Source organism: Solwaraspora sp. WMMB762, from assembly GCF_049179115.1.
In the GTDB taxonomy this organism is placed as follows: domain Bacteria; phylum Actinomycetota; class Actinomycetes; order Mycobacteriales; family Micromonosporaceae; genus Micromonospora_E.
In genome coordinates this window covers 6716934-6831588 of record NZ_JBMHMD010000001.1, presented here as the reverse complement: position 1 = coordinate 6831588, position 114655 = coordinate 6716934, and the positions used below count along the sequence as shown (strand labels likewise).

At 71.4% G+C, this 114655-nt stretch carries 104 protein-coding genes, 2 pseudogenes and 1 riboswitch (2 of these 107 only partly in view); of the genes and pseudogenes, 38 read left to right on the top strand and 68 right to left on the bottom strand.

Features of this window, described 5'->3' with window-relative positions; translation table 11 throughout:
• Positions 1-819 carry the 5' end (the start) of a diguanylate cyclase gene (locus tag ACN27J_RS30790; RefSeq protein WP_421371638.1) on the bottom strand. The gene continues 2685 nt to the left of window position 1, outside the view, so 819 of the gene's 3504 nt are visible here — the first part of the coding sequence; it begins with the start codon at positions 817-819; the stop codon falls past the left edge of the window.
• Positions 820-1095: 276 nt separating this feature from the next.
• Between ACN27J_RS30790 and ACN27J_RS30785 the strand changes: the two genes are divergently transcribed.
• Positions 1096-2640 carry a S8 family serine peptidase gene (locus tag ACN27J_RS30785; protein WP_421371637.1) on the top strand — a complete coding sequence of 515 codons (1545 nt, stop codon included), beginning with the start codon at positions 1096-1098 and terminating at the stop codon, positions 2638-2640.
• Positions 2641-2690: 50 nt separating this feature from the next.
• On the opposite strand, the gene arfB is transcribed toward ACN27J_RS30785, so the two are convergent.
• From arfB to ACN27J_RS30760, 5 genes are all read right to left on the bottom strand, one after another.
• On the bottom strand, positions 2691-3119 hold the full coding sequence (arfB, locus tag ACN27J_RS30780) for an alternative ribosome rescue aminoacyl-tRNA hydrolase ArfB (protein ID WP_421371635.1): 429 nt from the start codon (positions 3117-3119) through the stop codon (positions 2691-2693).
• Between the two features lie 46 nt (positions 3120-3165).
• Positions 3166-4062, bottom strand: coding sequence for a S1C family serine protease (locus ACN27J_RS30775; RefSeq protein WP_421371633.1), 897 nt, complete (start codon positions 4060-4062; stop codon positions 3166-3168).
• Positions 4063-4128: 66 nt separating this feature from the next.
• Positions 4129-5091 carry a VWA domain-containing protein gene (locus ACN27J_RS30770; protein ID WP_278167714.1) on the bottom strand — a complete coding sequence of 321 codons (963 nt, stop codon included), beginning with the start codon at positions 5089-5091 and terminating at the stop codon, positions 4129-4131.
• Positions 5091-6095: a DUF58 domain-containing protein gene (locus ACN27J_RS30765; protein WP_421371631.1), complete on the bottom strand. Its 1005-nt coding sequence runs from the start codon at positions 6093-6095 to the stop codon at positions 5091-5093. The genes ACN27J_RS30770 and ACN27J_RS30765 overlap by 1 nt, the downstream gene beginning before the upstream one ends.
• Positions 6092-7138, bottom strand: coding sequence for an AAA family ATPase (locus ACN27J_RS30760; protein WP_123600426.1), 1047 nt, complete (start codon positions 7136-7138; stop codon positions 6092-6094). The genes ACN27J_RS30765 and ACN27J_RS30760 overlap by 4 nt, the downstream gene beginning before the upstream one ends.
• Positions 7139-7414: 276 nt before the next feature.
• On the opposite strand from ACN27J_RS30760, the gene ACN27J_RS30755 reads away from it, so the two are divergent.
• Complete coding sequence (locus ACN27J_RS30755; RefSeq protein WP_421372629.1) at positions 7415-8350, top strand: endonuclease/exonuclease/phosphatase family protein; 936 nt, start codon at positions 7415-7417, stop codon at positions 8348-8350.
• 98 nt (positions 8351-8448) lie between these two features.
• Here ACN27J_RS30755 and cimA read toward each other — a convergent pair whose 3' ends face one another.
• The gene (cimA, locus tag ACN27J_RS30750; RefSeq protein WP_421372627.1) at positions 8449-10053 is read right to left on the bottom strand and encodes a citramalate synthase; all 1605 of its coding nucleotides are present in this window, start codon (positions 10051-10053) and stop codon (positions 8449-8451) included.
• A gap of 336 nt (positions 10054-10389) precedes the next feature.
• Between cimA and ACN27J_RS30745 the strand changes: the two genes are divergently transcribed.
• Together ACN27J_RS30745 and ACN27J_RS30740 are read left to right on the top strand one after the other, a co-directional pair.
• Positions 10390-10851, top strand: a complete 462-nt coding sequence (locus ACN27J_RS30745) for a PRC-barrel domain containing protein (protein ID WP_421371629.1) — start codon at positions 10390-10392, stop codon at positions 10849-10851.
• Positions 10852-10951: 100 nt separating this feature from the next.
• Positions 10952-11692 (top strand): tyrosine-protein phosphatase, encoded by a 741-nt coding sequence (locus ACN27J_RS30740; protein WP_421371628.1) that lies wholly within the window; start codon positions 10952-10954, stop codon positions 11690-11692.
• A gap of 54 nt (positions 11693-11746) precedes the next feature.
• On the opposite strand, the gene ACN27J_RS30735 is transcribed toward ACN27J_RS30740, so the two are convergent.
• A complete protein-coding gene (locus ACN27J_RS30735; RefSeq protein ID WP_278174406.1) occupies positions 11747-12844 on the bottom strand; it encodes a branched-chain amino acid aminotransferase in 1098 nt (365 codons plus the stop codon).
• Between the two features lie 352 nt (positions 12845-13196).
• Entirely contained in the window at positions 13197-14228 is a 1032-nt protein-coding gene (locus tag ACN27J_RS30730) for a 3-isopropylmalate dehydrogenase (RefSeq protein WP_421372623.1), read from the bottom strand.
• Positions 14229-14447: 219 nt separating this feature from the next.
• On the opposite strand from ACN27J_RS30730, the gene ACN27J_RS30725 reads away from it, so the two are divergent.
• On the top strand, positions 14448-15392 hold the full coding sequence (locus ACN27J_RS30725; RefSeq protein WP_421371626.1) for an FAD:protein FMN transferase: 945 nt from the start codon (positions 14448-14450) through the stop codon (positions 15390-15392).
• Between the two features lie 246 nt (positions 15393-15638).
• Positions 15639-16007: a hypothetical protein gene (locus ACN27J_RS30720; RefSeq protein WP_278167706.1), complete on the top strand. Its 369-nt coding sequence runs from the start codon at positions 15639-15641 to the stop codon at positions 16005-16007.
• A gap of 63 nt (positions 16008-16070) precedes the next feature.
• On the opposite strand, the gene serA is transcribed toward ACN27J_RS30720, so the two are convergent.
• The 6 genes from serA to ACN27J_RS30690 all read right to left on the bottom strand — a co-directional run bounded on the left by serA (position 16071) and on the right by ACN27J_RS30690 (position 25406).
• On the bottom strand, positions 16071-17669 hold the full coding sequence (serA, locus tag ACN27J_RS30715) for a phosphoglycerate dehydrogenase (protein ID WP_421371624.1): 1599 nt from the start codon (positions 17667-17669) through the stop codon (positions 16071-16073).
• A 227-nt stretch (positions 17670-17896) separates the two neighbouring features.
• Entirely contained in the window at positions 17897-19132 is a 1236-nt protein-coding gene (gene mpgS, locus ACN27J_RS30710) for a mannosyl-3-phosphoglycerate synthase (protein WP_421371622.1), read from the bottom strand.
• A 177-nt stretch (positions 19133-19309) separates the two neighbouring features.
• Positions 19310-20323 carry a ketol-acid reductoisomerase gene (gene ilvC / locus ACN27J_RS30705; RefSeq protein WP_278167703.1) on the bottom strand — a complete coding sequence of 338 codons (1014 nt, stop codon included), beginning with the start codon at positions 20321-20323 and terminating at the stop codon, positions 19310-19312.
• A gap of 103 nt (positions 20324-20426) precedes the next feature.
• Complete coding sequence (gene ilvN, locus ACN27J_RS30700) at positions 20427-20942, bottom strand: acetolactate synthase small subunit (RefSeq protein WP_123600415.1); 516 nt, start codon at positions 20940-20942, stop codon at positions 20427-20429.
• A gap of 49 nt (positions 20943-20991) precedes the next feature.
• Positions 20992-22881, bottom strand: coding sequence for an acetolactate synthase large subunit (locus ACN27J_RS30695; protein WP_421371619.1), 1890 nt, complete (start codon positions 22879-22881; stop codon positions 20992-20994).
• 197 nt (positions 22882-23078) lie between these two features.
• Positions 23079-25406: a putative bifunctional diguanylate cyclase/phosphodiesterase gene (locus ACN27J_RS30690; RefSeq protein ID WP_421372620.1), complete on the bottom strand. Its 2328-nt coding sequence runs from the start codon at positions 25404-25406 to the stop codon at positions 23079-23081.
• A gap of 150 nt (positions 25407-25556) precedes the next feature.
• Between ACN27J_RS30690 and ilvD the strand changes: the two genes are divergently transcribed.
• A complete protein-coding gene (gene ilvD / locus ACN27J_RS30685; RefSeq protein ID WP_421371617.1) occupies positions 25557-27404 on the top strand; it encodes a dihydroxy-acid dehydratase in 1848 nt (615 codons plus the stop codon).
• Positions 27405-27494: 90 nt separating this feature from the next.
• Complete coding sequence (gene dinB, locus ACN27J_RS30680; RefSeq protein WP_421371615.1) at positions 27495-28772, top strand: DNA polymerase IV; 1278 nt, start codon at positions 27495-27497, stop codon at positions 28770-28772.
• A gap of 52 nt (positions 28773-28824) precedes the next feature.
• Here the strand turns inward: dinB and ACN27J_RS30675 are convergent, their stop codons facing one another.
• The 4 genes from ACN27J_RS30675 to ACN27J_RS30660 form a co-directional block, all read right to left on the bottom strand.
• A complete protein-coding gene (locus ACN27J_RS30675; RefSeq protein ID WP_421371613.1) occupies positions 28825-29445 on the bottom strand; it encodes a hypothetical protein in 621 nt (206 codons plus the stop codon).
• 80 nt (positions 29446-29525) lie between these two features.
• A complete protein-coding gene (locus ACN27J_RS30670; protein ID WP_421371611.1) occupies positions 29526-30101 on the bottom strand; it encodes a GNAT family N-acetyltransferase in 576 nt (191 codons plus the stop codon).
• A gap of 123 nt (positions 30102-30224) precedes the next feature.
• Entirely contained in the window at positions 30225-31763 is a 1539-nt protein-coding gene (locus ACN27J_RS30665; RefSeq protein ID WP_421371609.1) for an RNA polymerase sigma factor, read from the bottom strand.
• 37 nt (positions 31764-31800) lie between these two features.
• Positions 31801-32664, bottom strand: coding sequence for a hypothetical protein (locus ACN27J_RS30660; protein ID WP_421371606.1), 864 nt, complete (start codon positions 32662-32664; stop codon positions 31801-31803).
• Between the two features lie 365 nt (positions 32665-33029).
• On the opposite strand from ACN27J_RS30660, the gene ACN27J_RS30655 reads away from it, so the two are divergent.
• Both ACN27J_RS30655 and ACN27J_RS30650 read left to right on the top strand, forming a co-directional pair.
• Positions 33030-33389 (top strand): hypothetical protein, encoded by a 360-nt coding sequence (locus ACN27J_RS30655; protein ID WP_421371604.1) that lies wholly within the window; start codon positions 33030-33032, stop codon positions 33387-33389.
• Positions 33390-33720: 331 nt separating this feature from the next.
• The gene (locus ACN27J_RS30650) at positions 33721-33819 is read left to right on the top strand and encodes a DUF397 domain-containing protein (protein ID WP_421372618.1); all 99 of its coding nucleotides are present in this window, start codon (positions 33721-33723) and stop codon (positions 33817-33819) included.
• Between the two features lie 93 nt (positions 33820-33912).
• Here ACN27J_RS30650 and ACN27J_RS30645 read toward each other — a convergent pair whose 3' ends face one another.
• Genes ACN27J_RS30645 through ACN27J_RS30635 form a run of 3 tightly spaced genes read right to left on the bottom strand, consistent with a single transcriptional unit; the run spans position 33913 to position 39522 of the window.
• Positions 33913-34074, bottom strand: coding sequence for a hypothetical protein (locus tag ACN27J_RS30645; protein WP_421371602.1), 162 nt, complete (start codon positions 34072-34074; stop codon positions 33913-33915).
• Positions 34075-34090: 16 nt separating this feature from the next.
• Complete coding sequence (locus ACN27J_RS30640; protein WP_421371600.1) at positions 34091-38608, bottom strand: DUF3320 domain-containing protein; 4518 nt, start codon at positions 38606-38608, stop codon at positions 34091-34093.
• On the bottom strand, positions 38560-39522 hold the full coding sequence (locus tag ACN27J_RS30635; protein WP_421371598.1) for a DUF4011 domain-containing protein: 963 nt from the start codon (positions 39520-39522) through the stop codon (positions 38560-38562). The genes ACN27J_RS30640 and ACN27J_RS30635 overlap by 49 nt, the downstream gene beginning before the upstream one ends.
• Positions 39523-39940: 418 nt before the next feature.
• Between ACN27J_RS30635 and ACN27J_RS30630 the strand changes: the two genes are divergently transcribed.
• Both ACN27J_RS30630 and ACN27J_RS30625 read left to right on the top strand, forming a co-directional pair.
• On the top strand, positions 39941-40771 hold the full coding sequence (locus ACN27J_RS30630; protein ID WP_421371596.1) for an exonuclease domain-containing protein: 831 nt from the start codon (positions 39941-39943) through the stop codon (positions 40769-40771).
• 154 nt (positions 40772-40925) lie between these two features.
• Positions 40926-41969: an NERD domain-containing protein gene (locus ACN27J_RS30625; protein ID WP_421371594.1), complete on the top strand. Its 1044-nt coding sequence runs from the start codon at positions 40926-40928 to the stop codon at positions 41967-41969.
• Positions 41970-42128: 159 nt separating this feature from the next.
• On the opposite strand, the gene ACN27J_RS30620 is transcribed toward ACN27J_RS30625, so the two are convergent.
• The 6 genes from ACN27J_RS30620 to ACN27J_RS30595 all read right to left on the bottom strand — a co-directional run bounded on the left by ACN27J_RS30620 (position 42129) and on the right by ACN27J_RS30595 (position 51031).
• Positions 42129-44204, bottom strand: coding sequence for a cellulase family glycosylhydrolase (locus ACN27J_RS30620; RefSeq protein WP_421371592.1), 2076 nt, complete (start codon positions 44202-44204; stop codon positions 42129-42131).
• 34 nt (positions 44205-44238) lie between these two features.
• Positions 44239-45213 carry an ROK family protein gene (locus ACN27J_RS30615; RefSeq protein WP_421371590.1) on the bottom strand — a complete coding sequence of 325 codons (975 nt, stop codon included), beginning with the start codon at positions 45211-45213 and terminating at the stop codon, positions 44239-44241.
• Positions 45210-47744, bottom strand: a complete 2535-nt coding sequence (locus ACN27J_RS30610; RefSeq protein ID WP_421371587.1) for a glycoside hydrolase family 2 protein — start codon at positions 47742-47744, stop codon at positions 45210-45212. Before ACN27J_RS30610 ends, ACN27J_RS30615 begins: the two co-directional genes overlap by 4 nt.
• A gap of 56 nt (positions 47745-47800) precedes the next feature.
• Entirely contained in the window at positions 47801-48658 is an 858-nt protein-coding gene (locus tag ACN27J_RS30605) for a carbohydrate ABC transporter permease (RefSeq protein WP_421371585.1), read from the bottom strand.
• Entirely contained in the window at positions 48655-49623 is a 969-nt protein-coding gene (locus ACN27J_RS30600; protein ID WP_421371582.1) for a carbohydrate ABC transporter permease, read from the bottom strand. The genes ACN27J_RS30605 and ACN27J_RS30600 overlap by 4 nt, the downstream gene beginning before the upstream one ends.
• A gap of 124 nt (positions 49624-49747) precedes the next feature.
• Complete coding sequence (locus tag ACN27J_RS30595; RefSeq protein WP_421371580.1) at positions 49748-51031, bottom strand: ABC transporter substrate-binding protein; 1284 nt, start codon at positions 51029-51031, stop codon at positions 49748-49750.
• 366 nt (positions 51032-51397) lie between these two features.
• Here ACN27J_RS30595 and ACN27J_RS30590 point away from each other — a divergent pair, with 366 nt between their 5' ends.
• A complete protein-coding gene (locus tag ACN27J_RS30590; protein WP_421371578.1) occupies positions 51398-52417 on the top strand; it encodes a LacI family DNA-binding transcriptional regulator in 1020 nt (339 codons plus the stop codon).
• Positions 52418-52540: 123 nt separating this feature from the next.
• Positions 52541-52625: riboswitch (ZMP/ZTP riboswitch) on the top strand.
• Between the two features lie 67 nt (positions 52626-52692).
• Positions 52693-53958, top strand: coding sequence for a serine hydroxymethyltransferase (glyA, locus tag ACN27J_RS30585; RefSeq protein WP_278167686.1), 1266 nt, complete (start codon positions 52693-52695; stop codon positions 53956-53958).
• Positions 53959-54037: 79 nt separating this feature from the next.
• Here the strand turns inward: glyA and ACN27J_RS30580 are convergent, their stop codons facing one another.
• On the bottom strand, positions 54038-56710 hold the full coding sequence (locus ACN27J_RS30580) for a putative bifunctional diguanylate cyclase/phosphodiesterase (RefSeq protein ID WP_421371576.1): 2673 nt from the start codon (positions 56708-56710) through the stop codon (positions 54038-54040).
• 190 nt (positions 56711-56900) lie between these two features.
• Between ACN27J_RS30580 and ACN27J_RS30575 the strand changes: the two are divergent.
• A pseudogene (locus ACN27J_RS30575) lies at positions 56901-57260 on the top strand (PH domain-containing protein); the annotation flags it as partial.
• Between the two features lie 98 nt (positions 57261-57358).
• Here the strand turns inward: ACN27J_RS30575 and ACN27J_RS30570 are convergent.
• Positions 57359-58285 (bottom strand): 2-hydroxyacid dehydrogenase, encoded by a 927-nt coding sequence (locus ACN27J_RS30570; RefSeq protein ID WP_421371574.1) that lies wholly within the window; start codon positions 58283-58285, stop codon positions 57359-57361.
• A 512-nt stretch (positions 58286-58797) separates the two neighbouring features.
• Between ACN27J_RS30570 and ACN27J_RS30565 the strand changes: the two genes are divergently transcribed.
• Positions 58798-60048, top strand: coding sequence for an RCC1 domain-containing protein (locus tag ACN27J_RS30565; RefSeq protein WP_421371572.1), 1251 nt, complete (start codon positions 58798-58800; stop codon positions 60046-60048).
• An 89-nt stretch (positions 60049-60137) separates the two neighbouring features.
• Here the strand turns inward: ACN27J_RS30565 and ACN27J_RS30560 are convergent, their stop codons facing one another.
• Positions 60138-60437 carry a DUF1540 domain-containing protein gene (locus ACN27J_RS30560; RefSeq protein WP_123600394.1) on the bottom strand — a complete coding sequence of 100 codons (300 nt, stop codon included), beginning with the start codon at positions 60435-60437 and terminating at the stop codon, positions 60138-60140.
• A 231-nt stretch (positions 60438-60668) separates the two neighbouring features.
• Here ACN27J_RS30560 and ACN27J_RS30555 point away from each other — a divergent pair, with 231 nt between their 5' ends.
• Together ACN27J_RS30555 and ACN27J_RS30550 are read left to right on the top strand one after the other, a co-directional pair.
• Positions 60669-61844, top strand: a complete 1176-nt coding sequence (locus tag ACN27J_RS30555) for a PQQ-dependent sugar dehydrogenase (protein WP_421372616.1) — start codon at positions 60669-60671, stop codon at positions 61842-61844.
• Between the two features lie 44 nt (positions 61845-61888).
• Positions 61889-63571, top strand: a complete 1683-nt coding sequence (locus ACN27J_RS30550; RefSeq protein ID WP_421371569.1) for a metallophosphoesterase — start codon at positions 61889-61891, stop codon at positions 63569-63571.
• A gap of 173 nt (positions 63572-63744) precedes the next feature.
• On the opposite strand, the gene ACN27J_RS30545 is transcribed toward ACN27J_RS30550, so the two are convergent.
• Together ACN27J_RS30545 and ACN27J_RS30540 are read right to left on the bottom strand one after the other, a co-directional pair.
• Positions 63745-64101 carry a hypothetical protein gene (locus ACN27J_RS30545; RefSeq protein WP_421371567.1) on the bottom strand — a complete coding sequence of 119 codons (357 nt, stop codon included), beginning with the start codon at positions 64099-64101 and terminating at the stop codon, positions 63745-63747.
• Positions 64094-64405: a hypothetical protein gene (locus ACN27J_RS30540; protein ID WP_421371565.1), complete on the bottom strand. Its 312-nt coding sequence runs from the start codon at positions 64403-64405 to the stop codon at positions 64094-64096. Before ACN27J_RS30540 ends, ACN27J_RS30545 begins: the two co-directional genes overlap by 8 nt.
• A gap of 182 nt (positions 64406-64587) precedes the next feature.
• Between ACN27J_RS30540 and ACN27J_RS30535 the strand changes: the two genes are divergently transcribed.
• Together ACN27J_RS30535 and ACN27J_RS30530 are read left to right on the top strand one after the other, a co-directional pair.
• Positions 64588-65379 carry a helix-turn-helix domain-containing protein gene (locus ACN27J_RS30535; RefSeq protein ID WP_421371562.1) on the top strand — a complete coding sequence of 264 codons (792 nt, stop codon included), beginning with the start codon at positions 64588-64590 and terminating at the stop codon, positions 65377-65379.
• Entirely contained in the window at positions 65370-65564 is a 195-nt protein-coding gene (locus ACN27J_RS30530) for a DUF397 domain-containing protein (protein WP_421371560.1), read from the top strand. Before ACN27J_RS30535 ends, ACN27J_RS30530 begins: the two co-directional genes overlap by 10 nt.
• Before the next feature lie 123 nt (positions 65565-65687).
• On the opposite strand, the gene gatB is transcribed toward ACN27J_RS30530, so the two are convergent.
• The 14 genes and pseudogenes from gatB to ACN27J_RS30460 all read right to left on the bottom strand — a co-directional run bounded on the left by gatB (position 65688) and on the right by ACN27J_RS30460 (position 81837).
• Positions 65688-67193: an Asp-tRNA(Asn)/Glu-tRNA(Gln) amidotransferase subunit GatB gene (gene gatB, locus ACN27J_RS30525; protein WP_421371558.1), complete on the bottom strand. Its 1506-nt coding sequence runs from the start codon at positions 67191-67193 to the stop codon at positions 65688-65690.
• Between the two features lies 1 nt (position 67194).
• On the bottom strand, positions 67195-67545 hold the full coding sequence (locus ACN27J_RS30520; RefSeq protein WP_421371556.1) for a hypothetical protein: 351 nt from the start codon (positions 67543-67545) through the stop codon (positions 67195-67197).
• A complete protein-coding gene (locus ACN27J_RS30515) occupies positions 67545-68936 on the bottom strand; it encodes an AAA family ATPase (RefSeq protein WP_421371554.1) in 1392 nt (463 codons plus the stop codon). Before ACN27J_RS30515 ends, ACN27J_RS30520 begins: the two co-directional genes overlap by 1 nt.
• Before the next feature lie 8 nt (positions 68937-68944).
• Entirely contained in the window at positions 68945-70423 is a 1479-nt protein-coding gene (gatA, locus tag ACN27J_RS30510; RefSeq protein ID WP_421371551.1) for an Asp-tRNA(Asn)/Glu-tRNA(Gln) amidotransferase subunit GatA, read from the bottom strand.
• Between the two features lie 4 nt (positions 70424-70427).
• Complete coding sequence (gene gatC / locus ACN27J_RS30505) at positions 70428-70727, bottom strand: Asp-tRNA(Asn)/Glu-tRNA(Gln) amidotransferase subunit GatC (RefSeq protein WP_421371549.1); 300 nt, start codon at positions 70725-70727, stop codon at positions 70428-70430.
• Positions 70728-70808: 81 nt separating this feature from the next.
• Entirely contained in the window at positions 70809-73001 is a 2193-nt protein-coding gene (locus ACN27J_RS30500; protein ID WP_421371546.1) for a putative bifunctional diguanylate cyclase/phosphodiesterase, read from the bottom strand.
• A 239-nt stretch (positions 73002-73240) separates the two neighbouring features.
• Positions 73241-75427, bottom strand: coding sequence for an NAD-dependent DNA ligase LigA (gene ligA / locus ACN27J_RS30495; RefSeq protein ID WP_421371543.1), 2187 nt, complete (start codon positions 75425-75427; stop codon positions 73241-73243).
• A gap of 153 nt (positions 75428-75580) precedes the next feature.
• On the bottom strand, positions 75581-75742 hold the full coding sequence (locus ACN27J_RS30490) for a hypothetical protein (RefSeq protein WP_282234378.1): 162 nt from the start codon (positions 75740-75742) through the stop codon (positions 75581-75583).
• A gap of 90 nt (positions 75743-75832) precedes the next feature.
• On the bottom strand, positions 75833-76885 hold the full coding sequence (locus tag ACN27J_RS30485) for a methionine synthase (protein ID WP_421371541.1): 1053 nt from the start codon (positions 76883-76885) through the stop codon (positions 75833-75835).
• A gap of 58 nt (positions 76886-76943) precedes the next feature.
• Positions 76944-78017, bottom strand: coding sequence for a tRNA 2-thiouridine(34) synthase MnmA (gene mnmA / locus ACN27J_RS30480; protein ID WP_421371539.1), 1074 nt, complete (start codon positions 78015-78017; stop codon positions 76944-76946).
• Between the two features lie 62 nt (positions 78018-78079).
• Entirely contained in the window at positions 78080-79276 is a 1197-nt protein-coding gene (locus ACN27J_RS30475; RefSeq protein WP_421371537.1) for a cysteine desulfurase family protein, read from the bottom strand.
• A gap of 76 nt (positions 79277-79352) precedes the next feature.
• Entirely contained in the window at positions 79353-80015 is a 663-nt protein-coding gene (locus ACN27J_RS30470; protein ID WP_421372614.1) for a class F sortase, read from the bottom strand.
• A 271-nt stretch (positions 80016-80286) separates the two neighbouring features.
• Positions 80287-80481: pseudogene (locus tag ACN27J_RS30465) on the bottom strand (DUF4397 domain-containing protein); the annotation flags it as partial.
• Positions 80482-80607: 126 nt separating this feature from the next.
• Complete coding sequence (locus ACN27J_RS30460; protein ID WP_421371535.1) at positions 80608-81837, bottom strand: RNA-guided endonuclease InsQ/TnpB family protein; 1230 nt, start codon at positions 81835-81837, stop codon at positions 80608-80610.
• 25 nt (positions 81838-81862) lie between these two features.
• Here ACN27J_RS30460 and tnpA point away from each other — a divergent pair, with 25 nt between their 5' ends.
• The 3 genes from tnpA to ACN27J_RS30445 all read left to right on the top strand — a co-directional run bounded on the left by tnpA (position 81863) and on the right by ACN27J_RS30445 (position 83944).
• On the top strand, positions 81863-82279 hold the full coding sequence (tnpA, locus tag ACN27J_RS30455) for an IS200/IS605 family transposase (RefSeq protein ID WP_421371533.1): 417 nt from the start codon (positions 81863-81865) through the stop codon (positions 82277-82279).
• Positions 82280-82641: 362 nt separating this feature from the next.
• Positions 82642-83241: an RNA polymerase sigma factor gene (locus ACN27J_RS30450; protein ID WP_421372612.1), complete on the top strand. Its 600-nt coding sequence runs from the start codon at positions 82642-82644 to the stop codon at positions 83239-83241.
• Positions 83195-83944 (top strand): anti-sigma factor, encoded by a 750-nt coding sequence (locus ACN27J_RS30445; protein WP_421371531.1) that lies wholly within the window; start codon positions 83195-83197, stop codon positions 83942-83944. Before ACN27J_RS30450 ends, ACN27J_RS30445 begins: the two co-directional genes overlap by 47 nt.
• 62 nt (positions 83945-84006) lie before the next feature.
• On the opposite strand, the gene ACN27J_RS30440 is transcribed toward ACN27J_RS30445, so the two are convergent.
• The 3 genes from ACN27J_RS30440 to ACN27J_RS30430 form a co-directional block, all read right to left on the bottom strand.
• Positions 84007-84969, bottom strand: a complete 963-nt coding sequence (locus tag ACN27J_RS30440) for an electron transfer flavoprotein subunit alpha/FixB family protein (RefSeq protein WP_421371529.1) — start codon at positions 84967-84969, stop codon at positions 84007-84009.
• A gap of 14 nt (positions 84970-84983) precedes the next feature.
• Positions 84984-85763 carry an electron transfer flavoprotein subunit beta/FixA family protein gene (locus tag ACN27J_RS30435; RefSeq protein ID WP_278167648.1) on the bottom strand — a complete coding sequence of 260 codons (780 nt, stop codon included), beginning with the start codon at positions 85761-85763 and terminating at the stop codon, positions 84984-84986.
• Positions 85764-85984: 221 nt separating this feature from the next.
• The gene (locus ACN27J_RS30430) at positions 85985-86389 is read right to left on the bottom strand and encodes a hypothetical protein (protein WP_278167647.1); all 405 of its coding nucleotides are present in this window, start codon (positions 86387-86389) and stop codon (positions 85985-85987) included.
• A 33-nt stretch (positions 86390-86422) separates the two neighbouring features.
• Here ACN27J_RS30430 and ACN27J_RS30425 point away from each other — a divergent pair, with 33 nt between their 5' ends.
• Genes ACN27J_RS30425 through ACN27J_RS30415 form a run of 3 tightly spaced genes read left to right on the top strand, consistent with a single transcriptional unit; the run spans position 86423 to position 87602 of the window.
• A complete protein-coding gene (locus tag ACN27J_RS30425; protein ID WP_421372610.1) occupies positions 86423-86812 on the top strand; it encodes a YidH family protein in 390 nt (129 codons plus the stop codon).
• Complete coding sequence (locus ACN27J_RS30420; protein WP_421371526.1) at positions 86805-87140, top strand: DUF202 domain-containing protein; 336 nt, start codon at positions 86805-86807, stop codon at positions 87138-87140. The genes ACN27J_RS30425 and ACN27J_RS30420 overlap by 8 nt, the downstream gene beginning before the upstream one ends.
• Positions 87141-87176: 36 nt before the next feature.
• A complete protein-coding gene (locus ACN27J_RS30415; RefSeq protein WP_123600376.1) occupies positions 87177-87602 on the top strand; it encodes a PLD nuclease N-terminal domain-containing protein in 426 nt (141 codons plus the stop codon).
• 39 nt (positions 87603-87641) lie between these two features.
• Here the strand turns inward: ACN27J_RS30415 and ACN27J_RS30410 are convergent, their stop codons facing one another.
• The 4 genes from ACN27J_RS30410 to ACN27J_RS30395 form a co-directional block, all read right to left on the bottom strand.
• Entirely contained in the window at positions 87642-88457 is an 816-nt protein-coding gene (locus ACN27J_RS30410) for an ABC transporter permease (RefSeq protein ID WP_421371523.1), read from the bottom strand.
• Positions 88454-89494, bottom strand: a complete 1041-nt coding sequence (locus tag ACN27J_RS30405) for an ATP-binding cassette domain-containing protein (protein WP_421371521.1) — start codon at positions 89492-89494, stop codon at positions 88454-88456. The genes ACN27J_RS30410 and ACN27J_RS30405 overlap by 4 nt, the downstream gene beginning before the upstream one ends.
• A gap of 136 nt (positions 89495-89630) precedes the next feature.
• The gene (locus tag ACN27J_RS30400) at positions 89631-91253 is read right to left on the bottom strand and encodes an acetolactate synthase (RefSeq protein WP_421371519.1); all 1623 of its coding nucleotides are present in this window, start codon (positions 91251-91253) and stop codon (positions 89631-89633) included.
• 155 nt (positions 91254-91408) lie between these two features.
• On the bottom strand, positions 91409-92197 hold the full coding sequence (locus ACN27J_RS30395) for an enoyl-CoA hydratase-related protein (protein WP_421371517.1): 789 nt from the start codon (positions 92195-92197) through the stop codon (positions 91409-91411).
• Between the two features lie 79 nt (positions 92198-92276).
• Between ACN27J_RS30395 and ACN27J_RS30390 the strand changes: the two genes are divergently transcribed.
• Positions 92277-92951, top strand: coding sequence for a DUF6232 family protein (locus tag ACN27J_RS30390; RefSeq protein ID WP_421371515.1), 675 nt, complete (start codon positions 92277-92279; stop codon positions 92949-92951).
• A 4-nt stretch (positions 92952-92955) separates the two neighbouring features.
• Complete coding sequence (locus ACN27J_RS30385) at positions 92956-93723, top strand: hypothetical protein (RefSeq protein ID WP_421371512.1); 768 nt, start codon at positions 92956-92958, stop codon at positions 93721-93723.
• A 3-nt stretch (positions 93724-93726) separates the two neighbouring features.
• Here the strand turns inward: ACN27J_RS30385 and ACN27J_RS30380 are convergent, their stop codons facing one another.
• Positions 93727-93993, bottom strand: coding sequence for a helix-turn-helix domain-containing protein (locus ACN27J_RS30380; protein WP_421371510.1), 267 nt, complete (start codon positions 93991-93993; stop codon positions 93727-93729).
• 77 nt (positions 93994-94070) lie between these two features.
• Between ACN27J_RS30380 and map the strand changes: the two genes are divergently transcribed.
• The 3 genes from map (at position 94071) to ACN27J_RS30365 (ending at position 96106) form a co-directional block, all read left to right on the top strand.
• Positions 94071-94844, top strand: a complete 774-nt coding sequence (gene map / locus ACN27J_RS30375; protein WP_278167637.1) for a type I methionyl aminopeptidase — start codon at positions 94071-94073, stop codon at positions 94842-94844.
• A 100-nt stretch (positions 94845-94944) separates the two neighbouring features.
• On the top strand, positions 94945-95580 hold the full coding sequence (locus ACN27J_RS30370; protein WP_421371507.1) for an SRPBCC family protein: 636 nt from the start codon (positions 94945-94947) through the stop codon (positions 95578-95580).
• Positions 95581-95674: 94 nt separating this feature from the next.
• Complete coding sequence (locus ACN27J_RS30365; protein WP_421371505.1) at positions 95675-96106, top strand: DNA-binding protein; 432 nt, start codon at positions 95675-95677, stop codon at positions 96104-96106.
• A 92-nt stretch (positions 96107-96198) separates the two neighbouring features.
• Here the strand turns inward: ACN27J_RS30365 and ACN27J_RS30360 are convergent, their stop codons facing one another.
• From ACN27J_RS30360 to ACN27J_RS30345, 4 genes are all read right to left on the bottom strand, one after another.
• Entirely contained in the window at positions 96199-96606 is a 408-nt protein-coding gene (locus tag ACN27J_RS30360; protein WP_421371503.1) for a YccF domain-containing protein, read from the bottom strand.
• Between the two features lie 71 nt (positions 96607-96677).
• Positions 96678-97568: a ribokinase gene (locus ACN27J_RS30355; protein ID WP_421371501.1), complete on the bottom strand. Its 891-nt coding sequence runs from the start codon at positions 97566-97568 to the stop codon at positions 96678-96680.
• Between the two features lie 12 nt (positions 97569-97580).
• The gene (locus ACN27J_RS30350; RefSeq protein ID WP_416553613.1) at positions 97581-98390 is read right to left on the bottom strand and encodes an ABC transporter ATP-binding protein; all 810 of its coding nucleotides are present in this window, start codon (positions 98388-98390) and stop codon (positions 97581-97583) included.
• Positions 98391-98501: 111 nt separating this feature from the next.
• Positions 98502-99677 carry an ROK family transcriptional regulator gene (locus ACN27J_RS30345; protein WP_278167628.1) on the bottom strand — a complete coding sequence of 392 codons (1176 nt, stop codon included), beginning with the start codon at positions 99675-99677 and terminating at the stop codon, positions 98502-98504.
• 179 nt (positions 99678-99856) lie between these two features.
• On the opposite strand from ACN27J_RS30345, the gene ACN27J_RS30340 reads away from it, so the two are divergent.
• Positions 99857-101308, top strand: coding sequence for a glycoside hydrolase family 3 N-terminal domain-containing protein (locus ACN27J_RS30340; RefSeq protein WP_421371499.1), 1452 nt, complete (start codon positions 99857-99859; stop codon positions 101306-101308).
• Between the two features lie 27 nt (positions 101309-101335).
• Here the strand turns inward: ACN27J_RS30340 and ahcY are convergent, their stop codons facing one another.
• Entirely contained in the window at positions 101336-102805 is a 1470-nt protein-coding gene (gene ahcY / locus ACN27J_RS30335; RefSeq protein WP_421371497.1) for an adenosylhomocysteinase, read from the bottom strand.
• A gap of 114 nt (positions 102806-102919) precedes the next feature.
• The gene (locus ACN27J_RS30330) at positions 102920-103585 is read right to left on the bottom strand and encodes an NADPH-dependent F420 reductase (protein WP_421372608.1); all 666 of its coding nucleotides are present in this window, start codon (positions 103583-103585) and stop codon (positions 102920-102922) included.
• Positions 103586-103734: 149 nt separating this feature from the next.
• Here ACN27J_RS30330 and ACN27J_RS30325 point away from each other — a divergent pair, with 149 nt between their 5' ends.
• From ACN27J_RS30325 to ACN27J_RS30315, 3 genes are read left to right on the top strand one after another with little or no spacing between them, the layout of a single operon-like run.
• Positions 103735-104073, top strand: coding sequence for a PadR family transcriptional regulator (locus ACN27J_RS30325; protein WP_421371494.1), 339 nt, complete (start codon positions 103735-103737; stop codon positions 104071-104073).
• Complete coding sequence (locus tag ACN27J_RS30320; protein ID WP_278167621.1) at positions 104070-104894, top strand: ATP-binding cassette domain-containing protein; 825 nt, start codon at positions 104070-104072, stop codon at positions 104892-104894. The genes ACN27J_RS30325 and ACN27J_RS30320 overlap by 4 nt, the downstream gene beginning before the upstream one ends.
• Positions 104891-105574 (top strand): ABC transporter permease, encoded by a 684-nt coding sequence (locus ACN27J_RS30315; RefSeq protein ID WP_421371491.1) that lies wholly within the window; start codon positions 104891-104893, stop codon positions 105572-105574. Before ACN27J_RS30320 ends, ACN27J_RS30315 begins: the two co-directional genes overlap by 4 nt.
• Before the next feature lie 15 nt (positions 105575-105589).
• Here ACN27J_RS30315 and ACN27J_RS30310 read toward each other — a convergent pair whose 3' ends face one another.
• Both ACN27J_RS30310 and ACN27J_RS30305 read right to left on the bottom strand, forming a co-directional pair.
• The gene (locus tag ACN27J_RS30310) at positions 105590-106897 is read right to left on the bottom strand and encodes an NAD(P)/FAD-dependent oxidoreductase (RefSeq protein ID WP_421371489.1); all 1308 of its coding nucleotides are present in this window, start codon (positions 106895-106897) and stop codon (positions 105590-105592) included.
• Positions 106898-107055: 158 nt separating this feature from the next.
• Positions 107056-107472: a CBS domain-containing protein gene (locus ACN27J_RS30305; protein WP_278167615.1), complete on the bottom strand. Its 417-nt coding sequence runs from the start codon at positions 107470-107472 to the stop codon at positions 107056-107058.
• 212 nt (positions 107473-107684) lie between these two features.
• On the opposite strand from ACN27J_RS30305, the gene ACN27J_RS30300 reads away from it, so the two are divergent.
• The gene (locus ACN27J_RS30300; RefSeq protein ID WP_421371486.1) at positions 107685-108770 is read left to right on the top strand and encodes a PP2C family protein-serine/threonine phosphatase; all 1086 of its coding nucleotides are present in this window, start codon (positions 107685-107687) and stop codon (positions 108768-108770) included.
• Positions 108771-108821: 51 nt separating this feature from the next.
• On the opposite strand, the gene ACN27J_RS30295 is transcribed toward ACN27J_RS30300, so the two are convergent.
• The 3 genes from ACN27J_RS30295 to ACN27J_RS30285 all read right to left on the bottom strand — a co-directional run bounded on the left by ACN27J_RS30295 (position 108822) and on the right by ACN27J_RS30285 (position 111280).
• Complete coding sequence (locus ACN27J_RS30295; protein WP_421371484.1) at positions 108822-109847, bottom strand: aspartate-semialdehyde dehydrogenase; 1026 nt, start codon at positions 109845-109847, stop codon at positions 108822-108824.
• A 125-nt stretch (positions 109848-109972) separates the two neighbouring features.
• Entirely contained in the window at positions 109973-110599 is a 627-nt protein-coding gene (locus ACN27J_RS30290; RefSeq protein ID WP_421371482.1) for a GNAT family N-acetyltransferase, read from the bottom strand.
• Between the two features lie 120 nt (positions 110600-110719).
• Positions 110720-111280: a TraR/DksA family transcriptional regulator gene (locus ACN27J_RS30285; RefSeq protein WP_421371479.1), complete on the bottom strand. Its 561-nt coding sequence runs from the start codon at positions 111278-111280 to the stop codon at positions 110720-110722.
• A 294-nt stretch (positions 111281-111574) separates the two neighbouring features.
• On the opposite strand from ACN27J_RS30285, the gene ACN27J_RS30280 reads away from it, so the two are divergent.
• The gene (locus ACN27J_RS30280; RefSeq protein WP_421371477.1) at positions 111575-112009 is read left to right on the top strand and encodes a PadR family transcriptional regulator; all 435 of its coding nucleotides are present in this window, start codon (positions 111575-111577) and stop codon (positions 112007-112009) included.
• Positions 112006-113067 carry a hypothetical protein gene (locus tag ACN27J_RS30275; protein ID WP_421371475.1) on the top strand — a complete coding sequence of 354 codons (1062 nt, stop codon included), beginning with the start codon at positions 112006-112008 and terminating at the stop codon, positions 113065-113067. Before ACN27J_RS30280 ends, ACN27J_RS30275 begins: the two co-directional genes overlap by 4 nt.
• 17 nt (positions 113068-113084) lie before the next feature.
• Here the strand turns inward: ACN27J_RS30275 and ACN27J_RS30270 are convergent, their stop codons facing one another.
• Both ACN27J_RS30270 and ACN27J_RS30265 read right to left on the bottom strand, forming a co-directional pair.
• A complete protein-coding gene (locus ACN27J_RS30270; RefSeq protein WP_421371473.1) occupies positions 113085-114428 on the bottom strand; it encodes a M16 family metallopeptidase in 1344 nt (447 codons plus the stop codon).
• A protein-coding gene (locus tag ACN27J_RS30265) for a M16 family metallopeptidase (protein WP_421371470.1) crosses the window boundary here: on the bottom strand, positions 114425-114655 show its final stretch. 1062 nt of this gene lie beyond the right edge of the window; the window shows 231 of its 1293 coding nt (coding positions 1063-1293); its start codon lies off the right edge, out of view; its stop codon occupies positions 114425-114427. Before ACN27J_RS30265 ends, ACN27J_RS30270 begins: the two co-directional genes overlap by 4 nt.

The window sequence follows — 114655 nt, the reverse complement described above, 5'->3', positions numbered from 1 at the left end:
CAACTGTGGGACCCGGTCGACGGCGGCGAGGTCGGCGATCAGCAGAACCTGGTCGGCGAAGACCGGCAGCGGCAGCGGCTCCGGCTCGGGTGGCACCGCGACCACGGCGAACCCGCGCAACGCGGCCAGCCGGGCGGTCTCGGCGAGGAAACGGGTGTGCCCGGCACCGCGCTGCCCGTGGACCCGGGCCGAGCCACGGCCGGTCACCTGCAGCCGGGTCAGAAACTCGTGGGTACGGCGCAGCGCCTCGTCGCGTTCCCACAGCCGGGATCCGGTGTCGTCGGCGATCTCCACGTCGTCGGCGACCGCACTGTCGCGCCCCCGCCGTTTGGCGAGGTAGTTGCGTCGGTCGGCGTGGTCCAGCAGGTGCTCGGCGGTGGTGCCGTCCGCGGGGGCGGTCGCCACCCCGAGACTGACCGTCAGATGCAGCGGCGGGTCGCCGGGAAACTCGGTGTTACGGATCCGTTCGGTCAGCCGCAGGGCGAGCCGGACCGCCTCGGTGCGTCCGGTCTGCGGCAGTACGACGACGAACTCGTCGCCGCCGTACCGGAACAGCACGTCCTGCGGCCGGCAGGTGGCGCGTACCCGCTCGGCGAGCTGGCGGAGCACCCGGTCGCCACGCAGGTGACCGTAGACGTCGTTGACGGTCTTGAAGAAGTCGACGTCGAACAGGAACACCCCGCAGGGGTGCCCCGCCCGGCTCAACTGGCGTCTGAGGAATGGCTCAAGGGATGCGCGCTGACGGGCTCCCGTGACCGGATCGGTCGCCGCCACGTCGTACGTCTCACCGCCCTCGTCACCACCGGCGTACCGGGTCACCGGACCCGCCTGCCGCGACCTGGTGGGCCGACGGGCGTGTCGGCATGGTTAACGGGTGCCCTCTGTGTACGGCACCACCGAATTGGATGCTATCCGTCAGTCACCGGGCATGGGAGTCCACCGGCCCGACGCACGTCCTGCACGATAGGAGGATGTTCGTTCTCACCCGAGAGGTTTCTGCTACGTAACATGTCCACCGTGGTGCCGGGGACGCGTCCCTATCAGATGGACCCACCGGTAGCCATGATCTTGTTATTCGTCAGGAGGATCGCACCGGTGCCGACGATAAGCGCTGTACGCGAACAGCGCGGATACCGAAAACAAATCGCTGCACTGTCGACGGTCGTGGTGCTCGCCGCCACCGTGGCAGGCGGGCCGGCGGCGCGGCCGGCCGGCGCACCGGACGGTGTACCGGCCGGGGGCTTCGCCAGCCTGTGGAACGGCTCCCCCGGCATCGGCCAGGGCACCTCGCTGGCCGACGTGCGCAGCATCGTCGGTGCGGACACCCCGGCGACGGCGGCACTGGACGGCACCGGGATCGGCATTGCGATGATCGACACCGGGGTGGTACCGGTCCCCGGCCTACCGGCGAACCGGCTGGTCAACGGCCCGGACCTGTCCTTCGAGTCGCAGGCGACGAATCTGCGCTGGCTCGACACCTACGGGCACGGCACCCACCTCGCCGGCGTACTGATCGGCGACGATCCGACCAGCGGCGCGCGCGGGCTGGCGCCGAAGGCGAAACTGACCTCGGTCAAGGTCGGTACGGCCAACGGCGCGGTCGACGTCTCACAGGTCATCGCGGCGGTCGACTGGGTCGTCGCCAACCGCAACCACGACCCCACCCATCCGATCCGGGTACTGAACCTGGCGTACGGCTCCGCCGGCAACCCGGCCTTCTGGACCGATCCGCTGCACTTCGCCGTCGAACAGGCATGGCACGCCGGGATCGTGGTCGTGGCGGCCGCCGGCAACGACGGCAACGGGTTCGGTCGGCTGGACAATCCGGCGACCAACCCGTACGTCATCACGGTCGGCGCCAGTCTGACCAAGGGCACGCTGACCACCGCCGACGACGAGCTCGCGCCGTTCACCAACCTCGCCACGGCCGGCCGGCAACTGGATCTGCTGGCCCCCGGCGAATCGGTACTGTCGCTGCGCAACCCAGGCTCCAACGTCGACAACCACTACCCCGGCGCCCGGGTCGGCAGCACCCTTTTCCGGGGCACCGGCACCTCGCAGGCGGTCGCGGTCACCTCGGCCGTCGCCGCGCTGCTGCTGCAGGCCAAGCCGTGGCTCACCGCCGACGAGGTCAAGCAGGTGCTGGTGGAGAGCGGTACCTTCCTACCCACCGGCGGGGGCGCGAACCTCGGCCTGCGCAGCATCAACCTGAACGCGGCGCTGACCTACACCCCGGTGTGGCAGCCGCAGCAGTGGACCAGGTCCGACGGCCACGGCCCGATCGACGCGTCCCGGGGCACCAGCCGAGTGGTCCGCAACAACGTGACACTGCAGGGCGAGCAGAGCATCTTCGGCCCGTTCAGCAGCCCGGCCTGGGCCAGCCAGTCCGCGGCCCGGACCGCCTGGTCCGGCGGCGTCTGGCTGGGCCATCGGATGGCCGCGGACGGCTGGACCGGCACCTCCTGGGCCAGTCGCACCTGGGGTGGCGCGGTCTGGACCTCGCCGTCCTGGGACGGCTCCGGGTCGTGGGTGGACCCCGCCTGGTCGAGCCACTTCTGGTCCACCGGATCGTGGACGCCGGGCGACTGGGGTTCGCACTTCTGGTCCACCGACAGCTGGGCCAACGCCTGCTGGTGCTGACCGGGCCGAATAGCTGACGGGCCGAATAGCTGGCCGGGCCACGTACCGGGTCAGTCAGGATCGCCGCGGCGCAGACGCTTCGTCTGCGCCCGGCGCTTCTTGTCGCTGATCCGCCGTTCCTTCGCCGCCCGGGACGGCCGGGTCGGCCGACGCGGCGGCGCCGGCGGCGCGATCGCCTCCCGCAGCAGCGCGGACAACCGGTCCCGGGCCGCGGCCCGATTCGCCAACTGGTTGCGGTGCTCGCTGGCGGTGACCGTCAGCACCCCACCGACCAGTCGGTTGGCCAGCCGCTGCACCGCCCGCTGGCGCAGCCACGGCGGCAGCGCGGCCGAGCCGGCGACGTCGAACGACAGCTCGACCCGCGAGTCCGCCGTGTTGACGCCCTGGCCGCCGGGTCCGGACGAACGGGAGAACCGCTCGGTCAACTCGCCCGCCGGGATCACCACCGAGTCGGTGACCCGCATCTCGCCTGCCGCCATCATCCGACAGTACCGCCGCCCTCGGCACCGACCACCTGCGCGGTGGTCAGCCGCCCCGCCGGATGATCTCGTCGGCCGTCTGCTCGGCCCGGTGGATCGGGATGGCGAAGCCGATGCCGATCGACCCGACACCCTCCAACGTGGCGATGGCGGTGTTCACCCCGATCACCTCGCCGTCGACGTTGACCAGCGGCCCGCCCGAGTTGCCGGGGTTGATCGACGCGTCGGTCTGCACCGCGGTCTGCCGCCCGCCGTTGCCGAGCATCACCTCACGGTCCAGGGCGCTGACGATCCCGGCGGTGACCGTGCCGGACAGGCCGAGCGGGGAGCCGACCGCCAGGACCGACTCTCCGACCTGGGTGGCGCCGGGCTGGGCCAGGGCCAGCGGACGAAGACCGGCGGACGACGGCACCCGCAGCACCGCGATGTCGCTGCCCGGGTCCCGGCCGACCACCTCGGCGACGAGCCGCCGACCGTCCTGGGCGACGACGCTGACCTGATGGCCGTTGAGCGGAGTCCCCGGTTCGCTGTCGCCGTCCAGAATGTGGTCGTTGGTGATGATGTGATGCTGGTCGTCGATCGCAAAGCCGGACCCACCGGAGATCATGCTGCCCCGTTCGACCTGGACCGACACCACGCCGGGCAGCACCTTGGCCGCCGCCGCCACCAGATCCGGCGACACCCCGGGGGTGGCCGACGGCGACGGCAGCGCCGCCGGCTGTCCCGCGTCGCCGCCCCAGCCGGCGACCACCGCGCCGGCCAGCCCGCCGGACGCCGCCGACAGGGTGAGCACCGCGGCGACGGTCAGCAGCCGGCGGCGCCACCGTCGCGGCGGGGTCGGTGCCGGCGGTACGGCGGAGCCGTCCAGCCCCGGCCAGCGGTCCGCGTCCGGCGAGACGAACCACGGGCCACGCGGCTCGCCCAGCCCGGTAGGCACAGACATCGGGCTCCTCCTCCACAGGTCCAGATCGGGTCTCGCGCGGGGGTGGCGCGGTCGGGGTGGCGCGGGTCAGGGCAGCCGGGAGAACCACAACAGCGAGGTCCCGGCGGCGGCCACGGCGAGCAGTAGCCCGAATCCGATGAACCGGGCCGACACGTCGGCCAGCTCCAACCGGTAGCCGACCGAGGTGCCGATGTCGGCGTAGACCGCGCTCAACTGACTGCTGCTGGCCGCCTCGTGGTAGGCGCCGCCGGTCAACTCGGCCACCGCTTCGAGATTCTCGCCGTCCACCGGCACCCGCAGCGGCCGGCCGCCGCCGTAGTCGATGTATCCGGCGGCGGTCCCGACCGAAATGGTGTCGATCGGGATCCCGGCCTCCACCGCCTCGGCCGCCGCCGACTCCGGCGACCGCCCGGAGGTGTTCGCCCCGTCGGACAGCAGCACGATCCGGGCCGGCGGCACCTCCTCGGCGGCCTGCGCGTCCAGCGACCGGATCGCCTCCAACGACGTCTTGATCGCCTCGCCGATGGCGGTGCCCTGGGCCCCGGTGATCCCCTCGGCGAGCCGGTCGATGCCGGCGCCCAGCGCCTCCCGGTCGGTGCCCGGCCCCACCAGCACCGAGGCGTTGCCGGCGAACGCCACCAGGCCGACGTTGAACTGCGCCGGCAGGTCGTCGACGAACTCGTGCGCCGACCGTTTGGCCGCGCTCAGCCGGTCCGGTCGTACGTCGTTGGCCAGCATCGAGGTGGACACGTCCACCGCCACCATCACCGTGGCCCGTTCCCGGGGCACCCGGACCTCGTCCATCGGCCGGGCGAACCCGGCCACCAGCAGCGCCAGCATCGCCAGGAACAGGCCGGCCGGCAGATGCCGACGCCAGGCCGGACGCTGCGGTGCCACCCGGTCCAGCAGCCGCAGGTTGGTGAACCGGACCGCGTACCGGGCACCGCGCCGTTGCATCAGCAGGTAACCGCCGGCCAGCGCGGCAACCGCGGCGAGCAGCCACAGCCGCTCCGGGGACTGCCAGGTCATCAGAGTCCTCCTGCCGGTACCGGGGCGGGACGGGCCGGTGGGCAGCCGGCCAGTTGCCGTTGGCGGTGCACGTGCCGGACGATGTCGGCCACCCAGTCCCGGTCGGTGCGCAGCGCCAGATGGGCCGCGCCGGCCCGGCGGATCGCCCCGGCCACCTGGCCACGCTGTTCGGCGGCGGCCTCGGCGTACCGTCGCCGCAGGTCCTGGCTGGCGGTGCTGATCTCCCGGCGGCGGCCGGTCTCCGGGTCCTCGACGGTGATCACCCCGACGTCGGGCAGGTCGAGTTCCCGGGGGTCGGTCACCTCGATCGCCAGCACCTGGTGCCCGGCGGCGAGCCGGCGCAGCGACCGTTCCCAGTCCGGCCGGCCGGCCGGATCGTCCGGCAGTCCGTCCAAGAAGTCGGAGACCACCACCGCCAGCCCACGCCGGGTGGCCGCCCGCCGGAGCCCGTCGATCCCGTCGGCCAGCGGCGGCGGCGCGTCCCGGCCGGACCCGCCGGCCGGTACCCGGGGCGCCGTGAGCAGCGCACGGAGCAGATGCAGCAGATGGTCCCGGCCGGTCCGGGCCGGGAACCGACGGATCCCGCCCGCCCCGATCACCTGCGCCCCGACCGCGTTGCCGGTGCCGGCGGTCAGGAAGCCGACCGCGGCGACCGCCGCCACCGCCAGTTCCCGCTTCTCCAGCTCGCCGGTGCCGAAGTCCATGCTGGCCGTCCCGTCGACCAGCAGCCAGCAGGTCAGCTCCCGGTCGGCGTCGACCTCGCGGACGTGCGGCACGGTGGTCCGGGCGGTGACCGCCCAGTCCATCCGGCGTACCTCGTCCTCACCGGGCCGGTACTCCCGGCTGCCGGCGGGTTCGCTGCCGGCGCCGGGCAGCAGGCCCAGGTGCTGGCCGTGCAGCAGGCCGTCGAGCCGCCGGGTGACGGTCAGCTCCAGCCGGCGCAGCGTCTCCGGTGGGGTCAGCTCCGGCAGGGTGGCCGGGCCGAGCGGGCCGTCGCCGGTCACGCGACGGCCGCCAGTCCGGGGCGCTGGTCGTGGGCCGGCGCGATCCGCGGCGGCGGGACCACCTGGATCAGCCGGCGGACGATCGACCCGGCGTCGACGCCGTCCGCGACCGCGTCGAAGGAGAGCACCAGCCGGTGGGCGAGCACGTCGGTGGCGAGTTCCCGGACGTCCTCGGGCAGCACGTAGTCGCGGCCGCGCAGCAACGCCAGGCCCCGGGCGGCGGCGACCAGGCCGAGGGTGGCGCGCGGGCTGGCACCGTACGCCAGCAGCCCGGTCAGCTCCGGCAGCCCGAACAGTTGCGGGCGGCGGGTGGCCAGCACCAGCCGGACGATGTACTCGGCCAGCGCGTGGTGGACGAACACCTCCCGGGCCTGCTGCTGCATGGCGCACAGGGTGGCCGCGTCCAGCACCTGGCGGGGCTGCGGGCGGTCCACTCCCATCCGGTAGAGGATGCCGAGCTCCTCCTCGTCGGTCGGGTAGTCGACCACGACCTTCATCAGGAACCGGTCGCGTTGCGCCTCCGGAAGCTGGTATACCCCCTCGGACTCGATCGGGTTCTGGGTGGCCAGCACCAGGAACGGGTCCGGCACCGGGTAGCTGCGGCCGCCGATCGAGACCTGCCGCTCGGCCATCGCCTCGAGCAGCGCCGACTGCACCTTGGCCGGCGCCCGGTTGATCTCGTCGGCGAGCACCAGGTTGGCCATCACCGGTCCGAGCTCGACGTCGAACGACTCGGTCGACGCCCGGTAGATCCGGGTGCCGACGATGTCGGAGGGCACCAGGTCGGGGGTGAACTGGATCCGGGAGAAGCTGCCGCCGACGGCGACCGCGAGGGTCTGCGCCGCGAGGGTCTTGGCGATCCCCGGTACGCCCTCCAGTAGGCAGTGCCCGTTAGCGAGCAACGCGGTGAGCAGCCGCTCGACCAGCCGGTCCTGCCCGACGATCACCCGTTTGACCTCGAACAGCGCCTGCTCCAGCGCGGCTGCGGCCGGAGTGGCGTCGGCTGGCTGTTCCGTACTGACTTGTGGCTCGGTCGTCGTCATCGCACCGTCCTTGACGCTGGTCGCCAATCGCCGGTCGGCCCCGCGGTGCGGGGCCACTGCGGCGCCGGCCGGGGAGTGCCCCGGATCGGGCCGTTCTAACGCCGGGATCCGTCTCCGACCGGGTGATTGACCAGCCGGGGTGGTACGACGACACCGAACCGGGGTGGCACGACCGACACCGGACACACCGGATACCGTTCCGGCGTGAGCGCGTCGCAGACCAGCCCCACCCCGCAACCCCCGGCCAGCACCAGACGCCGGCCGGCCGGTTGGCTGATGTGGCCGGTGGTGCTGCCGGGGCTGCTCTGGGCGGTGCTGCGGCTGGCCGGCTGGGAGTACGGCCCGCTGGTGCAGCTGCTCGCGTTCACCCCGTACGTGGCGGCGTGGACGGTTGTCCCGCTGGCGGTGGCGGTCTGGTCCCGGCGGTGGTGGGCGAGCGGCGCCGCGCTGCTGGCGGTGGTGTCGTTGGCCGTCGCGGTGCTGCCCCGGGCGGTGCCGGACGGCGGCCGGACCGCGACCGCCGCCGACGGGGTCACGGTCCGGGTCGCCACGGCGAACCTGCTGGCCGGGGCGGCGGACCTGACGGTGCTGATGGAGTTGCTGCGCCGGGAGCGGGTGGACGTGCTGGCGATGCAGGAGTTCACTCCGGCGGCCGAGGCCGAGCTGGACCGGCTCGGCGTCGGCGACCTGTTGCCGTACCGCCGGGCCGATCCGGAGGTGGGGACCACCGGGTCGGCGGTCTACGCGCGCTGGCCGGTCACCGACGACGGGGTACGGCGCAACGTGGGCGGCTTCGCCCAGTCGTACGGCACGGTCCGCCCGCCGGGCAGCGGGCCGGTGCTGGTCGAGTCGGCGCACCCGATGGCGCCGTTCGCGCTGCACACCCTGCCGTCGTGGCGGGCCGACCTGGCCGGGCAGCCCCGCCCCGACCCGCAGGGCCCGCCGCGAATCCTGGCCGGCGACTTCAACGCCACCCTGGACCACGCGGCGCTGCGCCGGCTGATCGCCACCGGCTACGTCGACGCCGCCGACGCGACCGGCAACGGGCTGGTCGGCACCTGGGGGCCGTACAGCGGTAGCCCGATCCCGCCGGTGACGCTGGACCGGGTGCTGGTGGACGGCCGGATCGGGGTGCGGTCGGTGACCGTGCACCGGGTGCCCGGCAGCGACCACCGGATGGTCGTCGCCGGACTGGTGCTGCCAGCCGCTTGACCCGGACCGCCCGCCCGGGGCCAGGGCAGGTCGGCCCGGGGCCACGGCAGGTCGGCCCGGGGCCAGGGCAGGTCACCGTTGGCCCCGGGCCGGGCAGGTCAGACGCCGGTGATGGTCCGGCTGCGGGCCAGTCCGTAGGTGAGCGCGTCGACCAGGGCGTGCCAGCTGGCCTCGACCACGTTCTCGTGCACCCCGACGGTGGTCCAGTCCCGGGCGTTGCCGTCGACCGTCTCCACCAGCACCCGGGTGATCGCCCCGGTGCCCTGGCTGCCTTCCAGGATCCGCACCTTGTAGTCGGCCAACCGGAAGTCGGCCAGGTCCGGGTAGTGGCTGCGCAGCGCCACCCGCAACGCCTCGTCGAGGGCGTTGACCGGGCCGTTGCCCTCGGCGGTGGCGATCACCCGCTCGCCGCGTACCCGGACCTTGACGGTGGCCTCGGAGACCACCGCGCCGTCCTCGCGGTGCTCCACCAGCACCCGGTAGGACTCCAGGGCGAACGGCCGGGTGGTGACGGCACCGGTGTCGGCCGCCAACTCGGAGCGGACCAGCAGCTCGAACGAGGCGTCGGCGGCTTCGAAGGACCAGCCGCCGGCCTCCAGCTCCTTGACCCGCTTGGTGACCCGGGACAGCGCGTCCGGATGGCCGGCCAGGTCGACACCGAGTTCACGGCTCTTCAACTCGATGCTGGCCCGGCCGGCCATCTCGGTCACCAGGATCCGCATGTCGTTGCCGACGACCGACGGGTCGACGTGGTTGTACAGCAACGGATCCACTTTGATCGCACTCGCGTGCAGCCCCGCCTTGTGGGCGAAGGCGGCTGCCCCGACGTAGGCCTGGTGGGTATCGGGGGCGATGTTGGCGATCTCCGCGATGGCGTGCGAGACGCGCACCATCTGTTCCAGGCAGCCGTCCGGTAGGACCGGCAGCCCGAGCTTGAGTTGCAGGTTGGCGACGACTGCGAACAGGTCGGCGTTGCCGGGGCGTTCGCCGTACCCGTTGGCGGTGCCCTGGAAGTGCCGGACGCCGGCCTCGACGGCGGCGATGGTGTTGGCCACCGCGCAGGAGGTGTCGTTCTGGCAGTGGATGCCGAGCCGGTCGGCGCTCAGCCCGGTCCGGTCGAGAAGGTCGGCGATCGCCGCGCCGATCTGCGACGGCAGCATCCCGCCGTTGGTGTCGCACATCACCACGACCTCGGCGCCGGCGGCGGCCGCCGCGCTGACCACCGAGGCGGTGTACGCCGGGTCGTGCCGGAAGCCGTCGAAGAAGTGTTCGCAGTCGAGGAAGACCCGCCGGCCCTCGGCGACGAAGTGCGCGACCGTGTCGGTGACCATCGCCAGGTTCTCCGCACCGGTGGTGCGCAGCGCCCGCTCGACGTGCCGGATGTCGGACTTGGCGACCAGGCAGACCGCTGGCGTCTCGGCGTCCAGCAGGGCCCGTACCTGCGGGTCGTCGGCGACCTTGACGCCGGCCTTGCGGGTGGCACCGAACGCGACGAGTACGGCGTGCCGCAGGTCGAGTTCGGTGCGGGCTCTGCGGAAGAACTCGGTGTCCTTCGGCATCGCACCGGGCCAGCCGCCCTCGATGAAGCCGACGCCGAAGTCGTCCAGCAGCCGCGCGACGGCGAGTTTGTCGACCACCGAGTAGCTGATGCCCTCACGCTGCGCACCGTCGCGCAGAGTCGTGTCATAGACCTGGAAAGTCATCTCGATCCTTTCGACGGACATCCCGTACCACCCGCTGCTCGCGCCGGGCCGTCCTCACCCGCTCGTCCGGCCGACCTCGTACGGCCAACAAAAAGACCCCCCGCGGATGCGGGAGGTCTGCGCGCTCGGCGGACGGTTGCCGGGCGCGCTAGCTGCCAATAATGAGTACGAGGCGAGTCACGCAGGGTACTTTGCCACCGACCGCGCCCGGACCGGTAGTCGAATCCACATCGCGGGACAGCGGGATCGTCCGAGGTCAGGTGTACCGATCGAGCGCCATGGGTATTCCTGGGACGACGACGCAGTCAGTTCCGCCGAGTGAAGGAGTGACCTCCGATGGACAGGCTCGATCCGCAACACACCGCGCTGACGGGGCCGGCCGGTGGTCAGGGCGACGTCGTGGGCGGTACCCCGGCCGGCACGTTCGCCCCGTGGCGCTACCGCGACGACGCGGGGGTCGACGGCGCCAACCTGGCCGGCTACCACGTCGAGGCGACCGACGGCGGCATCGGCAAGATCGACTCCGCCACCGAGGAGGTGGGCGGCAGCCATCTGGTGGTCGACACCGGGCCGTGGATCTTCGGCCGGAAGGTGATGCTGCCCGCCGGGGTGGTCAACCACGTCGACCACGACGCGCAGAAGGTCTATGTCGACCGCGACAAGGGCCAGATCAAGGACGCCCCCGAGTACGACGAGACCAGTGCGACGGATCCGGCGTACCGCGACAAGCTGAGCGCCTACTACGGCGGTGCCACCGGCACCCCGGTCCCGCCGATGGCACCGGGCCGGATCATCTGACCCGGTGACGGCCCAGCCAACCGGTGCGGTGGCCGGCACCACGTGGTGCCGGCCACCGCACCGTTTACCGGTGTCGGTCGGGCTGGCTACCGTAGAACTCATGACTGCCGCCGCCACCCGCTCGTTGGCCTTCGCGACCATGTTCAACTTCCGCGACATCGGGGGCTACCCGGGGCTGGACGGCCGTACGGTCCGCTGGCAGCGGATCTACCGGGCCGACTCGCCGCACCGGCTCGACACCGACGACGCGGCGGCGTTCGACGCACTCGGCGTACGGACCGTGATCGACCTGCGCCGGCCGCACGAAGTCGAGACGTACGGACGGATCCCGCCGGCGGACGGCTTCGAGTACCACAACATCCATCTGCGGCACCAGGACTGGGGCGAGATCCCCTACCAGCCGGAGCAGGGTGCCGCCCGCTACCTGGCCGACCGCTACCACGATCTGACCGAACAGGCCGCGGACGGTTTCGTCGCGGCGATCTCACTGCTGGCCGAGGCGCAGACCGCACCGGCGGTGGTGCACTGCATGGCCGGCAAGGACCGCACCGGGCTGGTCTGCGCGATGACGCTGTCCCTGCTCGGGGTCCGGGACTCGGTGATCGCCGAGGACTACGCGTTGAGCAACGCCGGCAGCGAACGGCTGCTCGCCTGGCTGCGTACCCAGGCCGGCAACGACCATCTGGTGCCGGTGCCGTTCTTCTCCTGCCCGGCCGAGGCGATGCAGACGTTCCTCACCGAGCTGCGGCAGCGGCACGGCTCGGTCGAGGGTTACCTGCGCACCGCTGGGCTGTCCGCAGACCGGATCACCGAGCTGCGCGCCCATCTGTTGACGCAGTGACCTGGGCCGGACCGACGCGGTGACCCGGGCCGGGCCACCGCGTCACGGCACTGGTCAGAAGACCCGGTGCACCCAGCCGTCCGGGTCGGTGCCCCGGCCCCGCTGCAGGTCCACCAGGCTCTGCCGCAGCGCCATGGTGACCTCCCCGGGCCCACCGTCGGCGACGGTGAACTCGCCGTCGGCCGAGCGGACCCGGCCGATCGGGGTGATCACCGCGGCGGTGCCGCAGGCGAACGCCTCACGCAGTCGGCCGCTGGCCGCGTCGGCCTGCCACTGGGCCAGGCTGACCGGCTGTTCCACGACCTGGTGACCGGCCCGGCGGGCCAGGGTGATCACCGACTCGCGGGTGATGCCCGGCAGGATCGCGCCGGTCAGCGGCGGGGTGACCAGCGAACCGTCGTCGTAGACGAAGAAGACGTTCATGCCGCCGAGTTCGTCGACGTACTGCCGTTGCACCGCGTCGAGGAAGACCACCTGGTCGCAGCCGTGCTCGATCGCCTCCGCCTGGGCCACCAGTGAGGCGGCGTAGTTACCCCCGCACTTCGCGGCTCCGGTGCCACCCGGCGCGGCCCGGGTGTAGACCGACGACGCCCAGACCGTCACCGGTTTGACCCCACCGGAGAAGTAGGAGCCGACTGGTGAGGCGATCACCGCGTAGAGGTATTCGCGGGCCGGCCGGACACCGAGGAAGACCTCACTGGCGAACATGAACGGTCGCAGGTAGAGGCTGCCGTCATCGCCGGCCGGAATCCACTGTCGATCAATTGTGATCAGGTGCCGCAACGAGTCGAGGAAGACCTGCTCCGGCAGGGCCGGCATGGCCATCCGGGCGCCGGAGGCGATGAACCTCGCCGCGTTGGCGTCCGGCCGGAACAGGGTCACTCCCCCATCCGCCGCGTGGTAGGCCTTGAGTCCTTCGAAGATCTCCTGGGCGTAGTGCAGCACCGCGGTCGCCGGATCCATCGGGATCGGCGCCCGTGGCTCCACCCGGGCGTCGTACCAGCCCTTGCCCTCGGCGTACCGGACGGTGACCATGTGGTCGGTGAAGATCTGACCGAACCCGGGATTGGCCAGCAGCGCGGCGCGTTCCGCGTCGGCTACCGGGTGTGGATTCGGACGGATCTCGAATTCGAGTTTGTCACCGCCGATCATCGGGCTGACCTCCATGGCGAGAAAGCGACGAAGCTGTGTGTCATGCAACTTACCCCGAACGTTCGTTCAGCGGGAACCGGCGCGGCGGCCGGTAAGTCCGCCACCTGGTGATTGGCCGTCGGCAGGGGTGCCCACGGCGAAGGTACGGTCGGTACGCCAACCGGCACCGGGCAGACGAATCGAGCTGCGCAGCTCTGCGTAGTCGACGGTGCTGTACCGGACTGACGGCTTGGCGGTGACAGGCGCGGACCTGGGCCCGCCGACACGTGTGGTGTGGGCGGACGCCGGTCGGCGCGCGGTGCGGCCCCCGGCAAGGGTCGACCGGCGCGGTACGCGGGTCGACCGGTTGGGCTCAGCCCACGGCGTGGGCGGCCAGCCGATCGCCGATCTCGGCGGTACGCAGCGCGGCTCCCGGAGCGCGGGAGGCCAGCTCGGCCGCGACCGCCCTGGCTACTCGCTCGGCCGACTCAGGGTGACCGAGGTGGTCGAGCAGCAGCGACGCGGAGAGCACGGCGGCTACCGGGTCCGCGACGCCCTTGCCAGCGATGTCCGGCGCGGAGCCGTGTACCGGTTCGAACATCGACGGGTAGCGGCGTTCCGGGTTGATGCAGCCGCTGGCCGCCAGTCCGATGCCGCCGGTCACCGCGGCGGCGATGTCGGTCAGGATGTCACCGAACAGGTTGTCGGTGACCACCACGTCGTACCGCTGAGGCTGGGTGACCATGAACATGGCCGCGGCGTCGACGTGCTGGTACTCGGTCTCGATGTCCGGGAAGTCGGCCTTGACGGCGGCGAAGGTCCGCGACCACAGCGACCCGGCGTGGGTCAGCACGTTGGTCTTGTGCACCAGGGTGACCTTGCGCCGCTCCCGGCGCGCGGCGCGGGTGAAGGCGTCCCGGATCACCCGCTCCACCCCGTGCCGGGTGTTGAGGCTCTCCTCGGTGGCGACCTCGGCGGGGGTGTCGCGGTGCATCGTGCCGCCGGCCCCGGTGTAGAGGCCCTCGGTGCCCTCGCGGACCACGACGAAGTCGATCTCGCCCGGCTTGACGCCGCCGAGCGGGCTGGCGGTGCCGGGCCAGAGCCGGGACGGACGCAGGTTGACGTACTGGTCGAAGGCGAACCGCAGCTTGAGCAGCAGGCCGCGCTCCAGCACCCCGGGCGGGACGCTGGGGTCACCGACCGCGCCGAGCAGGATGGCGTCGTGACCGGCGAGTTCGTCCAGCACCGAGTCGGGCAGCACCTCGCCGGTGCGGTGGTAGCGGGCGGCGCCGAGGTCGTACTCGGTCGCCTCGACGCCGGGCAGCACCGCGTCGATGACCTTCCGGGCCTGCGCGGTCACCTCGGATCCGATGCCGTCGCCGGCCACGACCGCGATCCGCGCCATCGCCACGTCAACTCCCTCGTCTGCTCCGTCGACCGCCTAGCGCACGTTAAGCGATCGTCCCGGAAATCGGTACGTCGGTCCCAGAATACGGACGTTACCCGCTGGTCGCGACGTCCCGCGCCGCCCAGGGAGCACACAGCCGGGCTTAACACCATACTTACCTCGGGCGGCTACTGTAGGTGAAGACCGGATCCGGGCACCGGCGAAGGAGAGTCGACAATGCTGGCGTACCGCGCCGCCCAGCCGGAACCCCCCGATCTGCGGATCGGGCCGACGCCGCGAGCCGACACCCCGAGCGGGACGTCCGGCACCCCGACCGGGACGTCCGGCACCGCCACGGCGACGGACGGCAACCGCCCGGCCGGCCAGCTGGTCGCCCGGCACACCGTCGCCACGTCCACCACCGAGTACCAGCTCGTTCTGGTAGGCAGCGAACGGATCGGCCGGCGTGGGCTGAGCGAGGCGATCGGCGACGCGGTCGCGGAGCTGCGCGCGATCGACGTGACGTACAGTCCGCTGCGGCCGAACAGCCTGGTCTCGCTGCTGCGCCGGGGTGAGGTCGCGGCCGAGGTCTACCCGCCGCTGGCCGACATCGTGCACCGGTGCGAGGCGATGCGGGTGGCCACCGAGGGCTGGTTCGACCCGTGGGCGGTGCCCGGCGGGTTCGACCCGGCCGGCATGATCAAGGGCTGGGCCATCGAGCGGGCCGCTGGTCGGTTGCGCGCCGCCGGGATCACCGACTACGCCGTGGTCAGCGGCGGTGATCTGGTGGTACGCGGACGCGCCCCGCACGGCGGACCGTGGCGGATCGCCCTGCAGCAGCCGCTGTCCGCAGACACCGGCGACAGCCCGGCCGGTGCCACGCCGGGCAGCCAGCCGACCACCGTGACCATGGTGGACGGAGCGATCGGGACCAGTGGACTGACCGCCGGCAGCCGGAAGGTCGTCGACCCGCACACCGGGGCCGTGGTGGAGCGGGACAGCGCCGCCATGGTGATCGGCGCGGACCTCACGGTGGCCGACGGCTACGCGACCGCGCTGTTCGCCGCCGGACCCGCCGGCCGCGACTGGTTTCCCACAGTGGACGGCTACCACGTGCTGGACCTGGTCGGCGAAAGACGATCGACCCCTGGCGCGGCCCACCCCCGTGATCTCGGCAAATGACCACGGGAGCGGGCCGGCGACACGTGCGCTCAGCTCGCGCACCGGGGGTGCAGTCACCTAAGAGACCACGGCCCGGCCGGAACGTCACCCGAAGACGCGACCGGCACCGGAGCAACTCCTGAGCAACCGCACCGCCACGCTATCGATTCCGCACAACCGGGCGCAAGGTTCCAATTCCTCTGACATTGCTTGTCGGCCACGGCACTGGGTGGAATGATCCCCCTGATGGATGGCACGCTGTGCGGCGTGACATTCGATCTAGTCGTATGGGCGTTGGACGATCAGTCCACCTCGGCGGACGTACACGCCGCACACGAACTGTGCCGGCAGGGTGAGCACGCCGACGGTGCGACCGACCGCCGGATCACGTCCTTCCACGCCGCGCTGACCGCCAGTTACCCGGATCAAGGTGCCGCTTCCACCACAGAAGACTGTCCCTGGGCAAAGGTCCCATTACATACCGCAACCGACCACGTCGAGATGAACCTGCGTCAGACCTGCGCCGACGAGGTGCTGCTCACCATCGAACGGCTGGCTCAGGAACACGATCTGCTGCTGCTCGATCCGCAGGACGGCTCGGTCTATCCGCCGCCGGCCAGCGCGTCGACCCGCTGAGCGGGCGGCGGTTCGGGGACGCGGGTCCCCGAACCGCCGAAGCCGGACGACACGTCCGGCAGGTCACTCCTCGCGCAGATCCACCGCGCTGGCCGCGGTCGCCCCGATCGAGCTGGCGGCATTGTGCAGCGACTCCGCGCCGACGGCGGAGTCGACGGTGAGGGTCATCAGCGCCTCGCCACCGGCGGACCGCCGGGCCACCTGCATGGCGGCGATGTTGACACTGGACTCGCCGAGGATCGAGCCGATGGTCCCGACCACGCCCGGCCGGTCGGCGTACCGGAAGAAGAGCAGGATGCCCTCGGCGGACAGCTCGAGGTCGAAGCCGTCGACCTCGGTCAGCCGGACCACGTCCCGGCCGGCGGACTGCACCACGGTGCCGGAGACACTTGCCGTACCGCCGTCGGGCAGCACGCCCCGGACGGTGACCAGGTTGGGCTGGTCGGCGGTGTCCGGGTGGGTGACCAGCTCCACCTCGACGCCCCGGTCGGCGGCCAGGTGCGGCGCGTTGACGTAGGTGACCTGTTCCTCGACCACCGAGCTGAACAGCCCCTTGGTGGCGGCCAGCTTGAGCACCGACACCTCGTTGCCGACGACCTCGCCGCGTACCTCGACGGTGACGCTGGCCGCGACCACCCCGGCGACCGCGGTGAACACCTTGCCCAACTTCTCGGCCAGCGGCAGCAGCGGCCGGACGTCCTCGGCGACCACCCCGCCGGCCTGCACGTTCACCGCGTCGGGGACGAATTCGCCCTGCAGCGCGAGCTTGACGCTGCGGGCCACGGCCAGACCCGCCTTGTCCTGCGCCTCGGCGGTCGAGGCGCCCAGGTGCGGGGTGGCGACCACGTTGTCGAAGGCGAACAGCGGCGAGGAGGTGCACGGCTCCTTCGCGTACACGTCGACGCCGGCACCACCGACCCGGCCCTCGGCCAACGCGTCGGCCAGCGCCTGCTCGTCGACGAGACCGCCCCGGGCGGCGTTGACGATCCGGACCCCGGGCTTGACGATCGCCAGCTCCTTCTCGCCGATCAGGCCGAGCGTCTCCGGGGTCTTCGGCAGATGGATCGAGATGAAGTCGCTCTCCCGGAGCAGCTCCTCCAGTCCGACCAGGCGAACCCCGAGCTGCGCCGCGCGGGCCGGCTGGATGTACGGGTCGTACGCGATCAGCCGGGTGCCGAACGCGGCGATCCGCTGCGCGAACAGCACACCGATGCGGCCGAGCCCGACCACGCCGACGGTCTTGCCCTGCAGCTCCACGCCGGTGTACTTGGACCGCTTCCACTCGCCGGCCTTGAGCGCGGCGCTGGCGCTGGCGGTGTTGCGGGCCACCGCGAGCAGCAGGGCGATCGCCTGCTCGGCCGCGGAGACGATGTTGGAGGTGGGTGCGTTCACCACCATGACGCCTCGGGTGGTGGCGGCCGGCACCTCGACGTTGTCCAGGCCGACGCCGGCGCGGGCGACCACCTTCAGCTGGGGCGCGGCGGCCAACGCCTCGGCGTCGATCTGGGTGGCGCTGCGCACGATCACCGCGTGGGCGTCGGCGAGCGCGGCGAGCAGGGCGGGACGGTCCGTACCGTCGACGTGGCGGACATCAAAGTCATGAGCGAGTACGTCGATTGCGGCGGGCGCGAGCTCTTCAGCGATCAGTACGACAGGATTCATTGGTCCTCAAAGTCGTCCGGGACGGGTATCTGCGGCGGTGGGGCGCCGCTCTGCGCCCTACGCTCCCCCGCCCGGGTGTCGCGCCGGCACGGAGGCGGCCTACCCGCGATCGTAGGCGCAGCCGTGGACGGCGCGGCTCGGGGCCGGGGGTGAGGGCCCTCACAAATCAGACCTAACACCCGCCCCCGGCCAACCGACGCCGTACTCCGCCTGCCGCCGCCGGACCGTCAGCCGGCCGGTGCCGGACTGACCGGATGACGGGGGATCCGGCTGCGGACGATGCCGCCGTCACCGATCTGCCGGAACGTGCCGGCCTCCGCCTCCAGGGTGTCGTAGAGCAGGTCGAAGGCGAGCGAACCGACCGGCGGATAGACCCGTTCGCGAGGCGGCTCGGCACCCGGCGACAACGACCCCTGGTCGATCATGAACTCGAGGATCGCCTCGCGGACCGCCGGCAGGCACACCGGGGAGTGGTACAGCACGTTGAGCGCCTGCATCCGCATGCCCTGGACGTGCTCCTCGCCCTTGTTGTCGTGGAAGTGCGGGTTGCGGGTCTCCACCTGCAGCACCGGCACCGAATGCGCCATCACCTCGGGGCTGTCGGTGTCCAGGATGCCACCGAAGCGTTCGAACAGGTCGACGTACTCGTACGGCTCGACCGCAAAACCGCCGGCCAGCCGCAACCGCAGGCCGAGGTCGAGGCTGAGCGCGTGTTCGCCGGCGTTGCCGGTGGCGATCACCTCGGTGCCGAAGCCGGAGTACTCGGCGATCAGCCGGTTCAGGAACCCGTTGGTGATCTCCGAACTGCGGCCCCGGCGGCTGAAGAACAGTCGGCCGTCGCGCAGCTTGGGCTTGGAGTGCCAGGAGATCCGGACCATCGAATACGGGCTGTCGGCCAGGTGCAGGCCAGCGGCGTACACCTTGCAGTATTCGTGGACCGCGCCGGGGACGTAGTTGTCGGCGTCCACGTAGCCGACGTACCGGCGCCCGGTGAGCGCGGCGACCGCCATGCCGATCAGCATGGCCTCGCCCTTGCCGGTGCGGATCAGCCCGCTCTCGTCGATCAACTCCGGCATGCCAGCGGCTTTCATCGCCGCGGCCAGCCCTGGATCCCGTTGGTGCACGGTGATCGCCGGCCGGTCCGCGGACCGGCAGAACTGCTCGACGGTATGGGCCTCGATTTCATAACGGTCCACCGGCTGCCGGCCGCTGTTCGAGACGAGCACGATCAAACAGTCGTGCGGAATGCCGGAGAGCACTCCTTCGATCACCCTGCGTGTTTCATTCATGCAGGGTATGACCACCACCATGTCCCGCTCGACGGCCCGGATATCCTCCTGGGAGACCAGCCCACGGCCACGGTCACCGGCGACATCCCCCGAGTCCAGCTCGATGACACGCTGAAGCTCATGGATGCGAACGGCCCCGAAGCGCTCCGTGCGGTGCGATTGCTCCAGACGCATGCGGGGCACATTACCCGAGGCGGCCATTAACTACCTGTAACCGTAGGTCAATTATCGGCGTCGGAAACCAACTACCCGAAACCGACCCGAAGCCGCAATCTTCCGGTAACGAAACTCGCCCCGAGATAGGCACAGAGCCCATCACCGATCACCGTCGGTGATGGGCTCTGTCCGGCGTCAGGCGGTCTCGGTGATCGGCCGGTCGACCCAGCTCATCATGCCGCGCAGCTTCCGCCCGGTCTCCTCGATCGGGTGCGCGGCGCCCTCGGCCCGCCACTTGGCGAAGTTCGGCCGGCCCGCGTCGTCCTCGGCGATCCACTCCCGCGCGAACTCCCCGGACTGCACCTCGGCGAGGATCTTGCGCATCTCCTCCTTGACCCGGGCGTCGACCACCCGTGGGCCACGGGAGTAGTCGCCGTACTCGGCGGTGTCCGACACGCTGTAGCGCATCCGGGCGATGCCGCCCTCGTACATCAGGTCCACGATCAGCTTGAGCTCGTGCAGGCACTCGAAGTAGGCGATCTCCGGCGCGTAGCCGGCCTCGGTCAGCACCTCGAACCCGGTCTGCACCAGCGCCGACGCGCCGCCGCAGAGCACCGCCTGCTCACCGAACAGGTCGGTCTCGGTCTCCTCCTTGAAGGTGGTCTTGATCACGCCGGCCCGGGTGCCGCCGATCGCCTTGGCGTACGCCAGGGCGAGGCCGAAGGCACCACCGCTGGCGTCCTGCTCGACCGCGACCAGGCAGGGCACGCCCTTGCCGTCGACGTACTGCCGACGGACCAGGTGCCCGGGGCCCTTCGGCGCCACCATCGCCACGTCCACGTCGGCCGGCGGGGTGATGAACCCGTACCGGATGTTCAGCCCGTGGCCGAAGAAGAGCGCCTTGCCGGCGGTCAGGTTCGGCGCGATCGCCTCGGCGTAGAGCGAGCGCTGCGCGGTGTCCGGCGCCAGCACCATGATCACGTCGGCCCAGGCCGACGCCTCGGCCGGACCGAGCACCCGCAGCCCCTGCTCCTGCGCCTTGGCCCGGCTCTTGGAACCCTCCGGCAGGCCGATCACGACGTCGACACCCGAGTCGCGCAGCGACAACGCGTGGGCGTGGCCCTGGCTGCCGTACCCCAGCACGGCGACCTTCCGCCCCTGGATGACGGCCAGGTCGGCGTCGTCGTCGTAGAACACCTCAGCGGTCATGACTTCCCTCTCGTGTGCCCGGCCACGGTGGCCGGCTTCTCCTCGGGCGGCAGCTGCCTGCCGCAGGTCATCAGGGCCGGCAGCCGATGCCGCCGGCCGGCGGTCAGGCGGCGCGCAGCGCCGGCCCGGTGGTGATCGACCGGGAGCCGCGCCCGATCGCGACCAGACCGGACTGCACCATCTCCTTGATGCCGAACGGTTCGAGATCGCGCAGCAACGCGTCCAGCTTGTCGGACGTGCCGGTGGCCTCGACGGTGAGGGTGTCCGGTGCGACGTCCACCACCCGGGCGCGGAACAGGTTCACCGTCTCCAGCACCTGCGACCGCATCGCGCGGTCCGCGCGGACCTTGACCAGCAGCAACTGGCGGGCGACCGACACCGCCGGGTCGAGTTCCACGATCTTCAGTACGTTGACCAGCTTGTTCAGCTGCTTGGTCACCTGCTCCAGCGGCGACGAGTCGGCGTCGACGACGATGGTGATCCGGGAGACCTCGGGATTCTCGGTCTCGCCGACCGCCAGTGAGTCGATGTTGAACCCGCGCCGGGAGAACAGTCCGGACACCCGGGCCAGCACCCCGGGCTTGTTCTCCACCAGCACGGAGAGCGTGTGCTTGGTCATCTCTTCCTCGTCATCATCGGATGGGCCGGGTCGTGACAGGTCGTCCTCGTCACAGGTCGTCCTCGTCGAAGGTGGGCCGGACGTCCCGGGCGAACATGATCTCATCGTTGCTGGTGCCGGCGGCGACCATCGGCCAGACCATGGCGTCCTTGCCGACCACGAAGTCGATCACGACCGGGACGTCGTTGATCTCCATCGCGGCGGCGATGGTCTTGTCCACGTCGGCGGCGTTCTCGCAGCGCAGCCCGACACAGCCGAGCGCCTCGGCCAGCTTGACGAAGTCCGGGATGCGGTGCTTGTGGGTGCCCAGGTCGGTGTTGGAGTAGCGCTCGCCGTAGAACAGCGTCTGCCACTGCCGGACCATGCCCAGGTTGCCGTTGTTGATCAGCGCCACCTTGACCGGGATGCCCTCCAGGGCACAGGTGGCCAGCTCCTGGTTGGTCATCTGGAAGCAGCCGTCGCCGTCGACCGCCCAGACCACCGTCTCCGGCCGGCCGACCTTGGCGCCCATCGCCGCCGGGACCGCGTACCCCATGGTGCCCAGCCCGCCGGAGTTGAGCCAGGTGTTCGGCTTCTCGTAGGAGATGAACTGGGAGGCCCACATCTGGTGCTGGCCGACGCCGGCGACGTAGATGGCGTCCGGTCCGGCCAGCTTGCCGAGCCGCTCGATCACGTACTGCGGGGACAGCGTGCCGTCGTCCGGCTCGTCGTAGCCCAGCGGGTAGCGCGCCCGCAGGTCGTCCAGCTGCGCCCACCAGTCGCTGCGGTCGCCGGCCGGGCCGGCGGACCGCGCCGCCGGGCGGCCGGCTGGGGGGATGGCCCGCTCCGCCGCCGGGTACGCCTCGATCAGCTCGTCGATGACGTGCCGGGCGTCGCCGACGATCGGCACGTCGGCGGTGCGGTTCTTGCCGATCTCGGCCGGGTCGATGTCGGCGTGCACCACGGCAGCGCCGGGAGCGAAGGAATCCAGCTTGCCGGTCACCCGGTCGTCGAACCGGGCGCCGAGAGCCACGATCAGGTCCGCCTTCTGCAGCGCGTACACCGCCGCGACGGTGCCGTGCATGCCGGGCATGCCCAGATGCTGCGGGTGCGAGTCGGGGAACGCGCCCCGGGCCATCAGCGTGGTGACCACCGGGATGCCGGTCAGTTCGGCGAGCCGACGCAGCCCTTCGGTGGCCTGCGCCTTGAGCACACCGCCGCCGACGTAGAGCACCGGGCGGCGGGCGCCGGCCATCAGCCGGGCCGCCTCGCGGATCTGCTTGCCGTGCGGGTGCAGGGTGGGCCGGTAGCCGGGCAGGTCCAGCGTGGGCGGCCAGGCGAAGGTGGTCTGGGCCTGCAGCACGTCCTTGGGGATGTCGACCAGCACCGGTCCGGGCCGGCCGGTGGCCGCCAGGTGGAACGCCTCGGCCAGCACCCGGGGGATCTCCTCGCCCGACTGCACCAGGTAGTTGTGCTTGGTGATCGGCAGGGTGATGCCCTGGATGTCGGCTTCCTGGAAGGCGTCGGTGCCGATCGACGGGCGGGCCACCTGGCCGGTGATGGCCACGATCGGCACCGAGTCCATGTACGCGTCGGCGATCGGCGTGACCAGGTTGGTGGCGCCCGGACCGGAGGTCGCCATGCACACCCCGACCCGACCGGTGGCCTGGGCGTATCCGGTCGCGGCGTGCCCGGCACCCTGCTCGTGGCGGACCAGGATGTGCCGCACCGTCGAGTCGTACAGCGGGTCGTAGGCCGGCAGGATCGCCCCGCCGGGGATGCCGAACACCACGTCGACGCCGAGTGCTTCCAGGGACCGGACCAGGCAACCCGCGCCGGAGACCGGCACCGGCGGGGCCGGCGGCGGGGTCACGGCGTTGGCGAGGGTGGCCGGGGTCGGCGCGGCCGCCGCTGCCGAGTGCGCGCGGTGGGCGAGGGTCTCGGGCGTGGGTCTCGTCATGACGATTCAGGCCTTCAGCTCAGTGGTCTCGTGACATGGGTCTCGGCGGCGTATCCGGCAGATGGGACCGATCGGCCGGAACCGGCAGGGATTTGGCAATAAAAACGGCCCTCGTGCAGATGCACGGGGCCAGCGCACTCTCGATCGGAGAGTGCGCTCAGGTAAGTACTCGAGACGACAGAGTCAGCGACATGGGGCTAAGCCTGACGCATCTCACGCGATGAGTCAACTGATCTCACATCCTGGGCGGGTAGCGGCACCGCACCGGCGCTGGCCTGCTGATCTTCGCTGGAGCGGCGGCGACCGCCGACTCCATGCCGGTTACCGGGCGACGTCGCCGCCGACAGCATCGCCTCCAGATGCTCGGCCGGCACCCCCCACCCGAACAGCGCGCCCTGCCCGAACCGGCAGCCCGCCTCCACCACGACGGCAAGCTCCGCCTGGTTGGTCACGCCCTCGGCGATGACCTCCAGACCCAGCTGGTGCCCGAGCCGCATCACCACGTCGACCATCGGCGCGAACGCCCGCCGACCCGGCAGCGGCGGCGCGACCGGACCCTGCTCGGCCACCAGACTGTGGTCGATCTTGAGAATGTCGATCGGCAGGTTCCGCAGCTGGCCGAGCGACGAGTAGCCGGCGCCGAAATCGTCCAGGGCGATCCGTACCCCGGTGGCGCGCAGCGCCTTCAGCCGGCGGATCAGCTCCGCGAGATCCCGGGCGACGGCATGTTCGGTGACCTCCAGCACCAGGCGTTGCGACGGCACCCGGTGCCGTCGCAACGCCTCGTCGACCTGCAGCACGTACTCCGGGGCGTGCAACTCGTGCGGCGACACGTTGACCGACACCCAGACGTCGTGCCCCTCGGCCAGCCAGCGGGACAGCTGCCGGCACGCCTCGTCGAGCACCCAGGCACCCAGCCGGCTGATCATCCCGCACTCCTCGGCCAGCGGGATGAACTCGTCCGGTGGCACCTTGCCCAACTCCGGATGGTGCCAACGGATCAACGCCTCGGCACCGACCGGCCGTACCGACGGCACCGCCACCACCGGCTGGAAGGCCAGCCGCAGCTCGCCGCGGTCGATCGCGCCGCGCATCTCGTGCTCCAGCCGGACCCGGCGACGCTGGGCCTGGTCGTAGGAGACGTCGTAGCGCTCCACCCGGTTCTTGCCCCGCTGCTTCGCCGAGCGCAGCGCCAGGTCCGCGTTGCGCAGCAGCGTCGGCACGTCCTGCGCGGTCGAACAGCAGGCCATCCCGATGCTCGCCGACACGTAGATCGGCCCCTTGTCGTGCGGGTACGGCTCGTCGAGGGCGCGCAGGATCCGGACCGCGACGCGGTGCGCCTGCTCCGGGTCGGACAACGACAGCAGTACGGCGAACTCGTCACCGCCCAGCCGGGCGGCCAACCCCGCCCCGGCCAGCTCGGCGACCAGCCGCCGGCCCACCTCGATCAGCACCGCATCGCCGACGTCGTGGCCCCGCATGTCGTTGACCGTCTTGAAACCGTCCAGGTCCAGGGTGAGCAGCCCGCCGGGACGTTGATCGGCGACACAGTCGTACAGCTCGTGCAGCAGCGCCCGCCGGTTGGCCAGCCCGGTCAACGGGTCGGTGTGGGCCAGGTTGCGGAAATGGGCCTCGCTGGACGCCAGCCGGGCGGCGTACCGACGCACGTCGAGCAGGGCCAGATACTGCCGGCCCACCAGGATGAAGCCCTCCAGGCTGCCGACCGCCACCGCGACGGTGGTGAACTCGCCGCCGCTCGCCACGTGGTAGAACCCCGCGGCGGCCATCACCACCATCGGCAGGAACACGTACCCGGCCCCGCGCGGCACCAGGCCGGCCGGCGTACTGCCGCCGCACCCCGGCCGTCCCCCACCGAGCCAGACCAGCACCAGCCCGACCGGCAACCCGACGGCACCGGCCAGGACGAGCCCCACACCGTACTGGCAGATGCCGGCCGCCGCAGCGATGCCGCTGAGCCCGATCAGCACGGTGCCCGCACCGCCGAGCAGCGGGCCGGCCGGATGCCGGCCGCTGTGCAGCGCGGTCATCACCGCCACGCCGGTGATCGCGGCGACCGTCGCGGTGGCCAGCAGGATCGCCGGGCAGGCGGTCGGGGTCGCCGCGCCCAGCAGCCGGGTCGGTGGGGCGACCAGCACCCAGCCGGTGAACCACAGCGCCGCACCGACCGCCAGGCAGTCGAGCAGGTGACGCGCGGTCGGCGCGGACCGCCCGGCGGTGCCCGGCAGCCGCAGCAGGCCCCAGATCAGCAGCAGTCCGCCGAGCGCGCAGCCGACCGCGACGACCGTGGCGAGCAGGCTCCGCTGGGGCTGTTGCCGGTCCCACTCGGCGGTCATCGTGACGGCGCCGACCAGCCCGGTGAGCACGCTGACGGTGGTCAGCCCGGCGCCGACCGCGAGCAGCCGGTGGGCCCGGTCCGACGATCCGTCCCGACGGCGGGCCACGACGAACAACCATCCCGCGCCCAGCGCAGCCGCCAGCCCACTCGCCAACGCGAGCGCCTGCATGCCCGAGGGGAGGTGCACGGCACAACTCTGCCGGATCGGCGCCGGCCCGTGGTGCCGGGGTGCGGGTTTGCCGGCAGCAAACATCCCGACACGTGAAACGCGACACGGCTGGGGCCGCCGGCCCGGCAACCGTGGTGTAACACTTGTCGAATGCCTGAGCTGCGGTCGAGGACCTCCACCCACGGTCGGACGATGGCCGGCGCCCGGGCCCTGTGGCGGGCCACCGGGATGACCGACGACGACTTCGGCAAGCCGATCGTCGCCATCGCCAACAGCTTCACCCAGTTCGTGCCCGGCCACGTACATCTCAAGGACCTCGGCGGGCTGGTCGCCGACGCGGTCGCCGACGCCGGCGGGGTGGGCCGCGAGTTCAACACCATCGCCGTCGACGACGGCATCGCCATGGGCCACGGCGGCATGCTCTACTCGCTGCCCAGTCGGGAGCTGATCGCCGACGCCGTCGAGTACATGGTCAACGCGCACTGCGCCGACGCGCTGGTCTGCATCTCGAACTGCGACAAGATCACCCCGGGGATGCTGCTCGCCGCGCTGCGGCTGAACATCCCGACCGTGTTCGTCTCCGGTGGCCCGATGGAGGCCGGCAAGACCGTCGCCGTCGAGGGCGTCGTGCACGCCAAGCTCGATTTGATCGACGCGATGATCGCCGCCTCGAACGACGCCGTCACCGACGACCAGCTCGACACCATCGAGCGGTCCGCCTGCCCGACCTGCGGCTCCTGCTCCGGCATGTTCACCGCCAACTCGATGAACTGCCTCACCGAGGCGGTCGGGCTGGCGCTGCCGGGCAACGGCTCGGTGCTGGCCACCCACGCCGCCCGCAAATCGCTGTTCGTCGAAGCCGGCCGGACCGTCGTGGAAATCGCCAAGCGGTGGTACGACGGCGACGACGCCTCGGTGCTGCCCCGCGCCGTCGCCAGCCGGGCCGCGTTCGAGAACGCGGTCGCCCTGGACGTGGCGATGGGCGGCTCCACCAACACGGTGCTGCACCTGCTGGCCGCCGCCCGCGAGGCCGAGCTGGACTTCGGCGTCGCCGACATCGACGACATCTCCCGCCGGGTGCCCTGCCTGGCCAAGGTCGCCCCGAACACTCCGAAATACCACATGGAGGACGTGCACCGGGCCGGCGGCATCCCGGCGATCCTCGGCGAACTGGACCGAGCCGGCGCGCTGCGCCGCGACGTGCACGCCGTGCACTCGCCGTCGCTGACCCAGTGGCTGGCCGACTGGGACATCCGGGGCGGCAGCGCCACCGACCAGGCGGTCGAGCTGTTCCACGCCGCCCCCGGCGGGGTGCGCACCACCGAGCCGTTCTCCACCACCAACCGCTGGTCCAGTCTGGACACAGACGCGGCGCAGGGCTGCATCCGCGACGTCGCCCACGCGTACTCCGCCGACGGCGGCCTGGCGATCCTGCACGGCAACCTGGCCCCGCAGGGCGCGGTGGTCAAGACCGCCGGGGTGCCCGACGACTGCCTGACCTTCCGCGGCCCGGCCAAGGTGTACGAGTCGCAGGAGGACACCGTCTCGGCGATCCTGGCCGGCGAGGTGGTCGCCGGTGACGTGGTCGTGGTCCGCTACGAAGGCCCCAAGGGCGGGCCGGGCATGCAGGAGATGCTCTACCCGACCTCGTTCCTGAAGGGGCGCGGCCTCGGCCGGGCCTGCGCGCTGATCACCGACGGCCGGTTCTCCGGCGGCACCTCCGGGCTGTCCATCGGGCACGCCTCCCCCGAGGCCGCCTCCGGTGGGCTGATCGCCCTGGTCGAGCCGGGCGACGAGATCGTCATCGACATCCCGGCCCGGCGGCTGGAGCTGAACGTGCCCGACGAGGTACTGCAGGCCCGCCGAATCGCCCAGGAGAAGCGGGACCGCCCGTACACCCCGGTCGACCGGCAGCGGCCGGTGTCGGCGGCGCTGCGGGCGTACGCCTCGATGGCCACCTCGGCCAGCGACGGCGCGTACCGCCTCGTCCCGGAGTGACCCGCCGCCACCCGCAGTGATCCGCCACCGCTTCGGCGACGTCTGCGCAGCTCACACCCTTTCGTCGAACATCTGTGCGATGATGGCGCGGTGGCGGGTGAGGCCAGCATCCTGCACGCCGACCTGGACGCGTTCTACGCCTCGGTCGAGCAACGCGACGACCCCCGGCTGCGCGACCGGCCGGTGATCGTCGGCGCCGGCGTGGTGCTGGCCGCCAGCTACCAGGCCAAGGCGCGCGGCGTACGTACCGCGATGCCCGCCCGGCGGGCCCGGCTGATCTGCCCGGAGGCGGTGGTGGTGCCGCCCCGGATGGCGGCCTACACGGCGGCCAGCCGGGCCGTGTTCGAGGTGTTCCGGCAGACCACGCCGCTGGTCGAGCCGCTCTCCATCGACGAGGCGTTCCTCGACGTCGGCGGGCTGCGCCGGCTCGTCGGGGCACCGGCCGACATCGCCGCCCGGCTGCGGGTCGCGGTCCGCGACCAGGTCGGGCTGCCGATCACCGTCGGGGTGGCCCGGACCAAGTTCCTGGCCAAGGTGGCCAGCGGCGTCGCCAAACCGGACGGGCTGCTGGTGGTGCCGCCCGACAAGGAGTTGGCGTTCCTGCACCCGCTGCCGGTGGAACGGCTCTGGGGCGTCGGCCCGGTCACCGCCGGCAAGCTACGCGAACGCGGCATCACCACGGTCGGCCGGGTGGCCGGCCTCGGGGAGGCGGCGCTGGTCAGCATCGTCGGTGCCGCCGCCGGCCGGCACCTGCACGCCCTCGCCCACAACCAGGACCCGCGCCGGGTCCAGACCGGCGGCCGGCGCGGCTCGATCGGCTCCCAGCAGGCGCTCGGCCGGGCCAGCCGGGACCCGGCCGACGTGGACGCCATCCTCGCCGGGCTGGTCGACCGGGTCGGCCGCCGGATGCGGGCCGCCGGGCGCACCGGACGGACGGTCACCCTGCGGCTGAGGTTCGGCGACTTCACCCGGGCCACCCGCGCACACACCCTACCCCGGGCCACCAACCAGACATCGACCGTCCTGGACACCGCCCGCGACCTGCTGGCCGCCGCCGGCCCGATGATCCGCGAACGCGGCCTGACCCTGCTCGGCGTCTCGGTCGGCAACCTCGGCGACGGGCAGGCGACCCAGTTGGCGTTGCCCCTCGAACCGGCCGACGCGCCGCCGGAGGCGGCGGCGCGGCATTCCGTCGGTCGGCCGGCCGACCAGTCGGGCGCGCGGCCGGTCGACGGCCCGGCCGGTCGGCAGGAGAGCCTGGACGCCGCGCTCGACGCGGTCCGGGACCGGTTCGGGTCCAGCGCGGTCAACCGGGCGGTGCTGCTCGGCCGCGACCTCGGCCCCGCCGCCCCACTGCTGCCGGACTGACCCGGCCACCGCCGCTGCCAGCGGCCGGCCCTGGTCAGGCGGCCGGCGCCGCTCAGTCGGCCGGCGCCGCTCGATCGGTCAGCGTCGGCGCCGGCCACAGCTCGACGGCACCGGCCGCCGCCTGCCGGATCAACTCACCGGAGACCTCCACCCGGCTGTGCGGGATGTCCCGCGCCGGCCAGGCACACTCCACTGTCACCGGACCGTCCGGCGGCAGCGGCCACACCCAGAAACGGGCGTCGTGCCGCTGCTGGTCGGTGCTGGCTACGACGGGCGACAGCAGCGGGCCGGCGGGTTGGCGGTCGGCCGGCGACGCGCCCCGGTGCAGGCTGCTCAGCACCGTACCGTCGGCGAACCGGACCATCACCTGCAAGCCGCCGACCCCGTCGATTGGGATACGCGGCCGGGGCGGCCCGGACGCACCGGCCGGCGGCCGTGCCGGGTCGGTGGCGGTGGTCGGGTCGACGGCGGGCGGTTCCGGGACCCGCAGGACCGCGCTGATGTCGAACTCGAAACCCGTCGGGTACGCCAGCACACTGGTCAGGATCACCGCAGCCTGGTCACTGCGGGCCAGCAGCAGTTGCCCGGCGACCACGCCACCGAGCACGGCCACCGGGCGAGCCAGCCACGGCCGGGAAGCATCAGACGCCGGTACGGGATCTGCCGTTTCCATCGGTAAACCATGCCATGGATCGACCCTGGCCCACGTCACCGCACCGCCCGGTCCGGCGACCCCACCGGCTGAGGTCGGGGTCAGCGGATCCGCTGGCTGAGGATCTGGCCTGGCCACGGGCCGTCCGGCCGGTCGACGGTGAACGGCTCGGCAGCGGTGAACCCGGCGCGCTCGTAGTAGCGCACCAGCGCCCGGTCACCACCGGCGTAGCAGTCGACCCGCAGCAGGGTCGCACCGCGCTCGGCGGCGATCTCCCGGGCCCGGTCCAGCAACGCCCGCCCCACTCCGCTGCCGGCCCACGACCGTTCGGTGACCAGCAGGTTCACGTACAGCTCGGGTTCGTTGACCGGCGGCACGTAGGACCGGGCGGTGCCGACGGCGAGCGCCCCGACGACCCGCTCGCCACCGTCGCCGACCGGCACGCAGGCCAGGACCAGGCCGCTCTCCTTCGCCCACCCGGTGACCATCGCGACCCGGCGCGGGTCGGTCGACAGCGGCTGGGTCCCCCACTGCCCGGTACGGCCGTGTTCGGCCAGCCAGCGGACCGCGTCGTCGAGCAGCGCGAGGACCGCCGGGACGTCCGCCTGGGTGCCGGCCCGGTGGTAGATCCGGGCCCGGTCGTCGAAGCGGTCGCCGCCGTCGGTGTCACGTTGCATGCCGGACATCCTGCCGTCTCGGCCAAGGTGACGTCGACCGGGCAGGACGTCAGTCACAGCCCCTTGCCCGGCGGGCACATCGACCCCTTGCCCGGCGGGCACATCGACGCCGGTCTTCCCTGGTCAGATCGGCACCGGGCACGGGTTGGCAGCCGGGTACGGCCCGGCACCGGCCTGCCGCCCGTCAGCTGCCACGACGGCGACCTGCCAGCTGACCGAGGGGACGGCCAGCTGACCGACCTGCCCGGTAGCGGTGTCCCCGGAGACGGTCATCGCCACCTCGCCGCTACGGGCCGGCACCCCGCCCGGCGCGGCGATGCCGCCCGGACCACCGGCACCCGGGCCGGAGGTCGACTCCGGGTCGGTTCCCGGTTCTGCGGTCGGATCCGTCGGCGGCGGCTGCGTCGCGCCGGCCGCGCCGCTGGTCCAGGTGAGCACCGCCGACTCGACGGTGCCGCCGGTGACGGTGGCGACCACGGTCAACTGGTAGCGGCTGGAGCCGGTGCAGGAGACCTGTGCCTCGGCCTGGACCGTCAACGGCAGCGGCCCGGCGGGGCCGGTCGGCTCGGGGCCGCCGGCCGACGCGGTCGCCGTTGGCGTCGGCGGTGCCGGTTCGCTCGGGGTAGCCGTCGGCGCGCTGCTCGCCGACGGCGTGGTCGGTGGCGCGGCCAGACCCGGCGACCCGGCCGGCGCCGACCGGGCGGTGTCGTCGACCGCACCCAGCCGGGGCACCACCACCACGGCACCGCCGATCAGCAGGGCCAGCACCGCGGCCGCCGCCAGGCCGGCCAGCAGCCGACCTCGACGCGGCTCGCCCCGGCGGGGAAAGCCGGTGGCCGGGTCGAACCGGCCGGCCCGCTGCTCGATCCGCGCCCGGGCCGCCGCCTGGCCGGCGTCGGCACTGGTCAACTCCAGTCGGGGCCAGAGTTCCGCCGGGACGGCGAGCATCGGCAGGGTCGCGTACGCGGAGAACAACGCGGCCGGGCTGACCTGCCGGCGGCGACGCTCGGCGCAGGTCGGGCAGGACTCGATGTGCCGGCTGACCCGCTTGCGTAGCAACACGGTGAGCGTGCCGTCCCAGCCGCGCAGCAGCTCACCGAGGGTCGGGCAGTCGTCGGCACCGGTGCGGGCCACCAGTAACGCGCCGATGGCCCGTTCGAGTTGGGTCCGGGCCCGGGACAGCCGGGCGTGCGCGTGGCTGTCGGAGACCCCCAGTACGGCACCGACGTCGGCGGCGGACAGATCGTGCCGGATGGCGAGCTCGATCACCTGCCGGTCACCGGGGTTCAGCCCGGCGGCCGCTGACCGGACCAGCTCCCGCAACTGTTCGGCACCGAGCCCGGTGACCGGGTCGACCGGCGTGGCGGGCAGCTCACCCACGTCGTCCAGCGGCAGCTGCCGCCGCTGGCCACGGATCACCCGCAGGCACTCGTTACGGGCGATGGCGTACAGCCACGGGCGCAGCCGCTCCGGGTCGCGCAGCTGCGCCGCCCGCTGACCGGCCAGGACGAACGTGTCGTGGACGGCGTCGGCCGCGCCGTCGGCGTCGCGCAGCAGGAACCGGCAGTACGTGTACAGCCGGTCGGCGTACACGCGGTAGGCACGGTCGAGGCCGCGCGGGTCACCGGCGACCAGCGCGGCCACGATGGTGCGATCGTCCACCCGGGCAATGTTAGGCGGCGCGGTCGAGGCCGGACCGTCACTGTCGCCAATACTCCAGTTGGTAGCGCGACGGGTCGGGCTGCCCGTTGCCGTGGCCGATAAGGCAGAGCCGGGTGTTGCCGGCCGCGACCAGCCGGGCCCGTTCGGCGTCGGCCGCACTGGCCAGGAAGAGCAGCGGGGTGGCTGCGGCCCGCAGCCCCCAGCCGTCACCGTCGGGTCCGTGCACCGCCAGCTCCGCCGGGTCGTACGTGATGCAGTCGAAGTTCGGTGCAGGGCCGAATGGCAGCCCGGACGGGCCCTGGAAGTAGGTGATGATGTAGCGGTGCCGGTCGGCGCGGTCGTTGTCCCGGCCGATGAAGCAGAGCCGGGTCCAGTTGCGGGCCACTTTGACGCCGTCCTCGGCGTCGGTCTTGGTAGCGAAGAGCTTGATGGCGTGGCCGCCGTCGCGCATCCGCCACGCGTCGCCGCTCTGCTCGATGGTCAGGTTTGCCGGGTCGTACGTCACGCAGTCCTCGGCGGCCGGCTGCACCGGCGGTTCCGGCTCCCCGCCGTCACCGCCGTCGTCGGAACCCCCACCGTCGGGGTGGTCGGCGTCGCCGTCGGTGCCGCCGCCGTCACCCGGATCGCCGCCGTCGCCGGCGTCGGCGTTGTCGGTCTGCGGCTCGCCGTTGCCGGCCGACCCGCTACCGTTGACGCCGGTCGGCGCGCCACCGAGCCCGGCAGCCCCGGACACCTGGCCACCGTCCGACGCTGCGTCGATCCGCCCCGACCCGGACGGGCCGCAGGCCGCCAACACCGCCGCGAGCAGCACGCCCAGGACGGCGGCGGCGACGAACGTGACGGTGCCCCACCGCCAGGTCGACCGCCGCGCCAGCACCCCGAACTTGGTCGTGTAGATCATCTGGTCCTCCAGCCTCTCGGTGCCGGGCGGGTCGACGCCCGCCCGGGTCCCGGGTCCGGCCCGGGTCGCAGCCCCGCCTGGGTCGCGGGATGCCCGGCGACGTCGCCGGACACAGGTGAGAGGCGGCGGCCGGCCGAGGACCAACAACTTTTTCTCAGTCGGCGTGGCGGCGACGTGCACCGGCAGGACCGCGCGGGTCGCCGGCAATCGGCGCAGTCCACCGGTGAGGGGGTCACCTAGATTCGGGGCCAGCTTTGTTGACTCGGCAACTTTCCACCTCGATCGTTACATCGACCCGCACCACTTTGACCCCCGGGTCGAAGCAACCCTCGACCCCTTCCGCCAATCGTCCCGAAAGGACATCGATGCGTAGATCCGTCCACCGAGTCGCCGCAGGCCTCGCCGCCGCCCTGGTCACCACGCTGACCGCGACGCTACCGGCGTCGCCCGCGGCCGCCGGCGAGCCGTTCCAGAACCCTGACAAGGGTCTCGTCTTCTACTCGAGCTACCCGACGGAGGTAGTCGGCAGGCAGGCCGCACCGGACGACGTCTGCCGCCAGGTACCGGCCGACGCGACCTGGCTGCTCGCCTGGAGCGGCGGTTTCCGTTCCGTCCCCGGATACCGGACCTCCGACTGCAGCGGTCCGGCGACCGAGCTCAACAGCTTCCACAGCTGGCCGGAGGGCTACTTCCTCACCTACAAGGCTGACACACCAGCCTCTTAACGGACACCGCCGAGACCCCTCGGCACCGTGAACCGGCCGGCCGGCCCGTTACCGCGTCAGCGATCGCGGTACGCGGGTCGGCCGCCGGCCACCCGAGAGCCGTCGTGTCGTCAGCTGCCGGTTGGTGAGCTGGGATCGCCGCACCCCGCCGATTACGGCAGGCACCTCCCGGCGAACACAACGTCACCCCACCGGTTCGGAGGTACCGGCCGAGCTTGATGCCAGAGATGCATCAAGATGCACCTGCGGCATCACGTCTTCGGAAGCACCTCAGGCCCCGGGCGCCGCCAGCAACAGCCCTCCCGCCCAGGGCTATTGCTTTGTTGGGTAACTGCTGGTCCGCGACAGCAAGGACAAGGGTGGTCCGACGCTCGCCTTCGGCCCGACCGCCTGGCGGTCGTTCGTCGCTGAGGCACCCACGCTCCGCTGAGCCGCTAGGCCAGCAGGTTAGCAACGACGTGACGAGCCCCGGCCCCACGCCGACGGGGGCCGGGGCTCGACGCACACCGGTGACCGTGCCGTCCTACTCGACCCGGATGTTGTCGATGTGGACAGAGCCCGGGTTGACATAGACGTAGAACTCCCGCACGTCAGCCAGCGCCTCGGTGTCACAGGACATCTCGGTCAGCAGGTCGATCTCGGCTGCGCCTGTCCAGTCCTGATCGTGCGCGCTCAGCTTCGCCACCTGGGTGGATTCAGACCTACGGCGTCGAGGAACGGTGCAAGGAAAAGCCCATCGGATCGGCGGAGACCGCGCCAAGGGCGACAAGCTGCCCGATGACCGTGCTCAGCCGTCCGCGGATCTCGGAACCAAGTCGGCCCCACCCGTACAACCTGGAGACCACGGTCATGAGCTCCTCCCTGCCGACCGTACCGCCGCTGCTGAGCAGCCGGGTGACAGCTAGGCGCAACTCGTCGTCGGAGACCTGTTCCACCTTGCGCCGCACCTTGTCGGTGGGGAGTCGGACAGCTGTAACCGTCCGGTCCGGCAGGTCGATGAAGTCCCCGGTCCGAGTGACGTCGGCGAGGCGGATCGCAGCGTCCAGGTTTGTCTTGATCTTGGTTCCGAACCGCCCGATGTCCCATGCGTCCCGCAGCCGTTGGCGGACCAGCTCGACATGTACCGGGCCCTCGACGGCAGCAATCTCCTCGACACCGCCACGCATCTCGTAGCGGCTAGACGGGTCGAACTTGTCGACCCAGTACGGCAGAGGGCTCACCTCAGCTACCTGGTACGGCTCGGTCCAGTCCGGGACTACATCGGCGATGATCTCCGCCGTCCGCACAATCGGCCGTTCGATTTCGGGCTCCTGGTAGGTCAGCCGACCCCGTACCGGGGCGTTGACGGCTGCCACGATCGCAGTCCGGAGGCGTTCCTCCTCGTGAGGACGGTTGCGGTACCAGGCAGTTCCCCAGATACGGTGCAGATTCCATCCGAGACCACGGAGCACCTGCTCTCGGAGCCGGTCCCGGTCCCGGGCCGCTGGCGCCGAGTGGTACATCGCACCGTCGCATTCGATGCCGAGAGCGAAGGCCCCGGAATGGGCCGGGTGCCGCAAGCCGATGTCGATGCGGTAGCCGGCTGCGCCGACCTGAGGCTCGACCCGGTAGCCCCAGGAGCGGATGACGTCGATCACCGAGTCCTCGAACGGGCTGTCGGTGCCGCGCCCACTCGGCCCGAGGTCGAGTGCCAAGGCGACCGATCCACGCTCGGCGAAGTCGAGGTAGCCGCGCAGGAAGCTGACGCTCTCGTTGTCCGAGTGTGGAATGTCACCGGCCCGGACGGAAGAAACGATCTCCACGCGTTGGCGAGCGCGGGTGATCGCCACGTTGAGCCGACGCCAGCCCTTGTCCCGGTTGAGTGCACCGAAGTTCGTGCTCACCTTGCCGTTGGCGTCAGGACCGTAGCCGATCGAGAAGATCATGACGTCGCGTTCGTCGCCTTGGACTGCCTCCAGGCTCTTGACGAAGAAGCCGTGCAGCCGGTCGGTGCTGAAGTGGTGTTCGAGGTCAGGTCGCTCGGCCAGCGCCCGGTCCAGCGCTGACTGGATCGCGTCGGCCTGGGCCACCGAGAATGTGACGACGCCGAGGCTCAGCCCCGGCCGGGTGGCATAGTGGTGCAGGACCCGTTCCACGACCTGCTCGGCCTCAATCGGGTTGTCCCGGGTGCCACTGCGACCGTAGACGCCTGCGACGGGCAGGAGCTCGACACCGTGGTCGGGGTCATCACTGTGCGCGCCTGGGAAGGTGATGAGCTTGCCCTCGTAGAAGGCATGGTTGGAGAAGGCGATCAACGCCTCGTGCCGGCTGCGGTAGTGCCAGCGCAGACCGAGGTTCCGGAAAGCCCCGGATGCCTTCGCCAGTTCGAGGATCGACTGGAAATCTGCGATGTCGGTGTCGTCATCGTCGGTGTCCTCGCCGAGCCGGGCGAAGAACGACGTGGGCGGCAACTGGCGGTCGTCGCCTGCGGTGATCAGCGCGTGGCCCCGGTAGATGCAGTTGATCGCGTCTCCAGGGGTCACCTGCGACGCCTCGTCGAAGATCACTACGTCGAAGCTGAGGTCTGCCGGGAGGTACTGGCTTACCGCCAGCGGCGACATCATGAAGCAGGGCTTGATCCCGAGGACGGTCCGGCGTGTTTCGCCGATCAGCTGACGTACAGGGATGTGCCTGCGCTTCTTCATCCCTTCCCGGCGGATCCGCGCCGGCTCACCGATGTCGGCGCGCTCAGGTCGACGTCTGTTGACCGCCTGGATGATGTCACTGGTGGCGGTCGGCACAAGTTGCCGGTCGAGTTCGCGGTATCGCTCGACAAGCACGTCACGCTCCCCTGCCGGCAGGGGATGCAGCGCGGGATCGGTCCGGATGATCTCGTCGGCCCAGCCACGGAGCAGTGCCCGCTCGATGACCTTGGGCACCTCGCCGCCCAGGATGCCTTGCTGGATACAGAAGTCGATGACCTCGTCGAGCTGGTGACCGGCCAGCTCGGCGCGCGCCTCCTGGTAAGCGAACCACTCGTCCTGCCCGGCACTGTCATGACGAAGTTCCTCGATCAGTTCCCGCGCACTGTCGAAGTCGTCGAGTTCGGCGATGAGTTCCGGGTGCCGGGACGGTTCGAAGGCTTCGACGACGCTGTCACGGTTGGTCCGCCAACTGGCATACGCCTCGGCGAGGTTGCCGGTCTCGCGGGTTTCGGCGAGCCGTTTGACCTGCCCATCGGTCAGGGCCGCATCGACACCGGTGCGAACACGTCGGGTCGCTACGGCCCAGGCGAGAGCATCACCAACCGCCGTTGCGTCGGTCTCGACGCCTTGGTAAAGCAGGTCGCCGAACGTCGCCCGATGGCCGGGCGCCGAAGCAGTGAGGGCGTCATTCGCGGCTATGACGCACTGCCGTAGGCGTAGCAGTTCGTCTGCCTGGGCAAGTGTGAGGTTTCGGCCGGTCGCCGTACTGACCGCACCTGCCCGTACGGCGACCGCAGCCAGCGGCGCGACGTGGTCACGCAACCAGCTGATCGCGGCCTCGAACGGCTCCAGCATGAGCTCGGTCCGGGGACCGAGCTGCGGTGCCGGCACCAGGCCGGACCGCCACCGATTCAGGTCGGCGTGGATGCCGCTGATCAGCGTACGCAGCTCGCTGACGGGGTTCTCCGCGCAGATGTAGTCGGCGACGCCACCCACCGCATCGGCAGGGCTGCGCCGAACGATCTCCACCGCGTAGGCGATGGCCGCTCGGAGCGCCGTGAAGTCGGTCTTCCGCTCCTGCCAGTAGCCGCCGAGGCGAGCCGCCTGGTCGGCTGCCGCAGACGCCAATGCCGCGTGGGCGCTCTGCCACTTTATGGCCAACGGCAGGTTCGCGACCGCAACCTCGACCGTCACCCCGGGTGCGGAGAAGGCCTCGACGGCCCGACGGTCCTGGCGGTAACGGCCGCGCAGCTTGCCCAGGCCCTTGTACAGGTTGGTGAAACGCTCCTGCAGTTCGGTGAGCGGCGCCGCGATCGCTGCTTCGGTGTAGTGGACGCGGGCTGCTGTCTCGGCTGCGGTCAGCTCGACCGTCAAGCGCTCCAGCAGGGCGGCAGCCGTACTCACGGGTGCGAGCCCGCCCGGATCGAGCCAGCCTCGTTCTGGACGGTGTTTGACGTAGGCAAGGTCGGCCAGCCGCAGCGCAGTGTCGGCATCTGCCAAGTTACGTACCGGGGGTAGACCCATCAGCTCGGTCAGCCGAGCCAGCGCCTGCAGTCGATTGGTGAGCCGGTTGGCGTCCTCGGCGAACCGGTCGGCGAGTTGCTGAGCGGTTGCCGTATCCGCGCCCGACAGATCGAGGGCAGCAGGGCCGATGCTGGCGACGGCGGGCGAGTCGGGCAGGGTCGCAGGGTCCGGCAGGACGGTCCAATCGACGCCTGCCTGGTCCGATGCCGCGCGCGCCGCCGAGTGGAAGGCCACCAGCTCCGCGTTGAGTGCAGCTGCGGCCGAGGTCACAGTGCCGAAGTCAGGCACGCGCAACCATTCGTCCGGTACGCCGGACGGGCGACTGGCCTGCTGGGCGGCCAGTGCAACGAGGACGGGAGTCTCGTCGGGACGGCCGATCTCGAAAGCCTCCGCCAAATCTCGGTTGACCCGGGTCATGCCGTCGAGCCGCTCGACCGACGACCGAGCCTGAAACAGCCGTGCTTCCAAGGACGCCCGCTCGGTGACGCCGCGCCAGAGGAAGCTCTGGCCCTGGGAAGCCGGACGCCAGGCACGGGCGATGCGACCAGCGGCGGCTCGGATCGTCTGGAGCGACTCGGGGTCGAGCTCGGCCGGTGCGCGCGCAGGTAGCGGAGCGGCCGGAATATGGTCAAGCGCCGCGATCAGCCCGAGGACGTGATGCAGAGAGAAGCCTAGAGGCTCGCGTACTTCGTTCATCGCCTCCGCGTACGCGTTAAGCTGCTGGCGTCGTTCGACGAGGGTCCGACGGCTGACGGGGTCCATGCCGGGCGGCGGCACCGGCACATTGTCCAACGCGTGGGCCAGGGCTGCGGCGACCTCCTTACGGCTCGCCTTGTGGCTGTGCAACTCAAGGAGGTAATTCTCAAGCCCAGCGGCGGCCAGCCTGTTCCGCACCACCTCCAGGGCAGCGGCCTTCTCGGAGACGAACAGCACCGTCTTTCCAGCGTGCAGCAGCGCACCGATCATGTTGGCGATCGTCTGGGATTTGCCGGTGCCGGGTGGACCGTCCATGACAAAGCTTCGGCCGGCGAGAGCAGCAGCGATGCATGCGCGCTGGGAGGAGTCAGCGTCGAGGACCAGCGGGGTGGTCTCCGGTGGGGCCTGCTGGTCGATCTCCGATGGCCGGATGTCGTCGAAATGGTAGTCACGGGTTTGCCCGGTCGGATCCTGCTGGGCGATGGCGCGCACGATCGGATGCGCCAGAACCCGATCCTCGTTGTCGAGCAGATCGCGGTACATCGCTTCCTTATGGAAGGAAAACAGGAGATCACCGCGCTGGCGGTGACCTGCCAGCCTGACCGTTCGCCCACGGCCACACGCACCTGGTCAAGCAGGATGCCGAGATCAAGATCGGCCAGATCGTCGACTGTCGGCAACGTGATGCCGAACTCCTGGAGCCGCAGCGTCAGTGCGGGGTTGAGCACCGGATCATCGTCGCCGATGTGCAGCAGAGGGCGTTGCCGGGGACCACTCGCCACGAGCCGTACCGGCACGAGCAGCAGCGGACTGTTCTGCGCTGTGCCGTCCGGTTCCTGCCACCGCAGCATCCCGATCGCCAGGTAGAGGACCGACAGACCGCGGTCGACGTACTCCTGGTTGCTTCTGCGCATCAGGTTGCGAAGCACTGGGCTGACTTCGTTGTCCGGTCTCGCCACTCGGGCAAGCGCCGTGGCATCCACCGGCAGCGCCGGACCTGCGGCGGTATGGGCAGCCTGGTCCTCCTCGTCCTGGCTGCCCAACAGGGCCCAGACGGCCCCGTTCTTGAGCCCGGCGAGAATCTCCGCGCCAGTAGGGCTGACGATCTGCACCGTGCCGGTCTTCGACTGCTTGAAGTTGATCAGACGATTGGTGCCGGTAAGACTCACCAGCGTCTCCCGCCACAGCCCTAGCGCGGCCACGATGTCGTTGCCGGGTCGATCGTCCACCTGGCTTCCTGCGTCCGTCCACACAGCAGACCATCCTGCCAGCACACGATGGCCGGCGGGCCATGTGCCCTGTCGAGTAATTGAGGCTGAAGTGGACAGATTTCGACCGACACGGCGGCTCGACCTACCTGGAACGTTGCCATCGGCTGCGAAGCGACATCGCTGACCGGCCGACCAGCCGAGGCGCTGACGATCGCCAGCCGAGTAGGCACCGTCCGCCTGACCGTCCATCTAGCTCGTTCCACACCAGAGCACGGTCCACACGGACAGACGTTCCAGGTCCTTCCTCGGTGTTGCCGGCGACGCGCTGGGTTCAAGATCTTTCACGACGCGAGCGTCTCGATGTCGCAAACCCGCCTCCGGCGGGCGACTCGGCCATGCTCGCGCTCAACAGGCCCATAGCACCAAGAGGAGATCGATGATCAACAAGTTCGCGGGCAGGTGCGGAAGCTGCCGTGGGGCGGTAGCCGCCCAAGCCGGGCAGGCCATCAACCACGGCAGCGGCTGGCAGACCTTCCACAACCAGTGTGTCCCTGTACGGAAGGCGCCACCGGTCGGCACGCACCAGGGTTGGCATCGGCTACCGCTGGCCGCGTTCGACCTGGAAGCGACCCTCTCGGACCCCATGGAGGCCCGCATCGTCTCGGCCGCGCTCGTGCTCCCCGACGGGACCCGACGAACCTGGCTGGTCAATCCAGGTGTGCCGATTCCAGCCGATGCGACGGAGCTGCATGGCATCACCGACGAGATGGTCCGCGAACAAGGAATGCCACCGGAGGTAGCCGTTGCGGAGATCGCCCACCTGGTAGCGGAGCAGATCTCCAGCGCAACCCCACTGGTTGCCTTCTACGCCTCTTACGACATCACGACACTGCATACCGAGCTTGCCCGCCTTGGCCTTCCGAGGATGAACTGGGACAATTCCACCGTTATTGACCCATTGATTCTCCACAAGCAGGTCGAGCCGAACTGGTACGACTCCAAACGGCTGGCAGATCTATGCCGGTACTACGAAGTTGAGCTGGCCCAGGCGCACGATGCCCTCGCCGACGGTCTGGCTGCGCTGGGTCTTGCCAGGTCGATCGCGGCCCGCCATCCGCGCATCGCCCAAATGCCAGTCGATGTCCTACACAAGCACCAGGTCCAATGGCACTTCGACCAGGCCACCGACCTCCAGCGCTACTTTGACCGGGTGGGCAAGGGCGAGACCGTCAGCACCGAGTGGCCGCTGGAGACGAAACCTCGCTGAGCCTCCTGCCGCCGTCGTTTGGCGATGGGACAGCGGGAGGTTCCGGCGTGTTGCCACGCGACAGCCGCGTGCTCGGCTTCACTACGCTGGGGTGACTGCCGCTGTCCCAGGCAAGCGGGAACGGTGAGACATGAGGTGGCGGGAGGCGCGCCCGATGCGGGACGGCCGGTGGACCACGGTGACGCCATCGCAGTACCACTTCGAGCGAGCTGCGTTGGAGCACGTCCGTCGGCACCTTCCCGACGCCGAGCCCTACCGCGCCTGGTCGAACTTCACCTTCACCGCCGACACCGGGCACGTCTACGAGGTCGATCTGCTCGTTGCTGCCCCCAGCGGCCTCTACCTGATCGAGATCAAGAGCCTGAGCGGCCGGCTGGCCAACAGTGGCCCCAACTGGATCGCCGGCGAGCCCGGGTCGGTCCGTACCTTCGACAATCCGCTGCATCTAGCGGACCTCAAGGCCAAGCGGCTGCGTTCGTTGCTCGACCGGCAGGCGGCCAAACAGTCCGGGCGGCTCCGGATCCCGTACGTGCAGGGCGCGGTGTTCCTGTCACTGCCGGGTCTCAGGGTGCAGCTCGACGACCATCAGCTCCACTGGGTGTTCGGGCCGGAGCCGACACCGGGTCAGGCAGCCGGACCGCTGCCGGGCATCTGGTCGGGGCTGCTCGACGCGCCGCCGCGTGACGAGCGCCGTCAGGTGTCGCCTGAGCTGTCGAAGGCGCTGCCCCAGCTCCTCAACGACGTGGGCATCGGGCGCAGCCGCCGCTCCGAGCAGGTCGGCTCCTGGAAGCTCGACTCCAAGCCGTTCGACGTTGGCCCGACCTGGCAGGACCATCTCGCCGAGCACGCCCAGCTGCCCCATGAGCACCGCCGAGTGCGAATTTACCTGCTGGAACGCAACTCGGCCAGGTCTGAACGGGCAAGCATCGAACGGGCGGCCCGCCGGGAGATGATCGCCCTACATGGCATCAGCCACCCGGGGATCGTGCAGGTCGACACGATGGAGCCGCACGAGGGCGGCCCGGCGCTGATCTTCCGCCACGACCGACGCGCGATCGTGCTGGACCATTACATGGTCCAGCACGGCGAGCGGCTCGACGTCGGCACCCGGATCGGTATGGTCCGGCAGCTCGTGGAGGCGCCTTCGCCACTCTGGCGACCCGGCTGGCCGACCTGCCCTCAGCGCATACGGTGCTGAACGAGCCCAGCCGGTTCGTCATCGGCTGACGCAGTACAGGCCGCCCATGCGTCCACGCTCCGCCGAGCCGCAGGGCCAGCAGGTTAGCAACGACGTGACGAGCCCCGGCCCCACGCCGACGGGGGCCGGGGCTCGACGCGTACCGGTGACCGCGCCGTCCTACTCGACCCGGATGTTGTCGATGTGCACGCTGCCGGGGTTGACGTAGACGTAGAACTCGCGCACGTCAGCGAGCGCCTCGGCGTCACAGGACATCTCGGTCAGCAGGTCGATCTCGGCGGTGCCGGTCCAGTCCTGGTTCAGCCAGGTGAACGTGGACTGGCACCAGGTGTAGCTGGGCCCGGTCTGCACGGCGATCGCCGCGTTGGTGCCCACCGACGGGTCGGTACGCAGGTCGTACTTGAGGGTCACCCGGCCGGACAGGTCCACCGGTTCGGCGAACGACGTGCCGAACCAGCCGCCGGTGACCGAGTCGACGCGCAGCCCGTACACCCCGTCGGTGGCGAACGCGTCCGACTGGGCGACGCTGCCGACGCCCGGCTCCCACGACGGCGGTCCCCACCCGTCGGTGCCGGTCTCGAACGAGAACAGCGTCTGCACCCCGGCCGGGTCGGGTTTGACGGTGACAACCAGGTCAGCGACGTTGGAGGCGCGCCAGGCCCGGTCCCACACCTGGTAGTGGGCGGTGGCCCGGCCGGCGAAGCCGTCCGCCGGGGTGAAGGTCACCGCACCGTCGCCGCCGAGCGCGAACTCCCCGCCCTCGACACTGACCTGCTTCTGCTGGCCGCGTTCCGTCGGGTCCAGGTCGATGGTGGCGGCTCGCACCGTACCCCGCCAGGCGATGTCGTTGGCCGCCGGCCGCAGCGTCGCGACCTGGCCGAACTCGACGGTGGTGGTGTCGTGGTCGGCGACCGGCGGCCACGGCCGCTTGTCACCGCGCACCGCCGCGCCCGCGTTGGACAGCGTGGTGCAGACCGGGCTGGGGCAGTAGACGGTGTAGCCGTCGTAGTCCGGGTAGCGGCTGCCGTCGTCCTGCACACCGGAGAGGATCCAGTAGAGGAACCCGCTGGTGTCACCGGCGATCGCCGCGTCGGTCCAGTCCCGGTAGACGACGTTGCGGGTCGACTTGTCGTGGATGCCGAACTCGCCGAGCATCACCGGCTTGCGAACCTTCTTCGCCTCGTGGGCGTGCCGGGTGATCCACTCGGTGCCCCAGGCGGCGTCCTTGCCCCAGTGGTCCGGGTAGAGGTGGTAGGAGACGACGTCGACGGCGGGCAGCTTGCTCAACGCGACGCTGTCCACCCCTTCGCCGCAGTTGGTGGTCCAGTCGGCGCTGGTCGGATCGTCGCAGAAGAAGCCCTCGTCGCCGACGCTGACCAGTTGCCGGTGCGCGATCGACTTGACATGCCGGGTCATCTCGTCGGCCCAGGCGGTGAGCGTGTCGGTGGTGCAGTCCGGTGACGGCGGGTAGACGCCGGAGCCCTTGCAGCGCGGCTCGTTGCCCAGTTCCCAGGTCATCACCGTCGGATCGTCGCGGTACTTGACCCCGGTGATGGTGTTGGTGCGGTTCAGCACATGGCTGATCCAGTCCTTGTACCAGCCGCGGATCACCGGGTCGGTGTAGAAGTCGTCGTGGTACTGCCCACCGCGCCAGCGTACGTACTGGTCCATGCCGCCGAAGTCGCGCCAGTTGTTGGTCAGTGGGATCACCAGTTTGATGCCGGCGTCGCGGGCGGCGGCGAGGACGTAGTCGAGGCGTTGCAGGCCGTCCGGGCCGTCGTTGTACGCCGGCCGTTCGCCGTCGAAGTACTGGAAGTAGACCCCGTCGGCGGGGCCGGCGACCGAGTCGGAGCCGTCGGCGTTGCCGATGTCGAGGAATCCCCAGGTACGCAGCACGGTGAACCCGGCTGCCTTCGCGTCGGCGAAGACGTCGTCGACCATCGTCGGCGACTTGTACATCAGGTAGTAGTTGTTGCTGCCGGCGAACCGGAACTTCCGGCCGTCGAGTGTGAGGTCGTCGCCGTGCCGGGTGACGAATCCGGCGGTCGGCGGACCAGGCGTACCGGGATGACCGGGGTGACCGGGATGACCGGGATGACCGGGGTGACCGGGATGACCGGGATGACCGGGATGACCGGAATGGTGGGACGGCGGTGCGGCCTGGGCCGGGACTGCCGCTGCGGTCAGCAGCAGTCCGGCCAGTGCCAGCAGCAGGCCGGCGGAGCGTGGGCGCATTACGGGGTTCTCCTTGACCGTGGAGCGGTGGAGGTCACTGACGCGCGGCGGCCTCCAGGGCGAGTGCGGCGGCACCGAGCAGCCCCGCGTCGTTGCCGAGGCTGCTGGTGTGGATCCGGACCCGACGGACGAAGTCGAGCCCGGCCAGCTCCGCTACGGCCGCGCGCAGCGGAGCGAAGAGCAGGTCACCGGCGGCGGCCACCCCGCCGCCGATGACGACGTCGTCGAGGTCGATCAGCGCGGTGGCGGAGACCACCGCGGCGGCCAGCGCGGTCGCGCCGCGCCGGAAGGCGGCGACGGCGAGCGGTACGCCGGCCCGGGCGTCCTCGGCGAGGGTACGGGCGTCGCCCGGCCGGTCCCCCGGCGTCCAGCCCTGGTCGACGGCCCAGCGGACCATCGCCGGACCGCTGGCGATCGCCTCGACACAGCCGCGCCCACCGCAGGGGCAGGGCGGTCCGGTCATGTCCACCACAATGTGTCCGATATGGCCGGCGTTGCCGCTGCCGCCCGGGTGGACCCGGCCGTCGATGACAAGTCCGCCGCCGACGCCGGTGGAAACCACCATGCCGAGCAGGGCGCGGCCGGGGTAGCCGCCGAGCCAGTGTTCGCCGAGCGCCATGCAGTGCCCGTCGCCGGCGAGCACCGCCGGCCGACCGGGCAGCAGCGGCCGCAGCGAATCGAGGATGCCGAAGTCCCGCCACGCGTGGATGTTGATCGGGCTGACGGTGCCGGCGGCCGGGTCGAGCGGGCCGGCCGAGCCGACGCCGAGCGCGGTCAGCGTGGCCGGGTCCCGGTCGCCGACGACCTGGCGGACCACCCGGTGCAGGGCGGCGGTGACCGTCGCGGTGTCCCCGCCGGCCGGGGTCGGCACCGCGCCCTGCACGGCAATGGTGCCGTCAGGTTCGACGACGGCGGCGGCCAGCTTGGTGCCGCCCACGTCGATCGCGAGAACCGGGCCGGGGGCGCGGTCGGCCGCCACCGGGCCGGCGCTCGCCGGGCCGGCCGTCATGCGCCGGCCGCCGGGATGTCGTTGATGATGTCGTTGACGCAGCGCAGCACCGGCCGGCTGGTCAGGGCCGCCGGGTCGAGGTCGACGCCGGTGCGGACCACGAACTCCGTCGACTCGCCGGGCAGCAGGGTGACCAGTGCCCGGTCCACTTCGGCGGCCGGGTCGAGTCGGTCCGGGTAGAGGGTCAGGTCACGCAGGACGGTCCGGGCGGTGACGGTGACCCGCAGCCCGCCGTCGGTCGGTTCGACCGCCGCTTCGTACCCGGCCGCCGGGTAGTCGACCTCGTTGTCCTCGGCGAAGAACCACCAGGCCCGCTGCCCGGCCGTGTTGGCGAGCAGCAGCTCACGGCGCGGGTCGTCGGTGGCGGCCAGGTCGGGGTAGAGCGGCACGGTAATCGCCGAGTGGGCCGGTACGGCCAGCTGGTAGCCGATCTTGGCCAGTGGCTCACCGGCCAGGGTGAGCCGGGTGACGTCGGTCTGCGGGTGCCAGTCGACGCCGGTGTCGTTGACCACGACCAGGGCGAGCCCGCCGTCGCGGGGTTCGATGGTGAGCAGCCGGTCGGCGTAGGCGTCGCGCAGCGCGTACCACAGGGGTTTGCGCCGGCCGTCACCGTCGACGGCGGCCCACGAGGTGACCGGCCAGCAGTCGTTGAGCTGCCACAGGATGGTGCCCATGCAGATGCCCCGGTGGGAGCGGAAGTGCCGCACCCCGACGGCGATCGCCCGCGCCTGGTTGAGCTGGGTCAGGTAGTGCCAGTCGTCGAAGTCGCGTGGCGCGGGCAGGTGCGCGTCGAGGCCGCGTCGCAGTTTCAGGTCGCCGTCGGCGGCTTTCTGGTGGTGGGCCATGCCGGGCGAGTCCGACGCGAGCGGGTCATCACTGATCGCCCGGCGCAGGGTGGCGTACGCGGGTGGCCCCTGGTAGCCGAACTCGGCGAGGAACCGGGGCACGTACTGCCGGTACTTCAGGTAGTCGTCGGTGTTCCACACGTCCCAGATGTGCATGGTGCCGTGCGCCGGGTCGTTGGGGTGCAGGTCGTCGCGGCCGGAGTAGGGGCTGCCCGGCCAGTACGGGCGGGTCGGGTCGAGTTCGGCGACGATGCCGGGCAGCACGTCGAGGTAGTAGCCGAGCCCCCAGCTGCGTCCGTCGAGGACCTCCTGCCAACCCCAGTCGTGCCAGCCCCAGATGTTCTCGTTGTTGCCGGTCCACAGCACCAGGCTGGGGTGCGGGGTGAGCCGGGCGACCTGGTAGCGGGCCTCCGCGGCGACCTCGCTGGCGATCGGCTCCTCTTCCGGGTACGCGGCGCAGGCGAACAGGAAGTCCTGCCCGACGAGCAGGCCCAGCTCGTCAGCGAGGTCGTAGAAGTCCTCCGACTCGTAGCGCCCGCCGCCCCAGATCCGCAGGAAGTTGACGCCGGCGTCGACGGCCTGGCCGAAGCGGTGGGCGTAGCGGGCCCGGTCGACGCGGGTGGGGAACGCGTCGTCGGGGATCCAGTTGACGCCCCGGACGAAGACCGGCATCTCGTTGACGACCAGGGTGAACGCGCTGCCGGCGGGGTCGGCGGTGGTGTCCAGGCGGACCGACCGGAAGCCGATGTGCCGCTGCCAGGTGTCGAGTGTGCTGCCGTCGGCCCGGTGCAGCGTGACGTCGAGTGCGTGTCGGGCGGGTTCGCCGTACCCCCGGGGCCACCACAGCTCGGGCTCGGCGACGGTGAGGGTGACGACGGCGCTGCGCTGCCCGGCCGGGACGACCGCTTCGGCGCGGGCCCCGGCGACGGTGGCGACCACGGTCAGCGGGGCGTCGGCACCGTCGGCGCGGTCGACGTCGACGTGCACCTCGACCCGGCCGGTGACACCGCCGGGCACACCACCGCCGGGCCCATCGTCACCGGCCGACCCGCTGGCCGTACCGCTGGTGTGGTCGACGGTGACCAGCGGGCGGACGCTGGCCAGCCGGGCGACGGCCCAGGCGTGCAGACCGATCTCCTGCCAGATCCCGGCGGTGACCAGGTTGGGGCCCCAGTCCCAGCCGAAGTTGCAGGCCATCTTGCGGATGAAGTTGAACGGTTCCGGGTAGGCGTTGGGCCGGTCGCCGAGCCGGTCGCGGACCGCTTCGGCGTGTCGGTACGCGGAGTCGAACCGCACCCGCAGGGTGTTGCGCCCGGGGTGCAGCGCCGCGCGGGCGTCGAACCGGTAGCCGCGGTGCATGTTGGCGGTGCGGCCCAGTTCGACGTCGTTGAGGGTGACGGTGGCGACGGTGTCCAGGCCGGCGCAGACCAGGTCGACCCGGGGATCACCCGGGTCGACCCAGTCGAATGTGGTCTCGTAGACCCAGTCGGTCCGGCCGATCCACGACAACCGGTTCTCGTTGTCGTCGAGGTAGGGGTCGGGGATCAGACCGGCGGCGAGCAGGTCGGTGTGGACGCAGCCGGGTACGGCCGCGGGGACGCTGCGGTCGCCGACGCCGTCGGGTACGTCGGACCCGTCGGCGGGTCGTACGGTCCAGCCCTCGTGGAGCGGTCGTACGGAGTTCATGCCATACCTCACTAGCGCTGGAGCGGGACTGGGCCACGGTACGGGTTCCAGGTCGGTCAGTTCTTGACGGCGCCTTCCATGATTCCCCGGACGATCTGCCGACCGCCGATGAAGAGCATGATCAACAGCGGGATGGTCGCCACGAACGCACCGGCGAGCACCCGCCGGTAGAGCACGTAGTTGCCGCTGGCCAGGTCGGACAGGGCCACCATCGACGTCGGGTAGTAGGTGCCGCCGAGGGTGATCAGCGGCCACTGGAAGTCGTTCCAGGTGGCCACGAAGGTGAGCAGGCCGAGCACGGCCATCGCCGGGCGGATCGCCGGCAGCACCACGCTCCAGTAGATCCGCAGGGTGGTGGCACCGTCGATCCGACCGGCCTCGATCAGCTCGTCGGGCACCGCTTCGAGGATGAACTGCCGCATGTAGAACACGCCGAACGCGGTGACCAGGCCGGGCACGATGACCGCGACCAGGGTGCCGTTCCAGCCGAGTTCGCCCATCAGGATGTAGAGGGCGACCACACCCAGCTGGTTGGGCACGGTGAGGGTCAGCACCACGACGACCATCAGCGCGTTGCGGCCGGCGAACCGCAGCTTGGCGAAGGCGAAGCCGGCCAGCGAGCAGAAGAACAGCACCGAGAACGTCACGATCGACGAGACGACAAAGCTGTTGCCCAACGACTGGACGAAGTAGACGTTTTTGAGGGTGAAGACCTCGTTGACGTTGTTGAGCAGTTGGCCGCCGGGCAGCAGCTGCGGCGGGATCTTCGCCAGGTCGGCGTCGGTGCCGCTGGCGATCACCACCATCCAGTAGAGCGGGAACGCGGAGAACAGGATGACCAGGCTGAGGAACAGGTAGGTCCAGAAGCTGCCCGGCGTACTCGCCGGGGCTCGGCCGACGTTGCTGGCGCTCATCTACGGCCTCCGCCCAGCCGGTTGGCGACCAGCGCGTTGACGACCGCGATGATCACGATGATCAGGAACAGCGCCCAGGACATCGCGGCGGCGTACCCGAGGTTGAGGTCCTTCCAGCCGACCTTGTAGATCAGCTGGGCGATGGTCTGGAACTGGCCGTTGGACCCGCCGGTGGCGGCCTGCGAGTTCTGCTCGAACAGCATCGGCTCGGTGAACAGTTGCAGCCCGCCGATGGTGGACAGGATCACGGTGAAGACCACCACCGGTCGGATCATCGGTACGGTGATCCGCCAGAGCTGCCGCCACGGGCCGGCGCCGTCGACCGCGGCCGCCTCGTAGATGTCGCGCGGGATCGACTGCATCGCGGCCAGGTAGATCAGCGCGTTGTAGCCGATCCATTTCCAGTTGACCATGGTGGCGATGGCGACCCACGACGCGGCCTTGCTGGACCGCCAGTCGATCGGCGCCTCGCCGCGCAGGTTCAGTACGTCGAGCACCCAGTTGGCGATGCCGAAGTCGCGGGCGAAGAAGACCGCGAACAGCAGCGTCGACGCGGTGATCGGGGTGATGTACGGCAGCAGGATGCCGACCCGGAACCAGGTCTGCGCCCGCAGCTTGCGGTTCAGCAGCGACGCGATGATCAGGGCCAGGAACAGCTGCGGCACGGTGGAGAGCAGGAAGATGCCGAACGTGTTGTACAGCGCGTTCCAGAAGCTGTCGTCGGTGAACAGCCGCCGGAAGTTCGCCAGCCCGGCCCAGCCGGTCAGGTCGGCGTTGTCCAGCCGCCAGTGCCGCAGCGCCACCACGCCGTTGAAGATGATCGGGAAGAGTCCGAAGGCGATGAAGAGGAGGAAGAACGGGGAGATCAGGATGTACGGCATGTACCGCATGTCGAAGCGGTGCATCCGGTTACGCCAGGTCGGGTCGGGTGGCGGTGCTGGTGGTGCGGCGCGGGTTGCGGACATGGATTGCCTCCAGATTCAGCCGTGCGACGGCCGGCCCGCAGCGTGGCGGGGGTGGGCGTCCGACCCGGTTTTGGTTCCCGCCGGAGACCCACCCCCGCCCGCGCGGCTCGCGGCCCGCGAGCGGTTACGCGTTCGTCGCCTTTTCGGCTTCCGCGATGGCTTCCGTCCACGCCTCGTCAGGCTTGCCTTCCAGGTCACCGCTCTGCAGCCGGTTGAGGACGTTCTCCACCGCGACCCGGACCGGACCGTTCTTGCGGCCGAGGTACTGCGGGGTGAGGTTGGCCGCGGTCGCGGAGAAGATCTGGCCGACCGGCGCGTCGTTGAAGAACGGGTTGGAGAACTCGACGATCGCCGGGTCCTCGTAGAGCGCCGGCTGCGACGGCAGGTTGCCGACCTTCTTGAAGATCTCGATCTGCTGCTCGGGCTGGATCAGCCACTCCAGAAACTTGTACGCCTCGTCGACGTTCTCACCCTGCGCGGGGATGGTCAGGAAGGAGCCGCCCCAGTTGCCGCCGCCACCGGGGATGGCCGCCACGTCCCACTTGCCGGCGGTGTCGGGGGCGGTGTTCTGGATGTGGCCCATCATCCACGCCGGGCAGGCCAGCACGGCGAAGTCGCCGTTGACGAAGCCGTTGTTCCACTCCGGTGAGAAGGCGGCGAGGTTGGCCGACAGTCCGGCGCCGACGACGGCGGCGGCGGTGTCGAAGGCGACCTTCGGACCGCCTTCCATGGCCAGGTTGTCGCTGGTGTCGAAGAGGCCGACCGGCTGCTGGCCGAGCACCGGGTTGAAGATGTTGGTGGCCGAGTCGACGAACTTCTTGCCGCTGGCCGCGACGTACTCCTCGCCGGTGGCGACGAACGACTCCCAGTCGGGCCAGAGGGCGGAGACCTCATCCCGGTCGGTCGGCAGCCCGGCCGCCTCGAACAGGTCAGTGCGGTAGCACATGGCCAGCCCGCCGACGTCGGTGCCGAGGCCGATCTGGGTGGCCCCGTCGGCGGACAGGGTCTGCTGCCACTTCCAGTCGAGGTAGCGTTCCTCGTACTGGCCGGCGCCCTTGTCCAGCAGGTTGACGAACTTGTCGGCCTGCTCGCGGAACTGGACGACGAAACCCTCGTCGATGGCGGCGATGTCGGCGGCGCCGGACCCGGCGATCAGCTTCTTCTGCAGGTCCTCGTGCTGGGCGTTGTACTCACCGGAGTTGAGGTTGATCCGCACGCCCGGGTACTCCGCCTCGTACTCGGCCTTGAGGTCGTCGAGGCCGAAGTCGCCCCAGTACGCGATGGTCAGGGTAGTGCCGTCGTCGTCGCTGCCGCCGCCGGGTTCGCCACTGCAGCCGGCGATCAGCAACGCGCCGGCGGCGCCGACCGCCGCCGCCGTACGCGTCCAAGGGGTCCAACGCCGCTTCATCCCATCCTCCGAACACAATTGGAAACGCTCCCAACATCGAGGAACGTCGACTGAACCGGATAAGTGAGGCCACGGTACGAGTGGCCCCGGCACGTGTCAATGGCGGATTAACGCCGTGGCCAACCCGTAACCTTGGTGACCCCGGTCACGCCACCATCGTGTTTGGTAGAGAGCTCACCGGTGCACTCTGCGCACCGGCGGCGGGGCGGCCGCCGCGCCCAGCCGCCGCCGGATATCGTTTCGGGCAGCAGACTTAACCGGGCAAGGCCAGCGGAACCCACCCACCGCACCGCCCACCACCCGGCTCGGCGCACCGCCTGGTGCACCGCCCTGACCAGCAGAAACGAGCCAGAAGGAGCGCCGCCGGTGAAACGGCCGACCATCGCCGACATCGCCCGCCGAGCAGGCGTTTCCAAGGGCGCGGTCTCGTACGCGCTCAACGGCCAGCCAGGGGTCTCCGAGGCGACCCGGCAGCGGATCCTCGCCATCGCCGCCGAGATCGGGTTCAACCCCAACAGCGCCGCCCGCGCCCTGTCCGGGGCCACCGCCAACGCCGTCGGCCTGGCGCTGAGCCGCCCGGCCCGGATCCTCGGCATCGAGCCGTTCTTCATGGAGCTGATCAGCGGCGTCGAGGCCGAACTGTCCGCCCGGTCGTACGCACTGACCCTGCAGGTGGTGGCCGACACCGAGGCCGAGATCGCGGTCTACCGGCGCTGGTGGGGTGAGCGCCGGGTGGACGGCGTGTTCCTCTGCGACCTGCGGCTCGACGACGACCGGGTGCCGGCGCTGGAGTCGCTGCAGCTGCCGGCGGTGGTGATCGGTGGCCCCGGGCACACCGGCTCGCTGCCGAGTATCTGGTCCGACGACGCGTCGGCCCTGGTCGAGACGGTCGAGTACCTGGTCGCGATGGGTCACCGCCGGATCGCCCGCATCGGTGGCCTGCCCGGCCTGCTGCACACCGAGATCCGCGCGGGCGCGTTCACCGACGTCTGCCGCCGGCTGGGTCTGGACCAGTGCGTCACGGTGCCGTCCGACTACACCGGCGAGGAGGGTGCCCGGGCCACCCGGCGGCTGATCAGCACCGCGGCCCGCCCCACCGCGGTGATCTACGACAACGACGTGATGGCGATCGCCGGCCTGGCGGTGGCCCAGGAGATGGGGCTGGCCGTGCCGGGCGACCTGTCGATCGTTGCCTGGGACGACTCGCCGCTGTGCCGCCTGGTGCATCCGCCGTTGACCGCGCTGGGCCGCGACATCCCGGCGTACGGTGCGCACGCCGCGCGGCAGCTGCTGGCGACGATCGCCGGTGAGCCGACGCAGGCGTACCAGGACGAGACGCCGCACCTGACCCCGCGTGGCAGCACCGCACCGCCACGCGCCGGCTGACCTGCCGTGGCCGGCCAGTGAACCGATTAAGTTTCCGGAGCGTTAAACGGTGCGAAAACCGCGAATCTCACTGCGTACCGTCGGGTCCACCCCGACCCGCCGACCACCGCGGGTTATGCTCGGACCGGTCACGTGACTGGCGCAGCGAAGGTGGAACCGACCACCGGGGAGCGACCATCGACGTGCGCCGCGCGCCTGGGTGCACCGTCGACGGCACCGTCATGTCCGGGGATGTCCCCGGCCGGCGGAGCCGCCCGACCCCAGGAGGGCACGCCGTGCACGTACCGCAGATCCCGCAACTGACCGCCACCGATCCTGAGCTCGCCGCCCTCGTCGAGGGTGAGGCCCGCCGCCAGCACGACAAGCTGCGCATGATCGCCTCGGAGAACTACGTCTCCGCCGCCGTGCTGGAGGCCAGCGGCACAGTGCTGACCAACAAGTACTCCGAGGGCTACCCGGGCCGGCGCTACTACGAGGGCCAGCAGTTCGTCGACCCGATCGAGACGCTCGCCGTCGAGCGGGCCAAGACGCTGTTCGGGGCGGCCCACGCCAACGTCCAGCCGTACTCGGGCTCCCCCGCCAACCTCGCCGTGTACCTCGCCTTTCTCTCCCCCGGCGACACCGTGCTGGGGATGTCGCTGCCGATGGGCGGGCACCTCACCCACGGCTGGTCGGTGTCGGCCACCGGCAAGTGGTTCAACTCGGTCCGCTACAACGTCTCCCGCGACACCGGCCGGATCGACTTCGACGAGGTACGTGACCTGGCCCGCCGCGAACGGCCGAAGGTGATCTTCTGCGGCGGTACGGCGGTGCCGCGGACCATCGACTTCCCGGCCTTCGCCGAGATCGCCCGGGAGATCGGCGCGGTGCTCGTCGCGGACATCGCGCACATCGCCGGCCTGGTCGCCGGCGGCGCGCACCCCTCGCCGATCGGCCACGCCGACGTGGTCACCACCACCACCCACAAGACGCTGCGCGGCCCGCGCGGCGCGATGATCCTCACCACCGAACAGCACGCCGCCGCGATCGACAAGGCAGTCTTCCCCGGCCTGCAGGGCGGCCCGCACAACCACACCACCGCCGGCATCGCCGTCGCGTTGCGCGAGGCCGACACCGACGACTTCCGCCGGTACGCCCACCAGGTGGTCGCCAACGCGAAGGCGCTCGCCGCCGCGCTGGTCGACCGGGGCTTCGAGCTGATCTCCGGCGGCACCGACAACCACCTGATCCTGGCCGACCTGACCGGCAAGGGCGTCGGTGGCAAGCCGGCCGCGCAGGCGCTGGACCGGGCCGGGATCGAGCTGAACTACAACACGGTGCCGTACGACCCACGCAAGCCGTTCGACCCGTCCGGCATCCGGCTGGGCACCGCCGCGCTGACCACCCGCGGCCTGACCGAGGCGCAGATGCCACAGGTCGCCGCCTGGCTGGACGACGCGGTGACCGCAGCGGTCAAGGACGACGGTGCCGCCCTCGACCAGATCGCCGGGGAGGTAGCCGACCTGCTGGCCGGCTACCCGATGCCCGGCTACGCCGCCTGACCTGCGCCGATCGCCGCCCGATCTGCGCCCACCCGCGCCTGACCTGCTCCCACCCGCGCCTGGTCTGCGGCCGTCCGGGTCAGTGCGACGGGGTGGGGAAGTCGGCGATGTACGCCTCGGTCCGCTCCGCAGGTGCGGGGCGGGCCAGGGCGTACCCCTGACCGAACCGGCAGCCGGCCCCCTGCGCCTGGCTCACCTGACCGTCCGTCTCCAGCCCCTCGGCGACGATCTCCAGCCCGAACCGCCGGCCCAGCCCAGCCACCGCTTCCAGCATCGGGTGGACACTGTCCGGGCCGGCACCGGCGCCGGCGACCAGCGACCGGTCGATCTTGACGACGTCCAGCGGCAGCCGCCGCAGCTGGGCGATCGACGCCTGGCCGGCGCCGAAGTCGTCCAACGCGATCCGCACCCCGTGCGCCCGCAGGTTCGCCAACTGCGCGAGGATCTGCGGATTCTCGGCAGCCGCCAGCTCCTCGGCGACCAGCGACTCGGCCACCTCGACGACGAGCCGCTCCGGCCCGATGCCCTGTGCGGCCAGCATGGCCATCAGGTCGGCCACGAAGGTGGTCGCGGCCAACTCTGCCGGGGCGACGTTGACCGACAGCCACAGCCCGTGCCCCTCCCGTGACCAGGACGCCAACTGCCGGCAGGCGGTGGCCCGCGCCCACCGGCCGATGTGGCCCAGCAGCGACAGTTCCCGGGCCACGGCGAGCAACTCGGCCGGCAGCACCGTGCCGAGCACCGGGCTGCGCCAGCGCAGCAGCGCCTCGACCCCCACCGGTTTGCCGTCGACCAGGTCCACCACCGGCTGGTACACCACGTCCAACTCGCCCCGCTCGGCCGCGCCCGGCAGCTCCCGCTCCAGGTCCAGCCGCCGGACCAGCTGTTCCTCCAGGTAGGAGTCGTACCACTCGACCCGGTTGCGACCGAGCTGGCGGGCCCGGCGGCGGGCCAGGTCCGCCCGGCGCAGCACATCGTCCGCCCCGGCGCCGCCGGCCACTTCGGCCATGCCGATGCTGGTCTGCAGCGCAACCACCGCGCCGGGCAGCTGGCACGGCTCGCGCAGCGCCGCGACCAGCCGCGCCCCGGTTCCGTACGCCAGCATCGGGCCGGCGACGGTGATCACCGCGAACTCGTCGCCGCTGAGCCGGGCGACCACGTCGTCCGGCTCCACCGTGTCCCGCAGCCGCCGCCCCACCTCGACCAGCACCGCGTCGCTGACCTCCCGCCCGTACTGCTCGTTGACGCCGACCAGCCCGTGCAGGTCGATGATCAGCAACGCACCGGGGTGGCCGGGCAGGTCCCGCTGGTTGGCGATCTGGCGCATCAGCTCCCGGCGGTTCGCCAACCCGGTCAGCTGGTCGGTGAAGCCGAGCTTGTACAGTCGCCGCTCCAGGTGCACCCGCTCCCCCACGTCGCGCACATGCACCACGAGCGCTCCGACCTCGGGCACCGTCCGCTGGTCGGACACGGTGGACTCGGTGTCCCGCCACCGACCGTGGCCGTCCCGCAGCCGGGCGGTGACCAGCGGGGTCCGACTGGTCGGTACCAGCCGGCCGGTCACCACGCCGGTCAGCACCGTGATCACCTCGGGGACGTCCTCCGGATGCATCAGCTCGATGAACGGCCGGCCGAGCACCTGCGCGTCGGCCAGCCCGAACAGCCGCGCGGCGGCCGGTGACTGCCACCGCACCCGCAGGTCATCGCCGAGGGTCAGGGTGAGATCGTTGCCGCCGGAGACCAACGACCGGAAGTGCGCCTCCTGAATGCTCAGCCGCCTGGCGTAGGACCGCACGTCGGCCGCGGCCATCATCTCCCGGACCACCAGCGTCGGGATCACCGCGAGGCCGAGCAGGACCGACGTACGGTCGAACGATCCCTGGGTCGCCACGTGGTATACGGCCGCCAGCGCGGCCACCACCGCCGGAACCGTCACCAGTGGATACGCGGCGAGCCGGCCGCGCACCGGAGTGACCGGCTGCGAGCCCGCGCGCTGCGCCCGCTGCGCACCGATGACCAGCAACAGCATGCCGCCGACCGCCGGGGCCATCGCCAGACACCAGAGCCAGCCCGCAGTGCCGTACGCGAAACAGACCGTCGGGGCGGCCAGCCCGATGAGCACCGCGCCGGAGCCGCCGGCACAGTACAGCACCGACGGACGCTGCCGCCGTACCGCCAGGGCGGTGACCGCGATGATCGCCCCGGCCCCGATCACGCTCAGCTCGACGAAGAGCACGGCCGACGGCACGGTGTCGACCGGCGACAGCAGCCAGCCGGCGAAGATCAGGCTGATCCCCAGGCTCAGCCCGTCGACCACCCGCCGCAGCCGCAGCCGCCAGGTCTCGGCGACGCCCGGCAGCAGCAGAATCGCCGCAAGGTGACCGGCCAGGGCGAGGATGAGCCCGCTGAGCGCCAGGCCGGTCCGGGCCGCCGCCGGGCTGAAGGCGGCGACGCAGACCGCGGTGGCGCCGCCGACGCTGGTCACGGCGAGCAGGCCGGCTCCGCGACAGTCCCGGAGGTCGCCGCTACGGGCGTGCGCGGTGACGGCCATCCGCGACAGCCGTAAACCGGGCATGCCAACGCCGAACAGCACCGCGCCGAGCACCGCGACGGGGGCGGTCAGCAGGCCGGCCGCGCCGGCGGCCAGCAGCAGCGCGGCGGCGCCGGCCGGTGCGGGCAGGGTCCAGCCGGGGGGTTGGGCCCGATGGGGGCGGGGACGGGTACGGGATGGTTCGGGGAACGCCTCAGGCACGGTGGCCGTCGCCTCCACGGAAGGGGTCGGGGCACAGCCGGGCCGGGTCGGCCCTCTGTGCCGGTCACAACGAACCAGTCCGGCGCCGGGTTACGGGGCGGTCACCGGAGATTTCCGTCGGGTTTCCGCACCGGCGCCGCCCGACCTACCCGGCAGCCGACACCCACCGGCCGGATGCCAGGATTGTCGGATGAGTCGCAGGGTAACTGTCCGGTTCCGGCCGCACCAGGCGATCATGCTGGCGGCGGTGATCGCGTTCGTCGGGTCGCTGCCGCTGGCCGGTGCCCGCTGGTATCTGCTGCCGGTCCTGCTGCTGCCGCTGGCGATCGCGATCTGGGCGGTCCGCTCCGGAACCGATGCCGACCCGGCCGGGCTCCGGGTGCGGGCGCTGATCGGCCAGCGCCGGATCGGCTGGTCGCGGGTGGCCGAGCTGGCGGCCGACCCGCAGGGCCGGGCGGTGGCGCTGCTCACCGACGGCGAGCGGGTACGGCTGCCCGCCGTACGGGCCGACGACCTGCCCCGGCTGATCGCCGCCAGCGGGCAACCGCTCGACCCGGCGACTCCGCCGACCCCGCTCAACCCGCCGACCCCACTCAACCCGGCGGCTCCGGCGACCGACGCGACCGACGAACCGGCCACGCCGCCGACTCAATAGCCGTCCACCACGACGTTGTCCAACGGCTCGCCCGCGGCCAGCCGGGTGACCTGCCGACCCGCCAGGGCGTACGCGCGAGGCAGCAGACCGCGTACCGACCCGGCGATGTGTGGACTGATCACCACGTTCGGCAACATCCATAGCGGATGGTCTGCGGGCAGCGGTTCGGGGTCGGTCACGTCGAGTACGGCGCAGATCCGGCCGGTGGACAGCTCCGCGGTGAGCGCTGCCGTATCGACCACCGGGCCGCGGGCGGCGTTGACCAGCAGCGCACCGTCGCGCATCGCGGCCAGCGCGGCCGCGTCGACCATCCCCCGGGTCCGGTCGGTCAGCGGCACGATCAGCACCACGATGTCGGCGTACGGCAACAGGGCGGGCAGCTCGTCGACGCCGTGCACCTGTTCGGCCGGCCGGGCGGTCCGGGCCACCAGCGTGAACTCCACCTCGAACGGGGTCAGCCGGGCACGCAGCGCGGCACCGATCGATCCCGCGCCGACGATGAGGACCCGTTTGCCGGCCAGCTCGTCGGTCGGGGCGAACCGCTCGTACGACCATTCTCGACGGGTCTGCGCCCGGATGAAGCCGGCGAAGTCGCGGACGTGGGTGAGGATCGCAGCGGCGATCCACTCCGCCGTCGACGAGTCGTGCACCCCGCGCGCGTCGCAGAGCGTCAAGTGCTCCGGCAGCCGCCCCACCCAGGCGTCGGCACCGGCGGACAGCAACTGCACCACCTGGAGGTCCGGCATCTTGCCGGCCAGCTCCGCCGCTCCGGGCCGGGCCAGGAACGGAGGCACCCAGAACCGCACGCCGGCGGGGTCGGACGGCAGCTGGGTGATGTCGGCGGCGACCTCGACGGTCACCTCGTCGGGCAGCCGGCCGAGCAGTTGCCGGCCGTGCTCGTGGGGGATCCAGACCTTCACCGGTCCGACGATAGCGGGCCTTCCGGGTCCGGCCCGCACAGGCCGGACATCACATGATCATCCGGTACGAGGTCGATCAAGACACGGACACATGCCTACTTGCGAGTACGTTACTCGTTCGAAAATGCACTTTATCGATCATGCTGCATTGTTCTATATTTGTATTCAAATCCCTGGCGCCCCGACGCATCGCGATACCGACGCGAGAACACGGGCGACAAGGTGAAACCAGGTCGCATTCCGTCGACTACCACCGTCGTCTTACCGACTCTCGCTTCGGGGAGGGAGCGATGGACAGTTACCCATCAACAATGATCTCGGACCCTCTGTTCGTCGGAAGGTTGAACCGTCGCCACCGGCGGGCGGTCGGTGCCGTACTGGCGGCGGCACTAGGCATGGTCCTGGTGATCGGGAACGCTTCCACCGGGTACGCCGACGGCGTACCGCACCAGGACGCGGCGGTCACCGAGGCCGGTGCCGGGACCCGACAGGCTCCAGACGAACTCGGCGCCGTGACCGCCACCGCCGCTGGCTACTCCCACAGTCTTGCCTTGCGCTCGAACGGCACCGTCGTCGCCTGGGGCTCGAACTATTTTGGGGAACTTGGCAACGGGCAATTCGACTGGGGTACGACGCCGGTCCCGGTACAGGTATGTGCGGTCGGCCAGATCGCACCGTGCACTCAGTTCCTCAACGGCGTGATCGCTATCGCAGCCGGCCAATATTACAGTCTCGCCCTGCTCCGAGACCGTACCGTCGTCGCCTGGGGTGACAACTCCACAGGGCAGCTCGGCAACGGCACCTACACCGTCCGCTCCACTCCGGTACGGGTCTGTGCGGTAGCGCAGGTCGCGCCCTGCGGTCAATTCCTGGCTGGGGTCCGGACCCTGACGGCAGGCATAGCCCACAGTCTCGCCCAACTGACCAATGGCACTGCGGTCGCCTGGGGCTCGAACTACTACCGGCAACTCGGCGACAGCACCGCCATTGACCGCACCACCCCGGTGCCCGTGTGTGCAGTAGAGCAGGGCACCCCCTGCAACCGGTACCTGACCGGAGTCAGATCCCTCGCGGCCGGCGGGTACCACAGCCTGGCTGTGGTGGACAGCGCGCTGGCTGTCGCCTGGGGCCGGAACGATTCCGGGCAACTCGGCGACGGCACCACCACCGACCGGCGCACCCCGGTACGCGTGTGCGCGACAGGACAGGTCGCACCCTGCGGTCAGCAGCTGAACGCGGTGCGGGCCGTAGCAGGCGGCATCAGCCACAGCATGGCGCTGCGCGGCGACGGCGGTCTCGTCAGCTGGGGCAGCAACTTCGCCGGAAAGCTTGGCGACGGCACCACCACCGACCGCCTCACCCCGGTACGGGTATGCGCGGCAGGGCAGACCGCACCCTGCACGCAGTACCTGTACGGAATCCGGCACATCGGCGCCGGCGGGTACCACAGCATGGCGCAGCTCAGCAGCGGCGGCGTCCTGACCTGGGGATTCAACAGCCTAGGCCAACTCGGTGATGGCGGCTACGAGGACCAACTCACTCCGGTACGGGTGTGCGCGGTGGGGCAGACCGCTCCCTGCACGCAGCATCTCACCCTGATCAGAGCCGTCTCCGCTGGAAGCAATCACAATCTGGCGCTACAGGTCGACTACACGGTGATCGCATGGGGCTACAACTTCTACGGAGAACTCGGTGACGGCACCACAATCACCCGTCCCGTCCCAGTACAGGTCGTCGCGCCTCGGCCAGCGCTCCGCTCGTAGTCGGTGATGCCGGGGTGGGAGCGGCACCGGTCCGTGGGACGAGCCCACGGACCGGTGCCGCTGCGATTCCGGTCGGACCTATGACGGTGTCAGGCCGGCTCGTAGGTCATGCAGTCGGCTGTTTCCCGGCTCGGCCCGACCCGGATCGCCGGAGCCCGGCACTCCAGCTCGGCGTTGAACCGGCAGTCGGCACGCTTACAGGCACCAACCTGAGCGATCACCGCGTCGAGGCCGCCCTTGGACGAGATGTCGAAAAAGGTGGTGCAGCTGGCGCTGTCCGCCTCGGTGCCGATCGTGATGGCGAAGGCGTGACAGCCCTCGTGCTGGTTGTACGCGCACTCCACGGCGGTGCACTCCTGCACCCGGGGCATCTCCATCATCGCGGTCATGGTGGTCCTCCTAGCTCGGCAGCATCCGGCAGTGGCAACGTCGTCGCCACTGTGGGAAAACCGTAGTCCACTGCGATCGAATATATGGCGCGTATTCATTTCTCGCAATTTTGGGAACCCTTACCTAACATCATCCGGCGCAATTTTGGATACCCTTGCCTAAGCACTCGCGGGACGCCGTCGGATGCGGATGTCCGGCAGCGGGCTAGTCTGGTGCGGGTGAACGCTCGCCTGCCGTACCGCCGCTCGTCGCGCCGCCCTGCCGCCGCGACCGCAGCGACCGCCGCCGCCAGCCTGACCGCCCTGCTGCTCGCCGGCGGCTGCGCTTTCGGCGAGCCGGAGCCGGACCAGGCCGGCGCTCCCCCCACCTTCCCCGCCCCCACCGAGACGCCGACCGGCGGCGGCGTCGACCAGCAGGTGGCCGTCACCGTGCTGGCCAGCGGACTGGCGGTGCCGTGGGGGGTGGCGTTCCTGCCGGACGGCGCCGCACTGGTCACTGAGCGAGACAGCGCCAAGATCCTGCAGGTCGGGCCCGGTTCGAGCCCGGACGGGCTGGACGTCACCGAGGTGCAGACCATCGACCAGGTCGACGGCGGCGGCGAGGGCGGCCTGCTCGGCATCGCCGTCTCCCCCGAGTACGCCACCGACGAGACGGTGTTCGTCTACTACTCCACCGCCGAGGACAACCGGATCGCCCGGCTGACCCTGGGCGGCGAGCCGGAACCGATCGTCACCGGCATTCCGCTCTCCGGCATCCACAACGGCGGCCGACTCGCCTTCGGACCCGACGGCTTCCTCTACGCCACCACCGGAGACGCCTCGGACACCGGCCTGTCCCAGGACCAGGAGAGCCTCGGCGGCAAGATCCTGCGGATGACGCCGGCCGGCGAGCCGGCCCCCGGCAACCCGTTCCCCGACTCGCTGGTCTGGTCGCTGGGCCACCGCAACGTGCAGGGCATCGCCTGGGACGCCCAGGACCGGCTGTACGCCACCGAGTTCGGCCAGAACCTGTGGGACGAGATCAACCTGATCGAGCCGGGCGAGAACTACGGTTGGCCACAGGTCGAGGGCGAAGGCGGCGACGGGCGATTCGTCGACCCGCTGGTCGTCTGGCCGACCGAGGAGTCCTCCTGCTCCGGGGCGGCCGTGGTGGACCGGATCCTGGCCGCCGCGTGCCTGCGCGGCGAACGGCTGTGGCTGGTCGAGCTGACCGAGTCCGGTACGGTCTTCGGCCAGCCCCGCGCGCTGCTCACCGAGGAGTACGGTCGACTACGCACCGTCGTGCAGGCACCGGACGGCTCGGTCTGGGTGACCACCTCGAACCAGGACGGCCGGGGCGAACCGGCCCCGGAGGACGACCGTATTCTGCGGCTGGTCTTCGCCGACGGCGGAGCCGGGCGCAGCTGACCCACCCGCCTCCCCACCCTCGATCAGACAGGCATCATCTCACCATGAGCGACGAGCAGACGGCCGACCGGAGCCGTCCCGGCCAGCAGCCGGGCCGTCCGGATCAGCAGCCGGGCCGCCCCGGGCGGCGGCTGGCGCGCGCCGGGCGACGGCTCGGCTCGGTCAGCCGTACCGCTGGTCGTGGGTTGCGGCGGGCCGCGCGGTCCCGGGCGACCCGGCGGATCGGCGTGGCGCTCGCAGTCGTCGCGGTCAGTCTGGCCGGAGTCGTCATCGGTGTCCTGCTCGGGGCCCGTGCCGACGTCGACATCGGCCCGTTCCGGGCCGAGATGGCGGTGACCCCGGCGGTGGACGGCGGCACCACCATGGCCATTCCGCCGCTCGGCGCGCTGCACGTGGACAGCCACGAAGGGCCGGTCCAGCTCTCCATCCGGCTCGGCTCCCTCGACCAGGTCCGCACGCTCGCACTGCTCGACGACCCGAACGCGATCACCCGGGCCAGTCAGACCGTGGTCGGCGACGTCACCGAGGGGGTGCTGCGGCTCGGTATCCGTACCATCGCGGTCGCCGTGCTCACCACGTTGATCCTCGCCGCGCTGGTCTTCCGCGACACCCGCCGGGTCGCCTGGTCCGGCACTCTGGCGTTGCTGATCACCGGCGGCAGCATCGGCGTCGCGGCGACGACCATCCGGCCGGAGTCGATCGAGGAGCCACGGTACGAGGGTCTGCTGGTCAACGCCCCGGCGGTGGTCGGTGACGTACAGCGGATCGCCACCAACTACAGCCAGTACGCCGAACAGCTGCAGCACATCGTCAGCAACGTCAGCCGGATCTACACCACCGTGTCGACGCTGCCCGTCTACCAGGCGGCCGAGGGCACCACCCGGGTGCTGCACGTGTCGGACATGCACCTCAACCCGACCGGCTGGTCGGTGATCCGTACCGTGGTCGAGCAGTTCGACATCGACGTGGTGATCGACACCGGGGACATCACCGACTGGGGCAGCGAGCCGGAGGCGAACTACGTCGCCTCGATCGGGCTGCTGGAAGTGCCGTACGTGTTCATCCGCGGCAACCACGACTCGATCCGCACCCAGGAGGCGGTGGCCAGCCAGCCGAACGCGATCGTGCTGGACAACGAGGTCACCGAGGTCGCCGGGCTGACCATCGCCGGCATCGGCGACCCCCGGTTCACCCCGGACAAGCAGACCAGCCCGGCCGACGGCGGGTTGTCCAAGCCGGCCACCGACCAGGTGATCGGGGTCGGCGAGCAGCTAGCCGCGACGATCCGGGGCACCGACGAACCGGTAGACATCGCCCTGGTGCACGACCCGGTGTCCGCCGGCCCGCTGTCCGGCACCACGCCGCTGGTGCTGGCCGGGCACACCCACAACCGGGAGGTCCGGATGCTCGCCGAGATTCCTGGTGAGCAGCCGACCCGGCTGATGGTGGAGGGTTCGACCGGCGGGGCCGGGCTGCGCGGCCTGGAAGGCGAGGAGCCGACGCCACTGGCCATGACGGTGCTGTACTTCGACGCCGAGCACCAGTTGCAGGCGCATGACGACATCCGGATCGGCGGCACCGGCCAGGCCCAGGTGACCCTGGAGCGGCACGTCGTCGCCGGCCCGGAACCGGATCCGGACCCCTCGGCGTCGCCGACTCCTACCGCCGATCCGTCCGCGACTCCGACCGCCACTGCGTCCACGGTCCCGGAACCCAGCCCGTCCTGAGCTCACACCCACCCCGCTGGACGCGCGCCCACCCCCGCGATCTAGAAGGATTTGGCCGGTATATCGACCACGATCCTTCTAGATCGCGGCCGTCAGAGGCTCACCGGCGCCCCGGCCCGCGCCGCCAGCCAGGGTCGCGCCGCAGCCCGCGCCGCCAGCCAGGGTCGCGCAGCCTATCCCTGTGGGTCTGAGGTACCAGTGGAGCTTGATGCCGGAGGTGCATCTTGATGCACCTGTGGCATCAGGTCGTGAAAGGGCACCTTGGTCCCGGAAGCCGGCCCTGGCCGGATGACCGCGCCGGGGCGGCGCAGTGCCGCCGCGCGGACCATCACCATCATCATCTGGCCGTCCCGGTTGCCGTGCAGTCGGGTGCCGAGCAGGTGAATCCATTCGATGTTCGGGTGGGCGGCCTCGGCGCGGACGTGGATGACCCTCAGTCGCAGGGGTCCGTCGCCATTCAGATAGTCCCTCGCGCCAATTTCGATGACGTCCCACGGCTGCACCAGCGGCGATCTTGTCGACTCAGTCATCGCCACCTGCCCCGGTCGCCGGGTCGGCAGTGAGCCAGATGCCGACCGAGGCGAGCAGCCGGCGGATGGTCCGGGCGGCATCGCGGTCGTACCGGTCCAGGTAGGCCACCGCGAGCCGCAGCCCCGGACAGATGATCGTGCCGCAGCGCGGACACCCGGTCACCGGGTCGGGCAGGTGTATCGCGGCCAGGTGGCGGGCGCGGGCGATCACCGGGTGGTCGACGTAGCCGGGCACGGCGCTGCCGGTCGGCACCGACATCCAGCCGAGTACGCCGTGCCGGCGCAATTGATCTTTGTCATTCATTCTTGCGCCATGTGTCCCCCATCGGGACAACGATGGACGCCTTCTCGAATTTTCCACTCCTCCACCCTGGACTTCCCCGCCTCCCCTATGGAAGATGGGATTCGTCCTCGTAGCAACAACATCCCTCACGGGGCACACCCTGCCCATTGTAAAGCAATTCTGTAGAGAGCTGGAGGAAACGAATGTCTGGAGCAGCGAGCGCCTATCTGATAGCGGAGCTCCGCCGCCGCCGCGAGTTGGCCGGACTCACCCAGGAGCAGCGGGGCGCCGCCCTGCACTGGTCGGCCCAGCACGTCAGCGCGGTCGAGCGCGGCGCCCGGCCGATCCGGCTCGACTACCTGGCCACCATCGACCGGGTCTTCAACTGCGACTACTCGACCCTCTGGGAGCTGCTGCTGCGCACCGAGCGGGCCCCGGTCTGGCTGCGCCCGTGGCTGGAGCACGAGCGGGAGGCGATCATGCTGCGCTGCTACGAACCACTGCTGGTGCCCGGCCTGCTGCAGACCGAGGCGTACGCCCGCGTCATCCTCACCCACGCCGGGGTGGCGATCGACGACGTCGACACCACCGTCGGCGACCGGCTCGGCCGGCAGGAGATCCTGCACCGGGCCGAGCGGCCGTGCCGCTTCGTCGGGGTGATCGACGAGGCGGTGCTCACCCGGGCGGTCGGCGGCCCGGCGGTGATGCGTGAGCAGGTCCTGGCGCTGATCGCCGCCTGCGACCGGCCCAACGTCTCGATCCAGGTGGTGCCGGCCGGGGTCGGTGCCTACCCGGGGCTGAACGGCCCGTTCACCCTGGCCAGCCTGGACGGCCGGGCGGCCGGCTTCGTCGACGGGCCGTTGGAGGGCCAGACCATCGAGTTGGAGGCCGATCTGACCAGACTGGAGCATGCCTGGGAGTCGCTGCGGGAGTACGCTCTGCCCAGCGAGCAGTCCGTGGCGTTGATGCAGGAGGCAGCCGACAGATGGGCATGACGACCGATCCTCGACCGGCCTGGCGGACCAGCAGCCGCAGCAACGGCACCGGCGGCAACTGTGTCGAAGTCGCCGACAACCTGCCCGGCCGGGTCCTGGTCCGCGACAGCAAGGACCGCACCGGCGGCACCCTCACCTTCTCCCCCACCGCCTGGCGGACCTTCGTCAGCCGCACCGGCCGGTAGCCCGACCGCCAGGCCGCGCAGCAGCCGGTGCGACCACTGAACGCCGAGTGACACAGGAGGTACCTCACGCCGTCGCGGCGAGGTACCTCCTGTGTCACTGAGCAGAGGTCAGCCCTGCGGTGGTCAGCCCTGCGCGCCGAGGCGGGACAGGATCAGCTCCCGGACGGTACGCGCGTCCGCCTGGCCCCGGGTCGTCTTCATCACCGCGCCGACCAGCGCCCCGGCCGCCGCCACCTTGCCGTCGCGGACCTTCGCCGCGATGTCCGGGTTGGCGGCGATCGCCTCGTCGACGGCGGCGGTCAACGCACCGGTGTCGGAGACTACCTCCAGGCCGCGCGCGGTCATCACCTCGGTCGGCGTGCCTTCCCCGGCGGCCACCGCCTCCAGAACGGTCCGGGCCAGCTTGTCGTTGAGCTTGCCCGAGTCGACCAGCCCTTGCAGCTCGGCGACGTGCGCCGGGGTGACCCCGAGCCCGGTCAGCTCCACACCGGACTCGTTGGCCCGGCGGGCCAGCTCGCCCAGCCACCACTTGCGGGCACCGGCCGGGGTGGTGCCGGCGGCGATGGTCTGCTCGATCAGCTCGACCGCGCCGGCGTTGACCACCGACTGCATGTCGTGGTCGGTCAGCCCCCACTGCTCCTGCAGCCGCTTGCGGTGCACCCGGGGCAGCTCCGGCAGGGCGGCCTTCAACTCGGCCACCCAGGCGGCGTCCGGGGCGAGCGGCACCAGGTCCGGCTCCGGGAAGTAGCGGTAGTCGGTGGCGGTCTCCTTGGAACGCCCCGACGTGGTGTCCCCACTGTCCTCGTGGAAGTGCCGGGTCTCCTGCACGATCCGGCCACCGGCGTCGAGCACCGACGCCTGGCGCAGCATCTCCGCGCGTACCGCCCGCTCCACCGACCGCAGCGAGTTGACGTTCTTGGTCTCGGTGCGGGTGCCCCACTCGGTCTGCCCGACCGGGGTCAGCGAGGTGTTCACGTCGCAGCGCAGCGAACCCTGCTCCATTCGTACGTCGGACACGCCCAGCGAGCGGATCACGTCCCGCAGCTCGGTGACGTACGCGCGGGCCACCTGCGGAGCCCGGTCACCGGTGCCGGGGATCGGCTTGGTGACGATCTCCACCAGCGGGATACCGGCCCGGTTGTAGTCGACCAGCGACTCGGTCGCCCCGTGAATGCGCCCGGTCGCGCCGCCGACGTGCAGCGTCTTGCCGGTGTCCTCCTCCAGGTGCACCCGCTCGATGCCGATGCGCACCAGCTCGCCGTCGACCTCGACGTCCAGCCAGCCGTCCACGCACAGCGGCTCGTCGTACTGGCTGATCTGGTAGTTCTTCGGCATGTCCGGGTAGAAGTAGTTCTTCCGGGCGAACCGGCACCAGTCGGCGATCGAGCAGTTCAGCGCCAGGCCGATGCGGATCGTCGCCTCGATCGCCGCCTTGTTCGCCACCGGCAACGAGCCGGGCAGCCCGAGGCAGACCGGGCAGACCTGGGTGTTCGGCTCGGCCCCGAACCCGGTCGGGCAGCCGCAGAACATCTTCGTGTTGGTGCCCAGCTCGACGTGCGTCTCCAGGCCGATCACCGGCTCGTAGCGGGCGACGACATCCTCGTACATGGGCAACGCGGTCGTGCTCATCTCACAGCTCCAACTCTCGGCGCGGCACCGACCGCACCAGCCTAGTGTCCACCTGGGTTCCGCTCATCGACCTGGCCGGTAACCGAGTGCCACGAGAGCCCGCCGGGTGTCGTCCCACCACCGCCGGTACGCCGGCACCTGCGAAGGCGCCGTCGCTGCGGTCGACCATGCTGACCACATCATCGATACCTGCTGGCCCGGTCCGGTCCCGTACCGGTTGTACGTCGGCGACGTACACCGTTTCATCGAACTCGGTCAGGCACAGTCCTTCCAGTGAGCGTGCCAGCAGCCGGGGCAGGAAGCGGTCATCGCTGAGGCCTTCGGAGATCAGTGCGGTTGAGAGATAGCGCATCAGCGATCCAGCGTCTCCAGGACCTCGAATTCGGCAATCTCTGCCTTGGTGACCACACCGCTGGGATCTTCGAGATCCAACGCAAGCTGATCACCACCGATCAGGCGGCTACGGGTGATCCGGCTGCGCGGTTCGCCCTTGCGGACCCGGGTCACCACGTCCAGGTAGACCGCATGGAGCCGTCCCCCGTCCTCGCCGCGTTCCAACGCCCGCAGGATCGCAGGCGAGTGGCTGCTCAGGATCAACTGGGTCAATCGATTGCCGTCCGCTTCGTCGCGCGGCTCCAACGAGCGTTCGACCAGGGCCCGCAGGTACCGCACGAACTGGGCAAGCCGCTGCGGGAAGATGCCGTTCTCCGGCTCCTCGAAGCAGATCAGCCCGGCCCCACGCGGATCGTAGAGCGCGGCGAGCAGCGCGATCGCCCGCAGCGTCCCGTCGGAGGCGACCCGGGCCGAGAACGGTGCCTCGTCGCGGGTCACCACTTCGACCTGACGCTGCCGACGCGCCTCGTCCTCGGCGAGACGGACCCCGACTACTCCCGGTATCACTTCGGATACGTCGGCGGAAAGGTCGTTCAACGCGCCCTCCGGCCGGTCCTCGGTGCCCGTCGCAGCGGCCAGGTAGCGCAGTGTGTTGGCCAGGTGGGCACCGTTGGGCGCGAGGCTGTCCGGGTCGTCATAGGAATCCGGGGTACGCAGCGCGCTGGGATCGAGGTGCAGCAATCGCCACGACCGCAGCTCCCGCTTGAGCGCGTACAGCAGCGGGAAGTCGGTGGCGGTGGTCAAACTGGACAGCACGGTCGCCGTCGCCGCCGTCGCCGGCAGCTTCCGCTTGCGGCCCTGGTTGCCCTGCTGCCGGATGCTGAAAATCGCACGCCCCTGCTCGTCGCGCTCGGTCTCCAGCAGCTCCCGGCCACCGCCGCGGTAACTGGCCACCTGCTTCCACCGCGGGATCAATGCCCGCAACGCAGCGTCGTCGGACTTGGGGATCCGGTACGCCGCCTCCCGCAGCACGTACGGTCGGCGGGACCCGCCCGGACCGGCCGACCGCAGCTCGATCGCCAGCTCGTAGCGCAGCCGGGAGTGGTTGACCTCGGCGGTGTCGCCGAACGCGTCGGTCACCGACGACCCCAGCAGCACCTCGACGGCGAAGGTCATCACCGGCATCTGGCTGCCGTCGGTGTGCCGATGGAACAGATCGGGAACTTCCCCGCGCATCTGCTGAGCGGCCTCCAGCAGCGGGTCGTCGGCCAGCCGGGACAGGAACTGGATCGCGTCGAACAGGTTCGACTTGCCGGCCGCGTTCCGCCCGATGATCACGAGAAACGGCGGCACGTCCAGCGTGAAGTCGCGGAACGACTTGAAGCCGTCGATCTCGATCCGGGTCAGCACGTCGCGGCTCAGAGCTCCGGCGGGGTGAGGGTGCCGACCGCCGACTCCAGGGCCGCCGCGACCCGGTACATCCGGTCGTCGGCCATCGTCGGCGCCATCACCTGCAACCCGACCGGCAGCCCGTCGGCCAGCCCGCACGGCACCGAGATGGCCGGGCCGCCGTACAGGTTGGTCGGGATGGTGAACAGGTCCGCCAGATACATCTGGTACGGGTCGGCGGTGCGCGCCCCGAGTGGGAACGCCACGAACGGCGTGGTCGGCGAGATCAGCACGTCGACCTGCTCGAACGCGGCGGTGAAGTCGCGGGTGATCAGGGTACGGACCTTCTGCGCCTGCCCGTAGTAGGCGTCGTAGTAGCCGCTGGACAGCGCGTACGTGCCGAGCATAATCCGCCGCTTGACCTCCGGACCGAAGCCCTGGTCGCGGGTCAGCGACATGACCTCTTCCAGGGACCGGTTGCCGTCGTCGCCGCTGCGCAGCCCGTACCGGACGCCGTCGTAGCGGGCCAGGTTAGACGAGCATTCGCTCGGCGCGATCAGATAGTACGCCGGCAGCGCGTAGTCGAAGTGCGGGCAGGAGACCTCGACGACCTCGGCACCGAGCTTGGTCAGCGCGTCGACGGCGTCGCGGAACGCGGCCAGCACGCCCGGCTCGACGCCCTCGCCGGTGGCGAACTGGGTGACCAGGCCGAGGCGCACCCCGGTCAGGTCGCCGGAGGCACCGGCACGGGCCGCTTCGACGACCGGCGGCACGGCGGCCGGGATCGAGGTGGAGTCACGCGGGTCGTGCCCGGCGATCGCCTCGTGCAGCAGCGCCGCGTCGAGCACCGTCCGGGCACACGGGCCGGGAGTGTCCAGCGAGGAGGAGAAGGCGATCAGCCCGTACCGGGAGGTGCCGCCGTAGGTCGGCTTGGCCCCGACCGTGCCGGTGACCGCGCCCGGCTGGCGGATCGAGCCGCCGGTGTCGGTGCCGATCGCCAGTGGAGCTTCGTACCCGGCGACCGCCGCCGCGCTGCCGCCGCCGGATCCGCCGGGGATCCGGGTCAGGTCCCACGGGTTGTACGTCGGCCCGTACGCCGAGTACTCGGTCGACGAACCCATCGCGAACTCGTCCATGTTGGTCTTGCCGAGGATCGGCATGCCGGCGGCGCGCAGCCGGGCGACGATCGTCGCGTCGTACGGTGGCCGCCAGCCGTCGAGGATCTTCGACCCGGCGGTGGTCGGCACACCCTTGGTGGTGACGACGTCCTTGACCGCGATCGGTACGCCGGCCAGCGGGCCGAGCGGCTGCCCGGCGGCGCGGGCGGTGTCGACGGCCTGCGCGGCGGCGAGCGCACCGTCGGCGTCGACATGCAGGTAGGCGTGCACCCGCTCATCGACGCCGGCGATCCGGTCCAGGTGGGCGCGGGTCACCTCGACCGCGCTGGTGTCGCCGGCGGCGATCAGCTCGGCCAGCTGCGCGGCGGTCATCCCGGTGAGTTCGGACATGGGTTCAGACCTCCTCGTCCAGGATGCGCGGCACCCGGAACCGGCCGTCCTCGGCGTCCGGGGCGGCGGCGAGCGCGGCGTCGCGGTCCAGACCGGGTGCGACGACGTCGTCGCGCAACACGTTGGTCAGTGGCACCGAGTGCGAGGTGGGCGGGATGTCGTCGGCGGCGACCTCGCCGATCCGGGCGACGGACTGCAGGATGACGTCGAGCTGGCCGGCGAACGTCGCCAGTTCGTCCTCGGTCACGGCCAGCCGCGACAGTCGCGCCAGGTGCGCGACCTCCTCGCGGGAGATGGCGGCCATCTGCGCCCCCTTCGTACGGTGATCGAACGGTTGGCCCCGGATCCTCGCTCAGCGTGGCGAACCGGGCCGGACCCGACGAGTCTATTTCTCCGGTGGGCCGGCCGAGTCATCGGGCGGGTTGGGCGGGTCGGGCGGTGCCGCCGGCGCGTCTGCCGAGTCATCCAGCAGGCCGGGCGGAACGCCACGTGGGCCGGGGACCAGTGGACGGTACCGGGCCAGCCAGCTGACCAGTTCGTCGGCGGGCATCGGCCGGGCGTAGAACCAGCCCTGGGCGACGTGGCAGCCGAGCGCGTACAGCCGCCGCCAGGAGGCGTCGTCCTCGACGCCTTCGGCGACCACCCGCAGCCCGAGCGCCCGGGCCAGCTCGATCACCGAGCGGACGATGGCCGCGTCGTCGGTGTCGGCGGCCATGCCGAGGACGAACGAGCGGTCGATCTTGACCTCGGACAGCGGCAGCCGGCGCAGGTGCTGCATGGACGAGTAGCCGGTGCCGAAGTCGTCCAGGGCGATCGCCACCCCGATCGCGTCGAGCCGCGAGATGGTGGCCAGTACCCGCCGGGGGTCGGCCATCAACGCCCCCTCGGTGATCTCCAACTGGAGTTGCTCCGGTGACAGGTTGTAGCGGGTGAGCCGGTCGGAGATCTGGTCGGCGATCTCGCCGGTGTGCAGGTCCCGGACGCTGACGTTGACGGCTGCCCGCAGAGTGATCCCGGCGGCGGCCCACTTGGCGATCTGCTCGACGACGTCGTCGACGACCCGGCGGGTGAGCAGGCGCATCACGGCGCTCTGCTCGGCGACCTTGATCAACTCTTCCGGGTCGACCATGCCGCGACGCGGATGCCGCCAGCGCAGCAACGCCTCCACCCCGACCACCTCGCCGGTCGCGATCTCCACCTGCGGCTGGTAGTACATGGTGATCTCGCCGACGTCGTCGACCTCCCGACCGGAGTCGGCCGCGTGCGCACCGTTGACGTCGAGCACCCGACGCAGGTCGGCAAGGAGGCTGAGCCGTTCCGGCGTGTTGTGGTCCGACTCGGCGGCGTAGACGGCGGTGCCGTCACCGGTGTCCTTGGCGTCGTACATCGCGACGTCGGCGTGTTGCAGCAGGGTGGCGAAGTCCCCGCCGTGCTCGGGGTAGAGTGCGATGCCCACCGATCCGCCGACGTCCAGCGGCAGCCCGTCCAGGGCGACCGGCTCGGCGAGCGCGGTCACCACCTGTTCGGCGATCTCCCGCGCCTCGTCCGCGCCGGTGAGCCGGGTGGCCAGGATGGCGAACTCGTCACCGCCGAGCCGGACCACCAGGTCCTGCGGCCGGACCACCATGGCCAGCCGCAGCCCCACCTCGATCAGCAGCCGGTCGCCGACCAGATGCCCGAGTGCGTCGTTGACCCGCTTGAACCGGTCCAGGTCAAGCAGCAGCAGTGCCATCTGGGAGTCCGGCGCTCCGCGCCGGAGCGCGTCGGCGTGTGCCGGCACCTGGTCGGCGATCTCGACGATCAGTGCCTTGCGGTTGGCCAGCCCGGTCAACGGGTCGAGCCGGGCCGACCGCTCCTGCTCGCTGGCCAGCGCGGCCATCCGGTAGACCGCGTACAGCGGCACCAGCACCAGTGGGATCAGCGCCGGGTCGACCTGCGCGGCGACGACCAGCACCGGCCCGAGCAGCAGCAGTGATCCGGTGGAGGACAACTCGAAGCCGATGCCACGGCGGGCCGACCGCCACCACCGGCCGCCGAAGCGCAGCCGGATCGCCAGGGTGACCGTGCTGTAGTTGACCGCCGACCAGGCCGCCGCCGCGCCGACCGCCACTGCGACGTCGCTCCAGGCCAGCTCGGCGGTGCCGGCGAAGGCGCCCGGCCCGGCCAGCCCGGCCACCGCCGCTGCGGCGGCGAGCGCCAGCGCGTACTGCGAGCTGTTGAACAGGGCCCGCCACGGCACGTGCCGGGCCCGCCAGGCGAAGACCGCAACCGCGACGGCCTGCACCGCGACCGCCGGGCCGAGGCCCCAGGCGAGCAGGATGGCGAAGGTGAAACAGACCGACGGGAAGACCTCGGATCGGCGCCGCCGGCCCGGCGGGGTGAACGGTCGGGCGTCGCCGACCACCGCGAGCAGGGCCATCAGCCAGAATGCCGCCGGCAGGTCGGAAATCTGGGCGGGCAGGTTCAGCAACGGCACGGCGCAGACGGCGAGCGCGGCGGCGGTCACGCCGCCGACAAAGCCGAAGAACCCAGGTGCGCGTTCCGGAGGAACGGAGTTCCGCAATGCAGCGGCCTCCATCTGCCCTCCCGTCGCGCTCCCGTGGCCTGCTTCGCCGACTCAGCACGAGCCGGGCGTCCCGCCGACGTCCTACACCTTAAGGACGGACGGCCGGCGGGTCAGGGGCGAAGCGCGGTCGTGACTGATTTGAGACGCGGTCGGCGAATGCCCGACGCGGGGATTCCCGGCCGTCGAGAAATGGCGTCCGCCAATTGTCGGAGCTCCGGCGATGGTCCGGGCCGGCCGGTGCCGGAGCGCCGCTAGCTGGCGGCGGCGGGCTCGGCCGTACCGGCCGTACCGGCAGGCTGGGCGGACTCGGCCGGCTGGTCCGGTTCGTTGACGGCGACCGCCCGGGCCGCGTCCACCCCTTCCTCGAGGAGAACCCCGAAGCCTGCCTCGTCGAGCACCGGGACACGCAGTGATACGGCCTTGTCGTACTTCGATCCCGGGCTGTCGCCGACCACCACGAAGCCGGTCTTCTTCGACACCGAGCCGCTGACCTTGCCGCCGCGGGACTGCACCGCCTCGGCCGCCTCGTCACGGGAGTAGCCGGCAAGCGAACCGGTGATCACGACGGTGACGCCGGCCAACGGGCGTGGTGCCTGGTCGTCACCGGCTTCCTCGACCATCCGCACGCCAGCCGCGCGCCAGCGCCGGACCACCTCCTGAGCGTGCGGGGCGGCGAACCAGTCGGCGGCGGCCGCGGCGATCACCGGACCGACCCCGTCGACGTCGACCAGTTGCTCCTGGCTCGCGGCGGCGATCGCGTCGATCGAACGGAACTCGCGGGCCAACGCCTGGGCGGCGACCGGGCCGACGTGCCGGATGGAGAACGCGACGATGATCCGCCACAGCGGCCGTTGTTTGGCCTCGGCGAGGTTGGCCAGCAGTTTCTTCGCGTTCTCGGTCAGCTCCCCGCTCTGGTTGCAGAAGAACTCGACTCCGGACAAGCGGTCCGCATCAAGATCGAATAGGTCGCCGATGCTCTGCACTGCACCGGAATCGACCAGGGCGATCGCCGACCGCTCCCCCAGCGCCTCGATATCGAGAACACCGCGACCGGCAATGTACTCCAGCTTGCGAGTCAACTGCGCCGGGCAGTCAAGATTCGGACACCGGATATCGGCGTCACCTTCTTTTTCGTAGCGCAGCTCGGTGCCGCACTCCGGGCACTCGGTCGGCATCACGAACTCGCGCTCGGCGCCGGTCCGCAGATCGACGACCGGGCTGACCACTTCGGGAATGACGTCGCCCGCTTTCCGCAGGACCACCATGTCGCCGATCAGTACCCCTTTGCGGGCCACCTCTCCGGCGTTGTGCAGGGTGGCGAAGCCGACCGTCGAGCCGGCCACCTTGACCGGGTCGAGCACCGCGTACGGGGTGACCCGCCCGGTCCGTCCGACGTTGACCTTGATGTCGAGCAGCCGGGTGTTGACCTCCTCCGGCGGGTACTTGTAGGCGATCGCCCAACGCGGGGCGCGACTGGTGGAGCCGAGACGGCGCTGGACCGACACCTCGTCGATCTTGACCACCACGCCGTCGATCTCGTGCTCCACCTCATGGCGGTGCGAGGCAAAGTGGGCGATGAAGTCACGCACCCCGTCGCGGTCGCCGACCACCTGCCAGCGTTGGCTGATCGGCAGCCCCCAGTCGGCCAGCTGCCGGTACGCGTCGGACTGGCGTACCGGCTCGAAACCCTTGCGCGCCCCCAGACCGTGCACCACCATGCGCAGCCCGCGTCCGGCGGTGATCCGGGGATCCTTCTGCCGCAGCGAGCCGGCGGCGGCGTTACGCGGGTTCGCGAACGGCGCCTTCTCCTGGGCGACCAGGCTGGCGTTGAGCTCGTCGAACGCGGCCACCGGGAAGTAGATCTCGCCGCGCACCTCCAGCAGCTCGGGTGCCTCGCCGGCCAGCCGCTCCGGGATCTGCCGGATGGTCCGCACGTTGGGGGTGATGTCCTCGCCGACCCGACCGTCGCCCCGGGTCGCCGCCCGGGTCAGCACGCCCCGCTCGTAGGTGAGGTTGACCGCGAGGCCGTCGACCTTCAGCTCGCACAGGTAGTTGACCGGGCCACCGGCGTCGCGCTCGACCCGGTCGGCCCAGGCGGTGAGCTCGTCGTCGTCGAAGGCGTTGTCCAGGCTCATCATCCGCTCGGCGTGGTTCACCGGGGCGAACTGGGTGGCGTAGGCGTAGCCCACCCGCTGGCTGGGCGAATCCGGCGTGCGCAGCGACGGGTGTCGCTCCTCCAGCTGGTTCAGCTCCCGGATCAGCAGGTCGTACTGCCCGTCGGAGATCTCCGGCGCGTCGAGGACGTGGTAGCGGAACTGGTGGCGATCGATCCCCTCGGCGAGCGTGGCGTGCCGCTCCCGGGCGGCCGCGTCGGGCTCCTCACCGGCCTGCGCCTGCTGGGCGGCGCTGACCTGCTGCGGAACGACTTCCTCGGACACCGGCTGACCTCCGTGTTCGGATCTACCTGCGCACCGTATCGGTCGGCACCGACATTCGCGGATGCCGGCCTGCGGACCGACCGCGGTCACTTGTGCGGCGAACCGACCGTTGTCGCTCGCGTGGCGGCCCGGTCACTCGCGGACCGGCTGCGGTCACTCGCCTTGGACGAGGTTGAACACGGCCACCCCGGCGCACCACAGGAAGCACAGCACGAAGACCACCACCAGCACGGCGATGATCAGCCCGCGGTACATCCGCCACCAGCCGCGCCGACCGGCGGCCGGGTCACCGTCGCTGTCACCGTGGTAGCTCATCGCCACCAACGGTAACCGTAGGCACACCCCGGGCGGCACTGTTCCACCGGCCGGGACCCCACCGCACTCCACCGCCGGCCGCCGGCCGGGTCAGCCCTCAGCCAGCCGCCGGCCGGCGTCGCGGCAGGCGGCCAGCGCGGCCCGGGCGTAGGGCACGGTCGCCCCGGCCAGCCCGCACGCCGGGGTCACCACCACCTGGGCGGCGGCCCGCTCCGCCGGGAACCCCAGCTTCGACCAGAGGGTACGGACCTGTCCCGCCGCCCGCGCCGAGGCCGGTGCCGCCACGCCGGTCGCTTCCCCGGTCGCCGGCACCACCCCGGCGAACAGCCCCATCCCGGCGTCGATCGCCTCACCGACCGGGTCCAGGTCGGTGAGCAGCTCCAGGTCGGCGGCGATCGCGACGGCACCGGCGGCCCGCAGCAGACCCACCGGTACACCGGGGGCGCAGCAGTGCACCACCACCGGCACGCCGACTCCGGAGATCACCTCGGCGAGCAGGTCCCGGACGGTGCCGGCGGCGACCGCCCGGTAGGTGTGCAGACCGCTGTCGGTGCGCAGCGTCCCGGCCAGCACGGCGGGCAGCGAGGGTTCGTCAAGTTGGAGCAGCAGCCGCGCACCCGGCACCCGGCGGGACACCTCCGCGACGTGCTCCCGCAGGCCCTCGGTGAGCGAGGCGGCGAGGTCACGTACGGCACCGTGGTCGCGGACCAGCCGCCCGCCGAGGCCGACGTCGAGAGCGGCGGCCAGCGTCCACGCCCCGGCGGCCTGCAGCTTGACCGGCCCGGTGTAGCCGTCGGCCTGCTCGGTCAGCTGGTCGAGGTCCCGTTCCCGCAGGTCGAGTGCGCGGCGCAGGTCACGGCCGGGTCGGGCGGCGACCCGCCACCGACCGGCGTACAGCTCGACCGGCAGGTCCACCAGGAAGGTGGCACCGCGCCCGATCATGTCGGCGCCCGGCCCACGGGCCGGCAGTTCGGGCAGGTGCGGCAGGCCCGGCAGTTCGCCGAGGACGATCCGTTGCGCCTCGGCGACGTCGGTGCCGGGCAGCGATCCGATCCCGCTGGCGGCACCCGGCGGCCAGGGCCACGGTGAGTCCGTCGCAGGGACGGCCGGCTCCGGGCTGGACGGACTGCGCGGGTCGGTCACGGCAGGTCGCTCGCGTCGGTCACGTCCGCCGACTCTACCGGTCAGCCGACTCCACCGGTCAGCCGGCGATCGTCGCCGAGCCGAGCACCACGTCGCCGGCCGGATCGGGCCGGTAGGCGACCATCGCCTGGCCGGCGGCCACCCCCCGGACCGGCCGGTGCAGCTGGGCGTGCATGCCGGCATCGGTCAGCTCGACCACCGCCGGGGTGGTCGACCCGTGCGCGCGCACCTGGAGCATCGCCTCGACCGGACCGGTCGGCCGGTCCCCGCCGATCCACACCGGGCGGACACCGGTCACCGTGTCGACGTCCAACGCCTCGGCCGGGCCCACGGTCACCGTGTTGCTCGTCGGGGTGATCGACAGCACGTAGCGGGGTCGACCGTCCGGCGCGGGCACCCCGATGCCCAGGCCACGCCGCTGGCCGACGGTGAACGCGTACGCCCCGTCGTGGTGGCCGACGACCGCGCCGGTCGTCGCGTCGACCACGTCGCCCGGGACGTTGCCAAGCCGGGCGGCGAGGAATCCGCGGGTGTCGCCGTCGGCGATGAAGCAGATGTCGTGCGAGTCGGGCTTGTCGGCCACCGCCAGCCCGCGCCGCGCCGCCTCGGCCCGGACCTGCGCCTTGGTGGAGTCGCCGAGCGGGAACATCGCCCGGTCCAGTTGGGCCCGGTTGAGCACGGCGAGCACGTACGACTGGTCCTTGGCCAGGTCGACGCTGCGCCGCAGCAGACCATCGGGGCCGAGCCGGGCGTGATGGCCGGTGACCACCGCGTCGAACCCCAACGCCACCGCGCGGTCCAGCACCGCCGCGAACTTGATCTTCTCGTTGCAGCGCAGGCACGGGTTGGGGGTACGCCCGGCGGCGTACTCGGCGACGAAGTCGTCCACCACGTCACTGTGGAACTGCTCGGCCATGTCCCAGACGTAGAACGGGATGCCGATCACGTCGGCGGCCCGCCGGGCGTCCCGGGCGTCCTCGACGGTGCAGCAGCCACGGGCCCCGGTGCGGTACGTCTGCGGATTGCGCGACAGTGCCAGGTGCACACCGGTCACGTCGTGCCCGGCGGCCACCGCCCGGGCGGCCGCCACCGCCGAATCGACCCCGCCGGACATCGCCGCCAGTACTCGCACCGTACCCATCTCCTGCCTGATCGTCGCCGCACGCTCGAGGGTAGTCCCGCAGCGGTGCCGGGTCAGCCGGCGGCGGGCGGCACCGGCTTCGTGCTGCGGACCGCGCCGGCCCGACGGGCCCGCTCGACCGCACCGGGCAGGGCCGCCACCAGCGCGTCGACCTCAGCCCCGGTGGAGTCGTGGCCCAGGCTGAACCGCAGCGACGAGCGGGCCCGCTCGTCGTCGTCGGCCATCGCCAGCAGCACGTGCGACGGCTGCGCCACCCCGGCCGAACAGGCCGAGCCGGTCGAGCAGGCGATGCCCTGGGCATCGAGCAGCAGCAACAGCGCGTCGCCTTCGCAGCCGGGGAACGAGAAGTGCGCGTTGCCGGGAAGCCGGTCGGTCGGGTCCCCGTTGTAGATCACGTCCGGCACCACCTGGCGTACCCGTCGGACCAGGTCGTCGCGGAGCGCGCCGACCCGCGCCGCGTGCTCGGCCTGGCGTTTCACCGCCACCTCGACAGCGACCGCGAACGCGGCGATTCCGGCGGTGTCGAGCGTGCCGGAGCGGACGTCGCGCTCCTGGCCACCACCGTGCAGCAGCGGGGTGCAGGCGACGTCCCGGCCGAGCAGCAGGGCGCCCACGCCCGCCGGGCCGCCGAGCTTGTGACCGCTGACGGTCAGCGCGGCGGCGCCACTGGCGGCGAAGTCGACCGGGACCTGGCCGACCGCCTGGACCGCGTCGGTGTGCAGCGGTACGCCGACCCGCGCGGCCATCGCCGCGACGGCGGCGACCGGTTGCACGGTGCCGACCTCGTTGTTCGCCCACATGACGGTGACCAGCGCCAGCTCGTCGGCGGCCGCGTCCAGCTCGGCCTGCACGGTGGCGGCGTCGACCCGACCGGCGGCGTCCACCGGCAGCCAGGTCACCTGGGCCTGCCCGTGCTCGGCGAGCCACTGCACGGCGTCGAGTACGGCGTGGTGCTCGACGGTGCTGGCCAGGAGCCGCCGCCGGGCTGGAGCTGCCGCCAACCGCGCCCAGAAGATCCCTTTGACCGCGAGGTTGTCGCTCTCCGTACCACCGGCGGTGAAGATCACCTCGGACGGCCGGGCGCCGAGGGCGGCGGCGACCCGCTCCCGGGCCTCCTCGACCGTACGCCGGGCCGCCCGTCCGGCGGCGTGCAGTGACGACGCGTTACCGACCCGGCGGGCGGTGGCGACGTAGGTCTCCACCGCCTCGTCGAGCATCGGCGTGGTCGCGGCGTGGTCGAGATATGCCATCACCAGCAAGCCTATCCGCCGGGTCGGGTCCGGCGACGAGGCGGCCGGACCCGACCCGGTCAGTTCGGTACGGCGGTCAGGCCGGTACGGCGGTGACCACGACGTTGTCGCGGTACCGTCCGGCCACCTCGTCGAACGGACCGCCGCAGGTGATCAGGGTCAGTCGTACGGCACCGTCCCGCGCGAAGTACCGTGCGAGGGGAATCTCCGACTTGTCGTACTCCTCCCGGCCGACCACCCGGAACTCGCGAACCTGGTCGCCGGCGACCACCTCGATCCGGTCGTCGGCGGCCAGCTCCCGCAGCCGGAAGAAGGCTCCCGGTCCCTGGCCCGCGCCGTCGACGTGCCCGGCGATCACCACCGACCCGGCCTCGGCCTCCAGGCCGGGGCCGAACCGGTACCAGCCGACCTCGTCGACGCTGGGTGGCACGTCGAACTCGCCGGTGTCGGCGACGACACCGACCGGTGCCACCCGGGCGACGACGTCGATCGCCGGGATCGCGACCCGGTTCCGGACCGCGAGCAGCCCGCCACCGACGACCAGCAGTAGTACGCCGGCCAGCCCGGCCAGGTACCAGCCGGTGTTCGAACCGGTGTCGGCCAGGCCACCGGTGCCGCTGGACACCCCGTCCGGTGCCGAGTGCAGCCCGGAGACCGTCTGGGCGACGACGTCCAGGGTCTCGTCCGACGCGGAACCGACAGCGTAGATGATCGTCGCGGTGCCCTCGTTGAGGTTCAGCTCGGTCGGCCCGAGCACCACCGTGTCGGTTCCGGTCAGCACGACGTCGACGGTGACTGCGCCGGCCGGCAGGTCGGCCGACTCCTCGTTGGGGTTGGTCAGGTTGCTGAACACCGGCTCGCCGCCGGCCCGCACATCGACCCCGGGGGCTGCCGCGGTGTGCCGGACGATCAGCCGGGCCTGCCCGGCCTCGGTCGCCGACACGTCGTTGGCGAACGGGGGTGATCGTCGGCGCGCCGTCGGCGTCCAGATGGGCGACGATGCTGATGTTCGCGCCGCCGGGCACGGCGGCGTCGTCGGCGGTCAGGATCGCGTCCTCGACCGACTCGCCGGGGCGGGTGAGGGCCAGATCGTACGAGCCCTCCTCCAGTGCGAGGGGTCCGGCGACGTCGCCGGGTTGGAAGTTTTCCAGGGTGCGCTCGCCGTTGACGTAGACGTCGACCGGGGTGTCCGGAATGCCGTGCACCACCGCGACGTCCGACGTCGCGGCGAACGCCGGGGTGGCGGTCACCGCGCTGAGCCCGACGAAGGCGGCGAGCGCGGCTGCGGTGCCGGCAACTGCCCGATGAGCTGACTTGACATCCTCGCCGCCCTAAACGGCGGCGATCCCAGCCACGCTGCGCGTGTCACGCGCGGCGTTCTGGTGGGTTACCGTTTCACCGCGCGGTGCCGGGACGGGTCCCGGTCCTACCCGCGCTCCACGGTCGTTGAAGTCCGCCTGCCCGGCGGCCTTGATGTTGATCGCGGCGTTGACATCCCGGTCGTGCTGACTGCCACACGGACAGACCCACGACCGGACGTTCAACGCCATCCGCTCGTTGATCCGGCCGCAGTCCGAGCACATCCGGGTGGACGGGAGCCACCGGTCCACCCGGGCGAACGTGCGTCCGGACCGCTCCGCCTTGTACTCCAGCATGGCGACGAACGACGACCATCCGGCGTCGTGGACGGACTTCGCCAGCCGGGTCCGGCCGAGACCGACGACACACAGGTCCTCGACGTACACCGCTTGATTGTCACGGATGATCGTCGTGGACAGCTTGTGCTGCCAGTCCCGCCGGGTGTCGGCCACCCGGGCGTGCGCCCTGGCGACCTTCACGACAGCCTTCCCACGGCGGTTGCTGCCCCGCTGTTTACGCGACAGTGCCTGCTGCAGCCGCTTCAGTTTGCGGGCCGCGCGGCGCAGGAACCTGGGTGCGGCGACCTTCGTGCCGTCGGACATGACGGCGAAGTGCGTCAGCCCCAGATCGATCCCCACCTCGGCGTCCACCTCGGGCAGCGGCTCGTCCGTGGCCTGCACGACGAACGAGGCGAAATACCTTCCGGCGGCGTCCCGGATGACCGTCACGGACGACGGGTCCGACGGCAGTATCCGGGACCAGCGGACCGTGAGATCGCCGATCTTCGGCAGCCGCAGACGGCCGTTGTCCAGGACCGTGAACCGGGAGTTGCGGGTGAAACGGATGGCCTGCCGGTTGTCCTTACGGGACCGGAACCTCGGCTGCGCGACCTTCGCACCCTTGCGTCTGCCCGTGATCGAGGCGAAGAAGTTGCGGTACGCGGTGTTCAGGTCCGCGAGGGCCTGCTGCAACACCACCGCCGACACCTCACCCAACCACACCCGCTCCGGAGTCGCCTTGGCCCGCGTGATGACCCGCTTCGACAGTTCGGCGTCCGACACGTACGGCAGACCCTGCTCGTAGGCCTCCTGCCGTGCACGCAGCCCGTCGTTGAACACCACCCGGGCGCATCCAAACGCCTTCGCCAGCGCGATCTGCTGGCCGGGTGTCGGGTAGACCCGGAACTGGTACCGGAGCTGCACGAACCACACGATATCACGTTGGTCTATGGCAGAAGGTGAGGGTATCCGTGCCGGCAGGCACTGTGTTTTCGCGATGCATGTTCGTTTGGTTTTCGTGACGAAGTTCCGGCACCCGGTGTTCGCCGACCGGCACCTGTCCCGCATGGACGCGATCATGCGGGACGTATGCACGGACTTCGAGGCCGAACTGGTCGAGTTCAACGGCGGCCACAACCACGTCCACCTGCTGGTCGACCACCCACCCAAAGTCGCCGTCGCCCGCCTGGTCAACTCACTCAAGGGCGTCCCGTCGCGCCGCCCGCGGCAGGAGTTCCCCGACCTGGTGCAGCACTACTACCGGGCCAACAAGCTCTGGTCGGGCTCGTACTTCGCCGGCTCCGTCGGCGGCGCGCCACCAAGCATCGTGACGCAGTACATCGAGCAGGAAAACCGGCCAGGTTAGGGCACTGCTCGGGCCTTGGCGGCCCTCCCAGCGCGGGCCTTCACCCCCGGCCTGAAGGCCGGAGCACTGGCCCGCATTCCGGTAGCTCGCATTTCTGCACCTCAGCAACGATTGCGACTGCGCCGCCCGCCGGGGCCCTCGGCGAACGGCCTCACTGTGCAGGATTCGGCCGTCGGGTGCCGTCCGGATGCAGCCGACGCGGATTCGTTTCCGCCGGGGTCCGCTTCTGACGCAGCTGCGTTTCCGCCGCATCCGGCCGGCGGTCCGTCGCCGAACCCTTGACGACCTGGAGTTCTCGGCACGGCTGGGCGGTCGGAGCGATTTCGGTGGGAGTTACAGTCAGGCATGCCGTACAGATGGCGATGTCCCGGGTGAGCAGGGACACCGACGACCAACTGCTGGCGCAGCGGTTCGCCGCCGGCGACGAGAAGGCGTTGCGGCAGGTCTACGACCGGTACGGCCGGGCCGTACTGCATCTGGCTGCCAGCACCCTGGCGACCCGGGCGGACGCCGAGGACGTGGTGCAGACCACGTTCGTGGCCGCCTGGCTGGGTCGTGACGGGTTCGACCCGGCCCGGGGCTCGCTGCTCAGCTGGCTGCTCGGCATCGCCCGGCGCAAGGTCGTCGACCGGATCCGGGCGCTGTCGCGGGAGGACCGGGTCGCCGATTCGGTACGGCAGGCGACGGCCGCCGCCCCGGCCGTCAGCCCGGATCCGGCGCAGGTGGTGGACCGGCTGGTGATCGCCGACGAGCTGGCCTCGCTGCCCGACGAGCAACGCCGGATGCTGGAGTTGGCGTTCTTCGACGATCTGACCCACCAGCAGATCGCGGCGGTGACCGGGGTTCCGCTCGGCACGGTCAAGAGTCACATCCGCCGGGGCATGGCGAGTCTGCGACGACGATGGGAGGTGGACGGTGCCGCATCTGGAGCACGACCGACTGGTCTTCCTGGCACTCGGTGAGACCGCGGCGGACGCCGCCGAGTCCGGTCACCTCACCGACTGCCCGTCGTGCAGCGCCGAACTGGAGACGTTGCGTCACGTCGGCTGGCTCGGCGCGCAGACCCAGGACCTGGCCGACCTGCCCGAGCCGCCGGAACACGTCTGGCAGCGCATCGTGTCGGAACTCGATGCCGCGGCGGCACCGGCAGAGCCCTCGGCACCGCCGGCTCCGACGCCCGCGCCCGTACCGTCGGTACCGGTGCCGGTCGCGGTGCGGCCGCGACGCCGGGCCCGTCGGTGGGCTCCGCTGGTCACCGCGCTCGCCGCCGCGATCGCGGGAGTCGTCGGTACGGTGACCGTCGTCCGGCTCGTCACCCCGGCCGAGCCGGACCCCGACGTGGTGGCCAGTGCCGCGCTCGCCGCGTTCGGCGACGCCCCGGCCGACGCGGCCGGGCAGGCCCGGGTCTTCGACGACGGCCGGCTGCACCTGCACGTCTCCGGCCTGCCCCGGGCGGCCGGCTACTATCAGGTCTGGCTGATCGACCCGGACACGATGCAGATGTTCCCGGTCGGCACCCTGGCCGACACCGCCGACGTGCTGATGCCGCTGCCGACCAACGTCGACCTCGACGCCTACCGGCTGGTGGACGTCTCGGCGGAAGAGTACGACAACGATCCGACGCACTCCGGGCAGAGCCTGCTGCGCGGCACCCTCTCCGGCTGACACCGTTGACGGGCGGGTGGCCGGGACCAGTTGGTCCCGGCCACCGCCGTCGACGGATCACGTCACTTGCGCTTGCGGATCTCCTCGGCTGCCTGCGGGACCACCTTGTTCAGGTCACCCACCACACCGAAGTCGGCGAGCTCGAAGATCGGCGCCTCGCCGTCCTTGTTGACCGCCACGATGGTCTTCGCGGTCTGCATGCCGGCCCGGTGCTGAATCGCCCCGGAGATGCCCAGCGCCACGTACAGCTGCGGGGAGACGGTCTTGCCGGTCTGCCCCACCTGGAACTGGTGCGGGTAGAACCCGGAGTCGACCGCGGCCCGGGAGGCGCCGACCGCGCCGCCGAGCAGGTCGGCGAGCTCCTCGACCAGTTTGAAGTTGTCGCCGCTGCCGACACCGCGCCCGCCGGAGACGACCACCGAAGCCTCGGTGAGCTCCGGCCGGGAACCGGACTGCTCGGCGACCCGCTCGACCACCTTGGCCAGCTTGTCGGAGTCGGCGACCTGCACCTGCAGCTGCTCCACCTGCGGGGTGGCCGGGGCCGGCTCGGGCGCCACCGAGTTGGGCCGCAGCGTCACCAGCGGCAGGCCCCGGGTGACCCGGGAAGTGACGATGGTGGCGCCAGCGAACGCGATCTGGGTCGCGGTGCCGTCGGCGGCCAGGTCGACCACGTCGGTCAGCAGGCCGTTGTCCAGCCGTACGGCGAGCCGCCCGGCGATCTCCTTGCCTTCCTGGGAGGAGGCGAGCAGCACCGCGCCGGGCTGCACCCGGCCGATCAGCTCGGCCAGCACGGTCACCTTCGGAGCGACGAGGTAGCCGTCGATCTCCTCGCTCTCGGCGGCGTACACCTTGCTGGCGCCGTACTCACCGAGCTTTTCGCTCATCGCGGCGGCCGCGCCGGGCCCGCCGAGCACCACCGCGGACACCTCGCCGCCCAGCTTGCGGGCCAGGGTCAGCAGTTCCAGGGTGACCTTCTTGACGCCAAACTCACCGGTGGCCTCGACGACAACGAGAACCTCAGCCATGTCAACCTCCCCGCTCACACGAACTTCTCGGACGCCAGGAACTCGACCAGCTGTACGCCGGCCTCGCCGTCGTCGACGACCTTCTGCCCCGCCGACCGTGGCGGGCGCTTGCGGTGCTCGACGACCTCACTGGTCGCCCCGTCGAAGCCGACCTCGCTGGCGGCGACGCCCAGATCGGCCAGGGACAGGCTCTGTACCGGCTTCTTCTTGGCCGCCATGATCCCCTTGAACGAGGGGTAGCGCGGCTCGTTGATGGTGTCCCACACCGAGACCACCGCCGGGGTGGTGGCGCTTACCACCTCGTAGCCCTCTTCGTTCTGCCGTTCGACGGTGAGCGTGTCGCCGTCGACGGTCAGCTTGCGGGCGCCGGTCAGGGCGGCGATGCCGAGCCGCTCGGCGAGCATGTGCGGCATCACCTGCACCCGCCCATCGGTGGACTCGGCGCCGCAGAGGATCAGATCCGCCCCAAGGGTGCCGAGGGCTGCGGCGAGAACCTTGGAGGTGGCGACCGCGCAGGACCCGTGCAGGGCATCGTCGACGACGTGCACCGCCTTGTCCGGCCCCATCGACAGCGCCTTGCGGATCGACTCGGCCGCGCGGTCCGGGCCCATGGTGAGGATGGTCACCTCACCGCCGTTGGCCTCCCGCAGCCGCAGCGCCTCCTCAATCGCGTACTCGTCCATCTCATTGATCACGTTGTTGGCCGACCCGCGGTCGACGGTGTTGTCGTCACCGCGCAGGGCGCGTTCCGCGCCGGAATCGGGCACCTGCTTGACGAGTACGACGATGTTCATCGCGCTTCGACACCCCTCCTGTAGGTGGTGCTGCTCTACCACTCTCGGCGCAGCCTGCCGCTTTCCTTAACGATCGGTCAACCGAGCACCGCTGTGGAATGCCCCACCCACTATGTTACCCGCAAGTAGCCAAGGGCCAAACGGCCCCGCCGACAGGCCGGCCGGACCGAACGGCTGCCCTGGTCAGCAGGGGTGACGGATCGGTCAGGGGGACGGATCGGTCAGGAGGGAGTGGCCAGCGCCTGCCTGATCTTGGAGATCATCGCCGTCTCCGCCGGGTCAACCCCGGACGCGGCCCGCGCCACCCGGTCGACCGCCTCGGTCACCGCCGACCGGTAGTGCTCCAGATCGTGCGGGGCCTTCGCGGTGAGCACCGCCACCGACTGCCGCAGCGCCGGCAGCACCAGTTGCTCCACCGCCTCCGGGGTGTCCCGTGCCAACTTGGGCAACTCGCCGCTGGTCAGCACGTCGTTCACCAGACCCGACGTCCCGGCGAACACGTCCGAGGCGGCGAAGCTCTCCCGAACCATCGACACCAGCCCCGGGTCCGCAGCCGACACCAGGTAGACGGCGCCGAAAGCACCGGTCTTCAGCGTGCTGCGCTCGTCATCGGTCAGCTCGGCCACAGACAGTGAGTCTAGCCGGCGATAATGATCCACGTGTGGAGTGCGCTGCGCCGGTGGTTCGATCCCCAGGAGTTGCGCCGGATCGGCACCGCGCCCGACTACCGGTTCTCGCTGGCGAACGAGCGGACCTTCCTGGCCTGGATCCGGACCGCCCTGGCGTTGGTCGCCGGCGGGCTGGCCATCGCGCAGTTCCTGCCTGAGCTGTCCGTGGCCCACCTTCGGGAAGGGCTGGCGGTGACCCTGCTGCTGCTCGGCGGGACCGTCGCGCTGCGGGCGGTCGACCACTGGGCCCGTACCGAGCGGGCCATGCGATTGGGCACCGACCTACCGGCGTCCCGGTTTCCGGCGTTCCTCGCGATCTGTGTCGGTGTCGGTGCCACCGCGTTGACCATCGTCGTACTGGTCGAGGCGGCCAGTGGCTGATCCCGACCCGCCGGCCGACGAGCACGGCCCACCGGCCCGCGATCCGGGGCTGCAGCCCGAACGGACCCGGCTGGCCTGGCGGCGGTCGGCTCTGGCCCTCACCCTGGTGGTGGCGCTGACCATGCGGCTGGCCGTCGAGCGGGGCGGAGCCGCCATGCTCCTCGGGCTGTTCGCGGTGGTCGGTTGGGCCGGGCTGATCGGCTACGCCTACCGGCACGCCAGTGGCCCACGACGTCCGGCAGCCGGACAGATCAGCGCGGAGGTGCCCCTGCTGGGGCTGGTCACCGCCGGTTACGCGGTGCTCGGCGCCATCCTGATCCTCAGCTGACTAGGCTGAGCCCGCCGGGCGGGGCATCATTGCGGGATGGCCCGCGTGTTCATCCTGCTCTTCATGCTCCACGTCGTGCTCATGGCGGTGGCGCTGATCAGCTGCCTCTCAGCGGAGAAAGGTGACGTCCGCGCCCTGCCGCGCCTGCTCTGGGTGCCGGTCATCATCGTCATCCCCCTCCTCGGGCCGGCCGCCTGGTTCCTCAGCCGCCGGCCCGGCTTCGGCAGCCCGTCACCGCTCGGCGGCGTCCCCCGACCGACCGGCACCCCACCACCGCGCAACCGCCCGGCGGCCCCCGACGACGATCCCGAGTTCCTGCGCGCGCTCGACGCTGAGAAGTCGAAGCAGGATCGCGAGCTCTTCGAACGGTGGGAGGAGGATCTGCGCCGCCGGGAGGACGACCTGCGCCGCCGGGACGCCGCAGACCCCCGGGAGGACCGCCGGCCCGAGTCAGGTGCCTGACTCGGGCGACCCGAGCGGCCCGCCCGGAGAATGGTCAGGTCAGACCCGACGCTTGAACCGGGCGAGTGCCAGCGGCGCGAACACCGCCGCGATGCCGGCTGCCCAGAGCAGCGAGTAGCCGACCGGGCCGGCGGCGGGCGCGCCACTGAGCAGGCCACGCAGGCCGTCGGCGAGGATCGTCACCGGGTTGACCTCGACCCAGGCCTGAAGCCAGCCCGGCATGGTCTCGGTCGGCACGAATGCGTTACTGGTGAAGGTCAGCGGAAAGATCACCATGAAGCCGAAGATCTGCACCTTCTCCGGCTCGCTGACCATCACCCCGACCAGCACCGAGATCCACGACGCGGCCAGTGTGAAGGCCAGAATCAGCGCGAACGCGCCGAGCAGGCCGACCGGACCACCGTCGACCCGGTAGCCGAGGATCATCCCGACACCCAGCAGCAGCAGCACCGACCAAGCCTGCTTGACGGTGTCGGCCAGAATTCGCCCGGCCAGCGGCGCCCACCGGGCGATCGGCAACGACCGCAACCGGTCGAACACCCCCTTGGTGAGGTCGGTGTTCAGCCCGAACCCCGTGGTCATCGTCGCGAAAAGGGCGTTCTGCACGATGATTCCCGGCAACGCGAAGGTCAGATAGTCCCCCGGTGTGCCGGCGATCGCACCGCCGAACACATAGGTGAACAGCAGCAGGAACATCAGCGGTTGGACGCTGAGATCGAGCAGTTCCAACGGGTTGTGCTTGATCTGCACCAGGCTCCGCCAGGCCAGGGTGCCGGTGTGCCGCAGCCCGGCCACCGGGCTGACCCACTGGTGCCGCCCGGGCAGCTCGGGCGTGGTGACGGTGGTGGCGGTCAACGGATTCCCTCCATGGTGGCGGCGGTCGACTGTGCTCCCGTACCGGCCGGCCCGGTCGCCGGTGCCGGCCGCTCGCCGGTGCCGGCCGCCGAACCGCCGGAGCCCGGATCGGCCCGGTGGCCGGTGAGCGACAGGAAGACCTCATCCAGGCTGGAGCTACGCAACGCCAGCTCACCGACCTTCACCCCGGACTCGTCAAGCCGGCGGACCACCGCCGGCAGCAGGTCCGCATCGGCGGTGCTCACCGTCACCGTGGTCTGGGCCAACGACGGCTCGTTGCCGGACAGGTCCCGCAGCGTAGTCAGCACTGTCGGCAACTGCTTCGGATCGGTCGGGCGCACCGCGAGGACCTGGGCACCGGTCTTGGCCTTCAGCTCCTCCGGCGTACCGCCGGCGATCACCCGCCCGTGGTCGACCACGGCCAACTCGTCGGCCAGCTGGTCGGCCTCCTCCAGGTACTGGGTGGTGAGCAGCACCGTCACACCACCGGCGACCAGCCCACGGACCAGCTCCCACAGCTCGTTGCGGCTGCGCGGGTCCAGCCCGGTGGTGGGTTCGTCGAGGAACAGCACCTGGGGCCGTCCCACCAGGCTGGCGGCCAGGTCGAGGCGGCGGCGCATACCGCCCGAGTAGGTCTTCGCCGCGCGGTCGGCGGCGTCGGTGAGCTGGAACTCGGCCAGCAGTTGCCGGGCACGGGAGCGCGCGTCACGCCGCGACGACCCCAGCAACCGACCGATCATGATCAGGTTTTCCACGCCGGTCAGCGTCTCGTCGACCGAGGCGTACTGCCCGGTCAGGCCGATCGACCGGCGGACCTGGTGAGCCTGGCCGACCACGTCGAAGCCCTGCACCCGGGCGTGCCCGGCGTCCGGCCGCAACAGGGTGGCGAGCACCCGGACCGCAGTGGTCTTGCCGGCCCCGTTCGGCCCGAGCAGCCCGAACACGGTGCCGGTACGGACCGCGAGATCCACCCCGGCCAACGCGGTCGTCGAGCCGAACCGCTTGACCAGGCCCTCGGCCCAGATCGCGTGCGACATCCTCACTCCTGTCGTTCGTCTGCAGACCCACAATGAACGACAGGACCGACATTCCGCCAAGCATTTGCCGACCAGACCGGGTCGGCGATCCGTCAGGCCAGGTTCGACGAGCGCTCAGGCCAGGTCCGACCAGCGCTCAGGCCAGGTCCGACGAGCGCGGATAGGCGTCGTCCGGGTCGGTCAACACATTGACCAGGTACGGCACCCCGGCGTCGAAGGCCCGACGCAGCGCCGGACCGATGTCGCCGGCCTTGGTGACCGTCTCCCCCGCGCCGCCCAGCGCCCCGACGATCTCGTCGTAGCGCAGCCCCGGCTGCAGATCGGCGGCGACGTCGTAGCCGTACATGGCGCGCATCGGGTGCTTCTCCAACCCCCAGATGCCGTTGTTGCCGACCACGATCACGACCGGCAACTTCTGCCGGGCCAGCGACTCGACGTCCATCAGCGAGAAGCCCGCCGCGCCGTCGCCCATCAGCACGCAGACCTGCCGGTCCGGGTAGGTGAGCCGGGCACCCATCGCGTAGCCCATGCCGGTGCCGAGGCAGCCGTACGGGCCGGGGTCGAGCCAACTGCCGGGCACCGACGGCTCGAGGTAGCGGCCGGCGTACGAGACGAAGTCACCGCCATCGCCGATGGTGACGGCATCCGGGTCGAGCACCGCCCGCAGTTCGCCGTAGATCCGCGACGGGCGGATCGGGTCGGACTCGGCGGCGAGCTCCGCCGCGTCCCGCGCCCGGGCCTGCTCCTCGGCGGCGCGCAGGTCGGCCAGCCAGCCGGTGTGGTCGGCCCGGTCGCCGGAGTGGTCAGCGAACGCGGACAGGATCAGCCGCAGGTCACCGGCGGGCGAAACGGCCGGCTGTACGTGGGTCGCCCGCTGGCTCGGCGCGTCGACGACGTGCACCACCTGGGCGGCGCCGAAGTCACCGAAGCTGAGCCGGAAGTCCAGCGGGGTGCCGACCACGACCACCACGTCGGCCCGGCCGAACGCGACCCGCCGCGCCTTCGCGAAGGCCAGCGGGTGCCCCGGCGGCAGCGACCCACGCCCCATGCCGTTGGTGAAGACCGGCACCTGCAGCGCCTCGGCGGCCTCCCGCAACGCCGCGACGGCGTCCCCGGCGTACACGTCGGAGCCGGCGACGATCACCGGACGGTCGGCGGCGGCGATCAGCCGGGCCGCGCGGGCGACCTCGTCCGGGTCGGGCTCGACCACCGGCACCGCGCCGGCGGTCGGCGCGGTCACCTCGGCGGTCGAGAAGACGACCTCCAGCGGCAGGTCGAGGAAGGCGGGGCCGCGGTGCGGGGTGAGCGCGGCGGACAGCGCGGCACCGACCGCGGCCGGTACGTCGTCGGTCGCGGCGACCGTGGCGGCGTGCTTGGTGACCGGGGCGACCAGCGGTACGTGGTCGATCTCCTGCAGGCTGCCCGACCCCCAGCGGAACGCCGGTGCCCGGCCGCCGAGCACCAGCACCGGCGCGGCGTTGAAGAAGGCGCTGGTCAGACCGGAGATGCCGTTGGTGACGCCGGGGCCGGCGGTGAGTGCGGCCAGCCCGGGACGACGCTGCAGCTTCGCTACCGCCTCGGCGGCGAAGACGGCGGTCTGCTCGTGCCGTACGTCGTAGATCGGGAAGTCGGCGGTGTGCGCGGCGTCGTACAGCGGGAAGATGTGGCCGCCGGAGAGAGTGAACAGCTCGCGTACGCCGTAGGCCTGGGCGGCGGCCAGCGCCAACGTCCCGCCGTGTCCCTCGATCCGCTCCGCCATCGCCGATGCCTCCCGTCGCCCCGGGCCCGCCCGGCCGGCGCGCCCCCGAGCAGGTTACCGCCCGGTCACTTCGTTCGGCATCCACGTGCGACCGGCACCGCCGGCACCGAGCCGGTTCAGGGGCCGGCCGAGGGCCGGCCGAGGGCCTATACGGGCTAGCGACCGGTGAAGTCGGGCTTACGCTTGGCGACGAACGCCGCCATCCCCTCGGTGCGGTCGTCGGTGGCGAACAGGCCGGCGAACAGCTGACTCTCCCAGGCCAGGCCGGAGGCGAGGTCCATCTCCAGACCCCCGTCGATGGCCAACTTGGCCGCCTTGACCGCCTGGGCCGGGCCGGTGACGAACGGCCGGACCATGTCGAGCGCCGCCGCGTACACCTGGTCGGCCGGGACGACGCGATCGGCCAGGCCGATCCGCTCGGCCTCGGCGGCGTCGACCATCCGTCCGGACAGGATGATGTCCTTGGCGCGCGCCGGGCCGACCAGCCGGGCCAGCCGCTGGGTGCCGCCGGCACCGGGGATGACCCCCAGTTTGATCTCCGGCTGGCCGAGTTTGGCGTCCTCGGCGACCACCCGCCAGTCGCAGGCCAGGGCCAGCTCGCAGCCGCCGCCGAGGGCGTAGCCGGTGATCGCGGCGACCACCGGTTTCGGGATCCGGGCGACCGCGTCGAAGGCGCTGGACAGCTGCGCCGCGCGTGCCGCCATGTCCACGTACGACATGTCGGCCATCTCTTTGATGTCGGCGCCGGCTGCGAAAACCTTCTCTCCGCCGTAGACCACGACCGCCCGGACCCGCTCGTCGTCGGCGACGGTACGCGCGGCGTCGCGCAGCTCCTCCTGCACCGCTGCGTTCAGCGCGTTCATCGGCGGCCGGGCCAGCCGAATCGTGGCCACCCCCTGCTCGACCTCGACCAGCACCAGCTCCGGCACGGCGGACCTCCCCATCGACGTCGCGTTCTGGGACAGCCTACGGCGAACACCGGAGAGTGGGTAACGTGATCCACAACGTGAGGGGGGCAGACGGATGATCACCTACTACGATGACAAATCCGTACGGATCACCTCCACCGAGATCCGGGTGGACCAGCACCGACATCCGCTCACCCAGGTGCACCGGATCTGGCAGCGGCGGGGTGCCCGCTCGTGGAGTGCCCTGGCCGGCCGGGGCATGGTCGGCGTCGCTTTCCTGGCCCCGGTGGCGACCGCGATCATCGGGCTGGTAACCGCGCTGACCATCGACGCCTCGCCGACCGTCACCATCGCGCTGATCGGTGGATCGATCCTGGTCGGGCTCGTCATCATCCCGATCGCGGACCTGCTGCTCGGGCTGCTCGACGACTCCTACGACCGGGGCGCGCACCTGCTCGAACTCTGGGCCGAGGTACGGGGCGCCCCGGTGCTACTGGTGTCCGACCGGGACGCGCTGCGGGTGGGACGCATCCACCGCGCGCTACGCCGTGCGGTCGAGGCCGCGCTGGCATCGCAAGCGCCTGTCCCGGCCCGAGCAACACCGGGCCGAGCCGCTCCGGCCAGAGCCATAACGGCCCGAGCCACACCGGCCCGCGCCACCCCGGGCCGCGCCACCCCGGGCCGAGCCACCCCGGGCCGAGCCACACCGGGCCGACCGGCGCTGCCCCGGCCCGCGCCGGGTTCCGCCGACCGGCGCGCCAGCGGTGGTGGCCGGCGCGCCGCACAATAGGGAGATGCCACTCCCGCTGCCGTCCCCGGCGAGTCTCATCGCACTGACCAGATCCACCGTCGGGCAGGTCGCCGGTGCGGTGACCGGCGCGGCCGGGCGGGCCACCGGCCAGGCCGGTGAGGTGGCGACCCGGATGGGCCGACTCACCTCCGAGTACGCCGCCGTGCCGTCGCGCGCGTTCGCCGTACTGGATGAGATCGAGGCTCTGGTGCAACGGGTCGGCACGGTGGTCGACCGGGTCGAGATGCTGCTCGACCGCAGCGAACGGGTGGTCGCGGAGGCAGAGGAGGCGACCCTACGGGTGGAGACGATCGCCACGGCGGCGACCGACGCGGTGGCGGCCGCGACCCGGGTGGCGGCCGCCGCGCAGACGCTGCTCACCGATGCCGACCGGGTGGCGGTGGGGGCCAGTCGGGTGGTGGGGCGCAGCGAGGAGATCGCCGAGCGGTCGGTCGAGCTGATCGGCGAGTACGAGCCGGCGCTGCGCCGTGGCGCTCCGATGGCCCGGCACTTCGTCGAGCAGTTGAGCGAGGACGAGGTGGACGCGGCCGTCCGGCTGGTCGACGAGCTGCCCCGGCTGACCCAGCATCTCAAGGCCGACGTGCTGCCGATCCTGGCCACCCTGGACCGGGTCGGGCCGGACATCCACGACCTGCTGGAGGTGACCCGGGACCTGAAGTTGGCGGTGGCCGGCATCCCGGGTCTGCGGATGTTGCGCCGTCGGGGCGCGGACCGGCTCGGCGAGGACGAGGCCCTGCCACCGGGCGAGTGAGCGCTAGGACGCCCGACGGACGGGTATCTCGGCCAGCCAGACGTCGGCCAGGTCGCCGAGGGGGACGTCGAGGGCCTGGCTGAGCCGGACCACGGTGCCGAACGCCGGCGCCGGAAGCCGGCCCGCTTCGATCTTGCGCAGGGTCTCGGGGGAAATACCGGCCACCAGCGCCACCTCGACGAGGCTGCGGCCGGCCCGGGCGACCCGCAGGGCGGCACCGAGTCGCTGGCCTGCGGCGATCTGTTCGGCGGTGAGCGGTTGGCGGACCATGTCCAGCAGGATAGCTCTCCGGAGCGCTCTCGGACCGGCGTGGTATAAAAATACCGCAGAGGGAGAGGGAGGCTGTCGTGATCGAGCTCAAGTCCGCCCAGGAGATCGACCGGATGGCGGTGACCGGGCAGTTCGTCGGCGAACTGCTCGCCGAGTTGAGCGGTGTCGCCGCGGTCGGCGTCAACCTGATGGACATCGAGCACCACGCCCGGCGGCGGATCGCCGAACGCGGCGCCGAGTCCTGCTACTGGGACTATGCCCCGTCGTTCGGCCGCGGTCCGTTCCGCAACGTACTGTGCCTGTCGGTCAACGACGCGGTGCTGCACGGCCTCCCGCACGACTACGTACTGCGCGACGGCGACCTGCTCAGCATCGACATGGCGGTCGGCATCGACGGCTGGGTGGCCGACTCCGCGGTCTCCGTCATCGTCGGCACCCCCGATCCGGCCGATCTGCGGCTGATCGAGGCCACCGAGGTCGCCCTCGCGGCGGCGATCGCCGCCGCCCAGCCCGGCGGGCGCCTCGGCGACGTCTGCGCCGCGATCGGCGAGGTCGCCGGTTCGTACGGCTACAGCGTCAACGGCGAGTTCGGCGGTCACGGCATCGGCCGCACGATGCACGAGGACCCGCATGTCGCCAACACCGGCCGTGCCGGCCGTGGGATGCGGCTCGATCCCGGCCTGACCATCGCGATCGAACCCTGGTTCTGTCACTCCACCAACAAGATCAGGTACGACGAGGACGGCTGGACGATCCGTTCCGCCGACGGCTCCCGTACCGCCCACTCCGAACACACGGTCGCCATCACACCGTCCGGGCCCCGAGTCCTGACCGGCCGCCCGACACCCTGAACCCGGGAAGCAACACGAGTAGCTTATATAAGATATTGCTGATACTGTGCCCACCGGTCGGACCTCCCGACCGGTGGACACACACGTCTATGGAGCGACGATGATCGACATTGACGAGCAGATCAGCACCGTCGAACGACGGATCGGCAGTCGGGTCCTCGATGCGGGCACCGCTCGGGTGCAGACCATCTCCCGCATCTACGCGGCAAGCGTCGACGAACTCTGGGACGCCTGCACCAGCGCCGAACGCCTCCCCCGCTGGTTCCTGCCGGTCTCCGGCGAGCTCCGACTGCACGGCCGCTACCAGCTCGAAGGCAACGCCGGGGGTGTGGTGCAGCGCTGCGACCCGCCGAAGAGCTTCGCCGCCACCTGGGAGTTCGGCGGCGAGGTGAGCTGGATCGAGGTACGGCTGAGCCCGCTGTCCGACGGAACGACCCGGTTCGAGCTGGAGCACGTGGCGCACGTCAACGACGAACGGTGGGCACAGTTCGGGCCCGGCGCCACCGGTGTGGGCTGGGACCTGGCCCTGATCGGGCTCACCCTGCACCTGGCGGCCCCGCAACAGCCGGTCGACCCCCAGGCGGTCGAGGCGTGGAGCACGTCGACCGAGGGGCGAGAGTTCATCACCCGCAGCAGCGACCAGTGGCGTGCGGCGAGCGTCGCCGCCGGCACCGATCCGACCGAGGCGGGCGAGGCTGCGGAGCGGACGACCGCCTTCTACACCGGCACGGCCTGAGACCCGACGGGCCGACGACCAACCTGGGAGAGTTGAACACTTTGTTGAAAACATTTGGTTGACGGCCGTGGGCGGGTGTGGTTGAGTCAACGCTGTGACCACCGACGACCTGTTCACCCCGCCCGACGCGGCGCAGTCGCGGGCCCACCGCCGACACGCGGCCCTGCTCCGGCTCGCTGGACGGCACGCCGACACCACCGCGCGGCGGCACCGCCATCTGCACCCGCAGGTGGTCGACCCGTACGAGGCGGTACGGCTGGTGCTCGGCCTGGCCAGTGGCGGCGCGACAATCGACCCGGACGAGCCGGAGCTGGACGTCAGTGACCTGATCGCGGCGCTGACCCTCATCGCCCCGGTCCGCGCCGACCTCGATGCCGTCGAACTGGGCCTGCTGGAGGCCGCCCGGAATCGGGGACTCACCTGGCAGGCGATCGCCTTCGGGCTGGGTCTGGGCACTGCCCAGGCGGCCCGGCAGCGCTACGACCGGCTCATCGGCCGCAGTGGTCCGGCCGCCGGAGCCGACTGACCGGTACGGGTGTCCAGCCGGTGTAGCCGCCCACCCCCGCCACCCGGACGGGACCTGGACGGCACCCGGACGGTACCGTCGGCCACCCCGCGTCAGGCGTGGACCAGCCCCGGGCGACGCAGGTCCTCGACGTCGACGACCTCCCGGCCCAGCGGCCAGAACGCCGCCGGCACCAACTTGAAGTTGGCGATGCCGAACGGGATGCCGATGACCGTCAGACAGAGCGTCACGCCGGTGACGATGTGGGTGAGCGCCAGCCACCAGCCGGCCAGCACCACCCAGAGGATGTTCGCCAGCCCGGAGCCGATCCCCGCCCCCGGCTTCGCGACCAGCGTCCGGCCGAACGGCCAGAGGGAGTAGTAGGCCAACCGCAGCGACGCCACTCCGAACGGGATCGTGACGATCAGCACGAAGCAGACGAGGGCCGCCACCGCGTACCCGAGGCCGAGCACGATGCCGCCGCCGAAGATGAGCCAGAGCAGGTTGAGAATGACTCGCATGTCTCGATGATCCCGCATCCGCGCCACCCGGCACCGGCGTTTCGCGGGCAGCCAGCCGGCCAGAGCGTCAGTCAGCCGGCCAGGGCGTCGATCTCGGACCGCTGCGGCAACGACACCGAGGCCCCCAGGCGGCGTACGCAGGCCGCACCGGCCGCCGACGCCCATCGGACCGCGGACATCAGGTCCCGTCCCTCGCCCCAGGCGACCGCGAGCGCGCCGGTGAACGCGTCACCGGCGGCGGTGGAGTCCACCGTCTCGACCGGAAAGGCCGGCACGTGATGCACCGTACCGTCGCGGTCGGCGAACCAGGCGCCCTCGGCACCCAGGGTGAGCACCGCCCGACGGACCACCGTCAACAGCGCCGCCGGATCCTCCCGCCCGACGCCGACGATCGCCCGCGCCTCGGCCTCGTTGACCACCAGCAGATCCACCGCGTCGAGCAGTTCGGCCGGCAGCTCACGGGCCGGGGCGGCGTTGAGGATCACCCGGGTGCCCGCCTCGCGGGCCGCCGCCGCGGCGGCCAGCACCGTCTCCAGCGGAATCTCCAACTGCGCCACCAGCACGTCGGCGTCGCGTACCGCCGCCAGCTCCGGCTCGGTGAGCCCACGGAACGCCGCGTTGGCGCCCGGGGTGACGACGATCGCGTTCTCACCGGCCGCGTTGACCATCACGATCGCGACGCCGGACGACCCGTACACCACCCGCAGCTGGCTCGTGTCCACCCCGGACCGGGCGATCCGGCCGGTCAGGGTGACACCGAAGGCGTCCGAGCCGACCGCGCCGAGGAACACGCAGTCGCCACCGGCGCGGGCCGCCGCGATCGCCTGGTTGGCACCCTTGCCGCCGGGCACCGTGACGAAGTCGGTGCCGAGCAGGGTCTCCCCCGGCGACGGCAGTCTCGGCGCGGTCGCCACCAGGTCCATGTTCGCGCTGCCGACCACCGCGATCCGCGGCGCTGTCACGACGTCCTCCGCTCAGGCGGCCCGGGCGGTGTACCGCTGGCCCGCCCGCTCGACGACCAGCGGTACGCCGAACGTCTCCGACAGGTGCTCGCCGGTGATCGTGGCGGCCAGCTCGCCGGCCGCGACGACGGTGCCGCCGCGCAGCAGCAGGGCGTGGGTGAAGCCCGGCGGGATCTCCTCCACGTGGTGGGTGACCAGCATCAACGCCGGGGAATGCGGATCCTGGGCGAGGACCCCGAGCCGGCCGACCAGCTCCTCACGGGCACCGAGGTCGAGCCCGGCCGCCGGCTCGTCGAGCAGCAGCAGCTCCGGGTCGGTCATCAGCGCCCGGGCGATCTGCACCCGCTTGCGTTCACCTTCGGAGAGGGTCCCGTACTCGCGCTGCGCCAGCCCGGCCACGCCGAACTGGCCGAGCAGCTCCTGCGCCCGACCCACGTCGAGCTCGTCGTAGCGCTCCCGCCACCGGCCGACCACCGACCAGGCGGCGGTCAGCACCACGTCGAGCACCCGCTCGGTGCCGGGGATCCGTTCGGCGAGGGAGGCGGTGGTCAGCCCGATCCGGGTTCGCAGCTCCGCCAGGTCGGTGCGCCCCAGCTGCTCGTCGAGGACCCGGACGGTCCCGGTCGTCGGGTGCAGCCGGCCGGCGGCGAGGCTGAGCAGGGTGGTCTTGCCGGCACCGTTCGGGCCGAGCACCACCCACCGCTGGTCGGGCTGCACCCGCAGGGTGATGTCCTGCAGCAGGGCCGTGCCGGAGCGGGTCACGCCCACTGAGTCGAGCTCGATCACCAGGTCGTCAGCAACGGTAGGCACCGGACCATCCAATCACGCCGTGGGTGGTGCCGCCCCACCTGGCCGCGCCGGGGTGGCCGGCACCACCCGACGGGCTGCTCAGGTCTGCGGCTGGACCGCCGTGGCGGCGCGGCGGTGCCGGGGTCAGGCCACGGTGGATCCGAAGACCTCGTCGCGGGCGGCGTCGAGGGCGGTCCGCAGGGCGCCCTGCAGCACCGGCTCCTCGGTCAGCTCGGTGACCACCACCCGGGGGGCGACCAGGGTGATCGCGGCCACCTCATGCTGCACCCGTTCGGCCAGGGCGCTGCCGCCGGCCTGGCCGACCTCACCGGTCAGCACGACCAGCGGCGGGTCGAGCACCACGCAGCTGCTGGCGACGCCGAGCGCGAGCCGGCGGGCCAGCTCGTCGAGCAGCGGCCCGCCCCGGGTGCCGGCGGCGATCGCGGCCCGCACCGCGTCACCCGCGCTGGCCGCCCGGAACCCGTGTTCGCGGGCCACCGCGCGGACCGCGTCGGCGCCGGCGAGCTGCTGAAAGGCCGGCTTGGCCCGGCGGGAGACGTCGCGCGGGATCGGCGCACCGGGCACCGGCAGGTAGCCGATCTCGCCGGCCGCGCCGGTGCTGCCGTGGTGCAACCGGCCGCCGAGCATGATCGCCAGGCCGACCCCGACGCCGGCCCAGACCAGCACGAAGTCGGGCACGTCGCGGGCAGCGCCGGCGTGTGCCTCGGCAACCGCGGCGAGGTTGACGTCGTTTTCGAAAACGACGGTGGTGTCCAGGTCCTCGCGCAGCGCGGCGAGCAGGCCGCGGTGCCAGCGCGGCAGGTTGTACGCGAAGGTGATGTCGCCGTTGGCCGGGTCGACCAGGCCGGGGGTGCCCAGCACCACCCGCCGTACGCTGGCCAGCTGGGTCTCGGCGCTGCTGGCGGCCTGCACCACCGCGTTGTGCACCACGCCGACCGGGTCGTCGGTGTCCCTGGTGGACTGCTCGACCCGGCCGATCACCGATCCGGTGATGTCGGCGCAGGCGGCCACCACCCGGTCCGGTCCGACGTCGACTCCGACGACGTGCGCGCTGGCCGGCTGTACGGCGTACAGCTGGGCGTTGGGGCCCCGGCCACCGGCCTGTTCGCCGACCCGGGTGACCAGCCCGCGTCCTTCCAGCCGCTCGACCAGCTGCGATGCTGTCACTTTGGACAGTCCGGTCAGCTCACCGAGTTGGGCCCGGGTGAGTGGTCCGCGGGCGATGAGCAGCTCCAGCGCCGCCCGGTCGTTGAGCGCTCGCAGCAGCCGGGGCGTGCCGGGCAGGCGCGGGGAACCCATGTGGTCGTCCTCTAGCATTTAGGAAAGTTAACTATTATCTTGGCATCCGCAACGGAAGTAGCCGTAGCGTAGTCGCCGGTGACACCCTCGGCGGTCGGACGACCCGGCACTCACCGGCAACGAACAGCGCCTCCCCGGTGCGCCACTCGGACCGCGGAGACGCCACGGAGGGGGAGAACATGCCGAACGACCCGGCGCTGCGGCGGCTGGCGCTGCGCACCCTGCTCGCCGCCTACCCCGGCACCGCCGTCCCGCAGTGGGCGATCGACCTGGTCGGCGACGGGCTCGCCGGGCACACCTTGTTCGGCGGCAACGTGGACCGACCCGAACAGCTGCGGGCCGCCACCGACGCGCTGCGGGCCGCCCGGGCCGACGTGCTGATCGCCATCGACGAGGAGGGCGGCGACGTGACCCGGCTGGCGCACGCCACCGGCAGCCCGTACCCCGGCAACGCCGCGCTCGGTGCGGTCGACGACCCGGCGCTGACCCGGCAGGTCTACCGGGCGATCGGCGACGAGCTCGCCACCTGCGGCGCCAACCTCGACCTGGCCCCGACCGTCGACGTGAACACCGCCGACGACAACCCGATCATCGGCACCCGGTCGTTCGGGGCCGACCCGGCACTGGTCGCCACCCACGCGACCGCGGCCGTCGCCGGGCTGGCCGACGCCGGAGTCGCCGCCTGCGCCAAGCACTTCCCCGGCCACGGCGCCACGGTCACCGACTCACACCTCGAACTGCCCACTGTCGACGTACCGATGGCGGTGCTGCGCCGACGGGACCTGCCGCCGTTCGCCGCCGTGGTCGAAGCCGGCACCCCGGCGATCATGACCGCGCACATCCGGGTCCCGGCGTTGACCGGCGACGCGCCGGCCACCTTCAGCCGGGCCGCGCTGACCGGCCTGCTCCGCGACGAGTACGGCTTCACCGGGGTGATCGTCACCGACGCGCTGGAGATGCGCGGTGCCACCCTGGCCGCCGGTGGGATCGGCCCGGCAGCGGTCGCCGCCCTGGCCGCCGGCGCCGATCTGCTCTGCATCGGCGCCCGGGTGGACCACGCGTTGGTCGAACGGGTCGCGGCGGGCATCGTCGCGGCGATCGGCGACGGGACGCTGCCGGTCGGCCGGGTCGAACAGGCGGCCGGCCGGGTGACCGCGCTGGCCGCCGTGGTCCGACCGGCAGCGGGTGGGACCGCCGGCCCGGCCGACCTGGGGTACGCCGCCGCCCGCCGCGCCGTCCGGGTGGAAGGCACCCTCGACGGGCTGGCCGACGCACTGGTGGTGCAGCTGACCGCCGGCTCGACGATCGCCGAGGGCCGGGTGCCGTGGGGCCTCGGACCGCACCTCGGCAACGCCCGGCAACTGCGGGTGGCACCGGCGGAGGTGACCGCCGAGCAGGTCGCGACGGCCGCCGCCGGCCGGCCGCTGGTGCTCGTCGGACGGCACCTGCACCGGGTGCCCGGCGCCGGTGACCTGATCGAACGGCTGGCCACCCGGCACCCGGTCGCGGTGGTGGAGATGGGCTGGCCGTCGGCCTGGCGCCCGGCCGGAGTACGGGCCTTCGTCACCACCTACGGTGCGAGTCACGCCAACGGCCGGGCCGCCGCCGAGGCCCTCGGCCTGGCCGCCTGAGCGGCCAGGCCGGACGCGCTGGGCGGGTCAGTAGCGGTAGTGCTCCGGCTTGTACGGGCCGGCCACGTCGACACCGATGTAGTCGGCCTGGGCCTTGGTCAGCACGGTCAGCTTGGCGCCGAACGCGTCCAGGTGCAGCCGGGCCACCTTCTCGTCGAGGTGCTTGGGCAGCACGTACACCTGCTTTTCGTACTCGCCGACCTTGGCGTACAGCTCGACCTGGGCGATCACCTGGTTGGAGAAGGACGTCGACATCACGAAGCTCGGGTGACCGGTCGCGTTGCCGAGGTTCAGCAGCCGCCCCTCGGAGAGCACGATCACCGAGTGGCCGTCCGGGAAACGCCACTCGTCGACCTGCGGCTTGACGTTGATCTTCTCGATCCCCGGCACCTTCGCCAGACCGGCCATGTCGATCTCGTTGTCGAAGTGCCCGACGTTGCCGACAATCGCGTTGTGCTTCATCCTCGCCATGTGGTCGGCCAGGATGATGTCCTTGTTGCCGGTGGTGGTGATGAAGATGTCGCCGCGGTCGACGACGTCGTCCAGGGTCACCACGTCGAGGCCGTCCATCGCCGCCTGCAGCGCGCAGATCGGGTCGATCTCGGTCACCACGATCCGGGCCCCCTGGCCGCGCAGCGACTCCACGGCGCCCTTGCCGACGTCGCCGTAGCCGCAGATCACCGCGAGCTTGCCGGCGATCATCACGTCGGTGGCCCGGTTGATCCCGTCGACCAGCGAGTGGCGGATGCCGTACTTGTTGTCGAACTTGCTCTTGGTGACCGAGTCGTTGACGTTGATCGCCGGGAAGAGCAGGTTGCCCTCGCGGGCCAGCTCGTAGAGGCGGTTGACGCCGGTGGTGGTCTCCTCGGAGACTCCGATGATCGGCTTGGCCATCTCGGTGTACTTGGTCGGGTTCGCGGCCAGCGAGCGGCGCAGCGTCTCCAGGATGATGCCGTACTCGTGCGAATCGGTCGGCGCCGTCGACGGTACCGCCCCGGCGGCCTCGAACTGCTTGCCGAGGTGGATCAGCAGGGTTACGTCGCCGCCGTCGTCGACGATCGAGTCCGGCCCGCTGCCGTCCGGCCAGGTGAGCATCTGCTCGGTGCACCACCAGTACTCGTCCAGCGTCTCACCCTTCCAGGCGTACACCGCGACGCCCTGCGGGTTGTCGACCGTGCCGTTCGGGCCCACGACGACCGCCGCGGCGGCCTGGTCCTGGGTGGAGAAGATGTTGCAGGAGACCCAGCGCACGTCGGCCCCGAGCGCGGTCAGCGTCTCGATCAGCACCGCCGTCTGTACGGTCATGTGCAACGATCCGGCGATCTTGCGGCCCTTGAACGGCTGCTGGGCGGCGTACTCACGGCGCAGTGCCATCAGCCCGGGCATCTCGTGCTCGGCGAGCTCGATCTCCTTGCGACCGAAGGTCGCCAGGGACAGGTCGGCGACCTTGAAGTCGCTGACCGACCCGGCGCTGTCGGCGGTCAGAGTGACGGTCACTAGAACTCCTCGGGTCTCAACGGATGCGTCCGTCCTGCCGGACACGGCACGCACGACACCCGTCCACCATACGGCCCGAATTGCGGTTCACCCGACCCGAGGGCTCGACCGCCGTCAGTCGCGGGCGAGCGCGAAACCGACCGTCGGACCGGCACCGCCGCCGTAGGCCACCTGGATGAGCAGCGCGGCGACCGGCTCCAGATAGCGGGCGCTGGACAGCGGGCCGGCGTCAACCGTGTCGAAGCCCAACTGCGTGCCGAGTTCCTGGACGGTCTTCTTGGCGGCCAGGTCGTCGCCGGCGACCGGCACCGACTGCCGAACGCCACCGAGCACCGGCCGGGCGTGGTTCGGAGCGAGCACGGTGTTGAACGCCTTCACCACGTGAGCAGCCGGGACCATCGCGGCGACCTGCTCGGCGGCGGAGGTGTCGTGGCCGATCCGCAGCGACATGTGGTCCGGACCGAGCGGGTTGGTCACGTCGATCACGGTGCTGCCGGCCAGCGCGTCGGCGACCGGCCCGGCGAGCACGTCACCGATCCCGGTGTACGGCACCGCCAGCACGACCAGCTCGGCGTCCGCCGCCTGGGCGGCGTCGCCGGCGGTCACCCCGGTGCCGGTGGTCGCCTCGGCCAGCCGCGGCGAATCCGGGCTGGACGCGGAGATCGTCACCTGGTGACCGACCTCGGTCAGCCGCCGGGCCAGGGCCGAGCCGACGTTGCCGGCGCCGATGATGCCGATGTCCATCATTCTCTCCCTCTCCGACGGGTCGTCACTGTCGATCGGATACCCGCCGGCCCGGTACGGAAACGGCGCCGTACGGAAACAGGGCCGTACGGGAACAGGGCCGTACGGAAACAGGGCCGTACGGGAACCAGCGAGCTCGGGGTAGGTTGTGGCGCCACCTAGATAGCGCTGCTATCTTTCTGGCCGTGGATCAGGAACGGCGGGGCCAGTGGCTGCGCGGGGTGCTCGACCTCTGTGTGCTCGCGGCGCTGCACCGGCACGAGTCGTACGGTTACGAGCTGGCCCAGTCGCTGCAGGCAGCCGGGCTCGGGCCGATCAAGGGCGGCACCCTCTACCCCGTACTGCTCCGGCTGCAACGGACCGGCCTGGTCGACGCCCGATGGCGCGCCGGCACCAGCGGCCCGGCCCGCAAGTACTACCGGCTGACCGAGTCCGGTGCGCGGCGGCTGCGCCAAACCACCGCCGACTGGCGCTCCTTCACCACCGGTGTCGACACGATCCTGCAGGAGGTGACCACCTCGTGAACCAGCAGACCTGGCTGGCCGCCCTGACCGGCGAGCTGCATCGGCACGGCATCGACCGCGAGTTGGCCGGGCACGTCGTCGCGGAGGCCGCGGCCCACCTGTACGACAGCGGCGAAGCGCCGTTGGCGGTCTTCGGCACCCCGGCCGACTACGCCACCGACGTGGCGCGCAGCGTCGGTGGGCCGGCTCAGATCCCGCGCCGCGTCCACCCCGGCCCGGTCCGGCTCGACGTGCAGGACGTCACCAAGCGGTACCGCCGACACACCGTACTGGACCGGGTGCGACTCACCGTCCGGGCCGGCGAGATCGCCGCCGTGGTCGGCGCCAACGGCAGCGGCAAGAGCACCCTGCTGCGCATCTGCGCCGGCCTGGCCAGCCCGGACAGCGGCCGGGTCCGGGTGTACGGCACCCTCGGCTACTGCCCGCAGTCCGGCGGTACCGGCGACTTCCTGCACCCGGACGAGCACTTCGCGCTGGTCGGTGCCGGCCGTCGGCTCAGCCGGACACAGTCGCGTACCGCCGGGCGGACGCAGGCCGCGGTCCTGGACTGGGACGCGTCCGCCGCCGTCCAGGCCCGGCACCTGTCCGGCGGCACCCGGCAGAAGCTCAACCTGGTGCTGGCCGGGCTCGGCGACCCGGACCTGCTGCTGCTCGACGAGCCGTACCAGGGCTTCGACCGCGGCACCTACCTGGACTTCTGGCACCAGGTGTGGCGCTGGCGCGATGCCGGCAAGGCGGTCGTGGTCGTCACCCACCTGCTGAACCAGCTCGACCGGGTCGACCTGGTGCTCGACCTGACCGGAACGGAGGCCGGTCGATGAGCCGGGTGCTGACCGTGGCGGAGATGACGTTGCGCGAGACGTCCCGGCGACGCGGCGTACTGGCGATCCTGCTGGTCTTTCCGCTCTGCTTCTATCTGGCCCGCCGGGGCGACTTCGCCGGGCAGTCGATCCGGTTCGTCTGCCTCGGGCTCGGCTGGGCGCTGAGCACGGCGGCACTGTTTGCCGGCAACGCCAACCGTGATCTGGAGACCCGGCTGCGGCTGACCGGCTACCGGCCGGCGCAGCTGTGGGCCGGCCGACTGCTGGCGCTGTGGGCGGTCGGTGTGCTGCTGTCCGTGCCGTACTTCCTGCTGGTGCTGTTCGACCAGCCCGGCGTACGGCACGGGGCGATCGGCCTGATCATGCTGGTGATGGTCGCCGTGGCGGTTCCGTTCGGGCTGGCGATCAGCGCGGTGCTGCCCCGCGAGCTGGAAGGCACCCTGATCCTGCTGACCATCGTCGGGCTGCAGATGGTGATGGACCCGGCCAGCCCGGCCGCGCGGGCGCTGCCGTTCTGGTTCAGCCGGGAGATCGCCACCTACGCGATCGACCACACCGACAGCGGCTACCTCGACCGAGGGCTGCTGCACGGCGCGGTCGTCGCGGTCACGATGGTCACCCTGGTCGCGATCGCCACCGGGGTACGGCTACGCCGCCGACCCCACCTACGGTTCGGGTGACGGCTCCGTACCGGGTCAGCGGCCGACCGGATGCACCAGCTCCGGCGACGCGGTGTCCAGCGGCACCGCCGCCGGCGGCACCAGACCGAGCTGCACGCCCTGTCGCGACAGCAACGACTCCAACGTCCAGTCGGCCGCCACCCGGATCCGGTTGCCCGGGATCGACGCCAGGTGGTAGCCCCGGGTCACCGCCTTGGCCAGCGGCCCGGAGATCGGCACGTGCAGCGGGTTTGCCGCCGCCTGCGCGCCACCGAGGTCGACCACGAACCCCAGGTCCTTGTGCCGGTACGGGCGGAACGAGCCGTGCCCGTACGACGCGGCGACGTTCTGTGCGGCCAGTTTGCCCTGCCGGACGGCGTGCTGGGCGGTCATCGGGGTGACCTCGCCCGGCCGGTTCGGGTCGGGCACCGCGGCGGCGTCACCGCACGCGTACACCTCCGGATGCTGCGGTACGGCGAGGAACTCGTCGACCACCAGCCGGCCCTTCAGGGTGGTCAGTCCCAGGTCGTCCACCACCGGGTCAGGCCGCACCCCGACGCACCAGATCAGCGACCGGGTCGGGATGAACTCCCCGTCGGACAGATGCACCCCGTCGCTGGTCGCCTCGCGGACCGAGGTGCCGAACCGGGTCTCGACGCCCCGCGCGTCGAGGACCTTCTGCGCGGTGACCGACATCCGCTCGTCCAGCTCGGGCAGCACCCGGTCGGCCAGGTCGAGCAGCAGCCAGCGCACCTGCTGGCCGGCGAGCCGGGGATGCCGGCGGACCAGCAGGTCGGTGGCGCTCACGCAGTGCGCCGCGACCTCCGTACCGGTGTATCCGGCACCGACCACGACGAAGGTGCACCGGGCGGCCCGCTCGGCCGGATCGTCACTCAGGTCGGCGAGTTCGATCTGCCGGGTGAGGTGGTCGCGCAGGTAGAGCGCCTCCGGCAGGGTCCGGAAGCCGTGCGCGTGCTCGTTGACGCCGGGGATCGGCAGCAGCTTGTTGACGCTGCCGATGGAGACGATCAACCGGTCGTAGCTCAACTCGGCCCGGTCGCCCTCGCCGTCGACGTAGCAGATCCGCCGGTCCGGCAGGTCGATCTGGTCGATCTCGCCGAGCACCACCCGCACGCCGGGCAGGGTGTCCGGCAGCGAGACGGTGACCCGGCGCGGCTCCAGCACACCCGAGGCGACCTCGGGCAGCAGCGGCACGTACAGGAAGTAGTCGGTCGGGTTGATCAGGATGATCTCGGCGGACCCCCGGGCCAGCCGGGACAGGGTACGGGCAGCCTGGTAGCCGGCGAAGCCGGCACCCGCGATGACGATGCGTGGTCGCTTCATACTGATCTCCGATCGGGGTGGGGTGAGAGCGCAAGCAGGTGTCCCCGTGTCTGCCGGACCCGGGCGCCGGGGAGACCGGGCAGACCTGTCGGGGACACCCACCAGAGGGTTTCCGGTGCCGCTCACCGGGCCCGGTGGGCGCGGCGGCGGTCCGGTGGTCAGTTGTTCGGGTCGTCGGTGCTGATGTCGGCCAGCACCGAATCCGGTTCCCACTCGACGGCGAGGTCACCCATGGAGACGACGCCGACCAGCCGGCCGTCGTCGACCACCGGCAGTCGCCGTACCGAGTAGGTCCGCATCAGCTCGGCGGCCGCGACAGCGTCGTCGTACGGCGACACGACCACCACGTCCTCGGTGATGATCTGGCTGAGCTGGGTCATCGACGGATCCATCTCGGATGCCACCGCCCGGACCGTGATGTCCCGGTCGGTCACGATTCCTTGGATATCGCTGCCGTTGGTGACGATGATGTCGCCGATGTCGGCATCCCGCATCTGCCGCGCCGCCGCCGTCAACATGTCACTCGCGTCCATGGTGAACGGCCGGGCCGTCATGAACTCTCCGACGGTCGTCATCGCGCACTCCTCTCGGTGTCGGCGCCGTCTTCGGGGTACCCGGGGTCGGGAGCGGAAAACCAGCGCCCTCCCCCGGTCGGTGGGATCGGCTACGCTCGCAGGTCGAAACGGCCGCGCCGGCACGAGGTGCACGGGCGGGCAGGCCGGGTAGGGAGCACGTCGTGTGGGCACGCCGGGTCAGCTGGCGTAAGCCTCTTTTGCCGGATTCGCGGGTGCCGCACCCGGCCGACCGGTCGTTGCTGCACCGCACCGAGCGCTGGCGCGGGATGCCGCTGGCGTTGGCGCTGATCGCGGTCATCACCGTCATCGACGTGCTGACTCAGACCAACGCGGTCGTTCTCGGGTTCCTCTCGCTGGCCCCGCTGCTCGCCGCCGCCGTCGAGAAGACCCGACGGACCGCGCTGGTCACCGCGGTCGCCTGCGTCGTCGCGTTGGTCGCCGGGCTACCCAGCGGCATGTTCGGCAGCCTGGACCATCTGCTGCGCAGCAGTGTCGTCTTCGCGGTCGGCATCGTGTCGATCTACGTGGCCCGGTCCCGGAACCTGCGGGAGGCCCGGCTGCGCCGGATGACCGAGATCGCCGAGGTCGCGCAGCGGGCGGTGCTGCGCGCACCGCCCCCGCAGCTGGGCGATGTCGCCCTGGTCGCCCGGTATCTGTCCGCGTCCGAGGCGGCCAACGTCGGCGGTGACCTGTTCGCCGTCGTGGACAGCCCGTACGGGACCCGGATCATCATCGGGGACGCGTGCGGCAAGGGGCTGCAGGCGGTCCAGATGTCGGCCACCGTGATGGGTGCCTTCCGGCAGTCCGCCTTCGTGCAGCCGGAACTGTCCGCCGTCGCCGCCGATCTGGACCAGGCGGTGTACCGGGACGGGATGGGTACCGGGCAACCGGCGCAGTTCGTCACCGCCGCCCTGGTGCAGCTCACCGACGACACGCTGACCGTGATCAACTGTGGCCATCCGGCGCCGGCACTGCGGACCTCAGCCGGGACGCTGGAGATCCTGGAGCCCGGCGACCGGCATCCGCCGCTGGGGCTGCGCCGCGACGCGCCGGACCCGCTCCGGTTGACCCGGCCGTGGCAGGTCGAAGACCGGCTGCTGCTCTACACCGACGGGTTGGTGGAGGCCCGCAACGGCCGCGGTGAGTTCCTCGCCTCGGACCGGGTGACCGCGTGCCTGGAACTGCCGGACCGGCGGGAGGCGCTGGACCGCGTCGTCACTGAGCTGCAGCGCCACGCCGGCGGTCAGATCAGCGACGACGCCGCGATGCTGCTCGCCGAACGGGTCGCCGCCGACTGACGACGACCCGTTCCGGCGGTGTAACGGCTGATCGGTTGTGTGTCAGTTGGCTCAGGCCGCCGCGGCGATCAGCAGCTCGGCGATCTGCACCGCGTTGAGCGCGGCACCCTTACGCAGGTTGTCGTTGGCGCAGAACAGCGCCAGACCGTGCTCGACGGTCTCGTCGACCCGGATCCGGCCGACGTACGTCGGATCCTGGCCGGCGGCCTGCAGCGGCGTCGGCACGTCGGACAGCGCCACGCCGGGCGCGTCGGACAGCAGCTCGGCCGCCCGCCGCGGGTCGAGCGGCCGGGCGAACCGGGCGTTGATCTGCAACGAGTGGCCGGTGAACACCGGCACCCGAACGCAGGTCCCGCTCACCCGCAGCTCGGGGATGCCGAGAATCTTGCGACTCTCGTTGCGCAGCTTCTGCTCCTCGTCGGTCTCGTCGGAGCCGTCATCGACGATCGAGCCGGCCAGCGGTAGCACGTTGAACGCGATCGGTCGGGCGAACGAACGCGGGGTCGGAAACTCCACCGCGCCGCCGTCGAAGGTCAGCGCCGCCGCGCCCTCGGCCACCTTGCGGACCTGCTCGTCCAGCTCGGCGACACCGGCCAGACCGGCGCCGGAGACCGCCTGGTAGGTCGAGACGACCAGGCTGACCAGGCCGGCCTCGTCGTGCAGCGGGCGCAGCACCGGCATCGCCGCCATCGTGGTGCAGTTCGGATTGGCGATGATGCCCTTCGGGCGGTCGGCGGCGGCCTGCGGGTTGACCTCGGCGACCACCAGCGGTACGTCCGGATCCATCCGCCAGGCCGACGAGTTGTCGATCACCACGGCACCCGCCGCCGCGACCCGGGGTGCCAGCTCCTTCGAGGTGGCCTTGCCAGCCGAGAAGAGCGCGATGTCCAACCCTCGGTAGTCGGCGGTGGCGGCGTCCTCGACGACGATCTCGCCGCCGCGCCACGGCACGGTCCGGCCCGCCGAGCGGGCCGAGGCGAACAACCGCAACTCGTCGACGGGCACCGCCCGCTGCTCCAGTACCTGCCGCATGACGCTACCGACCTGCCCGGTCGCGCCGACAATCCCGATCCTCATGTCGCAACCCCGATCCTCATGCTGCGAAGGTTACCGACGGGCCGGGCCGGGACGAAACCGAGTTGTCCGGCGTCACCTTCCGGCCCGTCGGCGTACCCCCGCGCAGTCAGATCAGGTACGCGTGATCAGTTCAGGTAACGGCGGGCCAGCTGCGGCTGCCGCCACATCGGCCAGAGCAGCGGACCGCCGTCGGGCAGATGGAACGGGGCCGTGGCGGTGAGCCGGTAGCCGAGCCGGGCGTACAGGTCGCGGGCCCCGGGGCTGCTGGCCACCACGTAGGCGGCGCTGCCGGCGGTGTCGAAGATGGCGTGCCGGTGGTTCAGCAACGCCGTACCGAGGCCGTAGCCCTGCCGGTCCGGGGCGACCCCGAGGTACGCCAGGTAGTGGTGCTCGCCCACCGGGTGTCGTTCGGCGAGGGCGTTGTCCAGCAACCGGAACCGGTACGCGTACTCACCACAGGTGTCGTCGAGCAACTGCTCGTACTCGACCGGGTTGGGCAGGATCAGGCTGCACGGACGCCACACCGCCACCGCGCTGTAGTCCTCAGTCAGGTAGATACTGCCCTGGCGCAGTCCGTAGTCGATCAGCGCCGGACAGAACCGCTGGTAGACCCGGCGACGGGCGACCGGGTCCGGGATCAGCCAGGACGACTCGGGGGTGTCCAGAAATGCCTCCACCAGTGTCTTGGCCACTTGCGGGGTGTCGGTGTAGGTCGCGTACCGGATCATCACCGACGTGTGGAGCTGGGGCATCAGCGCTCGCCTCTCTGCGGCACATTGCGGACACCCGGGTACAACGGACAACACACCGTCGCGGGTTCGAATGTATTTGCCCGCCTACCGACCGCGAGTCGGTAGGCGGGCAAGTCGCGGTCAGCGCGTACAGGGTACGCAGTACCGCGCGTGCGGCAGGATCTCCAGCCGTTCCCGGAGGATGTCGCCGCCGCATCTGTCGCAGCGGCCGTAGCGGCCAGCGGCGATCCGGTTCAGCGCCTCGACGCTCTGGTCGTAGCCGCGCCGGGCGGCGACGATCAGCGCGGCCCGGGTGTGCGCTTCGCCTGGGTCACCGGTGTCGGCGGTGAGTTCGGTCAGCTGGGCCCGGTGCGTGTCCAACTGGTCGGCCAGTTTCACCCGCACCTGTTCGATCCATTCGTTGCCGCGGGTGCCGTGCAGTTCGGTGCCCATCGGGTCTCCCTCAACAGAAAAGGGCCGAAGCTGGTCCGCTTCGCCCCTGGTGGCCGTCGTCGTGGTGGTGCGACGGCCGTCCGGAGGACCCCGACCGGTGGGGCGCGGCAGGCCCGGCCGGCCGGCAGCGCCGGGCACGCCGGCACCCGGCACCACGACGCCCGGCACCACGGCACCCGGCCCGCCGATGCGCACGCCGATCGGAGCCGTGACAGTCACGGCTCCGTCGCGCTGCGCAGGAATGATCATCCGACAACCATAGGACGCCCCGACAGGAAAGCCAACACGTTAACCGCCTAGCCGGACATACCAGACGGGCCGCGCGGACCTGACGGACGCGATCTAGAAGGATCGCGGTCGATATACCGGCCAGATCCTTCTAGATCGCGGGGTAGGCGCGGCCCGGGAGTGGGTGCCCCGGGGGCATGGGCTCGGGGTGGCTGGCGGTTGCGGGCAGTTGCAAAGGCGAACTAGTCTGATATACAACTAGTCGAGAAGCGACTTACATCCGGATGCGGACTAGTCAGAGCAGGGAGGTGCGCGATGGGCGGCGCGACCGACCCGGCCGCGAACTGGATCCGGGCCGGACTCGGTCTGGCGATCATGGCCGCGCTCACCGAAGGCGACCGGCACGGCTACGCGCTGGCACAGCGGCTGGCCGAGTTCGGGCTCGGCCCGATCCGCGGTGGCGCGCTCTATCCGGTGCTGAACCGGCTGGAGTCCGAAGCGGCGGTGCGCTCCGACTGGCTGCCGGGCGAAGGCGGCCCGGGCCGGAAGGTCTACTCGATCACCGAGGTCGGCCGACGACGGCTGGCGGACGAACGCACCCGATGGGCCGAGTTCACCGACGCGTTCGAGCAGCTGCTCACGGCGACCGACAACGACGGCGACGGCGGCGACGGCGACAACGGCGACGGCAGCGAGGACGACCAGCAACACCTGACGCAGGACAGCGACCGGGGAGGACGACCGACATGACGGAATCAACCGCGACGACGGAACCCTTCGAGCGGTGGGAACTACCCGCCCGGCTCGCGCTGAGCGACCGGGGCGTCGGGTACCACCTGGCAAACCCGATCATCGCCGACGTGCAGGCACACTGCGCGTACACCGGGCAGAGCCCGTACGACGCGTTCGGATCCCCTGAGGAGTTCGCCATGGTCGCGGCGGCGGAGCAGCCGGCGCACCTGCGCGACAATCCGGACCGGGACGGCTACACCCCGGGCGACCACCTGTCCGGCGGTCTGTTCATCCTGGCGCTGGCCGGGGTCGTCGGCTCGCTGTTCTACGCGGCGCTGGAGCGGACCCTCACCCTCTCCGCGACCCCAGCGGCGCTGACCGGGATGGCCTTCCTCGGCCTGGCGGTGTTCGTCGTCCGCGGCGTACCGGGCGCGCTGCGCGCCGCCGGCCGGCCACGGCTGGCCACCGCGTCGTTCGCCCTGGTCGCGCTGCTGGCCGGGCTCGCCGTGACGGCATTCTTCGCGCTGCCCCGCGAGCCGGTGTTCCCCGTCCCGGTTCTCGCGGTCGCCGCGGTGTCACTGCTGGTGCTGCTGTGGCAACTGCGCGGGCCGAAGAAGCCGCGCCAGCCGATCGAGCACACCGCGCCCACCCCGCGTACGGCGGGGCACAACGACGACGTGGACGGATGGTTCCGCAGGCTGACCGGCCTGCTGGTCGGCCGCTACGACCTCACCCCGCAGCGGGCCGGCGAGCTCGCCCGGCAGGCCCGCAACCACCTTGCTGCGGCTCAGGGCGCCACCCCGGACAGCGAGTTCGGTCCGGTCGAGGAGTACGCCCGGGAGATCGCCGAGTACGAACCGCAGCGACGCGTACCGTTCTGGCGGACCGCGCCGGCCGGCCTGATCGGCAGCCTCGCCGGGCTCAGCCTCGCGGTCAGCGCGTTGCTGTCCTGGACCGCCGAGGGCCACTACTGGGCGGCGTACGGCGTCGCCCTGCCCGGCGCCCTCGCGTCGGCCTGGTACGCGGGCGTCTACCTGCTCCATACGCTGCGCCTGCTGCGTCGGCGCCGACCATGACACCCGCGCCCGGCCGATCAGTCGACGTCGACCAGCTCCCCCAGGCCGGAGGCGGTCAGTTCGTCGCGGATCTTGGCCGCGTCGCCCTCCACCACCAGGGTCAGCCCTTCGGCCTGCAGGTGGGTGGCGGCGGCGACGGAGACCTGCTCGACCGTCGCCGACAGCAGCTCGTCGCGCAGCCGGGCGTGGTAGTCGTCGGGCAGCCCGTGCACGACCAGCGTCGCCAGGGCGCTGGCGATCGCCGGCGGGGTCTGCAGCTCGACCGAGAGCTGGCCGGCCCGCCAGGACCGGGCCACCGCCAGCTCCTCCTCGGTCACTCCGTCGGCCTGGGTACGGGACACCTCGCCGACCGAGTCGATCAGGGCGGGCGCGGTGACCCCGGTCTGCACACTGGAACTGACCGCGAAACGACCGAACCGGCGGGACATCCCGAAGTCCGACCGGATGCCGTACGTGTAGCCGCGTACCTCACGGATCAGGTGGTTGAGCCGCGACGTGAAGGCTCCACCGAGGACGGTGCTGGCCAGGGTCATCGGCACGTAGTCGGGGTGGGCCCGGTGCGGTGCCGGGTGGCCGAGCCGCAACGTGGACTGCACCGCGCCCGGCCGGTCGACCAGGATGATCCGCCGATGGTCCCGCAAGGTGACCGGCAACGGTGGTCCGGGCTGTGACGGCGAGCCGGTCGCCCCGGCGAAGGCGGCCACGCCGAGCGCGTCCAGGTCGATCAGGTCCAGATCGCCGGCGACCAGCAGGGTGCCGGGCCGGGTGAACCACGCACTGTGGAAGTCGACGACGTCCGCCACGGTCACCGCCGCCACCGATTCGGGGTCGCCGCCCATCGGCCGGCCGTGCCGCTGGTCGGCACCGAACAGGTCGGCGCGCAGCGCGGCTTCCGCCCGCGGCCCCGGGTTGGCCCAGTACATCCGCAGCGCGGTCGCCTCGTCGTCGCGGACCCGCTCGACATCGGACGGATCCAGGCGGGGGGTGCGGACCGCCTCGGTGAGCAGTTCGACGGCCGCGCCGAGCCGGTCGGTGCTGACCTGCACGCCGACCCGGAACGAGTCCCAGTCGGCGGAGAGGGACAACTCGGTGCCGAGACCCTCCAGGACCAGGGCGTACGCGGCCGAGTCCCGGGTCTCGGTGCCCTCTTCGAGCGCCTTGGCGAGCACTCCGGCCAGCCCTTCCCGGCCGACCGGTTCCCGGCCGGCGCCGGCGTCCAGCAGCAGGGTCGCCACCGCCAGCCGGTGGCCGGGCAGGTGGGCGGCGACGATCTCGCCACCGGCCACGCTGCGCCGGACCACGTCCGGGAAACGGTACGGCCGGGCGGCGCCCGGTCCGGGACGCTGCGCGATGATCGTCACTGGTCGCCCTCCGGCAGATAGCTGAGCTGGACCCGATTGTCCGGCCGCAACAGGCGTACGGCCTCGTCGTTGACCGCCTCGGTGGTGACCGCCTGCCAGCCCGGCAGCCGGTCCCCGGCGCGGGCCGGGTCACCGAACTGGGTGGCGTAGCGGCCGAGGGTGTCGGCCCGGCCCTCGAAGCTGGCGACCTGACGCCACCAGCCCGTGGTGAGCAGCGCCTTGGCCCG

Excerpts from the sequence above, each read along its gene's own strand:
- ACN27J_RS30625 (WP_421371594.1), top strand. The coding sequence starts at position 40,926 with ATGCGGGACGGCCGGTGGACCACGGTGACGCCATCGCAGTACCACTTC.
- ACN27J_RS30660 (WP_421371606.1), bottom strand. The coding sequence starts at position 32,664 with ATGATCTACACGACCAAGTTCGGGGTGCTGGCGCGGCGGTCGACCTGG.
- ACN27J_RS30385 (WP_421371512.1), top strand. The coding sequence starts at position 92,956 with ATGCCACTCCCGCTGCCGTCCCCGGCGAGTCTCATCGCACTGACCAGA.
- ilvC (WP_278167703.1), bottom strand. The coding sequence starts at position 20,323 with ATGACCGCTGAGGTGTTCTACGACGACGACGCCGACCTGGCCGTCATC.
- ACN27J_RS30440 (WP_421371529.1), bottom strand. The coding sequence starts at position 84,969 with ATGGCTGAGGTTCTCGTTGTCGTCGAGGCCACCGGTGAGTTTGGCGTC.
- ACN27J_RS30550 (WP_421371569.1), top strand. The coding sequence starts at position 61,889 with ATGAGCGACGAGCAGACGGCCGACCGGAGCCGTCCCGGCCAGCAGCCG.
- mpgS (WP_421371622.1), bottom strand. The coding sequence starts at position 19,132 with ATGCGTCTGGAGCAATCGCACCGCACGGAGCGCTTCGGGGCCGTTCGC.
- ACN27J_RS30360 (WP_421371503.1), bottom strand. The coding sequence starts at position 96,606 with ATGCGAGTCATTCTCAACCTGCTCTGGCTCATCTTCGGCGGCGGCATC.
- ACN27J_RS30605 (WP_421371585.1), bottom strand. The coding sequence starts at position 48,658 with ATGAGCGCCAGCAACGTCGGCCGAGCCCCGGCGAGTACGCCGGGCAGC.
- ACN27J_RS30390 (WP_421371515.1), top strand. The coding sequence starts at position 92,277 with ATGATCACCTACTACGATGACAAATCCGTACGGATCACCTCCACCGAG.
- ACN27J_RS30400 (WP_421371519.1), bottom strand. The coding sequence starts at position 91,253 with ATGGCGGAGCGGATCGAGGGACACGGCGGGACGTTGGCGCTGGCCGCC.
- ACN27J_RS30610 (WP_421371587.1), bottom strand. The coding sequence starts at position 47,744 with ATGAACTCCGTACGACCGCTCCACGAGGGCTGGACCGTACGACCCGCC.
- ACN27J_RS30690 (WP_421372620.1), bottom strand. The coding sequence starts at position 25,406 with ATGCAGGCGCTCGCGTTGGCGAGTGGGCTGGCGGCTGCGCTGGGCGCG.
- ACN27J_RS30345 (WP_278167628.1), bottom strand. The coding sequence starts at position 99,677 with ATGGGTTCCCCGCGCCTGCCCGGCACGCCCCGGCTGCTGCGAGCGCTC.
- ACN27J_RS30490 (WP_282234378.1), bottom strand. The coding sequence starts at position 75,742 with ATGAGCTACCACGGTGACAGCGACGGTGACCCGGCCGCCGGTCGGCGC.
- gatA (WP_421371551.1), bottom strand. The coding sequence starts at position 70,423 with ATGTCCGAACTCACCGGGATGACCGCCGCGCAGCTGGCCGAGCTGATC.
- ACN27J_RS30435 (WP_278167648.1), bottom strand. The coding sequence starts at position 85,763 with ATGAACATCGTCGTACTCGTCAAGCAGGTGCCCGATTCCGGCGCGGAA.
- ACN27J_RS30655 (WP_421371604.1), top strand. The coding sequence starts at position 33,030 with ATGCGTAGATCCGTCCACCGAGTCGCCGCAGGCCTCGCCGCCGCCCTG.
- ACN27J_RS30380 (WP_421371510.1), bottom strand. The coding sequence starts at position 93,993 with ATGGTCCGCCAACCGCTCACCGCCGAACAGATCGCCGCAGGCCAGCGA.
- cimA (WP_421372627.1), bottom strand. The coding sequence starts at position 10,053 with ATGACTTTCCAGGTCTATGACACGACTCTGCGCGACGGTGCGCAGCGT.
- ACN27J_RS30735 (WP_278174406.1), bottom strand. The coding sequence starts at position 12,844 with ATGATCGGCGGTGACAAACTCGAATTCGAGATCCGTCCGAATCCACAC.
- ACN27J_RS30775 (WP_421371633.1), bottom strand. The coding sequence starts at position 4,062 with ATGTCTGTGCCTACCGGGCTGGGCGAGCCGCGTGGCCCGTGGTTCGTC.
- ilvN (WP_123600415.1), bottom strand. The coding sequence starts at position 20,942 with ATGACCAAGCACACGCTCTCCGTGCTGGTGGAGAACAAGCCCGGGGTG.
- ACN27J_RS30560 (WP_123600394.1), bottom strand. The coding sequence starts at position 60,437 with ATGACCGCGATGATGGAGATGCCCCGGGTGCAGGAGTGCACCGCCGTG.
- ACN27J_RS30675 (WP_421371613.1), bottom strand. The coding sequence starts at position 29,445 with ATGGAAACGGCAGATCCCGTACCGGCGTCTGATGCTTCCCGGCCGTGG.
- ACN27J_RS30275 (WP_421371475.1), top strand. The coding sequence starts at position 112,006 with ATGACGGAATCAACCGCGACGACGGAACCCTTCGAGCGGTGGGAACTA.
- gatC (WP_421371549.1), bottom strand. The coding sequence starts at position 70,727 with ATGGCCGCCATCTCCCGCGAGGAGGTCGCGCACCTGGCGCGACTGTCG.
- ACN27J_RS30530 (WP_421371560.1), top strand. The coding sequence starts at position 65,370 with ATGGGCATGACGACCGATCCTCGACCGGCCTGGCGGACCAGCAGCCGC.
- gatB (WP_421371558.1), bottom strand. The coding sequence starts at position 67,193 with ATGAGCACGACCGCGTTGCCCATGTACGAGGATGTCGTCGCCCGCTAC.
- ACN27J_RS30600 (WP_421371582.1), bottom strand. The coding sequence starts at position 49,623 with ATGTCCGCAACCCGCGCCGCACCACCAGCACCGCCACCCGACCCGACC.
- ilvD (WP_421371617.1), top strand. The coding sequence starts at position 25,557 with ATGCCTGAGCTGCGGTCGAGGACCTCCACCCACGGTCGGACGATGGCC.
- ACN27J_RS30520 (WP_421371556.1), bottom strand. The coding sequence starts at position 67,545 with ATGCGCTATCTCTCAACCGCACTGATCTCCGAAGGCCTCAGCGATGAC.
- ACN27J_RS30285 (WP_421371479.1), bottom strand. The coding sequence starts at position 111,280 with ATGATCATTCCTGCGCAGCGCGACGGAGCCGTGACTGTCACGGCTCCG.
- ACN27J_RS30770 (WP_278167714.1), bottom strand. The coding sequence starts at position 5,091 with ATGACCTGGCAGTCCCCGGAGCGGCTGTGGCTGCTCGCCGCGGTTGCC.
- ACN27J_RS30730 (WP_421372623.1), bottom strand. The coding sequence starts at position 14,228 with ATGGCGCGGATCGCGGTCGTGGCCGGCGACGGCATCGGATCCGAGGTG.
- ACN27J_RS30280 (WP_421371477.1), top strand. The coding sequence starts at position 111,575 with ATGGGCGGCGCGACCGACCCGGCCGCGAACTGGATCCGGGCCGGACTC.
- ACN27J_RS30595 (WP_421371580.1), bottom strand. The coding sequence starts at position 51,031 with ATGAAGCGGCGTTGGACCCCTTGGACGCGTACGGCGGCGGCGGTCGGC.
- ACN27J_RS30405 (WP_421371521.1), bottom strand. The coding sequence starts at position 89,494 with ATGTCGCACGCGATCTGGGCCGAGGGCCTGGTCAAGCGGTTCGGCTCG.
- ACN27J_RS30670 (WP_421371611.1), bottom strand. The coding sequence starts at position 30,101 with ATGCAACGTGACACCGACGGCGGCGACCGCTTCGACGACCGGGCCCGG.
- ACN27J_RS30745 (WP_421371629.1), top strand. The coding sequence starts at position 10,390 with ATGGACAGGCTCGATCCGCAACACACCGCGCTGACGGGGCCGGCCGGT.
- ACN27J_RS30315 (WP_421371491.1), top strand. The coding sequence starts at position 104,891 with ATGAGCCGGGTGCTGACCGTGGCGGAGATGACGTTGCGCGAGACGTCC.
- ACN27J_RS30725 (WP_421371626.1), top strand. The coding sequence starts at position 14,448 with ATGCTGGCGTACCGCGCCGCCCAGCCGGAACCCCCCGATCTGCGGATC.
- ACN27J_RS30295 (WP_421371484.1), bottom strand. The coding sequence starts at position 109,847 with ATGAGGATCGGGATTGTCGGCGCGACCGGGCAGGTCGGTAGCGTCATG.
- ACN27J_RS30630 (WP_421371596.1), top strand. The coding sequence starts at position 39,941 with ATGATCAACAAGTTCGCGGGCAGGTGCGGAAGCTGCCGTGGGGCGGTA.
- ACN27J_RS30370 (WP_421371507.1), top strand. The coding sequence starts at position 94,945 with ATGATCGACATTGACGAGCAGATCAGCACCGTCGAACGACGGATCGGC.
- ACN27J_RS30740 (WP_421371628.1), top strand. The coding sequence starts at position 10,952 with ATGACTGCCGCCGCCACCCGCTCGTTGGCCTTCGCGACCATGTTCAAC.
- ACN27J_RS30395 (WP_421371517.1), bottom strand. The coding sequence starts at position 92,197 with ATGGGGAGGTCCGCCGTGCCGGAGCTGGTGCTGGTCGAGGTCGAGCAG.
- ACN27J_RS30620 (WP_421371592.1), bottom strand. The coding sequence starts at position 44,204 with ATGCGCCCACGCTCCGCCGGCCTGCTGCTGGCACTGGCCGGACTGCTG.
- ACN27J_RS30545 (WP_421371567.1), bottom strand. The coding sequence starts at position 64,101 with ATGACTGAGTCGACAAGATCGCCGCTGGTGCAGCCGTGGGACGTCATC.
- ACN27J_RS30640 (WP_421371600.1), bottom strand. The coding sequence starts at position 38,608 with ATGGACGGTCCACCCGGCACCGGCAAATCCCAGACGATCGCCAACATG.
- ACN27J_RS30340 (WP_421371499.1), top strand. The coding sequence starts at position 99,857 with ATGCCGAACGACCCGGCGCTGCGGCGGCTGGCGCTGCGCACCCTGCTC.
- ACN27J_RS30310 (WP_421371489.1), bottom strand. The coding sequence starts at position 106,897 with ATGAAGCGACCACGCATCGTCATCGCGGGTGCCGGCTTCGCCGGCTAC.
- ACN27J_RS30755 (WP_421372629.1), top strand. The coding sequence starts at position 7,415 with ATGTGGCCGGTGGTGCTGCCGGGGCTGCTCTGGGCGGTGCTGCGGCTG.
- ACN27J_RS30450 (WP_421372612.1), top strand. The coding sequence starts at position 82,642 with ATGTCCCGGGTGAGCAGGGACACCGACGACCAACTGCTGGCGCAGCGG.
- ACN27J_RS30535 (WP_421371562.1), top strand. The coding sequence starts at position 64,588 with ATGTCTGGAGCAGCGAGCGCCTATCTGATAGCGGAGCTCCGCCGCCGC.
- ACN27J_RS30760 (WP_123600426.1), bottom strand. The coding sequence starts at position 7,138 with ATGACGACGACCGAGCCACAAGTCAGTACGGAACAGCCAGCCGACGCC.
- arfB (WP_421371635.1), bottom strand. The coding sequence starts at position 3,119 with ATGGCGGCAGGCGAGATGCGGGTCACCGACTCGGTGGTGATCCCGGCG.
- ACN27J_RS30415 (WP_123600376.1), top strand. The coding sequence starts at position 87,177 with ATGGCCCGCGTGTTCATCCTGCTCTTCATGCTCCACGTCGTGCTCATG.
- ACN27J_RS30475 (WP_421371537.1), bottom strand. The coding sequence starts at position 79,276 with ATGGCATATCTCGACCACGCCGCGACCACGCCGATGCTCGACGAGGCG.
- ACN27J_RS30290 (WP_421371482.1), bottom strand. The coding sequence starts at position 110,599 with ATGCCCCAGCTCCACACGTCGGTGATGATCCGGTACGCGACCTACACC.
- ACN27J_RS30540 (WP_421371565.1), bottom strand. The coding sequence starts at position 64,405 with ATGAATGACAAAGATCAATTGCGCCGGCACGGCGTACTCGGCTGGATG.
- ACN27J_RS30500 (WP_421371546.1), bottom strand. The coding sequence starts at position 73,001 with ATGGAGGCCGCTGCATTGCGGAACTCCGTTCCTCCGGAACGCGCACCT.
- ACN27J_RS30695 (WP_421371619.1), bottom strand. The coding sequence starts at position 22,881 with ATGACGAGACCCACGCCCGAGACCCTCGCCCACCGCGCGCACTCGGCA.
- ACN27J_RS30615 (WP_421371590.1), bottom strand. The coding sequence starts at position 45,213 with ATGACGGCCGGCCCGGCGAGCGCCGGCCCGGTGGCGGCCGACCGCGCC.
- tnpA (WP_421371533.1), top strand. The coding sequence starts at position 81,863 with ATGGCAGAAGGTGAGGGTATCCGTGCCGGCAGGCACTGTGTTTTCGCG.
- serA (WP_421371624.1), bottom strand. The coding sequence starts at position 17,669 with ATGAATCCTGTCGTACTGATCGCTGAAGAGCTCGCGCCCGCCGCAATC.
- ACN27J_RS30305 (WP_278167615.1), bottom strand. The coding sequence starts at position 107,472 with ATGACGACCGTCGGAGAGTTCATGACGGCCCGGCCGTTCACCATGGAC.